The 115,343-nt window shown below is 65.0% G+C and carries 92 protein-coding genes, 1 tRNA gene and 2 pseudogenes (1 of these 95 running past the window's edge); 50 read left to right on the top strand and 45 right to left on the bottom strand.

All coding sequences use genetic code 11. The annotated features are described in order from the left end of the window. Positions 1–564: 564 nt before the first annotated feature. Positions 565–981, top strand: a complete 417-nt coding sequence (locus tag AC3A5N_RS08165) for a hypothetical protein (RefSeq protein WP_487736826.1) — start codon at positions 565–567, stop codon at positions 979–981. 96 nt (positions 982–1,077) lie between these two features. Here the strand turns inward: AC3A5N_RS08165 and AC3A5N_RS08170 are convergent, their stop codons facing one another. Next, on the bottom strand, positions 1,078–1,968 hold the full coding sequence (locus AC3A5N_RS08170; protein ID WP_487736827.1) for an IS1595 family transposase: 891 nt from the start codon (positions 1,966–1,968) through the stop codon (positions 1,078–1,080). A 29-nt stretch (positions 1,969–1,997) separates the two neighbouring features. Between AC3A5N_RS08170 and AC3A5N_RS08175 the strand changes: the two genes are divergently transcribed. Both AC3A5N_RS08175 and AC3A5N_RS08180 read left to right on the top strand, forming a co-directional pair. Next, complete coding sequence (locus AC3A5N_RS08175; protein WP_487736828.1) at positions 1,998–2,558, top strand: hypothetical protein; 561 nt, start codon at positions 1,998–2,000, stop codon at positions 2,556–2,558. A 1-nt stretch (position 2,559) separates the two neighbouring features. Continuing rightward, a complete protein-coding gene (locus tag AC3A5N_RS08180) occupies positions 2,560–3,027 on the top strand; it encodes a type II CBASS E2 protein (RefSeq protein ID WP_487736829.1) in 468 nt (155 codons plus the stop codon). A gap of 393 nt (positions 3,028–3,420) precedes the next feature. On the opposite strand, the pseudogene AC3A5N_RS08185 reads toward AC3A5N_RS08180, so the two are convergent. Together AC3A5N_RS08185 and AC3A5N_RS08190 are read right to left on the bottom strand one after the other, a co-directional pair. After that, positions 3,421–4,410: pseudogene (locus AC3A5N_RS08185) on the bottom strand (IS110 family RNA-guided transposase). A 457-nt stretch (positions 4,411–4,867) separates the two neighbouring features. Beyond that, complete coding sequence (locus tag AC3A5N_RS08190) at positions 4,868–7,432, bottom strand: TonB-dependent receptor domain-containing protein (protein WP_487736830.1); 2,565 nt, start codon at positions 7,430–7,432, stop codon at positions 4,868–4,870. Between the two features lie 374 nt (positions 7,433–7,806). Between AC3A5N_RS08190 and AC3A5N_RS08195 the strand changes: the two genes are divergently transcribed. The 6 genes from AC3A5N_RS08195 (at position 7,807) to ggt (AC3A5N_RS08220) (ending at position 16,954) form a co-directional block, all read left to right on the top strand. Beyond that, positions 7,807–8,706, top strand: a complete 900-nt coding sequence (locus tag AC3A5N_RS08195; protein WP_487736831.1) for a LysR family transcriptional regulator — start codon at positions 7,807–7,809, stop codon at positions 8,704–8,706. A 128-nt stretch (positions 8,707–8,834) separates the two neighbouring features. After that, on the top strand, positions 8,835–11,909 hold the full coding sequence (locus tag AC3A5N_RS08200; protein WP_487736832.1) for a TonB-dependent receptor domain-containing protein: 3,075 nt from the start codon (positions 8,835–8,837) through the stop codon (positions 11,907–11,909). Between the two features lie 10 nt (positions 11,910–11,919). Further along, positions 11,920–13,518 carry an N-acyl-D-amino-acid deacylase family protein gene (locus tag AC3A5N_RS08205; RefSeq protein ID WP_487736833.1) on the top strand — a complete coding sequence of 533 codons (1,599 nt, stop codon included), beginning with the start codon at positions 11,920–11,922 and terminating at the stop codon, positions 13,516–13,518. Beyond that, on the top strand, positions 13,515–14,771 hold the full coding sequence (locus AC3A5N_RS08210) for a dicarboxylate/amino acid:cation symporter (RefSeq protein WP_487736834.1): 1,257 nt from the start codon (positions 13,515–13,517) through the stop codon (positions 14,769–14,771). Before AC3A5N_RS08205 ends, AC3A5N_RS08210 begins: the two co-directional genes overlap by 4 nt. A gap of 13 nt (positions 14,772–14,784) precedes the next feature. After that, positions 14,785–15,195 carry a VOC family protein gene (locus tag AC3A5N_RS08215; RefSeq protein WP_487736835.1) on the top strand — a complete coding sequence of 137 codons (411 nt, stop codon included), beginning with the start codon at positions 14,785–14,787 and terminating at the stop codon, positions 15,193–15,195. A 13-nt stretch (positions 15,196–15,208) separates the two neighbouring features. After that, positions 15,209–16,954, top strand: coding sequence for a gamma-glutamyltransferase (gene ggt / locus AC3A5N_RS08220; protein ID WP_487736836.1), 1,746 nt, complete (start codon positions 15,209–15,211; stop codon positions 16,952–16,954). An 18-nt stretch (positions 16,955–16,972) separates the two neighbouring features. Here ggt (AC3A5N_RS08220) and AC3A5N_RS08225 read toward each other — a convergent pair whose 3' ends face one another. The 3 genes from AC3A5N_RS08225 to ggt (AC3A5N_RS08235) are packed head-to-tail and all read right to left on the bottom strand — an operon-like array spanning position 16,973 to position 20,333. Next, positions 16,973–17,341, bottom strand: a complete 369-nt coding sequence (locus AC3A5N_RS08225) for a RidA family protein (protein ID WP_487736837.1) — start codon at positions 17,339–17,341, stop codon at positions 16,973–16,975. Then, the gene (locus AC3A5N_RS08230; protein ID WP_487736838.1) at positions 17,338–18,585 is read right to left on the bottom strand and encodes an FAD-dependent oxidoreductase; all 1,248 of its coding nucleotides are present in this window, start codon (positions 18,583–18,585) and stop codon (positions 17,338–17,340) included. The genes AC3A5N_RS08225 and AC3A5N_RS08230 overlap by 4 nt, the downstream gene beginning before the upstream one ends. Continuing rightward, positions 18,582–20,333 (bottom strand): gamma-glutamyltransferase, encoded by a 1,752-nt coding sequence (ggt, locus tag AC3A5N_RS08235; RefSeq protein ID WP_487736839.1) that lies wholly within the window; start codon positions 20,331–20,333, stop codon positions 18,582–18,584. Before ggt (AC3A5N_RS08235) ends, AC3A5N_RS08230 begins: the two co-directional genes overlap by 4 nt. Positions 20,334–20,842: 509 nt before the next feature. On the opposite strand from ggt (AC3A5N_RS08235), the gene AC3A5N_RS08240 reads away from it, so the two are divergent. Next, positions 20,843–21,940, top strand: coding sequence for a serine hydrolase domain-containing protein (locus tag AC3A5N_RS08240; protein WP_487736840.1), 1,098 nt, complete (start codon positions 20,843–20,845; stop codon positions 21,938–21,940). A 466-nt stretch (positions 21,941–22,406) separates the two neighbouring features. Here the strand turns inward: AC3A5N_RS08240 and AC3A5N_RS08245 are convergent, their stop codons facing one another. Then, entirely contained in the window at positions 22,407–23,132 is a 726-nt protein-coding gene (locus AC3A5N_RS08245; protein ID WP_487736841.1) for an IS110 family RNA-guided transposase, read from the bottom strand. A gap of 10 nt (positions 23,133–23,142) precedes the next feature. Next, entirely contained in the window at positions 23,143–23,442 is a 300-nt protein-coding gene (locus AC3A5N_RS08250) for a hypothetical protein (protein WP_487736842.1), read from the bottom strand. Between the two features lie 375 nt (positions 23,443–23,817). Here AC3A5N_RS08250 and AC3A5N_RS08255 point away from each other — a divergent pair, with 375 nt between their 5' ends. The 4 genes from AC3A5N_RS08255 (at position 23,818) to AC3A5N_RS08270 (ending at position 29,481) form a co-directional block, all read left to right on the top strand. Further along, a complete protein-coding gene (locus AC3A5N_RS08255) occupies positions 23,818–24,378 on the top strand; it encodes an RNA polymerase sigma factor (protein ID WP_487736843.1) in 561 nt (186 codons plus the stop codon). Next, the gene (locus AC3A5N_RS08260; RefSeq protein WP_487736844.1) at positions 24,368–25,345 is read left to right on the top strand and encodes a FecR family protein; all 978 of its coding nucleotides are present in this window, start codon (positions 24,368–24,370) and stop codon (positions 25,343–25,345) included. The genes AC3A5N_RS08255 and AC3A5N_RS08260 overlap by 11 nt, the downstream gene beginning before the upstream one ends. 166 nt (positions 25,346–25,511) lie before the next feature. Further along, positions 25,512–28,544: a TonB-dependent receptor domain-containing protein gene (locus AC3A5N_RS08265; protein WP_487736845.1), complete on the top strand. Its 3,033-nt coding sequence runs from the start codon at positions 25,512–25,514 to the stop codon at positions 28,542–28,544. Between the two features lie 10 nt (positions 28,545–28,554). Then, positions 28,555–29,481: a glycerophosphodiester phosphodiesterase gene (locus tag AC3A5N_RS08270; RefSeq protein ID WP_487736846.1), complete on the top strand. Its 927-nt coding sequence runs from the start codon at positions 28,555–28,557 to the stop codon at positions 29,479–29,481. Positions 29,482–29,870: 389 nt separating this feature from the next. Here AC3A5N_RS08270 and AC3A5N_RS08275 read toward each other — a convergent pair whose 3' ends face one another. The 4 genes from AC3A5N_RS08275 to AC3A5N_RS08290 all read right to left on the bottom strand — a co-directional run bounded on the left by AC3A5N_RS08275 (position 29,871) and on the right by AC3A5N_RS08290 (position 34,525). Then, complete coding sequence (locus AC3A5N_RS08275) at positions 29,871–31,451, bottom strand: hypothetical protein (RefSeq protein ID WP_487736847.1); 1,581 nt, start codon at positions 31,449–31,451, stop codon at positions 29,871–29,873. A 128-nt stretch (positions 31,452–31,579) separates the two neighbouring features. Beyond that, positions 31,580–32,620 (bottom strand): hypothetical protein, encoded by a 1,041-nt coding sequence (locus tag AC3A5N_RS08280; protein WP_487736848.1) that lies wholly within the window; start codon positions 32,618–32,620, stop codon positions 31,580–31,582. Next, positions 32,620–33,516, bottom strand: a complete 897-nt coding sequence (locus AC3A5N_RS08285) for a hypothetical protein (RefSeq protein ID WP_487736849.1) — start codon at positions 33,514–33,516, stop codon at positions 32,620–32,622. The genes AC3A5N_RS08280 and AC3A5N_RS08285 overlap by 1 nt, the downstream gene beginning before the upstream one ends. Then, the gene (locus AC3A5N_RS08290) at positions 33,509–34,525 is read right to left on the bottom strand and encodes a glycosyltransferase family 2 protein (protein ID WP_487736850.1); all 1,017 of its coding nucleotides are present in this window, start codon (positions 34,523–34,525) and stop codon (positions 33,509–33,511) included. The genes AC3A5N_RS08285 and AC3A5N_RS08290 overlap by 8 nt, the downstream gene beginning before the upstream one ends. A gap of 466 nt (positions 34,526–34,991) precedes the next feature. On the opposite strand from AC3A5N_RS08290, the pseudogene AC3A5N_RS08295 reads away from it, so the two are divergent. Both AC3A5N_RS08295 and AC3A5N_RS08300 read left to right on the top strand, forming a co-directional pair. Further along, a pseudogene (locus AC3A5N_RS08295) lies at positions 34,992–35,372 on the top strand (zincin-like metallopeptidase domain-containing protein); the annotation flags it as partial. Positions 35,373–35,383: 11 nt separating this feature from the next. Next, positions 35,384–35,644, top strand: coding sequence for a sigma factor-like helix-turn-helix DNA-binding protein (locus tag AC3A5N_RS08300; RefSeq protein ID WP_487736851.1), 261 nt, complete (start codon positions 35,384–35,386; stop codon positions 35,642–35,644). Here the strand turns inward: AC3A5N_RS08300 and AC3A5N_RS08305 are convergent. Then, the gene (locus tag AC3A5N_RS08305; RefSeq protein ID WP_487736852.1) at positions 35,584–36,255 is read right to left on the bottom strand and encodes an alpha/beta hydrolase-fold protein; all 672 of its coding nucleotides are present in this window, start codon (positions 36,253–36,255) and stop codon (positions 35,584–35,586) included. The genes AC3A5N_RS08300 and AC3A5N_RS08305 overlap by 61 nt on opposite strands. After that, the gene (locus tag AC3A5N_RS08310) at positions 36,252–38,270 is read right to left on the bottom strand and encodes a glycoside hydrolase family 97 protein (RefSeq protein ID WP_487736853.1); all 2,019 of its coding nucleotides are present in this window, start codon (positions 38,268–38,270) and stop codon (positions 36,252–36,254) included. The genes AC3A5N_RS08305 and AC3A5N_RS08310 overlap by 4 nt, the downstream gene beginning before the upstream one ends. Positions 38,271–38,359: 89 nt before the next feature. Between AC3A5N_RS08310 and AC3A5N_RS08315 the strand changes: the two genes are divergently transcribed. Then, on the top strand, positions 38,360–39,373 hold the full coding sequence (locus AC3A5N_RS08315) for a LacI family DNA-binding transcriptional regulator (RefSeq protein WP_487736854.1): 1,014 nt from the start codon (positions 38,360–38,362) through the stop codon (positions 39,371–39,373). An 8-nt stretch (positions 39,374–39,381) separates the two neighbouring features. Here the strand turns inward: AC3A5N_RS08315 and AC3A5N_RS08320 are convergent, their stop codons facing one another. After that, positions 39,382–41,019, bottom strand: a complete 1,638-nt coding sequence (locus AC3A5N_RS08320) for an alpha-glucosidase family protein (protein WP_487736855.1) — start codon at positions 41,017–41,019, stop codon at positions 39,382–39,384. Continuing rightward, entirely contained in the window at positions 41,016–42,824 is a 1,809-nt protein-coding gene (locus tag AC3A5N_RS08325) for an alpha-amylase family glycosyl hydrolase (RefSeq protein WP_487736856.1), read from the bottom strand. The genes AC3A5N_RS08320 and AC3A5N_RS08325 overlap by 4 nt, the downstream gene beginning before the upstream one ends. A 417-nt stretch (positions 42,825–43,241) precedes the next feature. Between AC3A5N_RS08325 and AC3A5N_RS08330 the strand changes: the two genes are divergently transcribed. From AC3A5N_RS08330 to AC3A5N_RS08350, 5 genes are all read left to right on the top strand, one after another. After that, positions 43,242–45,998 (top strand): TonB-dependent receptor, encoded by a 2,757-nt coding sequence (locus tag AC3A5N_RS08330; protein WP_487736857.1) that lies wholly within the window; start codon positions 43,242–43,244, stop codon positions 45,996–45,998. A gap of 114 nt (positions 45,999–46,112) precedes the next feature. Then, positions 46,113–47,615, top strand: a complete 1,503-nt coding sequence (locus AC3A5N_RS08335; protein WP_487736858.1) for an MFS transporter — start codon at positions 46,113–46,115, stop codon at positions 47,613–47,615. A gap of 95 nt (positions 47,616–47,710) precedes the next feature. Further along, positions 47,711–48,838 carry an alcohol dehydrogenase catalytic domain-containing protein gene (locus tag AC3A5N_RS08340; RefSeq protein ID WP_487736859.1) on the top strand — a complete coding sequence of 376 codons (1,128 nt, stop codon included), beginning with the start codon at positions 47,711–47,713 and terminating at the stop codon, positions 48,836–48,838. Beyond that, entirely contained in the window at positions 48,831–49,655 is an 825-nt protein-coding gene (locus AC3A5N_RS08345; RefSeq protein WP_487736860.1) for an alpha/beta hydrolase, read from the top strand. The genes AC3A5N_RS08340 and AC3A5N_RS08345 overlap by 8 nt, the downstream gene beginning before the upstream one ends. Before the next feature lie 331 nt (positions 49,656–49,986). Then, positions 49,987–50,202: a DUF1289 domain-containing protein gene (locus AC3A5N_RS08350; RefSeq protein WP_487736861.1), complete on the top strand. Its 216-nt coding sequence runs from the start codon at positions 49,987–49,989 to the stop codon at positions 50,200–50,202. On the opposite strand, the gene AC3A5N_RS08355 is transcribed toward AC3A5N_RS08350, so the two are convergent. The 7 genes from AC3A5N_RS08355 to AC3A5N_RS08385 all read right to left on the bottom strand — a co-directional run bounded on the left by AC3A5N_RS08355 (position 50,147) and on the right by AC3A5N_RS08385 (position 58,300). Then, entirely contained in the window at positions 50,147–50,665 is a 519-nt protein-coding gene (locus tag AC3A5N_RS08355; RefSeq protein WP_487736862.1) for a GDYXXLXY domain-containing protein, read from the bottom strand. The two genes, AC3A5N_RS08350 and AC3A5N_RS08355, sit on opposite strands and share 56 nt — an antisense overlap. Beyond that, complete coding sequence (locus AC3A5N_RS08360) at positions 50,662–51,813, bottom strand: DUF2157 domain-containing protein (protein ID WP_487736863.1); 1,152 nt, start codon at positions 51,811–51,813, stop codon at positions 50,662–50,664. Before AC3A5N_RS08360 ends, AC3A5N_RS08355 begins: the two co-directional genes overlap by 4 nt. A gap of 23 nt (positions 51,814–51,836) precedes the next feature. Continuing rightward, the gene (gene ligD, locus AC3A5N_RS08365; RefSeq protein WP_487736864.1) at positions 51,837–54,359 is read right to left on the bottom strand and encodes a DNA ligase D; all 2,523 of its coding nucleotides are present in this window, start codon (positions 54,357–54,359) and stop codon (positions 51,837–51,839) included. Then, positions 54,359–54,835 carry an MgtC/SapB family protein gene (locus AC3A5N_RS08370; RefSeq protein ID WP_487736865.1) on the bottom strand — a complete coding sequence of 159 codons (477 nt, stop codon included), beginning with the start codon at positions 54,833–54,835 and terminating at the stop codon, positions 54,359–54,361. The genes ligD and AC3A5N_RS08370 overlap by 1 nt, the downstream gene beginning before the upstream one ends. Further along, on the bottom strand, positions 54,835–55,701 hold the full coding sequence (gene ku / locus AC3A5N_RS08375; RefSeq protein WP_487736866.1) for a non-homologous end joining protein Ku: 867 nt from the start codon (positions 55,699–55,701) through the stop codon (positions 54,835–54,837). Before ku ends, AC3A5N_RS08370 begins: the two co-directional genes overlap by 1 nt. 121 nt (positions 55,702–55,822) lie before the next feature. Beyond that, positions 55,823–56,866, bottom strand: coding sequence for a substrate-binding domain-containing protein (locus tag AC3A5N_RS08380; RefSeq protein ID WP_487736867.1), 1,044 nt, complete (start codon positions 56,864–56,866; stop codon positions 55,823–55,825). An 81-nt stretch (positions 56,867–56,947) separates the two neighbouring features. After that, positions 56,948–58,300 carry an OprO/OprP family phosphate-selective porin gene (locus tag AC3A5N_RS08385; RefSeq protein WP_487736868.1) on the bottom strand — a complete coding sequence of 451 codons (1,353 nt, stop codon included), beginning with the start codon at positions 58,298–58,300 and terminating at the stop codon, positions 56,948–56,950. A 181-nt stretch (positions 58,301–58,481) separates the two neighbouring features. On the opposite strand from AC3A5N_RS08385, the gene ald reads away from it, so the two are divergent. Then, positions 58,482–59,597, top strand: coding sequence for an alanine dehydrogenase (gene ald / locus AC3A5N_RS08390; RefSeq protein ID WP_487736869.1), 1,116 nt, complete (start codon positions 58,482–58,484; stop codon positions 59,595–59,597). 74 nt (positions 59,598–59,671) lie between these two features. After that, positions 59,672–61,390 carry a sensor domain-containing diguanylate cyclase gene (locus AC3A5N_RS08395; RefSeq protein WP_487736870.1) on the top strand — a complete coding sequence of 573 codons (1,719 nt, stop codon included), beginning with the start codon at positions 59,672–59,674 and terminating at the stop codon, positions 61,388–61,390. A gap of 2 nt (positions 61,391–61,392) precedes the next feature. Here AC3A5N_RS08395 and AC3A5N_RS08400 read toward each other — a convergent pair whose 3' ends face one another. Further along, positions 61,393–63,738 (bottom strand): DNA translocase FtsK, encoded by a 2,346-nt coding sequence (locus AC3A5N_RS08400; RefSeq protein WP_487736871.1) that lies wholly within the window; start codon positions 63,736–63,738, stop codon positions 61,393–61,395. A gap of 208 nt (positions 63,739–63,946) precedes the next feature. Continuing rightward, on the bottom strand, positions 63,947–64,489 hold the full coding sequence (locus tag AC3A5N_RS08405) for a thiamine phosphate synthase (protein WP_487736872.1): 543 nt from the start codon (positions 64,487–64,489) through the stop codon (positions 63,947–63,949). A gap of 22 nt (positions 64,490–64,511) precedes the next feature. Between AC3A5N_RS08405 and AC3A5N_RS08410 the strand changes: the two genes are divergently transcribed. Beyond that, on the top strand, positions 64,512–65,180 hold the full coding sequence (locus AC3A5N_RS08410) for a YggS family pyridoxal phosphate-dependent enzyme (RefSeq protein WP_487736873.1): 669 nt from the start codon (positions 64,512–64,514) through the stop codon (positions 65,178–65,180). Positions 65,181–65,231: 51 nt separating this feature from the next. On the opposite strand, the gene AC3A5N_RS08415 is transcribed toward AC3A5N_RS08410, so the two are convergent. The 3 genes from AC3A5N_RS08415 to AC3A5N_RS08425 form a co-directional block, all read right to left on the bottom strand. Continuing rightward, positions 65,232–67,961, bottom strand: a complete 2,730-nt coding sequence (locus tag AC3A5N_RS08415) for a TonB-dependent receptor (RefSeq protein WP_487736874.1) — start codon at positions 67,959–67,961, stop codon at positions 65,232–65,234. A gap of 103 nt (positions 67,962–68,064) precedes the next feature. Continuing rightward, entirely contained in the window at positions 68,065–70,824 is a 2,760-nt protein-coding gene (locus AC3A5N_RS08420; protein WP_487736875.1) for a [protein-PII] uridylyltransferase, read from the bottom strand. Then, positions 70,821–72,518 (bottom strand): class I adenylate-forming enzyme family protein, encoded by a 1,698-nt coding sequence (locus tag AC3A5N_RS08425; RefSeq protein ID WP_487736876.1) that lies wholly within the window; start codon positions 72,516–72,518, stop codon positions 70,821–70,823. Before AC3A5N_RS08425 ends, AC3A5N_RS08420 begins: the two co-directional genes overlap by 4 nt. A 150-nt stretch (positions 72,519–72,668) precedes the next feature. Between AC3A5N_RS08425 and lgt the strand changes: the two genes are divergently transcribed. The 4 genes from lgt to AC3A5N_RS08445 all read left to right on the top strand — a co-directional run bounded on the left by lgt (position 72,669) and on the right by AC3A5N_RS08445 (position 78,242). Next, positions 72,669–73,532, top strand: coding sequence for a prolipoprotein diacylglyceryl transferase (gene lgt / locus AC3A5N_RS08430; protein ID WP_487736877.1), 864 nt, complete (start codon positions 72,669–72,671; stop codon positions 73,530–73,532). Further along, positions 73,529–74,593: a class I SAM-dependent methyltransferase gene (locus tag AC3A5N_RS08435; RefSeq protein ID WP_487736878.1), complete on the top strand. Its 1,065-nt coding sequence runs from the start codon at positions 73,529–73,531 to the stop codon at positions 74,591–74,593. The genes lgt and AC3A5N_RS08435 overlap by 4 nt, the downstream gene beginning before the upstream one ends. 365 nt (positions 74,594–74,958) lie before the next feature. Continuing rightward, the gene (locus tag AC3A5N_RS08440) at positions 74,959–75,531 is read left to right on the top strand and encodes a hypothetical protein (RefSeq protein WP_487736879.1); all 573 of its coding nucleotides are present in this window, start codon (positions 74,959–74,961) and stop codon (positions 75,529–75,531) included. A 290-nt stretch (positions 75,532–75,821) separates the two neighbouring features. Further along, positions 75,822–78,242 (top strand): porin family protein, encoded by a 2,421-nt coding sequence (locus tag AC3A5N_RS08445; protein ID WP_487736880.1) that lies wholly within the window; start codon positions 75,822–75,824, stop codon positions 78,240–78,242. Between the two features lie 13 nt (positions 78,243–78,255). On the opposite strand, the gene AC3A5N_RS08450 is transcribed toward AC3A5N_RS08445, so the two are convergent. Continuing rightward, on the bottom strand, positions 78,256–78,882 hold the full coding sequence (locus tag AC3A5N_RS08450) for a TetR/AcrR family transcriptional regulator (protein ID WP_487736881.1): 627 nt from the start codon (positions 78,880–78,882) through the stop codon (positions 78,256–78,258). Between the two features lie 165 nt (positions 78,883–79,047). Here AC3A5N_RS08450 and AC3A5N_RS08455 point away from each other — a divergent pair, with 165 nt between their 5' ends. Continuing rightward, entirely contained in the window at positions 79,048–79,902 is an 855-nt protein-coding gene (locus AC3A5N_RS08455) for a metal-dependent hydrolase (RefSeq protein ID WP_487736882.1), read from the top strand. After that, positions 79,899–80,327: a DUF2147 domain-containing protein gene (locus AC3A5N_RS08460; RefSeq protein ID WP_487736883.1), complete on the top strand. Its 429-nt coding sequence runs from the start codon at positions 79,899–79,901 to the stop codon at positions 80,325–80,327. The genes AC3A5N_RS08455 and AC3A5N_RS08460 overlap by 4 nt, the downstream gene beginning before the upstream one ends. A 199-nt stretch (positions 80,328–80,526) precedes the next feature. On the opposite strand, the gene AC3A5N_RS08465 is transcribed toward AC3A5N_RS08460, so the two are convergent. Then, positions 80,527–80,661: a hypothetical protein gene (locus AC3A5N_RS08465; protein ID WP_487736884.1), complete on the bottom strand. Its 135-nt coding sequence runs from the start codon at positions 80,659–80,661 to the stop codon at positions 80,527–80,529. A 340-nt stretch (positions 80,662–81,001) separates the two neighbouring features. Here AC3A5N_RS08465 and AC3A5N_RS08470 point away from each other — a divergent pair, with 340 nt between their 5' ends. From AC3A5N_RS08470 to AC3A5N_RS08485, 4 genes are all read left to right on the top strand, one after another. After that, the gene (locus AC3A5N_RS08470; protein WP_487736885.1) at positions 81,002–81,706 is read left to right on the top strand and encodes a Crp/Fnr family transcriptional regulator; all 705 of its coding nucleotides are present in this window, start codon (positions 81,002–81,004) and stop codon (positions 81,704–81,706) included. A 1,017-nt stretch (positions 81,707–82,723) separates the two neighbouring features. After that, positions 82,724–85,525 carry a cyanophycin synthetase gene (cphA, locus tag AC3A5N_RS08475; protein ID WP_487736886.1) on the top strand — a complete coding sequence of 934 codons (2,802 nt, stop codon included), beginning with the start codon at positions 82,724–82,726 and terminating at the stop codon, positions 85,523–85,525. Continuing rightward, a complete protein-coding gene (locus tag AC3A5N_RS08480; RefSeq protein ID WP_487736887.1) occupies positions 85,518–86,414 on the top strand; it encodes an isoaspartyl peptidase/L-asparaginase family protein in 897 nt (298 codons plus the stop codon). Before cphA ends, AC3A5N_RS08480 begins: the two co-directional genes overlap by 8 nt. After that, positions 86,407–87,204, top strand: coding sequence for a cyanophycinase (locus tag AC3A5N_RS08485; protein ID WP_487736888.1), 798 nt, complete (start codon positions 86,407–86,409; stop codon positions 87,202–87,204). Before AC3A5N_RS08480 ends, AC3A5N_RS08485 begins: the two co-directional genes overlap by 8 nt. Before the next feature lie 80 nt (positions 87,205–87,284). Here the strand turns inward: AC3A5N_RS08485 and AC3A5N_RS08490 are convergent, their stop codons facing one another. Then, entirely contained in the window at positions 87,285–87,791 is a 507-nt protein-coding gene (locus AC3A5N_RS08490; RefSeq protein ID WP_487736889.1) for a DUF892 family protein, read from the bottom strand. A 137-nt stretch (positions 87,792–87,928) separates the two neighbouring features. Between AC3A5N_RS08490 and AC3A5N_RS08495 the strand changes: the two genes are divergently transcribed. From AC3A5N_RS08495 to AC3A5N_RS08505, 3 genes are read left to right on the top strand one after another with little or no spacing between them, the layout of a single operon-like run. After that, the gene (locus tag AC3A5N_RS08495; RefSeq protein ID WP_487736890.1) at positions 87,929–89,242 is read left to right on the top strand and encodes an SDR family oxidoreductase; all 1,314 of its coding nucleotides are present in this window, start codon (positions 87,929–87,931) and stop codon (positions 89,240–89,242) included. Continuing rightward, complete coding sequence (locus tag AC3A5N_RS08500) at positions 89,239–89,715, top strand: DUF2269 family protein (protein WP_487736891.1); 477 nt, start codon at positions 89,239–89,241, stop codon at positions 89,713–89,715. The genes AC3A5N_RS08495 and AC3A5N_RS08500 overlap by 4 nt, the downstream gene beginning before the upstream one ends. Beyond that, a complete protein-coding gene (locus AC3A5N_RS08505) occupies positions 89,715–90,197 on the top strand; it encodes a hypothetical protein (protein WP_487736892.1) in 483 nt (160 codons plus the stop codon). Before AC3A5N_RS08500 ends, AC3A5N_RS08505 begins: the two co-directional genes overlap by 1 nt. A gap of 20 nt (positions 90,198–90,217) precedes the next feature. Here the strand turns inward: AC3A5N_RS08505 and AC3A5N_RS08510 are convergent, their stop codons facing one another. The 4 genes from AC3A5N_RS08510 to AC3A5N_RS08525 form a co-directional block, all read right to left on the bottom strand. Beyond that, a complete protein-coding gene (locus tag AC3A5N_RS08510; RefSeq protein WP_487736893.1) occupies positions 90,218–91,723 on the bottom strand; it encodes an FAD-dependent oxidoreductase in 1,506 nt (501 codons plus the stop codon). A gap of 96 nt (positions 91,724–91,819) precedes the next feature. Next, positions 91,820–93,190 (bottom strand): NAD(P)/FAD-dependent oxidoreductase, encoded by a 1,371-nt coding sequence (locus AC3A5N_RS08515; RefSeq protein ID WP_487736894.1) that lies wholly within the window; start codon positions 93,188–93,190, stop codon positions 91,820–91,822. A gap of 348 nt (positions 93,191–93,538) precedes the next feature. Further along, positions 93,539–93,625, bottom strand: a tRNA-Leu gene (locus AC3A5N_RS08520). A 109-nt stretch (positions 93,626–93,734) separates the two neighbouring features. Next, positions 93,735–94,559, bottom strand: a complete 825-nt coding sequence (locus AC3A5N_RS08525) for a zinc-ribbon domain-containing protein (RefSeq protein ID WP_487736895.1) — start codon at positions 94,557–94,559, stop codon at positions 93,735–93,737. A 154-nt stretch (positions 94,560–94,713) separates the two neighbouring features. On the opposite strand from AC3A5N_RS08525, the gene ftsE reads away from it, so the two are divergent. From ftsE to AC3A5N_RS08545, 4 genes are read left to right on the top strand one after another with little or no spacing between them, the layout of a single operon-like run. Further along, positions 94,714–95,448: a cell division ATP-binding protein FtsE gene (gene ftsE, locus AC3A5N_RS08530; RefSeq protein WP_487736896.1), complete on the top strand. Its 735-nt coding sequence runs from the start codon at positions 94,714–94,716 to the stop codon at positions 95,446–95,448. After that, a complete protein-coding gene (locus tag AC3A5N_RS08535) occupies positions 95,445–96,377 on the top strand; it encodes a cell division protein FtsX (protein ID WP_487736897.1) in 933 nt (310 codons plus the stop codon). The genes ftsE and AC3A5N_RS08535 overlap by 4 nt, the downstream gene beginning before the upstream one ends. After that, entirely contained in the window at positions 96,374–96,901 is a 528-nt protein-coding gene (locus AC3A5N_RS08540) for a YdcF family protein (protein ID WP_487736898.1), read from the top strand. Before AC3A5N_RS08535 ends, AC3A5N_RS08540 begins: the two co-directional genes overlap by 4 nt. Before the next feature lie 8 nt (positions 96,902–96,909). Then, complete coding sequence (locus AC3A5N_RS08545; protein ID WP_487736899.1) at positions 96,910–97,605, top strand: lysophospholipid acyltransferase family protein; 696 nt, start codon at positions 96,910–96,912, stop codon at positions 97,603–97,605. On the opposite strand, the gene AC3A5N_RS08550 is transcribed toward AC3A5N_RS08545, so the two are convergent. Beyond that, entirely contained in the window at positions 97,602–98,507 is a 906-nt protein-coding gene (locus AC3A5N_RS08550) for a prephenate/arogenate dehydrogenase family protein (protein ID WP_487736900.1), read from the bottom strand. The two genes, AC3A5N_RS08545 and AC3A5N_RS08550, sit on opposite strands and share 4 nt — an antisense overlap. Next, positions 98,504–99,604, bottom strand: coding sequence for a histidinol-phosphate transaminase (hisC, locus tag AC3A5N_RS08555; protein WP_487736901.1), 1,101 nt, complete (start codon positions 99,602–99,604; stop codon positions 98,504–98,506). The genes AC3A5N_RS08550 and hisC overlap by 4 nt, the downstream gene beginning before the upstream one ends. 191 nt (positions 99,605–99,795) lie before the next feature. Here hisC and metX point away from each other — a divergent pair, with 191 nt between their 5' ends. Together metX and metW are read left to right on the top strand one after the other, a co-directional pair. Further along, positions 99,796–100,902: a homoserine O-acetyltransferase MetX gene (metX, locus tag AC3A5N_RS08560; protein WP_487736902.1), complete on the top strand. Its 1,107-nt coding sequence runs from the start codon at positions 99,796–99,798 to the stop codon at positions 100,900–100,902. Next, positions 100,895–101,494 carry a methionine biosynthesis protein MetW gene (gene metW, locus AC3A5N_RS08565; RefSeq protein WP_487736903.1) on the top strand — a complete coding sequence of 200 codons (600 nt, stop codon included), beginning with the start codon at positions 100,895–100,897 and terminating at the stop codon, positions 101,492–101,494. The genes metX and metW overlap by 8 nt, the downstream gene beginning before the upstream one ends. Here metW and fghA read toward each other — a convergent pair. The 5 genes from fghA to AC3A5N_RS08590 form a co-directional block, all read right to left on the bottom strand. Further along, positions 101,491–102,333 (bottom strand): S-formylglutathione hydrolase, encoded by an 843-nt coding sequence (gene fghA / locus AC3A5N_RS08570; protein ID WP_487736904.1) that lies wholly within the window; start codon positions 102,331–102,333, stop codon positions 101,491–101,493. The two genes, metW and fghA, sit on opposite strands and share 4 nt — an antisense overlap. A 116-nt stretch (positions 102,334–102,449) precedes the next feature. Beyond that, positions 102,450–102,944, bottom strand: a complete 495-nt coding sequence (locus tag AC3A5N_RS08575) for a prolyl-tRNA synthetase associated domain-containing protein (RefSeq protein WP_487736905.1) — start codon at positions 102,942–102,944, stop codon at positions 102,450–102,452. A gap of 5 nt (positions 102,945–102,949) precedes the next feature. Further along, positions 102,950–103,351 carry a VOC family protein gene (locus tag AC3A5N_RS08580; RefSeq protein WP_487736906.1) on the bottom strand — a complete coding sequence of 134 codons (402 nt, stop codon included), beginning with the start codon at positions 103,349–103,351 and terminating at the stop codon, positions 102,950–102,952. 56 nt (positions 103,352–103,407) lie between these two features. Beyond that, the gene (locus AC3A5N_RS08585; protein ID WP_487736907.1) at positions 103,408–104,520 is read right to left on the bottom strand and encodes an S-(hydroxymethyl)glutathione dehydrogenase/class III alcohol dehydrogenase; all 1,113 of its coding nucleotides are present in this window, start codon (positions 104,518–104,520) and stop codon (positions 103,408–103,410) included. A gap of 110 nt (positions 104,521–104,630) precedes the next feature. Next, positions 104,631–106,064: an NAD-dependent succinate-semialdehyde dehydrogenase gene (locus tag AC3A5N_RS08590; protein ID WP_487736908.1), complete on the bottom strand. Its 1,434-nt coding sequence runs from the start codon at positions 106,062–106,064 to the stop codon at positions 104,631–104,633. Positions 106,065–106,174: 110 nt separating this feature from the next. Between AC3A5N_RS08590 and AC3A5N_RS08595 the strand changes: the two genes are divergently transcribed. The 5 genes from AC3A5N_RS08595 to AC3A5N_RS08615 all read left to right on the top strand — a co-directional run bounded on the left by AC3A5N_RS08595 (position 106,175) and on the right by AC3A5N_RS08615 (position 110,596). Continuing rightward, on the top strand, positions 106,175–106,543 hold the full coding sequence (locus AC3A5N_RS08595) for a hypothetical protein (protein ID WP_487736909.1): 369 nt from the start codon (positions 106,175–106,177) through the stop codon (positions 106,541–106,543). 68 nt (positions 106,544–106,611) lie between these two features. Then, positions 106,612–107,088 carry a hypothetical protein gene (locus tag AC3A5N_RS08600; RefSeq protein WP_487736910.1) on the top strand — a complete coding sequence of 159 codons (477 nt, stop codon included), beginning with the start codon at positions 106,612–106,614 and terminating at the stop codon, positions 107,086–107,088. A gap of 122 nt (positions 107,089–107,210) precedes the next feature. Beyond that, a complete protein-coding gene (locus tag AC3A5N_RS08605; protein WP_119514025.1) occupies positions 107,211–107,882 on the top strand; it encodes a glutathione S-transferase family protein in 672 nt (223 codons plus the stop codon). Positions 107,883–107,928: 46 nt separating this feature from the next. Continuing rightward, on the top strand, positions 107,929–108,327 hold the full coding sequence (msrB, locus tag AC3A5N_RS08610; protein ID WP_487736911.1) for a peptide-methionine (R)-S-oxide reductase MsrB: 399 nt from the start codon (positions 107,929–107,931) through the stop codon (positions 108,325–108,327). Between the two features lie 97 nt (positions 108,328–108,424). After that, positions 108,425–110,596 (top strand): PBP1A family penicillin-binding protein, encoded by a 2,172-nt coding sequence (locus tag AC3A5N_RS08615; protein WP_487736912.1) that lies wholly within the window; start codon positions 108,425–108,427, stop codon positions 110,594–110,596. Between the two features lie 142 nt (positions 110,597–110,738). On the opposite strand, the gene AC3A5N_RS08620 is transcribed toward AC3A5N_RS08615, so the two are convergent. From AC3A5N_RS08620 to hflK, 3 genes are all read right to left on the bottom strand, one after another. Further along, positions 110,739–112,256 (bottom strand): Do family serine endopeptidase, encoded by a 1,518-nt coding sequence (locus AC3A5N_RS08620; protein WP_487737200.1) that lies wholly within the window; start codon positions 112,254–112,256, stop codon positions 110,739–110,741. A gap of 121 nt (positions 112,257–112,377) precedes the next feature. Then, positions 112,378–113,223: a protease modulator HflC gene (gene hflC / locus AC3A5N_RS08625; RefSeq protein WP_487736913.1), complete on the bottom strand. Its 846-nt coding sequence runs from the start codon at positions 113,221–113,223 to the stop codon at positions 112,378–112,380. Position 113,224: 1 nt separating this feature from the next. Continuing rightward, positions 113,225–114,385: a protease modulator HflK gene (hflK, locus tag AC3A5N_RS08630; protein ID WP_487736914.1), complete on the bottom strand. Its 1,161-nt coding sequence runs from the start codon at positions 114,383–114,385 to the stop codon at positions 113,225–113,227. Between the two features lie 74 nt (positions 114,386–114,459). Between hflK and AC3A5N_RS08635 the strand changes: the two genes are divergently transcribed. Beyond that, positions 114,460–115,343: the 5' portion of an Mrp/NBP35 family ATP-binding protein gene (locus AC3A5N_RS08635; RefSeq protein ID WP_487736915.1), read on the top strand. The gene runs 82 nt beyond the window's last position; 884 of the gene's 966 nt are visible here — the first part of the coding sequence; the start codon lies at positions 114,460–114,462; the stop codon falls past the right edge of the window.

Consider the following 115,343-nt stretch of genomic DNA (forward strand, 5'->3'; position numbering starts at 1 on the left):
CGTTTAGCGAAAACAATTACCGATGGTGTATCCACGCAGGCATCCGTTGAGCCCTTTCCTATCCACAGCGGAAATAAAGGGGTTCTGCGACGGACGGTGCAACTCCTTACGGGTGTATCCCGTTGCCATACGTTCGAACTCGACTCCTCCGATGGAGTCATGTCATGATGCTCGGATGGACGGGCCAAAGCCAGAAAGCGCACTTTACCGCGGTTGGCGCGAGACCATGCGGTTCTTTGGCGGGGGCGCTAACCTCTTTACCAGCGTCATACTTGTCCCCGTCGTGGGTTTTGCATTGCACTATCTGGTGGCGGGGCCAGATGCGATGAACGCCGAGATACAGACCTGGTTGGTTTACGGCTTCGCAGCAGTCGGGGTGGTGTTCCTCACCGTGCTTTTTTGGCAAATGCTTGCATCTCCTTACCGCCAGCGAGACGAAGAGCGGTCGCTCGTTGAAGCGCTAAATCTAAGGGTCGCACAACTGGCTTCCCCGTATCGGCTGGAGTGCAGAATCAATTCCATGGCATATGGGGGGGCGGTAGTGCCCCCCCTCCTGGCGCGGCTGTGTTATTCTTCGTTGAAATATCCAACGTAGGTGAACGGCAGACGATTTGTAGAAATTGGTCTGTAACAGCGCAATACCCCGACGATCATGAGGAGTATGGCCGGATAATGGCTATGCATGGTGACGTAACCATGTGCCCTGAAGGGGGTAATGAGATCAAGGTAGCCGCGGATCGGTGGATCGTTAAGGAGACGGAATCTCCCATTCCGGCAGGTGACGCTGCATATGGCGTACTGTTGTGCGTGTTTGAAAACCAGCCCTGTGATGCGCTGCCAACTTGGACAAGAAGCGTTAAGTTCCAAATCCGACTAGAAGATATTGCGGGAAATCATTACACTGGTGAGATGATGGTGGCATCCAAGAACGACGGCGTTCTCTATCATCCATCCATTGATTATTCGCTCAAGGATTTCTGATGCTCAGCCTTCGCGAAGCCATCGAGCAAAACAAGCTCAACCAGTTCATCGCCGAGCACAAAGGCGAGGTTGGCGATCCCGCCGAGTTCGAGCAGATTATCCGTTCAATGGCCGGAAAGTCGAAAGAAGCTCCGGAAGCATCGTCTCCGGACGATTGCGACGATTGAAGCGATACTCGAATTCTTTGACGTAGCGGTTCAGGTGCTTGGGGCTAACGCTGGTGTGAGTTCCGTTGATCGAGCACTTCAGATGCCGCCAGAAATTCTCGATCGCGTTCACTGAAGCGCCGTCCTTGCCTACATACTCGCCCGCGTTGTGGTTCACGCGAGCATGGGCGTAACCTTCGTTCCTAAGCACGTAGTAGCTGTGCAGGTAATCGGTATGGACCGTGCTGCCCTCTCGCACATTCGCTTTGATTGGCGGCAGGAGGGTTGCCCGCTTCACGTCGGGCACTACCATCGTCATGACCTCGCCGCCACGCTCCAACATGCCGAGCACGACCGTCTTGTTTTCCAGATGGCGACCCTTGCCCTTGCCGAGGCGCTTGCCGCCCACGAGCGTCTCGTCGATCTCAACATGCTTGCCTTTGCCGCCGAGCTTACGCTCGCCGTCTACAGTTGGCATGTGCTCGCGAATGAGCGCGGCCATGCGCCATGCTGTCTTGTAGGTAACGCCAAGTTGGCGCTGCAATTCCTTGGCGCTGACACCGTGGCGCGTCGTGGTGAACAGGTGGATGGCATAGAACCACAGTTGCAGCGAGGTGCGCGTCTTTTCGAACGGAGTGCCCACGGTCGGGTGCAGGTGGTGGCCGCAAAACTGGCAGGAATAGGCGCGCTCAGCCTTGATCCGGAACCACTTGGTCTCGCGCTCGCACTTAGGGCACGCAAAGCCTTGGCCGAACCGCACTTCAAAGAGGTGTTGGAGGCAGCTTTCGTCGTCCGGAAACTGGCGGAAGAACTGGGCGGTGGTGAGGGGCTTCGTGCTCATACCCCATTGTATAGCTCATAGCATTACGTATGGCAAGGGGATACACCCCACTCCTTAAGAGACATCGAGATCTGCACTTTCTGCGCGTTACGGACGACATCGCCCCCATCTCGATCATCATCACGACGCTGGCCGCAAGGTCGTATGAGTTCTGTGTGGATCACTTCACCTTCGAATCAGAGCTAGATGTCCTCGTGGCGACGATCCGCTTGATGCCGCACTTCATCGACAAGCCAATAGTATCGGGCCAGCGCATCTACGTTGTTGAGAACGAGACGACCAAAGGCGAGAATTTTGCCGATCGGTGGAACTCCGAACCCCAGCGCGCCGCTGCTTTCTACGAATGGCATGCGAAGGCGCTGAGTGACTTCGAAGGACTGGCCGGGTTGGAAGGCATGGATCAGCTTACTAAGAGCCTGAATGATAGTCTGGGGCCGTCTCTGGTGCGGGAGGTTATCGACAAACGGACCGAAGCGATCTCCGCAGCACGCGCCGACAAAAAGCTGTTCGTCGCGCCTGTGGTTGGGCTGACTACCTCTGCTATGCCTAGCGCGACGCCGGTCAAGCCCAACACCTTCTTTGGTGACTAGATTGTTCGCTTCACGCCAGTCTCGCCTAACAGCAGCGGCGCAGTTTCTGTTCCTGCGCAAGAACCCCATTTGTAGTGGCAGCGGCAGACTTCACGCCGGTGCACTCACTTGGGAATACAAGGTCAGACCGAGCCTGATTGGTCGAGAGTATTCTGTCCGCATCGAATACCGGCAGGGTACCACTCCGCGTGTCTTTGTTATCGAGCCTGATCTTTCAGAACTGGCAGGCGACAGAGAACTCCCGCACGTTTATCGCGACCCATTGCGCCTTTGTCTCATGCTGCCGAAGGCCTTCGAATGGGATTCTTCGATGCGGATAGATCAAACGTTCGTGCCCTGGGCAGCTACATGGCTCTACTATTTCGAAGAGTGGCTGGCCTCAGGCGAGTGGAAAGGCGGGGGAACGCACCCTGATCCGTCCGACACCGAACAGATGAACCGACGCGACCGTCGGGCGCGCGGGCGCTAGCTGCCCGCCAAATCAAACTGCGAGTTTCGCACCTGCCATCCAAACCGCTGGATATTTGAGTGGCCCACCCAAAACCTGCCTCTCCCCCGCCGACCCAGATTTGATCACAAACCAAGTGATTGACGTACGGCATCTGTGGACGCCCCTTCGGATGCAAGCAGTAATTTTAGGTATTTTGGCACGTAGTCGGAATGCTGTCATCTGTCCGGCCTTGATGAGCAGCGCCATAGCTGCGGGCCAGTATGGGAGTTCGCGGACCGGATCCATTTCAGCTTTACGCGCTTGGCTAGCGCTCTGCCGTTCCCTGGTTCTTCCGGCCCCGTCTCGCCGACCGTTGTGCCATACCCTCCTTCGATCGCCTACGTCCCCGACGCCTCTGGCTGCCGCCCCGGCTTACGCCGCGACCGCCTCCGGAGCTCTGTAATCTTCTTTCTTGGTCAGCAGCGCCCAGACCATGCGCGCCATTTTGTTAGCGAGCGCGACTGAGACAAGCATGCGTGGCTTGCGTGCGAGCATTCGCTCCAACCACGATCCGGCCGGCGCGCCAAAGCGACATGCCTGACGCACCATTGAACTGCCCCCGATGATGAGCAGCCGCCTGATGGTCCGCTCGCCCATCTTCGATATGCTGCCAAGCCTCTGTTTTCCGCCGGTCGAGTGCTGACGTGGCGCAAGGCCGAGCCAGGCGGCGAAGTCGCGACTCTTGCGGAACGTCTCGACAGGCGGGGCGAGCGCGATGATGGCCGTGGCGGCAATGGGTCCGAGCCAGGGATGGTCATCAGCCGCCGGGCATCTTCATCCTCCTTCGCGCGCCGCGCGATCTCACGGTCAAGCACGGAGATCCGCTTGTCCAACTCGGCCAGAAGGTCGACCCATCTCCTCATCCTCGAGAAGGTCAGCCAGCATCGTCATGTGCGCAGTCCCGCGCGGCGCCACCCAGCCATATTCCGCCAAGTGGCCTCGGATCGCATTGACGAGTTGAGTGCGCTGACGCACCACCAGATCGCGCGTGCGGAACACGAGCCCTGCGGCTTGCTGCTCCTCGCTCTTCACTGCAACAAAGCGCATGCCGGGGCGCTGCGCCGCCTCGCAGATCGCCTCGGCATCGATTGCATCGTTCTTGTTCCGCTTCGCGAACGGCTTCACGTAGGCCGGCGGGATCAGTCGCACTTCGTGCCCCATCGATTGCAGCTCGCGTGCCCAGTGATGGGCACCGCCGCAAGCTTCGAGCGCCACGATGCACGCCGGCTGACCGGCGAAGAAGTCGAGCAACTTCCTTCTCGTCAGTTTGCGACTGAAGATCATCGCACCGCGCTCGTCAGCGCCGTGCGCATGAAAAACGTTCTTGGCGATATCCAGACCGATTGTGGTAACTTCCGACACGGACGCCTCCTTCAGTGGTGTTTCAACACCTCCACTTTGGCACATAGATGCCGTCGGGGGGCGTCCACCCCATCAGCTTTCAACATGTGCGTTTTAGATGAGGAACGCCCACTTTGTTGGCGATCCTGGCAAACTTTGTTGTTTGGCTTGTCCGGCCGTTTTGCGCCTCAAGGCGGTCATTTCCGGGACTGCGGACACTTCCTGAACGTCACACTTGGGCCGAGCTGGTAAGCCGCCCCGAATGGGCGACAAGGGCTTGTGTGGGCAGTACGATGTGCCCTCCTGATCCACAAAGGAAGAGCCGATGCCGATCCTTGGGAGAGGCCAGGTATCGGCATCGGCCCAGTGGCCCTCTCGGGGAGAGGGAGATGCGGCTGGGCTATTTCGCTCTTAAAAGAGGGCCGATGCTGCTGCTCGGAGGAGCGGGCGACAGTCGGCTGAAGTTCTGAGGAAGCGATTAGAACCCCTTGGTCACGCTGAAGCCGATGATGCGCGGATCGAGGGTGAAGACGTTGCTCGTCAGCCCCGTGTCGTCGCTGTTGGTGAAGAAGTCGGTGATCGGCGCGTCGTTGAACACGTTCTTCACGTAGAGCTGGAAGGCGAGCTGGGACTCAGGGCGCTCCAGCGTCACCGCGAGGTTCAGGTTGTCCCATGCCTTCAGCCGGTCGTATTCGGTGTTGTAGATCCGCGCGTAGCTCTTCGCCTGGCGGTAGTAATCGCCGCGGAAGGTCAGCTCCCAATCGTCGTCTTCCAGGAAGAAGGTGTACTGCGCGCCGAGGTTCATCGTCCAGCGCGGGGCGTTGGGCAGCTCATTGCCGGACAAGTCGGCATAGAAGCCGCGCCCGCCGTTGGGGGCGCCGCTGCCGCCATCGGCGATATCCAAACCGACCGTGCCCGGATTGTATGGCGCGAAGGGATCGTACGTGAAGCCGTATCTTTCGTAGAACCGGTTAAGGCGAACATCCACGGCCGGATTATACGTGCCTATTCGAGTAGCCCCAGGGCACAGTGCTGCCAAAGCGATAGTATTTTCCGGTCCCGCCAGAACTTGCTCAACGAATTCGCGCGGCGCGATACAGTTCGACGGGACCTGAAGCCACGGGCGAAGAAGAACCCAATCCGGATCGCCCTGTGTCCGGTTCATCACGTCGATCGACTGCGCGCCGTCTCCCAACCGCGTCCTAAGATAGCCCAGATTCGCGTGCAGACTAAATGCACGGGATGGACGCCACGCCGCCTCGAACTCGAGCCCCCAGATCGTCGCATCAAAATTCTCGTTATAGGCGATGCGATCTACGATCTGGGATATCTGGTAGTCTGTGTAGTCGTAGAAGAAGGCACTGGCGTTCAGCGTCAGTCGACCACCGTCAAAGGCGTTCTTCGTCCCGATCTCGAATGCATTGATAAATTCCGGCCGGAACGTCTGAGGCAGAAACTGATACTGCACAATCTCAGGATTGAAATCCACTCGAGGCGGATTGGTCCCGCCCCCTTTGTAGCCCCTGGACGCGGACACATAGACGAGGGTTTCGTCCGTAAAATCGAGTGCCGGATGCCAATCCAGTACCGCACGCCCTGTGAACTCACCCCATTTCTGCTCAATGTCTGCAAGCGCCGGATAGCCGCTGTTTACTCGTCCGCCCGTGATGTCGCCGACGAACTCCGGCCCGAACGGATTTTCCGTACCGCCCGCCAGCAGCAATTGACTTGGGATCTGATCCGATACCTTCCTATCGCGTGTATATCGCGCTCCAAGCGTCAGCTTCAAATCATCAGCAATGTCCCAATAGATTTCACCGAATATCCCAAGACTTTTAATTCGGATTCCGTTCTGGCTGAGAAAGTAATTATGCCCTTGATTATCTAGATTTTCGATTGAGTTACGATCAACGTAGGGGCACTCCCGCCCCTCAAATCCCAGATCGCATGGTGGCTGGGTAGGACGACGCGGAACTCCGCTGGCGCTGTAGAACCAGTCCGCGATCAGAGTGAACATGTTGTTGAAAACGTAATAATCGTCCTGTGACTTGAAATCTAAATAATTCGCTCCGAGATTGAAGTTAAGCGGTCCATCGAAGTCGGATTGGAGACGGAATTCCTGCGACCACTGGCGGTTGCGCGAACGGCTGAGATCAGCGGACACCATCCGATCAGAGCATCCGAGCTGCGGATCACAGAAAATGCCTCCCGGCGTAGGACCAGGAAACTCGGTGGTGTCTATGGGTCTGCCAAAAATGTTGACGAGGGCTTGTGTGGAATCGTTGAAAACAGGGTTCGTGACGAAGCGATTGTAATCTTGCGTCGAGTAGAAGCGATCTCGCGAGTAAGCTGTTTGCGAGATCAGTTGCAATCCATCGGCCGGTTCAAACTCGAGGTTGAGCTGAACCACATCATTCTTCGCCCGAAACACCGGGTCGTAACTGGTTGAGATTTCCCGCAGGTTGCGGGATTGGGTCACTCCGGCGAAGGGATCGCCACCCTTTACGGCGTACACAAGAGGGCCAACACCTCGGGGGGCGCTGGGGTCGGATTGGAAGCCGAGACTAATGGTAGAGGGGACCTCAAGATAAACCAGGCTGAGCCCGTTCGGCACTCCGTACGCCGAGTCATCGTAAAGGGAGCCGGGCAAGCAACCTTGACTGAGCTTGCCGCGCACCGCCTCAGGCACCGGAGTATCGCCAACCATTTCAGGTCCCGGATCGGTGCGACAAAGCTGTTTGCCCGTACGCGAGCGGTTGTCGTCCTCTTCGAAGTGCTGCCAGATTATGTTGGCGCGGAAGCGGTCGCTCGGCTCCCATTGCAAGGTGGCGCGAGTGGACCAAAGATCACGGCCGTTCACATCCTCCTGCGTAAACGTGTTGTAGTCGAACCCTTTGCGTTTGGTCAGTTGACCGGCGATGCGAACGCCGAGCGTGTCACCCAGCGGCACATTGAGCATGCCTCGCAGTCGCCGGGTGGCGTAGCTGCCAACTTCGCCCTGGATCGATCCTTCGAGCTCATCGGTTGGCAGCGCGGGGATCATGTTGACCACACCTGCGGTGGCATTGCGGCCATAAAGAGTACCCTGCGGTCCGCGAAGCACCTCCCCAGCGGTAGCTATCCGACTTTCGCTCCGTCATTGAACAGTTTGCCCGATGCTCTGCAACTGTCCTTCGCTTACAACAGGAAGAACGGGCGCCTGAGCATCGCGGACAACGCACATGAAGTTGCCGCCTAGTTGCGCGCTGCCCAACGAATCATTTTCCCATCCGACGTCTCCCTGGTGCTGGCGTCGCGCTGCTCTAAGTCGACCCGACCTATGGGACGATCGGATTACCGCGGCCACGGTTTCGCAATGCCGTCAGCCGACGGGGCCGGAACGGTTGCGTGCTGTCAGAGGGCCGGTAAAGAAAGCCGATGCGCCTCAGACACATCGAAATTTTCTATGCCGTTTATCGCACGGGTTCAGTCACCGGCGCCGCTCAGGAGCTGAATGTCTCCCAGCCATCCGTTAGCAAGGTGCTGCGCCATGCAGAGGATCAACTCGGCTATCAGCTCTTCCGGCGCAGCAAAGGTCGTCTCGAGCCCACCGACGCGGGGCACGAGCTGTTTGGCGAAGTGGACGAGGTCTATCGGATGATCCGTTCGCTGAGGCGGACGGCGCAGAACATTGGTTCGCGCCGAGGCGGACACATCAAACTGGGGCTGCTGCCTTCGCTGGGATTTGGCGTGATCCCGGAGGCGATCGCGCGTCTCCTGGCCGACCATCCCGACGTCAGCTTCGAACTCGACACGCTTCACACACGCGACATCGCCTCGTCGCTATACGAGCGTGAATGCGACGTCGCGATCGGATACGGAACGGCCGCCAAGTCGCGGCTAGCCGTTCGGCAAATCGGCGAGATCGAACTCTTGGTTGCGGCACGAAAGGACCAGTTCGTTCCCGCCGATGGAGTCGTCGATATCGAGGACCTGTCAGGACGGGACTTTATCGGGCTTCGGGACAGCGGGCCCTCCGGCGCGGTGCTTGTCGACGAGATAGACCGGCTCGGTATCGTACCGCGCGAGATCGTCACTGCGCGGACGTATTACGTCGCCCTCGCGCTGGCGGAGCGCGGTGTAGGATTGACGGTGGTCGACGAGTTCACCGCACGCGACCTGTGTAGCGAGGATATCGGCCTTTATCCGTTTCGGACGCCAATCTTTTCATCGGTTTCCGCATACTTTCTTCAGGAGAACGCCGAAGCGCCGCTGCTGTCGGACTTTCTCGACACGGTAGAAGACATCCTGGGCACGAGACCCGGGCAGAGCGTATAACCCCAGGCTATATCGATGCGAAGGGTTTGTCGCGCTGGCTTCCTTGCCTTCTCGATCGCCGCAGTGCCACAAAAGTGAAACAGGTCACACGGCCGCTAGACATCCATTCTTCCAGGGGAGGGAAGCTGATGACACGCTCGAAGCGCATTCTCATGCGCGCATTCTTCATGGCGACCACAGCCGGTTTCGCGGCACCAGCGTTTGCCCAGCCCGATCCCGTCGCGGTTCCGGAGCCGCAGGAAGCGGAGGGGAACGCCGAGATCGTGGTCGTCGGAACCCAGATCAAGGGATCGAAGATCACGGACACGCTTCCGGTCACGGTGCTCGACGCCGACGGTATCGATGCCATAGCCGCATCCTCCGGCGACGAGCTGTTTCGTGCCATCCCGCAGGCTGGCGACGTTGGTTTCAACGAACAGCGCACCACCGGTGGAATCAATGACGCACGCGGGGATGTCGCCTCGATCAACCTGCGTTCGCTGGGCACCGGTAACACTCTGGTGTTGCTGAATGGCCGCCGCATGGTGCTCCACCCCGGCTATCAGACGGAGAACCTCGTTCCCGTCACCTCGGTCAATGCCAATGCTATCCCGGTTGCCGGGGTTCGCCGGCTCGAAGTGCTGCGTGACGGCGCGGCTGCGATCTACGGCACCGATGCCGTGGGCGGCGTGGTCAATACCGTGCTGCGCGACAATTTCGACGGCGTGACCGCAGAAATCCAGTACGGCGGGTCCGAAGGCACGTCGCTCCGGGAATTCAGCGGCAATGCTGCCCTGGGACATACCTTCAACCAAGGCCGCACGAATGTCTCCCTATTCGTCGATTATCTCGATCGACAGGGCATGCCAGCGAGCGACCGGCGGTATGCCCGCAATTACGATACTCGATGGCTGGTCGAAGGAACGCCGTTTGAGGGCGACACCGACTTCGACAATCGCTCGACCAATTCGCCTTTCGGCGAGTTCCAGCTCTACGGCTATAGCGCAACCGTCCATCAGAACGGCACGGCCATCACCTCGCCCAGCGACTATTGGCATATCCAACCCGATACGATTGCGGGTTGTGTCGCAGATCTCGGTAATGGATTGTGCGCAGACAACAGCACGCAGAATTCGGTCGACGACGAGGATCGGATGTACCGCTACAATCTGGCGCATGACCGCTGGATCGTCGGCGATACGGAGCGGTTCAACTCGTTTCTGTTCGCCAATCACGAGTTCGACAGCGGGCTGGAAGTCTTTGCCGAAGCCGGCCTCTATCTGTCGGATTACACGACCCACCGCGAGGCCGATGCGCCGCTGACGGCCGTCGACATCATTGTGCCGGCCAACAACTACTGGAACCCGTTTGGCCCCACTCACTTCTCCGACGGCAGCGCGAACCCCAATCGCCTGCCCGGACTCGACATCCCCGATGAGGGCGTGGCGATGATCCTCAACGACTACCGGTTCGTCGATGCAGGGCCCGAGATAATCGAAGTCAAGAACACCAGCTATCGCCTGCTCGCCGGGCTTCGCGGTGAAGTCGAGGGGTGGAACTGGGAATCGGCCGTCCTCTGGTCCGAAGCAAAGACAGAGGACAAGTCGAACCGGATCAGCAACACGCTGTTGCAGCAGTCGCTCGCGCTCGAAACGCCGATGGCCTACAATGTCTTCAACGGCGGCAATCTGGAGGACTTCTCCAACGGCGACGCCACGCGCAATGAGCAGGCGATCATCGACGCGATTACGGTCGACGCTTATCGCACGAACAAGACACAGCTCGGTATGTGGGACCTGCGCATTTCGCGCCCGGATCTGTTCTCGCTGCCCGCAGGAGGTGTCGGCGTCGCCTTCGGCGGTGAGTTTCGCTACGAATCCTTCAAGGATGACCGCGACGATCGTCTCGACGGCACCATCACATTTACCAATCCGATCTCCGGCGATGTTTCCACGAGCGACCTGCTGGGTTCCAGCGCTACGCCCGACTCCTCGGGCGATCGCGATGTGGCTTCTGCATACTTGGAATTCGCCATTCCGGTCGTCAGCCCGTCGATGGATATCCCGCTTGTTCAGGCGTTCGAGGTGCAGGCCGCAGCGCGGTTCGAAAGCTATTCGGACGTCGGCGAGATTTTGAAACCCAAGGTCGCAGCCGCGTGGACGGTATTCCCGTGGCTCAAGTTTCGCGGATCGTATTCCGAAGGCTTTCGTGCGCCAAATCTGGTTCAGATCAACGAAAGCGGCTTAGAGCGCAGTAACGGGCGGCTCGACTATGTGCGCTGTGAGGCGGATCTCCGCGCCGATCGGATCAGCAGCCTGGACGACTGCGGCCGTTCGCAGGCGGTGGTGAGCGAACGGCAGGGCAGCGACACGCTGGGGCCTGAGACCAACAACTCGTACAGCCTCGGCGTTGTGCTCCAGCCAAGGATCGCGAACGACCGCTTCGGTCGGATCACTGCTACCGTCGACTACTGGCGCATCAATCAGGATGATGTCGTCGGCATCTTCGGCGATGACAACCAGATTGCCTACGACTATCTGCTGCGCACCCGCGGCTCGTACAATCCTGCGGTGATCCGCGAAGCGCCCACGCAGGAAGACATCGACAACTTCGCGGGCACCGGGCTGGAGCCGGTGGGCGAGATCGTCCGCGTGCTCGACAACTACCTCAATCTGCTGCCGCGCCGCATTGAGGGCGTCGATTTCACGATGCTCTACGAGATCGACGATACAGCGGCCGGTGACTTTTCCCTTAGCCTCAACGCTGCGCATCTCCTTCGCTTTGACCAGGAGCCATCGCCCGAAGCGCAGGAGATCATCGACGCGCAGGCCGCGGGTGAAATCTTCCAGGGTTTCGTGGTGGATGGAGCGGAAGGCCTGCTGCGTCAGAACGGTAACCCGCGCTGGCGGCTGTCCGGATCACTCACCTGGCGTCTGGGCAATTTCGGGGCCGGCGTGTTCAGCCGCTACGTCAGTTCGGTCAAGGACACCGGGGCGACGCTAGACGATGGCACACAGTGGGTGGTTGGTGACTGGGCCTATGCCAACGTCTACCTGCAGTACACCTTTGATAAGGGTGCGCTCGACAACACACGCTTCCGCCTGGGCGTGCGCAACATCACGAACGAGGAGCCGCCGATCGCCGACAGCAGCTTCGGCTACTTGGGATCACTACACTCCAGCCGTGGCCGCTACTGGTATGCGTCCGTTCGGAAGCGGTTCTGAGCGGCCAAGCATGAAGACTCGGCGCAAGATTGCGAGCCGCCTTGCGGTAGCGTTGCTCGCGGCCCCTCTAGGCGAAGCGGTAGCGGAACCGCCGCTGGCCGATCTACTCATTGTCGATGGCGAAGTTCATGACGGGACTGGTGCGGCGGGCAGGACAGCCGACATCGCGATACGTGGCGACCGCATCGTCTACGTCGGGCCTGACGGCGAGACCGCGGTGCGTGCGGCCCACACGATCGATGCGTCGGGGTTGCTGGTCATGCCCGGCTTCATCGATCCGCACACGCACGCCGGTGGAGACCTCCTGTCCGACGATCCGAAACGACGGGGGAACCTTGCCTATCTGTACCAGGGTGTAACGACCGTGGTGATTGGCAACGATGGCGGCGGCCCCCCCGACATCGCGGAGACGGCCACAAGGCTCGAGGTAGCAGGGGTCGGTACCAATGTGGGGCTGATGGTCGGCTTCGGGCCTGTGAGGGAGGAAGTGCTCGGCGAAGCCGACCGCGCACCGACGGTGGACGAGCTCGCAACGATGCAGCGACGGGTGGGCGGCGCCATTTGTGAGGGTGCGTTGGGGTTCTCCACGGGATTGCATTATGCGCCGCAGTCTTTTGCCCAGACCGAAGAAATCGTTGCCTTGGCTCACGAGGCGGGCAAGCGCGGCGCGATTTACGACAGTCATCTCCGCGACGAGAGCAGCTATTCGGCCGGTCTCAAGGCGTCCGTTACGGAAGCGATCGCAATCGGCCGCGAGGCCGGCACACCGGTCCACATTGCGCACATCAAGGCGCTCGGCCCGGACGTGTGGGGATTGAGCGATGAGATCATCGACATGGTGGAACGGGCGCGAGAACGCGGGCAACCGGTGACAGCGGACCAGTACCCTTGGCGCGCCTCGGGCACGCGGATCAGCAATGCACTCGTTCCGCGCTGGGCGCTCGATGGCGGAATGCTGGGGTTGCGTGCGCGATTCGATGATCCGGAGATGGCCGCTCGCCTGAACGTCGAGATGGCGGAGAACCTGCGCCGCCGCGGGGGCGCCGAGACGCTTCTGGTCACGCGCGGGCTCGGCGACGCTGCCCGATGGGATGGAATGACGCTGGCCGAGATCGCCGCAGCGACGGGATCCGGGCCGATCGAGGCCGCCATCATGATCTTGCGGCACTCCGATGCGCGGGTCGCCTCGTTCAATATGAAGGCTTCGGATATCGATGCGTTCGCAGTCCAGCCCTGGGTCATGACCGGCTCCGACGGCAGCACCGGCCATCCACGCAAGTATGCGACATATCCCAAGGCCTACCGCGATCTCGTCGCATCAGGAAAGCTCGATTTGCCCGCGTTCGTCCGGCGAAGCAGCGGCCTGGTGGCCGACACGCTCGGCTTGACCAACCGCGGCTATCTCGAAGCGGGTGCGTTCGCCGACGTCGTCGTCATTGATGCGGGGCAGTTCGTGCCGCGGGCAGGGTATGCCGATCCAGAGGAGCTCTCGGAAGGCGTTCTTCACCTCATCATCAACGGCAGCTTGGCCATCGAGAACGGCCGGCCTACGGACGTGCGCTCCGGGCGCGCCCTGCTGCGCCAACCTCCACCAGGAACCTGCCCATGATCCGTTCGCTCGCTCGCCGCTGGTTTGCCATCGTCCTGTGGAAGCGGATTCTGGCGGCTCTGGTGCTCGGCGCCCTCGCCGGGCTTGTGCTCGGGCAAGCAGCGGAGCAGATCAAGTGGATCGGCGATCTTTTCATCCGGATGATCCGGATGCTGATCGTTCCCCTTGTTTTCGTCACGCTCGTTGCCGGCGTCACGGCCATGAAGGACCCGAAGCGCCTCGGCTCGATCGGTGGAAAGGCGATCGCGCTCTATCTTGGTACAACCTTCTTCGCCATCGTGATCGGCATCATTCTCGCCCTCATTTTTCAGCCAGGCGAGGGAATCGACCTCAGCGGGGCTGAGGCGATGACAGTAGGCGAACCCGGCTCGCTCGCGGATCGCCTGCTCGGCATCGTTCCTGAAAATCCATTCGCCGCATTCGCCGAAGGCAACGTGCTGGCAGTGATCTTCTTCGCGATCATGGTCGGGGCGGGGCTGATTCTGGCGGCCGAGCGCGGCAAGCCGCTCGCCGATCTATTCGATGCAGGTTCGGAAACCATGCTCAAGGTCACCGGCATCGTGATGGAGGTCGCTCCCTTCGGAGTTTTCGCGCTCGTTGCCTGGGTAATGGGCACGGTGGGCCCAGGCACGTTTCTCAACGTCTTTCTGCTCGCTGTGGCAGTTTATCTCGGCTGCTTTCTGCAGATGCTGCTAGTCCACGGGGCGATCGTGAAGTTCTTCGCAAGGCTCCCCGTGCTGCCATTCTTCCGCGGCGTACGAGAGCCGCAGCTGGTCGCCTATTCGACCTCATCGAGCTCAGCGACGTTGCCGGCCAGCCTCTCGGCCGCCGAGCACAACCTCGGCATTCAGCCGCCGGTTGCTTCCTCGGTCTTGCCGCTTGGTGCAACGGTCAACATGGACGGAACGGCGCTCTACGTCGCTATGATCTCCCTCTTCGCTGCCCAGGCCTTCGGCGTCCCTCTCGATGTCTTCGATTACCTGTTGATCGGTCTGACGACCACACTCGTCTCCGTTGGTACGGCGTCGGTCCCTTCGGCGTCGCTGTTTCTGATGGCAGCCGTGCTCGACGTCATTGGCATGAGCGCGGCGCAGACGGCGATCGTAGTCGGCTTCATCCTGCCGTTCGACCGCATTCTGGACATGATGCGCACGGTGGCGAACGTTACCGGCGATCTCGCGGTCGCGACGGTGGTAGCCACTTGGGAAGGCGAGATCGACCGGGAAACCTACATGGCCCTACCCACGGAATAAGGAGGCACTGAGCATGCAGCCGTTCCATCTCGCATTTCCGACCACCGATCTCGCCGCCACACGCGCCTTCATGGTCGAGGCGATCGACGCCAGCGTCGGGCGCGAAGCCAGCCGCTGGGTCGATTTCGACCTGTTCGGCCACCAGGTTACCGCACACCTCGTCGATGCTGGCGAGGGCACACCGACCAACCCGGTCGACGGCCATGCCGTGCCGGCGTTCCATTTCGGTGTGGTGCTCGAATGGGACGAATGGGAGAACCTCGCCCGGCGCTTGCGTGATCGCGGGGTCGAGTTCCTGATCGAGCCCTACGTGCGCTTTGCCGGCAAGCCCGGCGAGCAAGGCACCTTCTTTGTCCGTGAGCCGGCCGGCACCGCGCTGGAGTTCAAGACCTTCCGGGACATGGCCCAACTCTTCGCAACCTGAGGGGAGACATCCGATGAAACGCCTTGCCACCGCCGTCGCGTCGATCGCTCTGTGCCTGTCCCCCATGGCGCACGCCCCGCTCGCGGGACAGCAACAACTCCTCGACTACGATACGATCCACCACCCGGTCGTCGACGACGAGGCGATGGTGGTAAGCCAAAACCAGCTGGCAAGCCGGATCGGTGCGCAGATCATTGCCGAGGGTGGAAATGCTGTTGACGCGGCGGTGGCGACCGGATTCGCGCTCGCGGTGACCCTGCCGCGCGCCGGCAATCTCGGCGGCGGCGGGTTCATGCTCGTCTACCTTGCGAACGAGAACCGCACCGTCGCGATCGACTATCGCTCGGCGGCGCCGGCGACGGCCGAGGCCAAGCTGTTCCTCGATCGCAAGGGCCGTCGCAAGGACAACGCCGACTATGGCCACATGGCGGCCGCCGTTCCGGGGACCGTCGCCGGCTTGAAGCTCGCACACGAGCGGTGGGGGTCGCTGCCGTGGGAAAGGGTCGTGCGCCCGGCGGTCGAGATCGCCCGCGACGGGATCGTGGTGACTCGCGACCTGTCCGAGGCGCTGCGCTGGGGCCGGAAGCGACTGGAGATCTCTGATGCGGCGATGGCGACGTTCTTCAAGCCCGACGGCTCACCTTACGTGTTCGGCGAGAAACTCCGGCAGCCGGAGCTTGCCTGGACGCTCGAACGCATTGCCACCGCGGGCGCCGACGATTTCTACCGCGGCGAGGTCGCGAAGCGGATCGTTGCGGACATGGAAGCACAAGGCGGCCTGATCGCGGCAAGTGACCTTGCCGCCTACGAAGCCAAGTTACGCGAGCCCATCGCGACCGACTATCGCGGCCTGCAGGTGGTGACGATGCCGCCGGCCAGTTCGGGCGGCGTCGCATTGCTCGAGATGCTCAACATGCTTGAGCGATTCAACTTGCGCGAGATGGGACACAACAGCGCCTCGACCGTGCACATCCTATCGGAGACAATGAAGCTCGCCTACGCCGATCGCCGAAAGTCGATGGGCGACCCCGATTTCGTGCAGAACCCCGTCTCAACACTCATTTCGAAAGCCTATGCTCAGGAGCGAGCTAGGCTGATCTCGCGCGAACGCAGTACTCCGCCCGAGATGATCTCGCCTTTCGACCCGTTCGCCGGGGAAAGCCCCGACACCACGCACTTCTCCGTCGTGGACAAGCAGGGCAACGTCGTCTCCAACACCTACACCCTCGGCTCGTCGTTCGGGTCCGGTGCGCTGGTGGAAGGCGCGGGCTTCTTGCTCGACAACCAGATCAAGAATTTCTCACTGCGGGTGAACGTACCCGGCGCGACCTTCTCGAACAGCGAGATGAACAAGATCGAGCCGGGCAAGCGGATGCTTTCGAGCATGACCCCCACGATCGTGTTCCGCGAGGGCAAACCATACATGGTGGTTGGATCACCTGGCGGCAGCACGATCATCAACACGGTGCTGCAGATCATCCTCAACGTCGTGGATCACGACATGAACATTGCCGAGGCGACCTTCGCTCCGCGCCTGCACCAGAACTGGAAGCCCTCGGAGCTCGAGCTGGAGCCTGGCTTCAACATCGATTCCCTGCGTGTCCTGGAATCCCTCGGGCATGAAATCGAGGTGCGCGATACGATCGGCAGCGCCCAAACCATCATGCTCGAAGACGGCAAGATTCTCGGCGCCGCTGATCCGCGCAGGCCCGGCGCCGCCGCGGTTGGCGTGAGCAACCTGCGCGCGTTTGCCGAGTAAATCGGGAGTTGGGTTGCCTTAGACCGCCTGAGGATCGAAGGCCACGGCCTCGATTTCGATGTCAGCCTCGGCGACAAGGCCGGACACGACAGTCGATCTGGTCGGATACGGGGGCGCGAAGAGCTCCGCGTAAACAGCATTCATTCCCGCCATATGTTCGGCCGAAGTCAGCCAAACGGTTGTTTTTACCACGTCACCAAGGTCGAGGCTTTCGGCATGTAGCAAGGACTGCATGTTCGCAATTGCCTGTCTCGTCTGCTCCTCGATCGTGCCGTTGCACATTCCGCCGTGAGGCGTGCGCGGAAGCTGCCCGGACAGAAACAGGAACGCGCCAGCCCGACGCGTCTTGCTCAGCGGAACCGCGGGTTTTGAAGCATCTGTGCTCATAGTTCTTCCTTCGTGGATCGGGACTGGTTCTCCGGAACAAGGAGGCGAGCCAAGCGCTCGGCCGAGCCCATCGCGAGAGTCCAGCCGAGGACGCCATGGCCAAGATTGTAGGCGAGGCGCGGGTGCGGCCTCGCAATTCGCGGCTGTGCATCGGGCGTCATTGGCCGGAGCCCGGCCCAGAATCCATCCGCCTGCTCGAATGCAGCGCCCTGCGGCATTGATTGCCGCGCGCTTGCGAGCAATGTCTCCAGCCTTTTGGGGTCCACCGTCCGGCTTGCGTTGCCGAGTTCCGCAAGACCGGCAACGCGAACTCGCTCACGCAGCCGCGTGAAGACAATGCGTGCGTCGACGTCGGTAATGCTGATCAAAGGGGAAGCGGTTGTTGTCGGAGCCGTGAAAGAGTAACCCTTCATGGGCATAATCGGAAGGGCGACCCCGAACTGGCGCAGCAATTTTCCCCCATCGGCGCCCGAACAGTCGATCGCGATGTCGGCCGCCATTTCCGCGCCGTCAGTGCCCACGGCAACCGCCCGATCTGCATCGATGTGCAGACGTTCGACCGTCTGTCGGAACGCGCACCTCACCCTATAGTGACTGACAAGGAGATCGCGCATCGCACGAGCGAACTGATGCGGATCGCCGACCGCCTCGTCCGGCGAATAGAGCACACCTTTTATGCCTGGTGCCGACCACTCAAGCGCCGGCTCTCTCACCACGGCTTCCGCTGGCGACAGCGCCGCCTGCGTCACGCCGGGCCCCGCCTTCATCGCGGCGACGGCCTGGGCAGCCTCCCAGCTTCTCTGGGACCGGTAGACATGCATTTTTCCGGCCGCGCGGTAGCCGAAGTCGAGCGGATGGAGCTCGATTAGTTCATCCATCGCCGTGCGCGATTCCAGCGCCAGTAGAAGAACGCCGAGCGTATTGCTGCGGAAACGTTTGGGTGTGCAATTCGCCAGAAAGTGGGCAATCCACCTGAGATAGCCGGGATCGAGACGCGCACGCATGCGGAAGGCCGGGACCAATCCGAGCGCCAGCCGGGGCAACTGCGTCAGCAAGCCAGGGCTGGCGAGCGCGTCTGTATAGAGATAGCTGAGCTGTGCCCCGTTTGCGCGCGAAGTCTCCATCGCAGGTTCGTCATGCCGCTCGACCAGCGTCACTTCGATCCCGCGCCGGGCGAGAGCATAGGCAGTCGATACTCCGACGACGCCTGCTCCGACAACGATTGCAGTGGCTGGAGCTCTCATTGCTCGGGCTCCGCCCTGGAAGCTCCAACCGTTCCGTCGCGACGCGGGTCCGCGCCTCCGATGAACCCGCTTTCGCTCGCGAAGATGGCGTGGAGCCCTGATTCTTCACCGCTTCCAGGGCGGACTTCGATACCCCGCGCTGCGAGACTCCGACGAATACAAGGTGAAAGTTTGGCCGCTTCGCCGCGGACGGAATCGCCACGCGCAACGACGTTGGGCAGAGCGATTGCTTCTGGTGGCGAGAGCTTCCAGTCGATCATTCCGACGATCGTCTTGGCGACATAGGCGATGATGGAATTTCCGCCGGGTGAACCCAGTGCGGCTACCACCTCGCCTTCGCGATCAAGCACGATCGTCGGCGACATGGAGGACCGGGGACGCTTTCCGCCGGCCACTGCGTTCGCTGCAGGCCGCCCGTCGTCGTCCACGGGCGAGAAAGCAAAGTCCGTCAATTGGTTGTTGAGGAAGAACCCGGCAGCGGTGCGGCCCGAGCCGAAATAGGATTCGATGGTTGTCGTCATCGAGAGGACGTTTCCTTCGGTGTCGGCAATCACGAAATGGGAAGTGCCCCCCGGTTCACGCGTGGAATCCGTCCCGGGCGCGTCGAGCATGAGTTTGCCTGCCTGTGGCGGCGGCATGGCGATCTCGCCGATCATGGCGCGGCGGCTCGCGAGGTAGGTCGGGTCGAGCATCTCGTCGACCGGCACCTGGACGAAGTTCGGATCCCCAACGTATCGATCCCGATCCACGTAAGCGAGGCGGCTCGCTTCCGCGAACAGGAACCAGGCCTGCGGATCGTCTGGCCCCAGGGCCGCGATCTCCGTGCCTTCGAGAATGCCGAGGATCTGCAAGACCGCGACCCCGCTGGACGGCGGTGGAGGAACGCAGACTAGATAGACTCGGTACGGCCGACACAGCGGCTCGTTGCGCCGGGTGCGATAATCGAGCAGGTCCTCGCGGGTCATTCCCCCGGGTAGGGGCGCTGCGCGGGTGCGAGCGACTAGTGGAGCCGCTATCTCGTCGCTGTTGTAAAAGAACGAAGGGCCGTTCTCCGCAATCAACTGCAACGTCTCGGCATAGGCGGGATTCGCATAGCGATCGCCTTCGCCGAGCAATTCGCCGTCGCTGCCATGGAAAGCTCTGCGAACGTCCTCGGCGCTCGACTGCGGGTGGGGGCCATGGATGTATTTCGCAGTGCGCCCAGTGAGTGGGTAGCCCCGGCGCGCGAGCGTGATCGTGCCTTCGAACGCACTCGCCCAAGGCAATCTGCCATAGTCCGCATGCGCCTGCCCCAGCATCGCCAGCACGCCGGGCACACCGGTAGCGCGTCCACCGAGCATCGCCTCGCCGCGTGGCAGCGGAGTGCCGTCGCGGCCAAGTAGCATATCAGGCGTGGCGCTGGCGGGCGCCTTCTCCCGCCCGTTATAGGCCGACATCTTGCCACTTGCGGCATCATAGTAGAGCAGAAATGCTCCGCCCCCTATACCCGAACTTTGCGGCTCCACGAGGCCGAGCATGCTCTGAACGGCGATTGCGGCATCCATTGCATTGCCGCCCCGAGCAATGACTTCCAGCCCGGCGCGCGTGGCTTCCGGATGTGCGGCGGCGACAACGCCCTCCCTTGGGGCGCCTAGGTGCGGTTCGACACGAACAGATTGTGCGCAGGAGGCTGAGGCGGCCAGAGCGATAGCCAAAATCAGGGGCTGCGCGGGGCGCGCGGACCGGGAAGCAAAATCATGTTTGATCAACGGGGTGCTCGCTTGAGTTCACCCCATCAGTAGCGATCGAGCTTGCCGCAAACCTATGAGAGACCATTCTTCACCCTATAGACGCAGGTTATCGAGCACGGGCGCAGGGATTCGTGAAGCGATCGTGAGCGTCTGCCAGATCAGCCCAGATTGGCAGCACTGCGAGTCGATACGAATCCCATGAAGGATCTTCTCGGCTCGGGCCCGCCAGGAACGGACGCAGCAATCTTGCGGAGTTCCTCGGGCTTGATTCAGCCAGGGAGCGACCAGTTTGTCGGCGGCTCTGGACGGCTATTTCGGTTTCGGCCGAGTGTCAGCTTTCCATATTTATGCCTTAAAGCGGGCGGGCAAAAGACGATCCAAGAACCGACGGTCTGTCGCTGTGAACGAGATGCTTTATTCAAAGCCGGGTTAGGGTTGTCTGAGATAGGGTCATGCTGACAGGGGTTAGTCGGCGGTGGAGGTGCCTTAAGGAACTGGGGCGCACGCTAGGGATTGGGAACCCACTCATGCCAAAAGCTACGTCTTCCAAGAACTCGCCTCATCATTATCGGAGGCTGAAGGCGCTTATCCCCGCCTGTGTTCTTGCGATCGCAGGTTGCGGATCGGCGAACGAGCCGTCCTCCGCTTTGGTGCAGGAAGAGGCCGCCGAGCCGGCCCGCGGACTAAATGCCAAGCGGCTCGAAGCGGCGCTGCAACGCGCCGCCGAATTGCCCAATCTCCGCTCGCTGATTGTGATGCGTGGCGGTAAGGAGTTGGTGGCAGAGCGCTTCAATGGCGGCCCTGACCTCAATGCCACGGTCAATATAAAGTCGGCGTCTAAGTCAGTCATCTCTGCAATGGTTGGCATCGCGATCGAACGCGGTGTGCTCGAGGGTACCGACCAGCCCGTCCTGAGCGAGCTAGCCGGCTACGCACCGGAGAATTATGACCCGCGTCTCCAGCAAGTCACAGTCGGCAATCTCCTGTCGATGCAGGCCGGACTCGAGCGCACATCAGGCGATAATTACGGGCGTTGGGTCTCGAGCCCCAACTGGGTCCGATACGCATTGTCGCGGCCTTTTGTGGAAGAGCCCGGCGGCGCGATGCTGTATTCCACGGGCAGCACACACTTGCTGTCGGCCATGTTGACAGAAGCTTCGGGCCAAACGACTTGGGCGCTGGCACAGCAGTGGCTGGCCGAGCCGCTCGACATCCAGATCCCTCAATGGGAACGCGATCCGCAGGGCATTTATCTCGGCGGCAATCAGATGGCGATGAGCCCGCGAGGCATGGCGCGATTCGGCGAACTATACCGATTGGGCGGGACAATTGACGGCAATCGCGTGGTGTCTGAACGCTGGATCGAGGAAAGCTGGACGCCCGCAACGACCTCGCCCTGGAGCGGGCAAAGCTACGGCTATGGTTGGTTCATAGCCGAGGCTGGTGAACATCCTGTCTATTATTCCTGGGGTTATGGCGGGCAAATGATTTATATTGTGCCTTCACTCGCACTCACAGTGGTGATGACTTCAGGAACCGATATCTCACGGGGTAGTGGACACATAGATGCGCTTTGGAGTCTCCTTGAAGACGGCATTATTCCATCCGCCGAGATCGGAACCTGATTAGGCTCGAGGTCGCTTCAGGGTCGCTGGTTTCTTGATCGAAGGCTTGGTCGCAAATCTCGGACGTCGAACTGAAGGACAGCTTTCTGATAGCTGTGCAGAAAAGCAAACCGTCTGTTTGCGGCCCACTTGCCGACGCCGGCGAGTGCCTGAACGTAGGGCAGCTTTTGGCGAGCTAATCCGAAGCAGGGAATGACCTCTGTGGATGGCTCCCGCGTTGCAAGGGCAAAATGCGATGTGCTGACGCTTAGTCGGGTGCAGACTTCTGTCCGGCCTGTTGATGCAGTCGTGAAGAAGACTGCTGGCCCTGATGGTGTCCGCGAACTGGGTCCCGCACTGCTTTACAGGCTGTATCGCCTTGGTCATTCGCTGGGTTGTCCCGGTTCCCGGTCTGACCGGTTCGCCATCATCTCGCTTTGGTCTCACAACTCCTGAAGCTGGCTTTCGCCGCTATTACGTTCTTCCTCTACGCCGTGAGCGCCGGCACGTGGCGCTCACGATAGACTTCGCCGCGCGCCATGATGGCCCAGACGATCCTCGCTGTTTTGTCTGCCAAAGCCACAGTGACCACCCGCGCAGGCTTGCGTGCCAGCAAAGCGAGAACGTTGGGATCGACCGCCTCCGGTTTTCTTTTCGCGTTCCGCACCACTGCCGTCATGCCGACCACCAGGAGCTTACGAAGATACCTGTCGCCCATCTCTTCGAGATGCGCCCGAGCCGTTCCTTGCCGCCGCTGGACTTCTGAAAGCGGCGTTAGCCCCAGCCATGCCGCGAACTGTCGTCCAGAGCGGAACTGAGATGGATCGCTGACCGACGCTGCGAGCGCCGTCGCTCCGATCGGGCCAATGCCCGGGATCGTCATGAGGCGGGTGGCAACGTCGCTCTTGCGCTGCCACGCGATCAGATCACGTTCGATCTCGCGTACCTGGGCGTGAACATCGAGGGCTTGCTGCGACAGCCGCTCAACGATGCGAAGAGCATCGGACGGCACGTCTGGCGCTTCCCCGTCGACGATCGCACGTGCCTTCTCCAAAGCTCGCTTGATGCTCTGGGGGAGATCGATGCCGAACTCAGCCAAAAGCCCTCGCACCATGTTGATTAGCTGCGTGCGCTGCTTGACGAACAGATCCCGCGTGCGGTGCATCGACAGCGCCGCCTGCTGTTCCTCTGACTTCACCGGCACAAAGCGCATCGTGGGCGCGTCACTCCTCACAGATCGCTTCCGCGTCGGCCGCGTCGGTCTTGCCGCGCTTCACATATGGTGTGACGTAAGCCGGCGGCATCAGCCGAACTTCATGGCCCAGCTTGATCAGCTCCCAAGTCCAGTAATGCGACGTGCCGCAGGCCTCGATGCCGACCAGGCAAGGCGGAAGCTTCTCGAAGAAGGGAAGCATCTGCGAGCGCCGCAATGCCTTGCGAACAACGGCCGTGCCCTGTGCATCTACACCGTGAACCTGGAAAACGTTCTTGGCCAAATTGAGGCCGATCGTGCTAATCTCCATCTGGGTGGCTCCCATTTTGCTCGTGAATACCTGACGGTCTTCACACTTTGGCACCTAGATGCCGTGAGCGGGAGCCATCCACCTCATCTGATTTGTCGGCGAGACCCGCCTCGCATCAGATGTCGTTGCCGATGCGAATATCAGCAGAGTCCATAAGGCACTACTCCTCGCCGGGACAAGTCGATCTCGATCTTTCGATCACTTGGAGTATAGGCCCGCTGATTATAACTCGAGCGTTCCCTGTCCCTTTCTCCTCGGACCGTCCGTCCTCCGCACGAAGCGTCATCAATACGTCATCAAGCGCGGCTTTGGCGGCGGCGCCCGGATTTCTGCCGGATGCACGGTCACATCGAGGAGCGCGAGCGGCGGCGCCGAATGGACGACAAGCGGGACGATGTCGCGGCGTGGGTGGCGAGGGAGATTCTGCCTCACGAGCGCTCCATCCGCCTACGGCTGGCGCGGCGGTGGGGTGGGGCGATCGATGTGGAGGACGTCATTCAGGAGGCTTACTGCCGCGTCGCCGCGCTGCCTTCGGTCCAGCATATCGACAACGGTGCGGCCTATTTCCGCAAGGTCGCGCACCACGTGGCAAGCGACATCGTACGCCATGCCAGAGTGGCCAACCTTCAGACGGTGACGGAAATCGAATGGCAGAACGTCATGGATGATGAGCCTGCGGCGGACCGGACCGTCGCGGCCCGCCAGGAACTCTCCCGCGTGGATGCCATTCTCTCGAAACTTTCCTGGACGGGACGCCGCGTGATCGAGCTTCGGCGATGCGAGGGGCTTTCGCAGAAGGAAACCGCCCGGACGCTGGGCGTGACCGAGAACGTCGTGGAAAACCACATCGTGCGCGGGATCAGGACGGTGTTGAAGGTCATGGCCGAAGAGGATGAGCGTGCCGAGGGGATCGAGGGGGACCGGCTTGGCAAGTGACGAGGCCACAACAGGCCTGCACGAACAGGCGGCCCGCTGGGCGGCCCGCTCGGCCTATGGCGACCTGACCGAACAGGCCGAAGCCGAGCTCCGTGACTGGCTCGCCGCCGACCGCCGCAACCGTGGCGCCTATCTGCGCGCGCGGGCGGGACTGCATGTGCTGGAGGAAGCCGTTTCCAAGGGCCCGCCGACGCTGGCGTCGGACAACGACAACGGGCCGGAGCCGATCGCGCAGCCGCTCGCGCGCTGGGCGGGGCGTCTGGCTGCTGGCGGGCTCGCGGTCGCGGTCTCCGTTGCCGCTTTCGCCATGCTCGGCCTCTCGCTGATGCCGGGCAAAGACATTGCGGCGGCTGGTGAGATCGTGAACCTGAAGGACGGGTCCGTGGTGAGGCTTGGCGACGATGCACAGATCACCGTCGCCATGACCGGGGATGCCCGGACCATCGTTCTCCTGCACGGTGAGGCTACCTTCGATGTGGCTCCCGATCCCGCCCGTCCCTTCGTCGTGCGCTCGGGGGAGGTCTTCGCGCAGGCCACCGGAACCGTCTATACGGTCGGCCGCTCCGGCCTTGCGGGCGGAACTGTGTCAGTCACCGAAGGCAGCGTGCTCGTTTGGGGCCGCGAGGAGAGGGACCAGGCGGTCCTGCTCCATGCGGGCGGGAAGCTGACGCTCGACCCCGGCCCGCCGCCCCCGCTGATGTCGCCGCAAACGTCGCCGCGCGCGCCGCTGCCGGCGCCGGAGGTGGCCCAGATCTCGCTCGACAACGTCACCATCGCCGCCGCAGCGGCACGTTTCAACCGGATCAATCGCGCGCAGATCGTGATCGGCGATCCCGGTATCGGCGAGACCTCGATCATCGGTCTGTTCAATGCGAACGATCCGGCGAAGTTCGCTCGCGCCGCAGCAGAGGTAGCGGGTGCGGAGGCCATCGTTACGAATGAGAGAATTGTAATAAAGAAGAAATAAAATTGACTCGAAGAATTAATATTTAATCACGCGACGGAAATCAATTTTCACCTCGTCTTTTTGGTGTGAAGCATCAAAGTTCAGGGGTTCGTAAATGCTACTTTCAACGTTCCGACACATCACCTCCGTTGTTGCGGTATCGACTGCAATCTGCGTTCCGGCGGTCGTGCACGCCCAAGCCCGCGATTTCAACGTGCCGGCGCAGGCGGCGTCGAGCGGAATCCGGCTGTTCGCGCAGCAGGCGGGCGTGCAGGTGCTCGTCGCCGGCCGCCATGCTGAGGGGCGGACAACCAACGCGCTCCGGGGCGAGATGGACGTGCGCGCTGCGCTCGACCGCCTGCTCGCGGGGACCGGGCTCACCGTGTCATCCTATGACGGCGAAGTTGCAATCCTTGCCGCGTCGGAGGAGGGCCGGACTGCGGAGAGCGGCGAGACCGCGATCGTGGTCACCGGCTCGCGTATCGCGCGGCCCGAACTGGAATCGGCCATGCCCGTCGGCGTGGTCGACATGGATCTGTCGGAGCGGCAGGGTGAAACCACGACGTATGAGGCGGTGCTGCGCGACGTCGCGGTGGGGCCGGGCAACGGGCCTTACAACAGCGCGCCCGAGGGGCAGTACGACGGCGGTATGGCGACGGTCGAGCTGCGCAACATGGGCGTCAGTCGCTCGCTCACGCTGGTGGATGGCCGCCGGCGCGTCTCCGGTGCTGCCTCCTCGTCTGCGGTCGACATCAACATGATCCCGGCCGCGATGATTGACCGGGTGGAGATCATCACCGGCGGTGCCGCCGCGGTCTACGGCGCGGACGCGGTTACCGGCGCGGTCAACGTGATCACGAAGACCGGATTCGAGGGGCTCGAGCTGTCCGCCACGGCCGGCACTTCGCAGCACGGCGGCGGCAGCAAGTACCAGGCCTCGATCGTCGCCGGCACGACCTTCGCCGACGACCGCGGCTCGATCATGATCGGCGGCACGTACCTGAAGAACGAGCCGATCTACTTCCACCAGCGCTATTCGAAGGACACGAACCTCAACTACACGGCCAACCCGGAGAACACCGGGCCCAACGACGGCATCCCCGACCGGATCGTCTATTATCACCGGACGAACTTCTACCTTCAGCCCAATCCCAACATCTGGGTGGGCGGCGACACCTATCTGCTCAACCCCGACGGCTCCGCCAGCATCGGCGTCTACGACGTCTGCTTCTCAAGCTGCAACTCGTCGCGTTCCGGCGGCGACGGCGGCATGCCGCAGAGCCAGTACTGGAGCGACTTTCTGATCGCTCCGATCGAGAATGCGTCGTTCATCGGCCGGTTCGACTACGAGATCGCCGACTGGCTCGAATACGGTTTCCGCTTCGATTACGGCCGGTCTGAATACGACGCCTATCGCCGGCCGTATCGCGACGACGACCGCGACATCTGGCTCAACGGCGCGGGCGGGGCGGTCGCCCATCTCGACAACCCCTATCTGCCGGACAGCTTCCGGCAGGTCATGGTCGAAAACGACCTGACGTCCACGCCGCTGCGCCGCAGCTATGAGATCTTCGGTCAGATGACCGACCGCAGCGAGCGCCAGAGCTTCACGGTTGTGAACACGCTGCGCGGCGAACTGCCCGGCGGATGGCGCTGGGAAGCCTTCGGCCAGTACGGTCGCAGCACGAACGAGATCACCGCCACCAACGTCCCGGTCGCCTCGCGCTTCGTCGCGGCACGCGATGTCATTGCCGATCCGCTGACCGGAACCCCGGTCTGCCGTGACGAGGAAGCACGAGCGGCCGGATGCGTGCCGTTCAACATCTTCAGCTTCGATCCGCTCAGCGCCGAACAGCGTGCCTGGATGATCGGCACCCGCCACAAGAAGCGCAAGAACACCCAGACCGTCGCCGGCGCCAATATCGCGGGCAGTCCGTTCGCTCTGCCGGCCGGGGAGGTTCAGGCCGTGCTCGGCGTCGAATATCGTAAGGATACGGTCGACAATTTCGATGACAACATGGCGGCGCCGCCTGAAAACGAACTGTCGCACCTCGGCGCCTGGGCGCCCTACGAACCTGCGCTGAAAGCTTCGAACGACGTTTCCGAGGCCTATGCCGAACTCGTCGTGCCGGTGCTGCGCGATACGCCCTTCGCCAACCGACTGACGCTGGAAGGCGCCTATCGCTACTCCGACTACAGCGACTTCGACTCCACCCACACCTGGAAAGTCGGCGGGATCTGGAGTCCGTTCGACGGTTTGACCTTCCGCGCCGTGCGGTCGCGAAGCGTGCGCGTGCCGAACTTCGGCGAGCTCTACGCCTCGCGCGCGGTGCAGGCGATCGGCCTGTCCGAGCCGTGCATGGAGATCAACTATGACGCGAACCCGACGCGCAGGCAGAACTGCGAGGCCCTGCTCGGCAGCGCCAGCCCGCTGCCGACGCAGATCTATACCGGGTTCGTCATCAGTGGCGGCAACACCGATCTGAAGCCCGAGGCTTCGAACAGCACCACCATCGGCGCCGTCCTGCAGCCGGCCTTCCTGCCCGGCTTCGACATGACGATCGACTACTGGAACATTAATCTGGAGAACATCATCACCGCCCTCGGGCGCAACGACGTGATGAACCTGTGCGTCGATCTGCCCTCGATCGACAACCAGTTCTGCGACCGTGTTGAACGCGACGAGAATGGCTACGGGATGCGGGTCGACACCAGCTACATCAACGCCTCGCTGTCGGACGCCAAGGGTATCGATCTGGGCGCGAACTACCGCTTCGATCTCGGCCAGGGGCGGATGAACCTGGGTCTGCGCGCGAGCTATCTGCTGAAGTACGAGACGACGACGCTGCCGGGCATCGCGTCCAGCGTAATCGTCTACGACGGCGGTTATCAGAACCCGCGTTTCCGCGGCAACCTGTTCACCAGCTACACCATCGGCGACTGGGACATCGGCCTGGAAACCCGGTTCTGGAGCGCCGCGAAGATCATCGCCAACGCGAAGTCGGGCGAAGAATACGACAACAACCACGTCGGCGCGCGTGTCTACAACGATCTCACGATCGGATGGAACGTGAACGAGAACGCCACGCTGCGGGTGGGCATCAACAACCTGTTCGATATCGAGCCGCCCTACGCGCCGAGGACCTACTATCAGGGCGGAGGCGGCGTCTACGACGTCTACGGCCGCTACTTCTTCGCCAACGTCAACTTCAAGCTCTGAGGGGGTGGCCATGACAACCGCGCGTAAGCTACGGCCCATCCGCCGACTGACGATCACCCTGCTGGCCGCGGCCATGATCCTGCCGGACACCGCGAGCCTGGCAGCCGACGAGGGAGAGAGCGCCGCGACGGACGGACGAGGCGATCGGCCGATGGTTATCGCACACCGGGGCGGGGCGCTGCTCCGCCCGGAAAACACCCTGTCGGCGTTCCGCCATGCGCACGATCTCGGCGCCGAGATCCTCGAATTCGATACGCTCATGACGGCCGACGACCAAGTCGCCGTCTATCACGATCCTACGATCAACCCGGATTTCTGCAGGTCTGACGAAGGTGCGGTCGCTGCACCACGGCCGGTCCGCGCCATGACGCTGGCGGAAGTGCGGCAACTCGACTGCGGCTCGGGCGTGCGGCCGATCTACGAGGGGCCCAGATACATGACCGTGGCCGGCGCACGGGTGCCGACGCTCGACGAGGTATTCGGCGCTTTCCGCGATACCGGCGCCATGTTTTTCGCGGAGACCAAAGTGCCCAAAAGCATGGACGGCGTTGTGGATGTTGATCCCGTCCTCTTTGCCGCGCGGCTGAACGACGCCGTGGTGAAGTACGGCCTTGAGGACAAGGTCATCCTCCAGTCCTTCGACTATCGCACGATCGATGCGCTGCACGACATCAACCCGCGCATCCGCACCTGCCTGCTCGGCGCACATCGCCACACGGACGACTATCTCGCGCTTCTGCGCCAGCACAATGCCTCCTGCATCGTTCTGGGAACCGACCGGGTGAGGCCAGCCCAGCTTCGCGAACTGCAGCAGGCCGGCATTCTCGTGTATTCGGATGTGGTCGATAGCGCGGAGGAGTGGCAGCGCTACGCCGAGCTGGGGTTCGACGCAATCTTCACCAACGATCCGGCGGGGGCGATCGCCTATCTGGAATAGCGGAGTGGGGAAGGTATCCGTCCGCCTGGCCGTTCCGTCTAGAAATTCTAGCTGACCATCAGAAAGCGTGACGTCCGCAACCAGCCCGAACTGAGTTGGCCTGCACAGCGGCATTAAGGACGCTTCTTTGTGAACGTACGGCCGATTCCGACGGTCAAGCGAAGCACCGCGAATGTCGGCTTTGTCGGCGGCTCTGGCCACTCCACCTACGTCCGACCGGGATGATAGCATTCGGAAGGCCGGGACTGAAATTTGCCTGTCCGGACACGACGCGAGGCTGGTCGGCAGCTTCGCGCCCTGATTGTCGCCGTTCAGGGCACCGATTCTCGCTCCCCAAAGCGGCCATTCCCGCGTGAGGATCGGAGCCGCTCCCAACCAATGTCCTCGTGCTAAAAGCCCAAATACGCCGGACCTTCGGGGAAGGCTCTGCTTGGGCGCGGCCCTGCGTCGGCCCATCGCATTGTCACCACCTGGGGCAATTGCGAAGCGAGATCGGCATTGCCACGTTCAAGCCTAACCTCTTGTCCCGGTTGCATTTCTACCCCATCGATCGTTACCGGAAACCCGGCCTCGATACGGTATCGTCCGGGAACGGCAATCATGACCGCGCGCGCCCGCGGCTTTGCCTTAATGGTCTTGCCGGCTACCCAGACCTTGCCCAAGTGCGGAATGTAATTATCGCGCAGCAAGGCACGATCTTCGGGAAAGAGACGCGCATGAAGGCGCGCCGTCGGCGGCTCCCCCACAGCTTCCTCCAGCGTAGGGCTGTTAAGCACGAGCAGCGGCACGGGCTGTTTCGCCAGGATTTCACCGAATATCGGCGTTTCGGCGGCGCGATAGTTCCGCAGCCCCCAGGTTGACATGAAAATGCCCGCACGCGGGAAGCTCGCGATCATCCCATTGCGGTCGATCGCCGACACTGGCCGATTGAACGTGCCGTGCACAGCGTTGAGGATAGCCTGTTGCATCTCCTGATCGTGGCCACGCACACGGTTCCAGTTAAAGGCCGCCGACACAACGAGCGCGACGGCAAGCGCCAGCATCAGCTTTGCCGAAGCTCCGCGTTTTTGGATAGCATATCCGATGAGCAACATTGTCGGTGGCAGGATGAAGGCGAAAAAATATGGATAGGCGTTGCGGTAAACCATCAGACACGCCGCCGTTCCCGCCATGAGCAACAGGGTGGCTGCCCGCCATTTTTCGTCCCTGTTTTCATGGAATAACGCGCCCAGCGCCAGTCCGGCACCTGCGATCCACAGCGCCGTCTGCAGCGGATCCTGCAACATATGCCGCACAATTTCCTTCGCCCGCGGAAAAAGGGCGGTGTCGAGCAGCGTGACGCTGGCGGCGTTCGACAGCATTCCCGCCGATCGGGCGCTGGTGGCTATCGCCAAGGCGTCTTGATGAAGCAAATAGGCGACCACACATGTCGCCAGCGACGCGAAGGCAACCGCTGCCCAGCGAGTGACCACCGTGATCCGATCGGGCGCGCTCCTTAGCTGCGAGAAAAAGAACGACAGGAAGGCAGGTGCGTAGAACACGACCTTGACGGTGACGAGCAACGCCAGCGCCGGTGCGGCGATCGCGATGCAATTGGCAAGCGGTGACCGCCGGGCCTGTGCCATCGCCACCAGACCGGACATGATCAGGAATGCCGCTAGCGGATCGGCGCGAAAACTCGCGCCATGGATCACGACGTTGCCGGAGGCGGCGTAGGCAAGCACTACGAGCAGCGCCACCGGCACGCTGAAGAAGCTCCGTGAAAGGCCATAGAGTAACGCCGCGGTTCCGCATTGAAACGCCAGCATGACCACCCGCCCCACCTCGACTTGCAGGATTTCATCGCCGGACGATCGCAGCAGCGGCGCGAACAGGTGGACGTGGACGGTCTGGAGCGCGAGCCCGAGCTCGCCGCGTGCATATTCGTGGACAAGCGCGAGATAATTGAACTCGTCCCAGTTGATCTCCATCGTCCAGATGAGATGAAATTGAAAAGCCAGGCAAATGGCGATCGAAGCGAGCAGTATCCTGCAAAGCGCACGTTCACCCGGCGCGCGGAGCTCTGTTCGCGGAGCAGTTATCGGGGGCGCGATAGCGGTCATGGGGCGCGTTGCCGCGCATGTCGGTCAACCGCTGCGACGATGTAATTCGACAGGTTCGCACGCCCGTTGAGATAGTCAGCCAAATTTCGCCTGGCCGATGCTACGGTGTCGTCACTCAGCAACCTGTCGACTTCGGCAAGCAGTCCACTCTCGCCCGGCTGGCACAGGGCGGCAATGAGCCCGTGGCGTGCCAGTTGGCGCGTGGTTCCGGGATGATCGGCGCCATCGTAAATTGCCGGAACCCCCAGAAATGCGGCCTCATGGGCCATCGTCGCGCTTTCTCCCACATAGAGACGACAATGCGCCATCACATGGTGAACGGCATTCTTTGCGCCGGCGAAACGATAACCGTCGAATTCGCTCGGCAGTTCGCGCTCGCTAGATATGTGGACCTTTCCGCGCTCCGCTAATATGGCGACCAGCGCTTTGAGCGTGCCGTCGTCCCAACCGCTTTTTCCCATATCGTGATTGGCCCGCCAATTCACCGTACGGATGAAGAAATTGGGCCGACCCGGATCCCAGCCGTTCCTGCGGGCGATATCGGGATCGGGCCGAAAGTTATCGGGATGGAAATATGAGAGTTCCTTGACCGCGGCAAAGCGCGTCGTCCGCCCGTGCGGTACCGGCCCCGCATAGCTCTCAGGCACGTAAAGATGCGTGATGAAGGGCCAGGTGAGGCGCGTTTGCAGACTGGCAGTGTCGGCAGCATAAAAGCTGATTGCTGGAATGCCGCATAACTTGCCGATATGCGAAATCGCAACACCGCCGAAGCCGATCATCAGATCGGGCTTGTTGGCTCGCATATGGCGCAGTAGCGCCAGTTCCCGGCGTGCCAGTTCGAAGGCAAGCCCGGCGACCCCGGTCCCAGCCCGCGAAAGGATCGTGTGGGCCAACGCGAATTCATCGAGGAGCTCGCATGCCACGTCCTTTTCGCGTGAGACGATGTCCACCTCGTCCCCGCGCGCAATCATTTGGCGAATGGGAGCCCGAAAGAACAGCACATCGGCGGGATGGACGATTTCCACCAGGACGCGCATCAGGCGGCTTTCACGTTGGCGGCGGGCTGTCTTGCCCGGTGGATCAGGAGATGGATCCCCGAAACAAAAGCACTACCGGCAAGGCCCAATAGCCTGTTGATCCCGATTGCCAGAAATGCGGCGGCAGGTGGCGCACCGACAAGGCCGGCCATGGATGCGCCGATACCTTCCGCTATGCCCAGGCCGGACGGTACGATCGCGATGCCATTGCCTACCACACCGGCCAGCGTGAATATCGCACTGTCTCCCAAAGTGGCTAATTGTCCGATCGCGTGGAAGCAAAAGCACAGGCGTACAACAAGCAAGCCTAGTATCGCGCCGCGGACCAACAGAAACCCGATGGCAGTGGCAAGATTGGCGCGCCTTGCGATCCACCCGGCGATCGCGAGTGACGCCAGCGTGCCGACAATAAGCGTGATCGTGCCAATGCGCTCCGGCATGAGCGCCAGGCCGACGCATGCCGTGGCCATGGCTAGCCACAGCAGGCCAGCGGCAGCGAGTATCGTACCGCTTTCCATCCATGCCGCGCCCTGGCCGACCAGCGCCTTGGCCCGCAACGCCAACCCTGCGGGCACCGGCAGGATGTTGGCGATCGTCGCGGCGGCGGAAAATGCGAAGGCTTTCCCGATCGGCATCGCTCGCCCTGTGGCGCGCGCGCACAAAGCGAGTTCGGACGCATTGGCGAGCATCGCAAAAGGCACAATAGCCGCGGCTAGTGCCAGCCAGCCCAAGCGTATTTCGTGCGGTTGGAGATCGAGGTGTGTGGCCGAATAGACGAAAAAGCCTACGAAAGCGGCTAGCGCGGTGAGGATGATCGGAGTGCGATTGCTTTCGGCAAAGCGCCGGACCGAGGCGCGAAGTGCAAACAGCAGAGCCAGCAGCGCAGTGCTAGCCATCGGTCCCGTCGCGCCGGATCGGCATTTCGGTTTCGATTGAATCAAGGCTGGCATCAAGGCCCTGCTCTCGCAAGCGATCGTCGATTGCGTGCAAGCGCTCCAGGGTATGCTCGAGCAGTACGCGATTGCGGCCGACCAGGTCGGCAACGGCGCCGAGTATGATTGACAGGATGCCGAGCACGATGAGCGCGCCGCCGATGACGAGCGACTGAACATGCCCCTCGCCATCGCCAATCGCGTAGAAATAGAGGAAACGCAGGATCGGAAGGGCTCCCATGAAGGCGGCGATCCCGCCAATCAGCATGAAGCTCTTCAGGGGATTGTACATCGCATAGGCGCGCACCATCGTCGATCCCGTGCTGCTGATGAAATGCGGGATTGAGCGGAACAGCCGTGACGGCCGAACCGCGCCGTTGGTGCGCACCGGCACCGATACGATCGCCATTTGCTTGCGCCCTGCCTGGATCAGCATCTCGGTGGTGTAGGAAAAGGTCGCGGTGATGTTGATTCGCTGCGCCGCATCCCGGCTCATCGCGCGAAAGCCGCTCACCGCATCGGCGACGTCGGTTCTGGAAAGCCAGCGAACCGTGGCGCTTCCAATACTTTGCAAGCGGCGTTTCAGCAGCCCGAAATGCGCATTGTCTGCCACGCTGCGATCGCCGATCGCGATATCGGCACGGCCGGAAACTATCGCTGCGACCAGAGCCGGGATATCCCGTCCGTCGTATTGATGATCGGCGTCGGTATTCACGATGATGTCCGCGCCCACGCTCAAGGCGCGGTCGATGCCCGAACGGAAGGCAGCCGCGAGCCCGCGATTGGTGCGGTGGCGAACGATATGATCGACGCCGAAGCGCCGGGCCACCTCGCTGGTGTTGTCGCTGCTGCCATCGTCGATGACGAGAACTTCGATGCAATCGATCCCGTCGATACGCCTGGGAAGCGCAACCAGCGTGTCAGGCAGGTTCTCTGCTTCGTTGAAGCACGGGATCTGGATGATCAGTTTCAAGTGGCTCTCGCCTGTTCGCAGTGGACTTACGCCGCAGCACGCGGCGTCTCAGCGGGGAGCTTTTGGGGCCATCGTGGTTAACGTGCCGTATAAAGCTGCTCCTCGTAGCGTTGATAGGGTTGCGGTGAAGCTGAATTTGAACTCGGCACCAGCAAATGTGTCCGAAATCGAAATTGCTCCTGATTGGGATAACTTGTGCAGTGATCGGCAGCTATCGACCACCGCCTTGCAGAAACCAGCCAGTCCACAAGCGGCCCCCAAGGCGTCATAACTTGGCGCGTGAATGAACGGTAGGTTTCGACGTTCCAATTAAGCGCCGCGAACGTCGGCTTTGTTGGCGACAGCCGCAAGCCTTGTGGCGCTCAGCCGTCCGCCACGATCGAATGTTCAAGGCGCACGTCGTCGAGCAGCCGCTCAATCGCGGCTCGCTGCGCATCTGTGCCGCTTAGTCTGAAATCCCAATTGCATCGGTGGGGGTGAGGCCTACTATTCGCCGGTCGGCGATTATGTCGCGGTGCCGCCGCCGCAGGCGTTCCATGCACCGATCGATTGGCACCGCACGGCGCTGCACGAACTTGGGCGTTGGAGCGGGCACACGAGCAGACTGAACCGCGATCAGACCGGGCGGTTCGGCAGCAGCGCCTATGCACGCGAGGAGCTGGTCGCGGAGTTGGCCAGCGCCTTTGCCTGTGCTTCGCTGTCGATCGAGCCGACCGTACGCCATTCGGACTACATCGGCAGCTGGCTGGCCGTGCTGCGTGAGGACGAGAAGGCGATCTTTCGTGCAGCCAGCGCTGCGAGCAAGGCCGCCGACTACCTGCTCGCCTTTGCACCGGAGGCAGGATGATGCCCGAAGGGATGAGCCGAGAAGAAGGGATCGAGCGCGTGAACCGCGCGCTGCGGCGCATGACGAACCGGCAGCGCGAGGTATACCTCGCCGTGCGGATCGATGATGCCGACTACCGCGACATCGCTGCGCAGCTGGGTATCACCACCAGGCAGGTCGAACGCGAGTTTGCCGCTGCGATCCGCCAGGTCGGGCGGGCACTTCGTGAGCGTCATCCGGAGCCATGGTGGCGGCGCTGGTTGCGCTGCCTCGGCGAGAACCTCCGTTGGTGAACTTCCAGCCTCGCCGGCCACGGCCGGCGAGGCTGTGCTAAGCGGCATCCTGCCGCTAGGGTGAGGGAGCCATGAAGACCAGCCTCGACCATCTGCCCGAACAGCAGCAGCAGGAGCTCGGCCGCATCCGCGAGATCCTGCTCGAGGAGTTCGAGAAGGCGATCGCCAACGCCACGTCTCCGCACAAGCGGAATGGCAAGGTCTACAAGATTGTCCTGTTCGGCTCCTATGCGCGGCAGCGCGGCGAAGACCTCGGCGGGCATATATTCGAGAAGCCGCTTGGGCGTGTTCCAGACGCCGACGACGATCGCGGGCCGCGCTTGTCCGGCCTCGACGAGCCGCGAAAGCGCTTCGTCCACGCCCCATTCGCCTTTGTCCCCCGCGATGGCGGGGTCGAACAGGTTCTGCCCGTCGTGCATGTAGAGCACGGGATAGCGCGCGCTCGATCCATCGTAGCCCTCGGGAAGCCAGATCGTGACGCCGCGCGGATCGACATGGGCGGACGGCAAGGCGTCGTAGCGGATCAGGCGGCCCGGACCCGCGCCCTCAGCCGCCGCTACCGCCGGCGCGAAGGCCAGCAGCAGGGCGGTGACGATGGCGACGAGCTTCATTCCGCGACGAAGCGGATCGCCTGTCCGCCGCCGGAGGCGAGCCGCAGGGTCAGGGCGTCGCCCGCGCCGACCTCGCGCTCCTCGATGACGATATCGTGGCCGTTGGTCTTCCAGTCGGCATCGGGGCCGTCGCGGTAGATCTGCGCGGTATAGGTGTGACCCGGTTCGAGGAAGTCGAGCGTGACCGTCAGCTCGCGCGCCTCCTCGTTGGTGACGGCGCCGAGATACCAGTCCTCGCTGTTCCGGTCCTTGCGGGCGAAGGTCACGTAATCGCCGATCTCGCCATTGAGCACGCGGCTGTCGGCCCAGTCGACCGGCACGTCCTTGATGAACTGGAACGCCGGCATGTGCTTTTCGTAATTCTCGGGCAGGTCGGCCGCCATCTGGATCGGGCTATAAATGACCACGTAGAGCGCGAGCTGGCGGGCGATGGTCGACTGCAGCTTCTGGCCGCGTCCCTGGAGGCTGAGAACGCCGGGGGTGTAGTCCATCGGCCCCGACAGCATGCGGGTGAAGACCAGTTCGGGCACATGTGCGGGGTCGTTCGGCGGATCGCCCCAGGCGTTGTATTCCATGCCCCGGGCGCCCTCGCGCGAGACCCAGTTGGGATAAGTGCGGCGCAGGCCGGTATCCTTGATCGGCTCGTGCGGATTGATCGTGATGTGCCGCTCGGCCGCTTCCTTCACGACCTTCAGGTGATGGTTCGACATCAACTGGCCATCGTGCCACTCGAAGCGGATCTCGCCGTCCGGGCCGAGCGCCTGGATGCCGCCGGTATCGGCAACATAGCCGGTCTTGATCGCGTCGACGCCGAGCCGCGCATATAGGTCGAGCGCGTCCTGGAGCTGGCTTTCGTAGTTGGCGACGTGGCCGGAGGTTTCGTGGTGGCCGATCAGCCGCACACCCTTCTCGCGGGCATAGGCGGCCAGTTCCTCGATATCGAAATCGGGATAGGGCTCGGTGAAGCTGAACACCGCGCCGTTGTTGTACCAGTCGCCGTCCCAGCCTTGATTCCAGCCTTCGACGAGAACTCCGCGGAAGCCGTGCTCGGCCGCGAAATCGATGTAGCGCTTGACGTTCTCGGTGTTGGCGCCGTGCTTCGGGCCGGAACCCCAGGTCTCCGTCTCGAGATGCATGCCCCACCAGACGCCGACATACTTGAAGGGCTCGACCCATGAGACGTCGCCCAGCTTGTTCGGCTCGTTGAGGTTGAGGATCAGGTCGGATTCGGCGAGGCCGCCGGCCGTCTCCGAAATCTGGATCGTCCGCCAGGGCGTGTGGAACGGCGCGGTGCGGCTGACCTTCGGGCCGTGGGAGGAGGGGGCGAGCTCGGCGCGGAATCGGCGGCCCTCGACCCTGCGGAGCCACATTCCGGAATAATCCACCAGCGCCGCCTCGTGGAACGAGATGTGCAGCCCGTCCTCGGTGCGGATCTTGATCGGCGTATGCGCCTGCGTCACCTCGTTCAGCGGCGTTTCGTGGTAGAGATATTCGTAACGGTTCCACTCGCCCGCCGGGATCCACCACGCGGTGGCCGGATCGGCGATCACGAACTCCGTCAGCTCCTCGGCAATGTCGACCGTCTCGGGCGAGGCCTGCTCCGGGAATTCGTAGCGGAAGCCGACCCCGTCGTCATAGACGCGGAAAACCACGTCCAGACTCCGCTTGTCCTGCGCCCGTTCGGTCAGGCGGACGCGCAGCTCGTTGTAATGGTTGCCGACGAAACGGCGCTCGCCCCAGGGCTGTTCCCAGGTCTCGTCGAAGCTGCGCGTCCAGGTGCCGCCGAGCTCGAAATAGCGGTCGAGCTTCTTGGCGTCGGTGAAGAGGAACCCGAGGCGCGACGGCTCAATCACGGCTTCACCATTGCGCTCCACCGAGTAAGTGGCGTGGCCCGCGGGGTTGATGTCGATCTCCACGGTCAGCACCTCGCCGGGTGAACTGACCTCGGCCACGACCTCGGCATAGGCGGGCGCGGCGGAAAGGAAGGCGATGAGGGCAATCAGGCGTCCAAACATGGCTCGGCTCCCTGCAAAATCCGGGTTGCAAAATCCGCGCGACGCTGCGCAATTCGGCTTATGAAAATGTTTGTGGCAAAATTTGCATAATGGCCGGACGCAGCACGAGGCTGGAGGATATCGCCAAGCTGGCAGGAGTGTCGATCTCCACCGCCAGCCGGGCTCTCAACGACAGCCCTTCGGTCAATGCGCGCACCAAGCAGCTCATCTGGAAGCTGGCGCGCGAGCATGACTACCCGTTCCGCCGCTACATGCCGGCAGGTCCGATCGGCGCGAACGGCACCATCGCCATCATCATTCCGCGCCCGCAGGGGCGGGAAGGGCAGATCGACGACCCGTTCTTTCTCGAGTTGTTCGCTGGCGTCAGCGATGCCGCCCGCGCTCGCGGCTGCGACGTGCTGGTCAGCCATTTCACGCCGACCAGCTTCGACGATCTTTCGAAGGCGATGAACACCAGCCGGGCCGACGGCGCGGTCTTCCTCGGTCAGAGCACGCTGCACCACTCGCTGAACCGGCTGATGGAGCGCGACGACCGCTTCGTCGTCTGGGGGGCCAAGCTTCCGGACCAACAATACTGCTCCGTCGGGAGCGACAATCTGGTGGGCGGCCGTCGCGCCACGATGCACCTGATCCGCCTGGGTCGCCGGCGCATCATCTTTCTCGGCGACAGCGAGGCGCCGGAGGTCACGCAGCGGCTGCGCGGCTATCTCGAGGCCCTGGATCAGGCCGGGCTGCCGCAGGATCGGGCGCTGATGGTGCCCGCCCATTTCACGGTCGAGTCCTCCGAAGCGACCGTCGATGCGCTGATCAGCCGCGGGCTCGACTTCGACGGCATCGTGGCCGCGAGCGACCTGATCGCGCTCGGCGCGATACGCGCGCTTCAGCGGGCGGGGCGCGACGTTCCGGGCGACGTGTCGGTCGTCGGCTACGACGACGTGCCGTTCGCCCGCTACAGCCGCCCCGCGCTCACCACCGTATCGCAGGACACTGCGCGCGCGGGCCGCCTGCTCGTGTCCAAGCTGCTCGATTCGAGCAGCGTCGGCGACATGCGGTCGGAGCGCATGCCGACCGATCTGATCGTGCGGGAATCCTGCGGCGGCTGACGCGCCGGTCATACCACCCGCTGCGCCACCAAGCCGGAGAGCGGCGGCATCGCTCCATCGGCCTCACCGCCCGTGCGTTCGATGACATGCCAGCCCTCAGGCAAGGTCCATTGCACTGGCTCGTCCGCGAGGTTGAAGACGCACAGCAGGCGCTCGCTGTCGTCGCTGCGCTCGAAGGCGAGCAAGGGACGCGGAACGGCGACCGGACGGAAATCTCCGACCTTCAGGGCTGAGTGGCGTTTGCGGAACGTCACCAGGCGACGCGTAAGGTTGAGGATGGAGTCCGCCCGCGCTTCCTGTCGGTCTACCGCCAGGGGCACGTGCTCCGGATCGACCGGAAGCCACGGCTCGACGGCCGAAAAGCCGGCGTGCAGCGCGTCACCCGTCCAGGGCATGGGGGTGCGGGCGCCGTCGCGGCCCTGCCCGTTCGGCCAGTTGGCAATCGCCTCGGGATCCTGGAGGCGTTCGAAGGGAACCTCGGCCTGGGGCAGGCCCAGTTCCTCGCCCTGATAGAGGAACACGTTCCCGCGCAGCGTCAGCAATAGCAGCAGAAGTAAGCGGGCAAGGGCGTCGCGGTCCCGTGCGGCGAGCCAGCGGGATACGCCGCGGGGAGCGTCGTGGTTGGAGAAGGCCCAGCTCGGCCATCCCTCGCCCTCGTCTCCTGGCCAGAGGCCGATCGTCCGCTCGATCAGTTCCGGCGTCAGGGTCTTCTCGTAGAGGAAGTTGAAGCCGTAAGCGCTGTTCAGCCGACCCGGCCCTTGCGTGAACAGCTTCATCTCCCGGTCCGCCTGCTCGCCGCCGACTTCGGCCACGGTGAACAAGTCGGCGCCGTAGCCGTCGATGACCTTGCGCAGCCGGGTCAGGAACTCGGGGATGTCCGGGTGCGACTGGTTATGGAAATGATGCTGCCGGTCGAAGGGGCGCGCCCGTTCCGGCGCGTTCTCGACCGGCGGATTGTCGGTCAGCGCAGGGTCGTGCATCAGGAAGTTGAGCGCATCGAGCCGGAAGCCGTCGACCCCGCGGTCGAGCCAGAAGCGGGCGGTCTGGAGCAGGGCTTCCTGCACCCCCGGATTGTGGACGTTGAGGTCCGGCTGCGACGGCAAGAAATTGTGCAGGTAATACTGGCCGCGGCGTTCGTCCCACGTCCAGCTCGATCCGTGGAAGACCGACTGCCAGTTGTTGGGCGGAGATCCGTCCGCTTTCGCTTCGGCCCAGACGTACCAGTCCGCCTTGGGATTGTCGCGGCTGGACCGGCTCTCCGCGAACCAGGCGTGGTGGTCCGAGGTATGGCAGTAGACCTGATCGACCAGAACCTTGAGGCCGAGTTCGTGCGCGCAGGCGAGCATCCGATCGAAATCCGCGAGAGTCCCGAAGATCGGATCGACGTCGCAATAATCGGCGATGTCGTAGCCGAAGTCCTTCATCGGCGAGGTGAAGAACGGCGACAGCCAGATCGCGTCGACCCCGAGCGAGGCGATGTGATCCAGCCGTTCGGTGATGCCGGGCAGGTCGCCGATCCCGTCGCCGTTCGAATCCGCGAAGCTGCGCGGGTAGATCTGGTAGACCACGGCGCCTTTCCACCAGGGCCTGACCTCCGCCGATGTCGGCGCCACAGCGTCGAGAATCTGCTGCTGTCCGCTGATCATTGTGCGGCCTCCGACTTGCAAACGAGGTATTCGAGCGGCGCGAGCTCCACGCGATAGCTTCCGGGCGCAGTCACGGTCGCGGCGCACTGGCCATGCAGCGACGTCCAGGCGAGGGAACCCGCGTCAACCTGCACCTGCGCGGTGATCGGCTTGGCGCTCGTGTTGAACACGGCCAGCGTCTCGCCCCGCGTGCCGGCGATATCGCGGGAGAAGGCGAAGATCCCCGGCTCGTCGCCATAGGCGCGGATAATCTGGTCGCCGGAACGCAGCGCCGGATCGGAGCCGCGCACTTTCGCCATGCCGGCAATGGCTTCGTAGAGCGGGTGACGCATGTCGAAGTTCGCCTCGGCCGTCGTGGCATCGGTGCCGACGAGGTCGTTGTCGTTATAAGTCGCGACCCGGCTCGGGAACATGTCGGCACGCGCGTCCTGATCGCCGCCGTCGCCGACGAAGCCCTGTTCGTCGCCATAATAGATCACCGGCACGCCGCGCGAGAAGAACATCAGCGCGTGGCCGAGGATCACGCGCTTCAGCACTTCCTCGTCGGTAGCTTCGGGGTGCGCCTCGCGCACGAAGCGGGCGAAACGGCCCATGTCGTGATTGCCGAGGAAAGTCGGCAGGCGCTTCGCCGCATCGGCCCCGCCTTCATAGAGCGCATCCGCAGTAAAGAGCCGAGCGAGGCCGGCCGTCGGCGCGCCTTTCGCCACAACCTCGGTCACGGTCGACTGGAACGCGAAGTCGAGCACGCTTGGAAAGCCGTCGACGCGGGTGAAGCGGGCCAGCGCTCCGGGATCGCCGTCGTAGACTTCGCCGAAGATATGGAAGTTGGGAATGCCGCGCGCCTCGGCTCGCTCCAGCATGGCGGGCACGAAGGCTTGCCAGAATTCCGGATTTACGTGCCGCGCGGTGTCGATGCGGAAGCCGTCGATGCCGAAATCGTCGATCCAGGTGCCGAAGATGTCGATGAAGCCCTGCACGACGTGCGGGTTTTCGGTGAAGAGATCGTCCAGCCCCGCAAAATCGCCGAAGGTCGAGCTCTCGCCGCTGAAGGTCGTGTCGCCGCGGTTGTGGTAATAGATCGGGTCGTTGAGCCAGGCCGGGACCTTCACGTCCTCTTCGCCCTCCGGCACGTAAGGCGTGTAGGCGTGATCGGTGCTGGTCAGCCTGGCGAAATTCTCTTCCGTCTGCTCCTCGACGCCCGAGAAACCCTGGTTGATCCGCTGGCCTCCGGCATCACCGCGCGTCGAATAGGGATAGTCCGCGTGGCTGCGATAGGCGCAGTCGTTCTGCGGACATTCCCGGTACTTGATGACGTCGGCGGTGTGATTGGTGATGATGTCGAGGTAGACCTTCATGTCCCGGGCATGGGCCGCATCGACAAACCGCTTCATATCCTCGCGCGTCCCGAAATGCGGGTCGACCTGCGTGAAATCGGTAATCCAGTAGCCGTGGTAGCCGGAGGATTCGTTGCCGGGCGAACCCTGGACCGGCTTGTTCTTGTAGATCGGACCGAGCCAGATGGCCGTCGCGCCGAGCGACTGGATATAGTCCAGCCGCTCCGTCAGCCCGGCGAGATCGCCGCCATGATAGAAGCCCTTGTGAGCCGGGTCGAAGCCGTGGTCGAGCCGCTCGCCGCCGATGCCGCCGCGGTCGTTCGTCTCGTCGCCGTTTGCGAAGCGATCGGGCAGGACGAAGTAGACGACCTCCTCTTCCGGGGGGCGGTCGCGAAAGGACTCGGCTGCTAGCGGTGCCGCGGCGAGCGCGGCCAGTCCGGCGCTGAACATCAGCCTCTGAATCGACCCCATTTTCGCCCTCTCCCTCGTCCGTGCATGTTGCTTAAAGGGAACAGCGCCCCTCTTTTGCAAATGTTTGCAGAGGTGAGGCGGCGCGTCAAGCGTCTCGTTAGATGCTGTGGTTGGTTTTATAATAAATTGATTTTCAAAGATAATATTAACAGTCGCGTTTCCGAGTTTCTGAGGTTGGTAGGGCCAAGCGAATTTTGAGCTTGCACTGATGTCATAAATTTGCACTAATTTGTGAAATCGGAAGGCGTGTGAAAAGAGCGCGCGCCCCGGACGCAAAAAAGCTCGACCTGAGGTCGGCAGTGGAGAGACGAGGCAGCCCATTTCTCACCCTTGTGCGCCGGTCCGGCGCCGAATGGCTGCTTGGAGGCAAAGATCGTGCGGGTGGGGTGCCCGGCCGGTATTGGAGGGGTAGATAAAATGACGAATTTCATCGACATGCGGAAGCTGTTGCTGCGCGGCACGGCCATGTTCGCCTTGGCGGCGGCCGGCGCCGCTCCGGCCTTCGCGCAGGATGACGCCGCCGCCGACCAGCAGGACGAGCAAACCGACGAGCAGGCCGCGGGCGATGTCATCGTCGTCTCCGGCTATCGGGCTGCGCTCGCCGAATCGATCGCGACCAAGCGCGAGATGGACGTCATCGTCGAGTCGATCTCTGCCGAGGATATCGGAAAGCTCCCCGACAACAGCATCGCCGAGGCGATCGCCCGCCTTCCGGGCCTCACCGCGCAGCGCATCGACGGCCGCGCGCAGGCGATCAGTATTCGCGGCCTTGCGCCGGACTTCTCGACCACCCTGCTCAACGGGCGGGAACAGGTCACGACCGGCGACAACCGCGGCATCGAATTCGATCAGTACCCGTCCGAACTGATCGGGCGCGTCGATGTCTACAAGACCCCCCATTCCGGCCTGATCGGACAGGGCCTGTCGGGCACGGTCGACCTGCGCACCATCCGCCCGCTCGAATACGGGCGCCGGGCGCTCAGCGTCAGCGCGCGGGGCGAGAAGGTTTCGCTGGGCGAGTTGAATTCGGGCTCCACCGACACCGGCTATCGTGTCAGCGGGACGTATATCGACCAGTTCGCCAACGACACGATCGGCGTCATGTTGGGCGCCGCCCACATGGTCTCGCCGAGCCAGATCGAGCGTTACAACAGCTGGGGCTATCCGACTGTCAGCGACGGCGGTCCCCTCGTCATCGGGGGCTCCAAGCCCTACGTGCAATCGAACGAGCTCACCCGCACTGGCGCGATCGGCTCGATCGAATTCCAGCCCAGCAGCAACTTCAACACGCGCATCGATGCGTACTACTCGAAGTTCAAGGACGACCAGATCCTGCGCGGGATCGAGCTTCCGCTCCTCTGGGGCGGCCTCGCGCTGCAGCCGGGCTATACGGTCGAGGACGGCCTGGTCACCGAAGGCACCTTCGCCGGCGTCAAGGGCCTCGTCCGCAACGATGCGAACACGCGCGACTCCGATCTATATTCGTTCGGCTGGAATGCGGAATACGAAACCGGACGCTGGACGCTGGTGGGCGATGTCAGCTACTCGCGCGTCGACCGCACGGATACGATCCTCGAAACGTATTCCGGTACATCGCGCGGCGCAGGTAGCGGTCCCTACGACACCATCGGCTTCACGTTCGACCCCGAGGGCTTCTACCGCTTCGATACCGATCTCGACTACAGCGATCCCGGCCTGATCCAGCTCACCAGCCCGCAAGGCTGGGGCGCCGACATCGTCCCCGGCGGCCAGGACGGCTACCTCAACATGCCGAGCATCAAGGACGAGATCACCGCCTTCCGCGGCAGCGCCAATTACGCGCTCGGCGGCGGCATCGACAGCATCGAGGTCGGCGCCAACTTCACGATGCGCTCCAAGAGCTACACGCCGGACGAGTTCTTCCTGAGCCTCGCGGCCAACGTTGCCGATCCGGATCACAACACCAGCGTTCCCATTCCGCAGGACGCGCTGCTCGATCCGACCGAGCTCGCCTATCTCGGCATTCCGGGAATGGTCGCCTACGATCCGATCAAGCTGATCGACAGCGGCATCTACGACCTCATCCGCAACACCAACAACGACGTCGGCGTCAAAGGCTGGTCCGTCAACGAGGACGTGCTGACGGGCTGGGTGAAGGCGAACATCGACCAGCCGGTCGGCGATAACGGCTCGCTTACCGGCAACATCGGGCTGCAGGTCGTCTACACCGATCAGAGCTCGGAGGGCTTCGCGAACGGCAACATCGCGGTGAACGAGGGCTCGAAGTACACCGAACTCCTGCCGAGCATGAACCTCTCGTTCCGATTCGACGATTCGAACGTGCTCCGCTTCGGCCTGGCGCGCACACTCGCACGGCCGCGGATGGAGCAGATGAAGGCCTCGTTCAACTTCGGCACGACGGACGCGTTCTACAACTCGACCGACCCGACCAATTCATTCTTCAGCGGCGACGGCGGCAACCCGAACGCACGGCCGTGGATCGCGGATTCGGTCGATATCTCGTACGAACACTATTTCAGCCCGGAGGCCTATGTCGCCGTGGCGGGGTTCTACAAGTACCTCGAGACCTACATCTACAATCAGAACATCCTCTACGACTTCACCGGCTTCGATTACACGCCGCCGCCGGGTGAAGGGCCGGAGCCGGGGACCTTCCTCGGCCGTGTGAATGCGCCGGCCAATGGCTCGGGCGGCACGATCTACGGGCTCGAGCTTTCCGGGACCCTGCCGTTCACCCTGTTCACCGGGGCACTCGAAGGCTTCGGGGTGGTGGGCAGCTATTCCTATACGGAAAGCAGCATCCAGCCGGACCCGAACAACCCGTCGCAGCCGCTGCCGGGCCTGTCGAAGCACGTGGCGAACGGAACGGTCTATTTCGAGAAGAGCGGCTTCTCCGCACGCGCGAGCGTTCGGCACCGTTCCAAGTTCCTGGCCGAAGTGGTCGGTTTCGGCGTGTCGCGCGTGAACCGCACGGCCAAGGGCGAAACGATCATCGATGCCCAGATCGGCTACGAGTTCCAGGACGGGCCGTTGGAAGGTCTCGGCATTCTGCTGCAGGGCCAGAACCTGACGGACGAGCCGTTCATCACGTACGAGAACGGCGATCTGCGCCGGGTCATCGACTATCAACGCTACGGCCGTCGCTACCTGCTCGGCCTGAGCTACAAGTTCTGATCGTGGCACCGGCTGCGATCTGAAGCGACTAACCGGAAAGAGCGGTGCGAGAGCGCCGCTCTTTTCCTATGGATTGTCCGATCCGGAATGCCGGACGGTTTTGAGGAGGCATGGATGGACAAGCCGAAGCTCGGCTTCTGGCAGCTCTGGAATATTTCGTTCGGCTTCTTCGGAATCCAGATCGGCTTTGCGCTGCAGGGCGCCAATGTCAGCCGGATATTCCAGACCCTTGGCGCCTCGATCGACGACTTGCCGATCCTGTGGATCGCAGGGCCGGTCACCGGTCTCCTCGTTCAGCCCGTCGTCGGCTATCTGAGCGACCGGACATGGACCCGGCTCGGCCGCCGCCGGCCCTACTTCCTGGCGGGCGCGATCCTTAGCACGGCGGCGCTTTTCTGGTTTCCGCATGCAGGCGCCCTGTGGGTCGCGGCGGGGCTTCTGTGGCTGCTCGACGCCTCGATCAATATCTCGATGGAGCCGTTCCGGGCCTTCGTCGGCGACATGCTCGGGCGTGCGCAGCGCACCGCCGGCTATGCCTTCCAGACCGTGTTCATCGGGGCCGGCGCCGTCGTCGCCTCGGTCGCGCCGATCGTCATCACGCAATATCTCGGCGTCGCCAACACGGCGCCCGAAGGAGTGATCCCGCCCTCGGTTCGCTACGCTTTCTACGCCGGCGGCGCGGCCCTCTTCCTCGCCGTCCTCTGGACGGTGGTTTCGACCAAGGAATATTCCCCCGACGAGCTGGAGCGTCAGGGCGGCTACCAGCGCATCAGCGGCCCTGTGGGGCATGACGATCTCACCGTGCCGAAGGGCGGGGTATGGTGGCTACTGGCCGGCGTTCTGGTCTTCGCACTGGTGTCCTTGTTCGATCTCGACAATCCGCTCTACATTCTCGGCGGCGGCTTCGCCGCGTTCGGCCTGGCACAGATCGTCAGCGCGGCCCGGGTCAAACGGCGCGCGAGGGTAGGGGCGCTGTCGGAGATCCTGAGCGATCTTCACTCGATGTCGCCGGTGATGAAGCGGTTGGCGGTGGTTCAGTTCTTCTCCTGGTTCGCGCTCTTCATCATGTGGATCTACGCGACGCCCGTGGTGACGCAGCACCAGTTCGGCGCCTCCGACCCGACCAGCCAGGCTTACAACGATGGTGCCGACTGGGTGGGCGTGCTTTTCGCGGTCTACAACGGCGTTGCTGCCCTCTACGCATTCGTGCTGCCCTGGATCGCCGCGCGCGTCGGGCGGCCCGCGACGCACATGGTGAATCTCGCGGCCGGAGCGGCGGGCTATCTCTCGTTCCTGTTCATCAGCGACCCGGACCTGCTGATCGTCTCTATGATCGGCGTTGGCATCGCCTGGGCATCGATCCTCACCATGCCCTACGCGATCCTGTGCGATGCGCTGCCGCAGAACAAGCTCGGCATCTACATGGGACTGTTCAACATCTTCATCGTGCTGCCGCAGCTCCTCGTCTCGACCGTGATGGGCAGTATTTCGAGCACGTTCTTCCCCGGCGCGCCCGTCTGGTCGATGCCGATCGCCGCCGCGTTCATGCTGGCCGCGGCCGTCGTTGCCGCCGGTCTGCCGCGGCACACGGAACCCCATGGCGGCGGATCGGCCTAGGACCGTTCCGCCAGTTCGGCCGATGACAGTTTTCCGCCGCCATCGCGACAGGGTGCGTGACTGACGTCGGGCGTCGCGGCCGCTAGTCTTCGCCGATGTCGACGTCGCCACCGCCTTCGCCGCGCACGGCCCTCGCCGCGATTGCGGACGGGGCGGGCGCGTTCGTCATAGAACCGGTCGAAGTTCGCGCACCGGCGGAGGACGAGGTGCGCGTGCGGCTGAAGGCGGCCGGCGTCTGCCATACCGATCATGCGTCGCTGCATTGGCCCGGCCCGCTGGTCATGGGCCATGAAGGCGCGGGCGTGATCGAGGCGGTTGGCGACGCCGTCACGGGCTTCGTGGTTGGCCAGCCGGTCCTGCTCAACTGGGCGATACCCTGCGGGCGCTGTGCGCAATGCGCCCGCGGCAATGCTCCGCTCTGCGAACGGACGCTGGCGCGGGACGTATCGCTGGGGACGAGTGCGGCCGGCCTTGGCCACACCCTCTGGAACCGGCGCGCGATCGAGCGCTCGTTCAATCTCGGCACGTTCGCCGAGTACGCGCTCGTCCGCCCCGAGGCACTGACCCCGCTTCCTTCCGAGCTGCCTCTGGCGCAGGCCTGCATTCTCGGCTGCGGCGTGATGACGGGCGTGGGATCGGCAATCAACATTGCCGAAGTGCAGCCGGGGGAGAGCGTCGCCGTGCTGGGATGCGGCGGCGTCGGTCTCAGTGTGATTCAGGGTGCGCGCCTGGCCGGCGCCGGGCGGATCATCGCGGTCGATCTCCATCCGGCGAAGCTCGACCGTGCGCGGGAGCTCGGCGCCACCGACTGCCTCCTCGCCTCGCGCGACGACGCCGGCCACCGGGCGCTGATTGAGGCCGTGATTGCCATGACCGGAGAGCGCGGCGCCGATCACGCTTTCGAGGCGACCGGGCAGGCCGCGCTTTCCTTCCTGCCGCTGCGCCTCGCGCGCGATGGCGGCAACGCGCTGCAACTCAGCGGCTCGCACGGAGAGGTTACGGTTCCTATGCCGTGGTTCCAGTGGAACAAGCGCTATCTCACGCCGCTCTACGGCGGCTGCGTTCCGGACCGGGATTTCCCCCGCCTCATCGACTGGGCATTGTCCGGAGCGCTCGAGCTCGCATCGATGGTCGATGCCACCTATCGCCTGCACGAGCTGGGAGCGGCGCTGGAGGATATGCTCGCCGGCCGAACCACGAAGGGAGTCGTGCTGTTTGACTGACCGGCCGTCTTTCCGAACGATCGAGTGTTCTGATCCCGCGCTGACGGAGCCGGGCTTCACCTTCGTGACCGTCTCCAGCCCGGCGCTCGGGCACCGCGCGGATGTTACGCTCTATGCGCCGCCCGGCGCGGAGGGCGCCGCGGACCTGCCGATCGTCGTCCTGCTCCACGGCGTCTACGGCTCTCATTGGGCATGGGCGTTCAAGGGGGCGGCGCATCGAACCCTGGTCGAGCTGGTCGCCTCAGAAGCCGTACCTCCGATGGTGCTCGCCATGCCCTCCGACGGATTGTGGCGCGACGGATCGGGCTATGTCCCGCACCGCGACCGGGACTTCGAGCGCTGGATAGTGGACGAGGTCCCGCTGGCCGCCCGATTGGCGGTGCCCGCCTCCAGCGAACACTCGCCGCTGCTGATCGCGGGGCTCAGCATGGGCGGCTTCGCGGCGCTTCGCCTTCTCGGTAAGTATCCCGAACGCTTCCGAGCCGCGTCAGCGCACTCGGCCATCACAGAGGCGAGCCAGCTCGACACGCTCATAGCGCCCGGATCGCGCCGGGATTGGAGCACGAATGCTGCCGACACGAGTGTCCTAGCCGCCCTTCGCAGCGCATCGGCACCGCTGCCGCCGTTCCGCTTCGACTGCGGGCGGGACGACGATCTCCTCCCGGCAAACCGAGCCCTGCACACGGCCCTTGCCGCAGCGGGCGTCACCCACGACTACGCTGAGCATGAAGGCGGCCACGACTGGCCCTACTGGCGCCGCCATCTGACGGACACGCTGCTGTTCTTCGGCGAGGTCCTTCGGGGATCGAACGCCTGACGCAGCTCGCGCCGGAGCTTCGAACACGAAGGGCAGCTCGCCCGCACGGAAGGCGCACAGGTCGCATGCGCGCGCCGCAGGATAGCAGTGGTCGAAAACGAAGACGTAGGCGCTCTGCCCCGCGGCTGCCTCCCTTGCGGACGATGCGTCCCGTCGCCCAGCCACGGGCGATCGCCAGCATCGACTGGTCTATCCGGTCGGATGGATAGAGCCTGAGGAGCGCCACCGCCAGACCGCCGTGCGAGGCCTTCGTTGCTTTGCGGCACGGGAGGCGCGTCCGGCGCACGAGAACGCCTTTGCAATTGCCCGGCTGCTCCGCGATCGCGCGGCGATGGCTGACGAGATCGCCTCCCCCTGCCGTAACGTCTGCCGCGTCTCCGCAGCAGGTGACCTGTGCGAAGGGTGTGGGCGAACGCTTGAGGAGATCGGCCGCTGGGCGGCGGCAAGCGACGCGGAAAAGAGGCGAATCGTCGCGGCCGCGCGCGAGCGACTTACGGGGTTGGGTCGACCGGGGCCCCGGGGACGGCCGGGCGAGGGCGGAACGTGATATCGAGCGGGGTCAGGTGCCCGTCCTTGCGTACGCGGATACGGACGATGCCCTGCAGCTTGGGATCCGCGAGCTGACGCTGAAGCGTAGCCGCGCGTTCCTGCGAGACATAGAGGCGGCCGCTTGCCAGTCCGCCTTCGGGGTCGTTCCATCCGCCGCTCGCCCGGACGGGGTGCTCGCAGGGCTTGCCGCCGGGCAGATGCGCGCGCGCCAGATTGGGGGCTTGCCCCTCGAGACACAGCATCGGCTCGCTCGTGAGGTCGGCCGACCCGCCTTCGAGACCCGGCCAATCGTAGGTGTAGATCACGTAGTGGCCGCGCAGCAGGTCGCGCGGGTCGTAGCCACCGATCGGTACGAGCCATTCAGTGCCCTGCTGTGCCGTTCGGTGCGTCGTTGCCCAGCTCGCGGCGAGGCCGGCGAGCGGGAGCGCCAGGGTCAGGACCAGAGCGAGGCGGCGGTTCATGGCGCGCTTTCCTCAGGTGGAGCGAGCCGGCGCGAGACGCGTACCGCGATCCACGCCACGGCGAGGATCAGCAGCCCGGCAACGATCAGCCCAGCACCGCTGGTCAGCAGATCGCTTGCAAGCTCGAAGCTGAGGATCACCAGCCGCACCGCGATCACGGCGACGGCGAGCTGGAAGATCCGCCGCCATCCCGCGTGGAGTGCCGCAAGCGCGACGCCGACCCACAGCGCCATGAACAGGATTGCGCCGCCCAGCATGCTCCCGTCGACAAGATGGGCGGCGAGCAGCACGAGCGCTGCCCCGCCGATGACGCAAGCCGCGGCGCGTCCCGAGGTGCTGCGCCTGGCGGCGAAAACCAGAGCCGCTGCACCGAGGCCGATGGCGGCCTGCACGATCTGCGTCGCGAACGCGAGGAAGCGCTCGGTGTCGCGGTCGAAGTCGTCGAGACCGCTGGCGGCTGCGATCAGCGAGGCGCAGCCCAGCGCATAGGCGAAGCCGAGCTGTTCGAGGCGGCGCCAGAAATCGATCCGCGTGCTGCGCCCGCGCATCCAGGCGCCCAGCGGTGCGAGCAGCACGGGCAGTGCGGTCGCAAGGCCCATGACGAGCGCGGGGCGTTCCCCCCGGTCGAAACCGAACAGCGGCCGCGTCGGGTCCGCAAAATCCCAGCAGGCGTAGGCGAGCACGACGGCGAGCAGCGCTGCGGTAAGCCAGCTCGCTCCGCGCAGCAGGATCACCGGCGCGAACAGCGCCAGCCACAGGGCAAGCGGCTGCCACAGCGGCGAGCTCGTCTGATAGACCTGGCCCAGATGCCCGAAGAAGGTGAGCCCGAGCACGGCAAACACGAACAGCAGCGCCTCATGTGCCCACGGCCGCTGCGACAGCAGCCCCTCGCCCCGCCACCAGAGCGCGGCGGCAAGCACCGCCAGCAGTGCGAAATGGACCGCGAGCCGCACCGTTCCCGGTATCGCCTCCCAGTTGGCGGCCACGACCGAGACGAGACCGAGCCCGATCGCCAGCGCGCCGATCCCAACCACGGCCCACAGCGCGAGGGGCCGCGAATGCTCCGCTTCGTAGGCGCGGATCGACGCTGTCGTTCCGGCGTCGATCAGCCCGGCCTCTTGCCAGGCGGTGAGTTTGCGTTCGATCATTCGGAAGCGACGCTACTTCCCGCTCAGATGTCCGGCAAGCGTTGTTCGGCGAAACCCCAGCCGGCCAGTGCCTTCGATTCCGCCCGATTGTGGAGCGCCTTCGCATCGGAGATCGAGAACGGCTGCGCATTCGCGAAGTCATCCAGCTCCTTCCAGGAGATCGGCGCGGCGACCGGCGCGCCTTCGCGCGCGCGGGCGGAGTAGGGGACCACCGCCGTGCTGCCGCGCTGGTTGCGCAGATAGTCGATGAAGATCTTCCCCTTGCGCTTGGCCTTGCTCATCGTGGCGACGAAGCGGTCGGGCTCGGCCATGCTCAGCGCTTCGGCAAAGCGCTTGGAGAAGTCCTTGTGCTCCTCCCACGAATGGCCGGGGGTGAGGGGGACCACGACGTGCACGCCCTTGCCACCCGAAAGCATCGCGAAGCTGGTGAGGCCGAGATCGGCGAGCTTCTTGCGAATGTCCTTCGCGGCCTGTTTGACGTTGCCGAAATCGAGCCCTTCATCGGGGTCGAGATCGAACACCATCCGGTCAGGGTCCTCCACCTCGGTGCTGCGGGCGCCCCAGCCGTGGAATTCGATCGTGCCCATCTGCACGCAGGCGAGCAGGCCCGCGGCGTCCTCGACGTATAGATAGTCTTCGGTACCGCCCTTCTTCTCGGTGATCGGGACGTGATGGACGTGCTCCCCGAACGATCCGGAATCGTGCTTCTGGAAAAAGCACTTTCGCGCCCGTCCCTGGGGACAGCGTACGAGGCTGACCGGGCGAAGTGCGGCGAAGGGAAGCATCAGCGGCGCGATGCTGGCGTAGTAGTCGGCGAGATCGCCCTTGGTCTGGCCGCTGTCGGGAAAGATCACGCGGCTGCGGTTGGAGATCTTCACCGCGTCCGCCACTTCATCCCGAGGCGCCTCATCCGGCTCTTCCGGCGTCACATCCTCGGCGGGCTTGTCGCTTCTCAGGCCGATGAAGCTCGCGTGGCGCACGTTCCCTTCGGCGGTGAACTCGGCGAAGGCGATCTCGGCGACCAGTTTGGGCGCGAGCCAGGTGACCCCGCGCGCGGATACCCTGTCGACCTCGGCGGGCGCTTTCTTGCGCTCCAGCCGTGCCATTTTCTGCGCCAGATCGGCCAGCGTGTCCTGGTTGAAGCCGGTGCCGACATTGCCTTTGTAAGCGAGTTTGCCGTTCTCGTGCTGCGCCAGCAGGAGCGACGAGAACGGCCGGGCCTTCGCGCTCGACTTCTTCCACCCGATGATCACGAATTCCTGCCGCAGCGTGCACTTGACCTTGACCCAGCTGCGCGTGCGCGTCCCGCGATAGGGCGAGTCCACCGCCTTGGAGATGATCCCCTCCTGCTTCGCCTGGCACATGGCGCGGTAGAGCTTCTCGCCTGCCCCGATGACGTGGTCGGCGACATGGATCGGCGGCTCGGCGTTCCTGAGCAGCGCCTCTAGCCGTTCCTTGCGCTCGATGTTCGGGAGCTTGGCCAGGTCCTCTCCATCGACTTCGAGGAGGTCGAAGGCGTGGAAGGTGAGGGCGTCGTCTTTCCCTTGCGAGCCGTGCCCGCGTTTGAGGACCTTCTGAAGCGACGAGAAATCGGGATTGCCGTCTTTCCCGTAAGCGACGATCTCACCGTCGATCAGGCATGACGGCAGGTCGAGCGCCGCGAAGTTCGCGACCAGCGGGGCGAACTTCTCGCTCCAGTCCTTGCCGCTGCGGGTATAGACGCGCACGTCCTCCCCCGCCGCGGCGACGAGCGCGCGGTACCCGTCGAACTTGATCTCGTGCATCCAGCCGTTGCCCGTCGGCACGGCATCGACCAACGTGGCGAGCTGGGGCGGGCGGAACTTCGGCGGCTTGCCGGCCGCGGCCTTGCGCTTTGGCTTGGCCTTGCGGGCGTTGTGCTTGGCCGCCTTCGCCATCTCGCTGGCGAAAGCCTTGCCCTTCTTCCCCTTCAGCGAGTGCTCGCCTTTCACGTCGGCGGCGATCTCCGCCATCGAGCGGCCGGTGAGAACGCTGGTCAGCTCCCGTTCGACCAGCGGGTCGCCTTCTTCGGCATATTCGTCGGCCACTTTGCGCAGCAGCCAGTTTTCACGCTTCTCGCCGGGCTGTTTCTTCATGCGCACGAGCAGCCATTCGCCGTTCATGCGTTCGCCGTGCAGCGTGAAGTGGAGGTGGCCCTTGTCGATGTCCTTCCAGCTCTTGCCTTCGACCGGCGCCCAGGTGCCCCGGTCCCACAGCATCACCGGGCCGCCGCCGTATTCGCCCTCGGGGATCGTGCCTTCGAATTCGGCATAGGACATCGGGTGGTCCTCGGTCCGGACCGCGAGCCGCTTGATGTCGGGGTCCGGTGAGGGCCCCTTGGTCACGGCCCAGGACTTGAGCACGCCGTCCGCCTCCAGGCGGAAGTCCCAGTGGAGGCGCGTAGCGTCGTGCTTCTGGACGATGAAGCGGTTACCGCCCTCGCTGCTGGCGCGCTTGCCGGCGGGTTCCGCCGTCTTGGCGAAGTCGCGCTTGCGGTTGTATTCGGCGAGCGGATTTTTCGCCGCCATCAGCTTTCCCCCTCGATCTCGGTGTCGGGGAAATAGCGCTTCTCGACGAACCACAGCACCGTCAGCAGGATCAGCGAAACACCGATGCCGACCGCCACCAGCGGCCACTGGCCCGCACCGCAGGCGATCCCAACGACTGCGACCAGCCACAGGTGCGCCGCCGTCGTGAGGTTCTTCACCTGGCCTTTTGAGAAGACGATGAGGCCGGCACCGATGATGCCGATGAAGGCGCCGGTCGCCTCGAACACGCGCAGAGGGTCCATACGCACGCCGCCGAGCTGATTGTAGAGAGCGATGATCGAAACGGTCATCGCCGCGGCCGAAAAGCAGATCAACCCGTGGGTACGCAGGCCGGCTGCATGGCCACGCACTTCGCGGTCGAGGCCGAGAACGAGGCCGAGGATGGCAGCGACGCCGAGGCGCGTGAGCAGGTCCCAGTCGATCCAGTGGACCAGGACGGGATCGTTGAGGTCCATCAGGCGCGCTTCCTCGCCTTTGAACCGGTCGACTTCTTCGCCGGGGCTTTCTTCGCCGGGCTCTTCTTCGCAGGCTTGTCGTCCTTCACCGACTTCTTGAGCGCAGCCATCAGGTCGATCACGTTCGACTTGCCGGACGGCGCCGGTTCCTCGACGTCCTCCAGCACCTTCTTGCCCTTCGCCTTGGCCTTCTTGTCGATCAGCTTCCGGATCGCGTCGACGTAGCGGTCGCGGAACTCGCCGGCGTCGAAGGGGGCGCTCTTCTGGTCGATCAATGCGCCGGCGAGGTCGAGCATCTCCTTATCCGGCTTGGTGTCGGGAATGTCCTTGAAGTAGGTCTGCGCACGGCGAACCTCGTCCTCGTAGCGCAGGGTCTCGAGCACGATGCCCTTGCCGCACGGCTTGAGGCTGACGAGCGTCTCGCGCCCGCGCACCGACAGCTGTCCGATCGCCACTTTCCCCTTCTGCCGCAAGGCTTCGCGCAGGACCACGAAGGCTTCCTCCGCCAGTTCGTCCTGCGGGACGACGAAGTAGGGCTTTTCGAAGTAGAACACGTCGATCTCGTGCGCATCGACGAATTGGACGAGTTCCAGCGTCTTGCGACTCTCGATCCGAACCGCCTCGATCTCCTCCTCCTCCAGCAGGACATAGTTCCCCTTCGAGATCTCGTAGCCCTTGACGATGTCGTCGCGGTCGACCGGGCCGAGGCCCTGCACGACCTTCTCGTACTTGATCGGCTTGCCACTCGGTTCGTGGATCTGGCGGAAGGATATCGAAGCGCCGCTCTTGGTCGCGGCGTAGACTTCGACGGGTATCGAGACCAGCGCCAGCCTGATCTGACCCTGCCAATAGGCGCGTGCCGCCATCGTTCTTGTCCCCTTTCGCGCCGATTCAGCGCTTGGCGCGGGGATTCGTTTCCGGACACGCGAAAAGGGCGCCGCCTCTGGAGAGACGGCGCCCTTGTTCTGGAGCCGATGGAGCGACTGGTTATTCGAGCTCGTCGCCGGTCATCGCGGTGTGCTGCGTCGCCGCTTCGAGGTTCTCGGCCATGGCGTCCTCGGGCGAGGGGACCAGGCCGATCTTCGCGAGCGGGCCGCCCTTGCCCCAGCTCCGCGTCCACTCGGCGATGAACTCCTTCAGGCCGGGGATGGCGTCGAGATGCGCCTTCTTGACGTAGATGTAGAGCGGGCGCGCACCCGGATACCTGAAGCTCGAGATGTTCTCGTAGGTCGGCTCGACCCCGTTCATCGGCAGGCCCTGGACCTTGCCGGCGTTCTCTTCGAGATAGGAATAGCCGAACACGCCGACCGCCTTGGGATTGTTGCCGATCTTCTGGACGATCAGGTTGTCCTGCTCGCCCTGGTCCACATAGGCGCCGTCGGAACGAACCTCGGTGCAGATCTGCGCGTGGCGGTCCTCATCACCTTCTTTGATCTGCTCCATTGCCGGGTTGGCGTCGCAGCCGACCTCGAGGACGAGTTCCTTGAGCGCGTCGCGCGTGCCGGAGGTGGAGGGCGGGCCGTAGACCAGGATCGGTTCGGCCGGCAGCGAGGGATCGACATCGGCCCAGGTCTTCGCGGTCTGCTCTTCGCCGTAAGGCTGGGCGGCGATCGCCTTGTAGACGATCTCGGGCGTCAGGTTCATCATGATGCCGCCCTGTGCGGAGGCGAAGGCGATCCCGTCGAGGCCGACCTGCAGCTCGATCACGTCTTCCACGCCGTTCGCCTGGCAGGTTTCGAATTCGCTCTTCTTCATCCGGCGCGAGGCGTTGGCGATGTCGGGTGTCGTCGGGCCGACGCCTGCGCAGAACAGCGCGATGCCGCCGCCCGTGCCGGTCGATTCGATCAGCGGCGACTTGAAGTCGGCATGGGAGCGGGCGAAGTTTTCCGCGACCACCTTGGCGAAGGGATAGACGGTCGACGAGCCAACGGCGCGGATCGAATCGCGCGTGCCTCCTGCGCCCGGTGCGTCGCAGGCGGAAAGCGAAAGCGCCGCGGCCGCGGCGAGGCATAAAGAGATGGTGGTACGCATGGTCTTACCCCTCGGGTTTCAGGATCGCATCGCCGATATGGGCGATCTGTGACAAGTGCATGACAAGAAAGGTCACGCGGTTCAGAAATCGATCTGTGCGCGTACGCCAAAGGCGTCGACACCATAGGACGTGTCGCCGCCCGCGGCAGGAATGGCCGCATTGTCATACTGCATGCGGCCGTAGTTCACCATGAAACGCGTATAGTCCGTCGGCGTCCACACGAGCGAGACGGCATAGCCGTTCTGCGTTCCGCCGACGATTCCCGCATCGGTGAGGTCGAGATAGTCGTAGCGCAGGTTCACCTGCACCGCGCCGAAGCCGCCTTCACCGACCGGATTGGCGGGCTTCACGCGGTCGAACTTGCCGCCCTTGTAGCCGCGGGTGTCGCCTTCAGTGAGGAACATCCCGACTTCGGCATAGCCGCCGAAGAACGTCGGGTCGGCCAATGCGCCGGGCCGGTCCGCCTTCTGCCAGAAGCCCTCGGCCGCCGCGTGGAACGGGCCCGCGATCGCCGCAGTCTCCAGCCCCAGCCCCAACTCGCTCGCCGCACCGAACGCGTCGGTGTCGATGAAGCGGTCGTCGGTGAAGTGCAGGAAGGGCCGCTGGCGGTAGCGCAGCGTCGTTCCCGCTTCGTAGTCTGCGTAGTGGACCGAGCCGCCGAGATGAAGCTGCGTGTCGCCGAATTTCGGCATGAAGACCGCGCGTCCGTCCGCGCTCCAGTTCTCGTTCGACAGGTCGTCCACGTTGTCGGTGAACAGCCCGCCCTGGACCAGCCAGTCGCGGCCGGCATATTGCGCCGAGAGGCCGACGCGCCGCTCGAAGCCGAAGGCATCGGTGAACGCCGCGCGCTCCATGGTCGAGGTGAAGCGGCTGCTGGTCAGCTCCTCCAGACCCTGGAAATTGTTGTGCTGCCCGGCGGAGATCGTCAACCCGCCGGTGCCGTAAGTCAGGATCGCGTCCGAGATTTCGACCTCGTTGCCTGCGAAATCGGCTTCGAACTTGTATCCGAAGCCGCCGGGCATGTCGCCCTCCACGCCCAGGCGGGCGCGGCGGATCTCGTTGCCGAAGCCGTCGTCGGCCCCGGTCGAACCCGGCGCACCGATCACGCCCGCATCGATCTGCAGGCGGCCGCGCGGCTTGAAGCTCCAGCCGCTTTCCGTCTCGATCACCGGCGCACCCTTCCAGGTGACCGTGGTTTCGTCGCCGTTCTCCGTTGCAGGAGCCGCTACCGTTGGCGGGGACGATTCGGCGGGTTCGGCCTCTGCCGCGGCGAGGTCCGCCTCGAGCGTCGCGATGCGCGCGGCCATGCGCGCCATCTCGGCCCGCATCGTGGCGAGTTCACTCTGTATGGCGGCGTCGCCGTCTTGCGCCATTGCGGGTGCGGCGGTGCCGATTGCTATCGCCAGTGCGGAGGCGCGGAGCGCGTGTTTCATTTGGGTTACCTGTAACTGACAGTTGTTCGACCGATGAGTGACGCCGCTATGCCATTTGTGTGACAGACCAATGACAGCACATCGCAATGCGCCGCGCGACGCACCTCCGTTGATCGGGGGCAGACAGCAGGCTGCGCGGTAGTTACAAACGCAACGGCGTCGGCAATGAGGAGTTTCATCCATGCGCATCGGCTGCCCCACGGAAATCAAGAATCACGAATACCGCGTCGGCCTGACACCGGAAAGCGCGCGCGAACTGGTGGCGCATGGCCACGAGGTGTGGATCGAGAGCGGGGCGGGTAACGGGATCGGCGCCGGCGATGCCGAGTATCGCCAGGCCGGCGCGCTCATCAAAGACGGGCCGGAGGCGATCTTCGCCGAGTGCGAGATGATCGTGAAGGTCAAGGAGCCGCAGGCGCAGGAGCGCGCATGGCTGCGTGAAGGCCAGGTGCTCTACACCTACCTGCACCTCGCGCCGGATGCGCCGCAGACCGCCGACCTGGTGAAAAGCGGCGTGACCGCGATCGCCTACGAGACGGTGACGGGCCCCAACGGCTCGCTCCCGCTGCTGAAACCGATGAGCCAGGTCGCCGGGCGCATGAGCATCCAGGCGGGCGCCACCGCGCTGGAGAAGGCGCACGGCGGGCGCGGCGTGCTGCTCGGCGGGGTGCCGGGCGTTCTGCCGGCGAAGGTTCTCGTCATCGGCGGCGGCGTGGTCGGTTTCAATGCGGCGCAGATGGCGGTCGGCCTGGGCGCCGACACGACGATTCTCGACCGCGACCCGGCCGTGCTCGAGCGGGTGGGAATCCACTTCGAAAGCCGCGCCAAGACGCGCTTCTCCAACAAGGCGAATCTCGAGGAGGCGGTCTGCCAGGCCGACCTGGTGATCGGTGCCGTGCTGATCCCGGGCGCTGCCGCGCCGAAGCTGGTTACGCGCGAGTTGCTCAAGTGCATGCAGCCCGGTGCGGTGCTGGTCGATGTCGCGATCGATCAGGGCGGCTGCTTCGAGACCAGCCGTCCGACCACCCATGCGGAGCCTACTTACGTGATCGATGACGTGGTGCATTACTGCGTCGCCAACATGCCGGGTGGTGTTGCGCGGACAAGCACTTACGCGCTCAACAACGTCACGCTGCCACATGCGTTGCAGATTGCCGAGCTCGGCTGGAAGGAAGCGATGCGCCGCGATCCGCATCTCGCCGAAGGGCTGAACGTCCATGCCGGTCAGGTCACGTACAAGGCAGTGGCCGACGAACTGGGATACGGGCATCGCCCGATCGCCGAAGTGCTCGGCTGATCGGGAGGCCTTTCGGCGCACCAGTCGCGCGCGGTTTAAGGCGAAGATAATAATTGTTGCATACCGCGCGCGGCATGCTTCGACGTGCGCTCCAGGGTCTGTTGGCAATCGCCGCCGCCGCGCTGGCGCTGCTTGCCGCGTCTGCGGCGCATGCGCAGCCGATCGCACCCGCGTGCCAGGCAACCGCCACGCTGTCCTCCGATCCCGCAGGCGCCGGGGCGACGGCGCCGCAGTGGCGCTGCGACGGGAGCATCGCCGACTACCGTGCGCCGCGTGCGCTGCTTCGCTTCGACCTCTCACAGACGGGCGAGCGGCCGGCCTATTTCACGACGCGGGCGAGCACCTTCGGCAAGATCGTGATCTCCGTGGTGGACCGCGGAGGCGCGGTGCGCAGCGTCCGGTATGGCATGGACGATGCGGAGCTGATCGGCAGCGGGCTGAACTTCGTCCTGCCGCTGCCTGCGGTCACCCCAAGTTCGGATCGCGTCGTCGTTGCGATCGACGAGGCGTGGGTCGCGCCGCTCGTCTCGGACGGCCGCCTCGTCACCTCGCCCGACGAAGTGCGCTGGCCGCTCGAGACGATGTTCGCGCTGGCGGCGATCTGCGGGCTCCTGTGCATGCCGCTGCTGTTCGATCTCGCGTTCTACCGCATTCTCAAGGCGCCGTTCCTGCTCTGGCATCTGATGTCGGTCTTCGGAATGCTGGCGCTGACGCTCGTCTCCTCGGGGCTGGTGCTGCACTTCGCGGACCTGACGCTATGGCAGGTTTCCATGCTTCTGCCGCTGACCTCGTCCGTGGGGGTTGGAGCCGCGGCAGTCTTCGCTGCGGACTTGTTCGAGAAGGGATGTCTGCCCGAACGCACGCGCCGGCTCCTGCGCTATTTCGCGGCGACCACGGCGGCGACCTCGCTCATCCAGCTGGCCAAGATCCCCATGCTCCGCGAGCATGGTTCGGATATCTTCTATCTCGCCTTCGTGCCGCTGATCGCGCTGTTCTGCGTCGCACTGGGGCAGGCGGCCCTGCGCGGCAGCCGCGCGGCACGCTACCAGTTCGTCGCCTGCATGCCGATCTGGACCGTCGCGCTCCAGCGGATATTCACCAATGTCGGATTCGGCGACGCGCCGCAGGATCAGATCTTCGCCTTCAGCGCGGCGGTCGCGTTCCAGCTGGTCGTCACCTCGCTCGGCGCGGCGGATCGTTTCATGATCCTCAAGGACGAGCGTGACCGCGCCCGCGCGCAGTCGCTCGCGATGGAAGCCATGGCCGAGCGCGATCCGCTCACCGGGCTGCTCAACCGCCGCGCGATCGAAATGCGTTTCGCCGAGCTCCAGCGGCAGGGTTTCGACACCATGGCGCTGATCGATCTCGATCACTTCAAGCGCGTGAACGACACGCACGGCCACCAGGTCGGGGACGACGTGCTGCGCGTCTGCGCCGGCGTCCTCCGCGCGGACGGCGACCGCGATGCGATTGCGTTGCGGCTCGGCGGCGAGGAGTTCATGCTGCTGCTGCGCGGATTGGGAACGCGCCAGCGCGCCGAGCATCTGCGCCGCGCGATCACCCAGCGGGTCGCAACCGACATCGAAGGGCTCGAAGCGCCTGTCACCGCGAGTATGGGCGTGATCGAGGTGCCGGCCGGGGGACTGGAAGGCACGAGCTTCGCGGACCTCTACGCCCGGGCCGACAAGCTGCTTTACGAAGCGAAGGAAGCGGGTCGCAACCGCACGATGCACGAACGCCTGACGCTGTTCGGCGGCCGCGAGCGCGCGGCGCGCGGCGCAGCCGTCGCCTAGATCTAGAGCGGGTTGCCGTCTCGGTCGCGGTAGATCTCGCGGCGGCCGACGTGGTTGGCGGGCCCGACCAGCCCGTCCTCCTCCATGCGTTCGATCCACTTGGCGGCCGTGTTGTAGCCGACGCCCATCTGGCGCTGGAGCCACGATCCGCTGGCCTTCTGGTTCTCGAATACGATCTGGCACGCCTGACGGTATTTGCGCTCGTCCGGATTGTCGCTCGCGGTCAATTCGTCGTCGAAGCTGAAGCCGCCGTCCTCCGGCTCCTCGGTAACGGCGTCGACGTATTCGGGTTTGCCCTGCGCGCGCCAGTGATCGGCCACGGCCTCGACTTCCTCGTCCGACACGAACGGCCCGTGCACGCGCACCATCGCGCCGCTGGATGGCTTGTAGAGCATGTCGCCCTTGCCCAGCAGTTGCTCGGCACCCTGCTCGCCCAGGATCGTACGGCTGTCGATCCGGCTGGTGACGTGGAAGCTGATCCGCGTCGGCAGGTTGGCCTTGATCACGCCGGTGATGACGTCGACCGAGGGGCGCTGCGTCGCCATGATCAGGTGGATGCCGGCCGCGCGGCTCTTCTGGCTGAGGCGCTGGATCAGGACCTCGATCTCCTTGCCCACGGTGACCATGAGATCGGCGAGCTCGTCGACGATCAGTACGATCTGCGGCAGTGGCGCGTAATCGAGCTGCTCTTCCTCGAACAGCTCCTCGCCCGTTTCGGGATCGAACCCGGTCTGTACCCGGCGGCCGAGCGGCTTGCCCTTGGCGATCGCGGCCTTCACGCGCTCGTTGAAAGAGTTGATGTTGCGCGAATTGATCGAGCTCATCATGCGATAGCGCCGTTCCATCTCCTCGACCGCCCACTTGAGCGCGCGGACCGACTTGTGCGGCTCCGTCACCACGGGGGAGAGCAGGTGGGGGATGTCGTCGTAGCTCTTGAGCTCGAGCACCTTGGGGTCGACCAGGATCATCCGGCACTCTTCGGGCGTGAAGCGGTAGAGCAGGCTCAGCAGAATGCAGTTGAGCCCGACCGACTTGCCCGAACCGGTGGTGCCCGCGACCAGCAAGTGCGGCATCGCCGCGAGGTCGGCGACGATCGGCTCGCCGGCGATATCCTTGCCGAGGATGATCGGGAGGTTGCCCTTGGCGTTGGCGAAAGCCTCGCACGCGGCGAGCTCCTTGAACGCGACGGTCTGGCGGTGCGCGTTGGGCAGTTCGATGCCCATCACGGTCTTGCCGGGGATCGGGCTGACGCGGGCGCTGATCGCGCTCATGTTGCGGGCGATATCCTCGGCCAGGCCGACCACGCGGCTCGCCTTGATGCCGGGGGCGGGTTCGAGCTCGTACATCGTCACGACCGGGCCGGTGCGGACCGCGGTGATCTCGCCCTTGACGTTGAAGTCGTCGAGCACCGTTTCGAGCAGGCGGGCGTTGCGCTCGAGCGCGAGCTTGTCGAGCTTGGGACCCTTGTCGGTGGGCGGTTCTTCGAGGATGTCGAGGCTGGGCAGCTCGTAAGCGGCGAACATGTCGCGCTGGGCGGGCTTCGCCAGCGCCGCCTTCTTCGGCGGTGCGGTGCGCTCCGCGATCTCGGGGCTGCGGCGGGGAGGTGAGACGGTTTCCGCCGTGTCCTCGTCCTCCTCGGCGGCGACCGTGGCTTTCGCCGGCCGCCGCTGCTTCGAAAGGAAGGGAATGTCTCCCTGCGGCAGCGCGGGCGCGCGCTTGAGGAACATCGGCAGGGTCAGCAGCGCGCGCCAGTCGATCGCGAAGACGCGGGTCAGCAGCGCGACGCCGAGCGCGAGGCTCGCCAGCGTGATACCGAGGATCGCCCAGCCCTGGGCGCCTTCCGGCAGGCGTCCGGCTATCCCCTCGACCGCCGCCGCGCCGAGCAGCCCGGTGATTCCGCCCATCGATGCTGGCAGCGGCCAGCCCGGGCCGGCGAACGCGAGCGCGAGCACGGTGGACACCAGCACCATCGCCAGCAGCAACATGCCGACGGGGCGCAGCCAGTGCGTGTCGGTGTCGCGGTCCTCCTCCTCGACATCGCGCCACAGCTTGCGCGCGCCGACATAGAGCAGCGGGAGCAGGAGCACCGCGCTGAGGCCGAACAGGAATAGCGCCCGCTCTGCCGCCCAAGCCCCGCTCGCACCCATCCAGTTGGCGATGTCGGTGCCGGAGGCGGCCGTGGAGGGGCTCGGGTCCGTGTGCGTGTAGCTGACCAGCGACAGCGTGAGGAACACGGCGGCCGCGAACAGCACGGCCGCGCCCGCCATTTGCGCGGCACGGCGCAGCGAACGCCGCAACGCGGCGCGCCAGTCTGCTGTTGGCGATTTCCCGATCGCGCGGGTGGCCATCTCGTTCCCCTGCTTCCCGTGAGCTGCCATCATGCGCTTGGGGGGACTCCCGCGTCAAGAATCCTGCGGCAGAGCGCTTCTTTAACCGATATGGTTCATTTTGTCAAGAGGCGGACAGTGAGTGGTCGTCGTGGCCCCCTCCTCCGCCCACCGCGCTCTCCGCGCCCCAGTTTACCTGTCATCCTGGCTTTCGCTGAATGGCGGGTACTCAAGAAAGTCCGTCGATGGCCGCCCAGCGCGGCCAATCGAGTTCCTGCGCGCGCGCCGCCGTCATGCCGCCCAGCGCGATCACTGGCATTCGGGCAAGCACCGCCAGCGCGCGAAATCGCTTCGGGCCGAGCGCCGGCGTATCCGGGTGCGAGCGGGTGGCGAAGACCGGCGAGAGCATCGCGGCGTCGGCGCCGATCGCGTTGGCCGCCTCGATCTCGGCGCGGTCGTGCGCGGTGGCGATCCGAAGCTTTGGCCCGCCGGTCCCGATGCGGCCAGGCGGGCCGTAGAGGCCGTCCGCGCCCCAACGTTTCGCGTCGCCCGCGCTGCCGGAAAGGATCGCCGCGTGCCCGCACGTGCGCGCCACCTGCGCCAGTTCGTCGAACCGGCGGCGGCGCGCGTCGGGCGCAAGGTGGTAGTGCCGGAAGACGAAGCCCGAGCCCTGGGGCAGCGCGCGAAGCGTCTGTTCCAGCCGCGCATCGTTGCGCGCATCGGAGAGCAGCCACAGATTGGGCAGGGGCTCACAGGTCTGGCGTCGGGGCACGTGCACGCTATAGCGCGGCACGATGGAAAACCCAGAGACCCCGCTCGACCAAGTCCGTGCGAACATTGCGAAGGCGTGCGCGGTTGCCCGGCGCAAGCCCGACGAAGTCACGCTCATCGCGGTGAGCAAGACACACCCGGCCGAAGCCATCGAGCCGCTGCTGCGACAGGGTCAGCGCGCGTTCGGGGAGAACCGCGTGCAGGAGGCGCAGGGCAAGTGGCCCGCACTCCGGGAAGCGAACCCGGCGGTACAGCTCCACCTCATCGGGCAGCTTCAGTCGAACAAGGCGGACGAGGCCGTCGCGCTTTTCGACGTTATCCATTCGCTCGACCGGCCAAGCCTCGTGAAGGCGCTCGCACAGGCGATGGACAAGGCGGACAAGCGCGTGCCGTGCTTCGTCCAGGTCAACATCGGTGGTGAGGAGCAGAAGGGCGGCTGTGCGATCGGCGAACTGCCGCAACTGTTGAAGCTGGCTCGCGAGGCCGGGATCCCCGTCGCCGGCCTCATGTGCATTCCGCCCCTCGAGATCGAGCCCGCCCCGTTCTTCGCCTTGCTCGACAAGCTGGCGCGCGACCACGGGCTGGCAGGGCGCAGCATGGGCATGAGCGGCGATTACGAAACCGCCATCATGCTCGGCGCGACACACGTACGGGTAGGCACAGCACTGTTCGGCACGCGGACCCTGAAATGAAAAGGGGCGCCCGAGAGCGCCCCTTTCCATCGTTGGTGTTTTTGCTGTGCGTCAGAACTCGCCCCGCACTGTGATGCCGTAAGTCCGCGGCTCGGCGAGGAATGCCGAGTAGGTCTGCTGCGGAGCAACGAACGGCGTATTGAACGCGATCTGGGTGTAGTCCTTGTCGAACAGGTTCTGCACCCAGCCTTCGATCGAGAACCGCCCGGCGATGTTGGTCACGCCGACGCGGCCGTTGACGATGAAGTAGCTGTCCTGCTCCTTGCCGTAGAGCAAGTCGGAGCCGGTGTTGTAGTCGTCGGTCAGGCGTGCGTTGAAGAACACGAGCCCCCGCAGACCGCCCGGCGTCAATTCCGGCGTCCACGACACGGACGAGGTCGCGACCCACTCGGGCGCGTTCGACAGGTTGTCACCTGGCAGCAGACGCAGCGCGGGATCGAGCGGCGCGCCGCTGTCGTCCCCGATCAGGTTGTCCTCGTAGCTCGTGTCCGAATACGTCAGGCCCATCGTGAACGCGAGATCGGGAACGGGGTTGAGCGACGCCTCGAACTCGATGCCCTGTGCGATCACGCCCGGCTGCACGTCCTCGGGAGCGCAGGCGCCGGTCGTGGCGCTTGCATCCTGGTCCGCGCCGCCGAGATCGGCGGAACAGGCGTTGATGTTCTGGACCAGGTAGAACGACCCGTTGAAGGTGTTGAGCTGGAAGTTCGAGAACTCCTGGCGGAACGCCGCCACGCTCAAGCCGAACTGGCGTGTAGAGTACTTGGCGCCGATCTCGAACGCGTCGACCGTCTCCTCCGCGAACTGCAGCGATCCGACGTCGATCGTATCGGGATCGAACGCCACCGGGCTCGAAAGCGCCGAGCGGTCGAGGTTGAAACCACCTGCTTTGTAGCCGCGCGAGTACGAACCGTAGAGCAGCAGGTCGGGAGTCGGTTTCCAGCTCAGCACCGCCGTGCCGGTGAACTCGTCCTCGTCACGCGTATCGCTGAGGGTGAGCCCGTCGAGCTCGGAGCTCGAGTTGCCCTGGCACGAAAGCGAAATGATGCCGCCCGCAAGCGGGGCGAGCGCCGGCACGCCGAGGAGCCCGCCGAGCAGGGCGCGGTTGGTAGGGCAGATCGTGTTGTCGTTGTTGAACGCCGCGTCGAAGTCCTTGGTTTCGTTGGTGTAACGAAGGCCAAGGGTGAGATCGACCGTGTCGGTGATGTGGAAGATGTTGTGCGTGAACAGCGCGAAATTCTTGCTCGTCTGATTGTAGATGTCGCCCGTGCTGCCCAGGTCGCTGATGCTGCCGAGATTGTTGATCGCGGCAAGGATCGCCGGGGTGGCGGGGCCGAATGCAGGCGTGCCGGTGAGGGTGCCGTCGAGCGCCGCCACATTCGGGCCGAGGCAGTTCTCGGCAGCCGGGTTGGCCAGAGCGGGATTGATCGCGAGTGCGATGCGGCAGGCTGCGAACGTGCCGTATTGGTCGCCGAAGCGCAGATTGTCGCGCACTTCCAGCTTCTCGTTGGCGTAGTAGCCGCCCACGAGCCAGTCGAGCCGGTCGTCGAACGCGGAGCCCTGCAGGCGCAGTTCCTGACTGAAGGTCTTGAACTCGCGGGCACCGGCGAAATCGCCCGGGGCGCGGTAGATGATGTCGACTTGCGTGTAGTCGGTGTCGGACGCCTGGGTGTTCGAATACTCGCGGTAGGCGGTGATCGAGGTCAGGCTGACGCCGCCGAGATCCCAGTTGAGCTCGCCCGACACGCCGTAGTCTTCGGTAGCGCCTTCGTAGGTCCGTCCGGGCGTGACGTAGATGTCGCGGTTGAACGTGCCCTGGTTGAGCGCGCGCGGATCCTGGCCGAGCGCGATCATTATCGGGATGATCGGGTTTTCGGTGCTGGTCAGGGGCGGACCGCCTTCGGGCCGGGCGAACGAGTCGAGCCCCGGGCTCATCCGCGCAAGCGGTGCGAAATCGGTCTGCACGAACGTCGCGGCGCAGCACGCCTCGTCCTTCTTCGAGTAGTCGCCGACCAGGCGGAAGCTGAGCGTATCGCTCGGCTCGAACAGCATTTGCCCGCGCACTAGGTAGCGGTCGCGGTTGTTGACGCTCGTGTCGTTGTTGACGTCGTTGTAGAAGCCGTCGCGCTTGAAATAGACGCCGTCGACGCGCGCCGCGACCGTCTGGCCCAGCGGCACGTTGATCCCGCCTTCGACGCGGATCGCATCGTAATTGCCGTAGGTGAAAGCGCCGTAGCCGCTCGTCTCGAACTCGGGCGGGGCGGTGTAGATGCTGATCAGGCCGGCGGAGGCGTTGCGGCCGCCCAGCGTGCCCTGCGGGCCGCGCAGGATCTCGATCCGGTCGATCGGCCCGAGCTCGCTCAGCGCATTGCCCGAACGCGAACGGTAGACGCCGTCGACGAACACCGCGACCGAGCTTTCGAGGCCCGGGTTGTCGCCGACCGTGCCGATCCCGCGGATGCGTGCCGAGCCGTTGGCTTCGTTACCGGTGGAGGAGACGAGCAGCGAAGGCGCCACCTGGTTCAGTTCGCGAATGTCGTTGGTGCCTGACCTCTCCAGCATTTCGCCGGAGACCGCCGAGACGGCGACGGGAACGTCGGCCAGCGACTGTTCGCGGCCCTGTGCGGTCACGACGATGACCGGCCCGGTCGCCTCGGGCGCAGCCTCGGTTTGCGCGGCCGGTTCCTGAGTTCCGGTGTCCTGGGCAAGTACCGCCTGGGGAAGCAATGCAATGCTCACACCGGCGAGGGCCAGCGCGCGAATGGATACCTTATTTCTCATGTTGTTCTCCTCCACCAAAACTTGACGCTTTCGTTAACGTGAACGCGGTCTGGAGGAAACATCGTTTCCACGAACGGCCAAATTCCGCCGCTCTGTGTTGCATTCACGTCGCTTCGAGTTCGGCCTGCCGCCGGTCGCTCGCGGCGTCGAGCAGGGCAGTCTCGATCGCGGTGATGCGTTCGGCCGCCTCGACCTTCTCGCCCAGCAGGTCGGTCACGTAGAACGTGTCCGCCGCGCGCTCGCCGTAGGCGGTGACGTGAGCGGAGTGGACCATGAGCTGGCTGTCGAACAGGGCGCGTGCGAGCCGGTTGAGCAATGCGGGCCGGTCGCGCGCGTTGACCTCGACCACGGTGAAGCGGTTCGAGGCCTTGTTGTCGACGATCACCCGCGGGCGAACGTCGAACGCCTTCGCGCGACTGTGCGGCAGCGGGCGCCTGGCCAGGCGGGGGACCAACTCGATACGGTTCGCGAGCGCGTCGCCGATGGCGGTTTCGATGCGATCGAGCTGCGCCGTTTCGTGAAACGGCTGGCCGTGCGGATCCTGGACGAGGAAGTTGTCGACTGCCCAGCCGGCGCGGGTCGTGTGGATGCGCGCATCGATGATGTTGGCGCCCGCCAGATGGATGCCCCCGGCGATACGGTAGAAGAGGCCAGGATGGTCCGCCGCGATCACGCTCACCAGCGTCGCTCCGCGCGAGGGGTAGACTTCACAGTGCACGGACAGCTCGCGTTGATCGCGCCGCGCGCTGTCGAACTGGCGCAGGTTGAGCGCGATGATGTCCTCCGGCTCCGCGATCCAGTAGGGGTCGCCGAAATCGGCGGCATGGAGGCCGACGAGCTCCGCGTCTGCGCCCAGCAGCTCGCCGACGGCCTGCTTCTTCGCCGCCACCCGCTCCTTGCGGCCGTGACGCATATGGCCGAGCCGCAGCCGCTCGTGCGCCGCGTCATAGAGCTCGCCGAGCAACTGCCGCTTCCAGCTGTTCCAGGTGCCGGGGCCGACCGCGCGGATGTCGACCGCGGTCAGGATCAGCAGGTGCTGAAGCCGCTCGACGCTCTGCACCTGGGCGACGAAATCCTCGATCGTTTTGGGGTCGGTCAGGTCGCGCTTGAACGCGGTCGCGCTCATCAGCAGGTGCTGCCGCACGAGCCAGGCGACGAGATCGGTCTCATTCTCGCTCAGTCCGAACCGCGGGCAGAGCTCGCGCGCGACGCCCTCGCCGAGCACCGAATGGTCACCCCCGCGCCCTTTCGCAATGTCGTGCAGCAGCACCGCGACATAGGCGGCGCGGCGCGAAGCCAGCTTGTGGATCAGCCGCGTGGAGCGCGGATGATCCTCGGCCAGTTCGCCCTTCTCGATCCGGCTCAGCAGCCCGATCGCGCGGATCGTGTGCTCGTCCACCGTGTAGTGGTGGTACATGTCGAACTGCATCTGTGCGTTGACCTTGCCGAAGTCGGGCACGAAGCGGCCGAACACCCCAGCCTCGTTCATCCAGCGCAGGGCGGTTTCGGGATCGTTGCGGCCCGCGAGGAGCTCGAGGAACAGCGCATTGGCGCGCGGGTCGTCGCGCACCTCGGAAGTAATGAGCCGCGAATCTCGATCGGCCTGGCGCATGGTCGCCGGCTCGATCTCGAACCCCTCGGCTTCCGCGATCCGGAAGATTTCGATCAGCCGCACGGGATCCTTGCGAAACCAGTCGTCGTGCGGCGTCCCGATGCGGCCCCCGAACACGCGGTAGCCCTTCAGGCTGCGCGGGCGCGCCTTGAACCCGGCGAGCAGCCCCTTGCGCGCGTGCCTCTGGGCGAACTGCTCGTCGATATGGGCGAGGAACACGCCCGTCAGGCTGCCGACGCGCTTGGCCTGCAGGAAGTAGAATTGCATGAACCGCTCGACCTGGCTCTTGCCCGGGCGATCGACGAAGTTCATCCGCATCGCGACCTGGCGCTGGAGGTCGAAGGTCAGCCGGTCCTCGGCGCGTCCGGTGATCATGTGCAAATGGCAGCGCACCGCCAGCATGAAGCCTTCGGCGCGCCGGAAGCTGCGATATTCCTGCGCGGTTAGCAGGCCGACATCGACCAGTTCCGCGGCGCTTCGCACCTTGTGGATGTATTTTCCCAGCCAGTAGAGCGTCTGCAGGTCGCGCAGGCCGCCCTTGCCGTCCTTGACGTTGGGCTCGACGACATAGCGGCTGTCGCCCATCCGCTTGTGCCGCGCGTTGCGCTCCGCCAGCTTCTCGGCTACGAACTGGCGCTCGGTGCCGTTCACCACGTCGGCCCAGAAGCGCCGCCGAGCCTCGTCGTGGAGCGGCTGGTCTCCCCAGACGTAGCGCCCCTCGAGCAGCGCCGTGCGGATGGTGACGTCCTCTTTCGCCATGCGCACCATGTCATCGGGCGTGCGGCTGGAGTGGCCGACCTTCAGCCCCAGGTCCCACAGAAGGTAGAGCATGGCCTCGATCACCTGCTCGCACCACGGTGCGCTGCGGGTGGGAGTGAGGAAGGCGATGTCGACGTCCGACTGGGGCGCCATCTCGGCCCGGCCGTAGCCGCCCACCGCAAGGATCGCGAGCCGCTCCCCTTCCGAACGGTTACCGACCGGATAGACGTGCTCGACGACGTAGTCGTGGATCAGCCGCACTATCTGATCGATTAGGAAGGCGTGGCCGGCGACGCATTCGTGGCCCGCGTGAGGTTTGGCCTCGAGCCGCCGGCGGAGTTCCTCGCGGCCTCTGCCCAGGGCATCGCGAAGCGTGTCCACCACCGCATTGCGCGCATCCGCACCGCGGCCCTCCACCAGCCCGGCGATCGCTTCGGCCAGGGCGCGCCGGTCGAGGATCGCGCGCTGCTTGGGGACGCGGACCTGGTTCAAGCGTCGAGCAGCTCCTTCCCGAACGCTGCGCGCACCGCACGCTTGTCGATCTTCTGCGTGCCCAGCCGCGGCAGCGGCTCCTCCGCCCGCCAGATGCGCTCGGGAATCTTGAATGGCGCGAGCCGACCGGCGAGGAATTCGCGCAGCTCGTCGGGAGTCAAGGTGCAATCGTCCTTGCAGTAATAGACCGCCGCCGGGACTTCGCCGAAGCGCGCGTCGGGCAGTCCGAAGACCGAGCATTCCGCGACCGCGTCGTGCCCGTAGATCGCCTGCTCGACATCGAGGCAGGAGATGTTCTCACCGCCGCGGATGATGATGTCCTTCTTGCGGTCGACAATGAAGACATAGCCATCTTCATCGAGATAGCCGAGGTCCCCGCTGCGGAAGTAGCCGTCGTCGAAAAACGCCGCAGCAGTCGCCGCGTCGTCCTTCCAGTAACCGAGGAAGTTGGCAATCGAGCGAATGCAGATCTCGCCGACCGCGCCCTGTGGGAGCGGCTTGCCGTCCTCGTCGAGAATCGCGAGGTCGACCAGCGGCCGGCTGGCGCGGCCCGTCGAGCCGGGCTTGGCCATGTAGTTCTCGTTGAAGTTGCCGCAGCCCACGCCGTTGGTTTCGGTCAGGCCGTAACCGAGCAGCGGGAAGCCCTCGGGAAAGGCGTCCTTGATCTTGGTCACGTGGTCGACCGGGCGGGGAGCGCCCCCGGCGGCGAAGCTCTTGCAGGCGGTGAGGTCGAACTGGTCGCGCTCGGGATGGGTCGCGATCTCGTAGCTCATCAGCGGCACGCCGACGAAATAGCTGACCTGTTCCGCCTCCATCAGCCGCATCGCCTCGCGCGCGTCCCATTTGGGCATCAGCACCAGCTTGCGGGCGATAGCGTAGCTCTGGAGATAGAGCGGCACCTCACCTGTCACATGGAACAGTGGCACGGCGATCAGCGCGCAGGCCTGCCCTGAGGGCGGATCACCGCGCTGGGTGAGAAGCTGCGCGGCCATCGCGCTCTGCGAGACATAGCTCATCGTACCGTGGACGACGCCGCGATGATCGGACCAGGCGCCTTTCGACTGACCCGTCGAGCCCGAGGTGTAGAGGATCGTCGCGAGATCGTCCGGCCCCAACTCGCCGAGCATGCGCATCGCGACGTCGCCTTCGCCCCAGATCGAGGCGAGCCCTTCGGACGGAGGGAGATCGTGAGAGATCGTGACGACCTTGGCCGGGTGGTCGGTCCCCTCAAGCCGGCGCGTCCGCTCCTCATCCGCAAGCACGAGCGAACACTCGGCGATGCGGACGCCGTAGGCGAGCTCCTCGCCGGTCCAGAACCCGTTCAGCAGCGTGGCGCAGCCGCCGCCCATGATGACGCCCATGTAGGCGACGATCCAGTTGGCCGAATTGCGCGCGGCGATGCCGATGCGGTCGCCCTTCTTCATGCCGTGCTTCTCGACCAGCCCGGCCGCGACATGGCTCGCCGCCGCCCAGCATTCGCCGAAGGTCAGCCGGCCGCCCGCGTCGACGAGGAAGGGGAGGTCCTTATGCTCGTTGCAGTAATGCGCGAAATAGTGCGCGAGAGTCGGCGGCGCGTTCTTGAACGCCGGGATCGTCCGGCCGAACCGTTCGAACGGCTCGGTCTCGAACGGCATACCCGGCCCGGTCAGCACGTCCATGATGCGTTCCAGATCGTTGTCCAGCTCGCTCGGCATTCGTTTTCTCTCCTCTCGCCTCCGGCCCCGCGCCTCGGCTGCGATAAATCGCGCCGGCCGCCTGAACGCAGGGTTTAACCCCGTCTCGCTCTATGCCAAAAGCCGCGCGAATTCCCGCGCGGCGGGAGCTTTTGATAAGGGGTTCGCCTGTTGCTGTCACTACTTGCCGCCACGGCAGGAGCTGCCGATCCGATCCAGTGGGCGGAACTGGGCCTGACGCCGGGAATTGACCTCGGCTTCTTCACGCTGCGCTGGTATTCGCTCGCCTATCTCGCCGGCATCGTGCTGGGCTACTGGCACTTGTCGAAGATGATCAAGGCCCCGGGCGCGCCGATGGCGCAGCGCCATGCCGACGACCTGTTCTTCTACTGCACGCTCGGCATCATCATCGGAGGACGGATCGGCTATGCGACGTTCTACGATCCCTCGCTGTGGACCAGCCTGCGGTTCTTCCAGCTCTGGACCGGGGGGATGAGCTTCCACGGCGGACTGGCCGGCGTGCTGGTGGCGATCGCGTTCGTATCGTGGCGTGGAGAGCTCTCGTTCCTGCGCGTCGCCGATTACATCGCAGTCAACGTGCCCTTCGGCATGATGTTCGGCCGCCTCGCCAACTTCGTTAACGGCGAACTCTGGGGCCGCCCGTCGGACGTGCCGTGGGCGATGGTCTTTCCCGGTGCAGGGCCGCTTCCGCGTCACCCCTCGCAGCTCTACGAAGCGGCGCTCGAAGGCGCGCTGCTGGTGATCGTGCTGCTGTTCCTGTTCTGGCGGACCCGTGCGCGCTACCGCCCCGGTCTGCTGGTCGGCGTCTTCACGGCGGGCATTTCGCTTGGTCGCTTCACGGTCGAGTTCTTCCGCGAGCCTGACGCCCAGCTCGCCGAGTTCGCCGCGGACACCGGCCTCTCGATGGGGCAGTGGCTGACGATTCCGCTGATCGTGCTCGGCCTTGCTGTGACCGTGCGTGCGCTGATGCGGCCGCCGCTCGCCAGCGGCCAGGCTGCACCCGGAGCCGCATGAGCGCCGAACGTGACGACGACCTTGCGGCGATCTTCCGCCGGCTGATCCGCAATACGGGTCCGATCTCGCTCTTGCAGTTTATGGGCGAGAGCAACGCGCGTTACTACGCCAACCGCGATCCTCTCGGCAGCGAGGGCGACTTCGTCACCGCGCCCGAGATCAGCCAGATGTTCGGCGAACTGATCGGCTTGTGGCTCGCCGACATGTGGATCCGCGCGGGACGGGATGAGCCGGTGCTCTATGTCGAGCTCGGTCCCGGCCGCGGCACCCTGGCCAAGGACGCACTGCGAGCGGGCAAGCGATACGGCTTCGCGCCCGACGTCCACCTCGTCGAAGCTTCGACCGCGCTGCGTGAACTCCAGGACGAAGCAGTCCCCGGCGCGATCTGGCATGCCGATCTCTCGACCGTGCCCCAGGACGCGCCGATGCTGCTGGTCGGCAACGAGTTCCTCGATGCGCTGCCCGTGCGTCAGCTCGTCCGCACGGCCGAAGGCTGGCGCGAACGAATGGTCGGGCTGGACGGCGACAACTTCGTCTTCGTTGCGGGCGCCCAGCCGATGGATGCCGCCGTGCCGGACGAATGGTGCGAGGCGCCGCAGGGAACACTGCTGGAAACCAATCCGGGTGCGGCTGCGGTCGTCTACGAGATTGCCGGGCGGCTCGCCGAACAGGGCGGGGCTGCGCTGCTCATCGACTACGGCAGCGATGAGGCGCGCACCGGATCGACGCTGCAGGCCGTCCGCGCCCATGCCAAGATCGACCCCTTCGCGGCGCCGGGCGAGGCGGACCTCACCGCGCACGTCGACTTCGCGACCCTCGCGCGGATCGCGCAGTCGCGCGGGGTGCGGCACCTCGGCACCGCGACGCAGGGAGACTGGCTGCGCACCCTCGGCATCGACATGCGCGCCCAGACCCTCGCCTCCCGCGCGCCGCACTATGCCGAGGACATCGAGATCGCGAAGCAGCGGCTCGTCGCGGGCGACCAGATGGGCGAGCTGTTCAAGGTCATGGGCCTCGCCGGGCCCAGTTGGCCCGACGGCGCGGGGTTTGGGGCAGACTAAAAAAGGGCGCTGAGCGAGAACGCCTTGGGCCACACATCGGTAGTTAGGCGGCATTCCCTTCTTCGCAGCGGCACGTGACGCGCGAACACCACGAGTTCCGCACGGCGAGCGAGACCAGTCCGCCGTGCAGCGGCCTCCACCATCGAGCGCTGTACGCAGGCCCGGGCCCTTCTCGGAGGGCGCTCGTCGCGTTAGTTGGTAAGTCTAATCCAAGTATAACTACTTATACGTAGTAATGCCTAGACGGCGTGTAAGCACTTCTCTCCCTCCTAATTCAAATTGACATTGACGTAAATGTAAGCTACAAAGTGTTAGCTAGGTAAATCGGCCTAGCACAACTGCGATAAGAGAATGGGAGATGTGAAATGAAGAAGGCAGTAGCTTTGCTGATCGGTTCGGTTGCGCTGGTCGGGTCCCAGGCCGCGATGGCTAATCATCCCTACATTACGCCACAGGCGCCGTGGACGTTCACGGGAACGGTCGATGTCGAAAAGGGCATTGCGCTCACGTGCACTGCTACCGTGACGATCACCGGTCCCAACGACGCAGCGGATACCAGTCCGCCGTTCAATCATACGGATGTTCAGAATCTCAGCGCGAGCATCACGCTGACCGGTGGCACGCTGGGCCTCTGCAGTGCAGTCAACGTCGCACCGACCGCGGATATCACTTACGTCTCGACGGGAAACAGCAGCGGGGTCTTCACGCTCCACGACGTCTTCGTGACGACCATCACTCCCGGCAACTGCGAAGGCGATATCACTGCGGTGTGGACCGAAGGGGCGCCTGACACCTTGGCCGTCTCGGGCGTCCTTCCGGCGGTGAGCGGCTCGGACTGCCAGATGAACGGCACCGTCAACCTGACTTCGCCTTCCTCGGGCAACACGAGCGCTCCGGGCGATTCGGATCACAATCCGAACCACGGCAACAACGAGTAACGCCATCAGCCCATTCGCTTTTGGATGAATGATGACGTGTTCGGGCGGGCGCACGGATCGTGCGCCCGCTCATTCCGCAGTGGTGAGGGATGCCGGTTCAACAATCCACGTTGTGTCGTACGCCGCCAGTCACGGTTGTTCCGAATGGCGTCCCGGAAGCCGGGCGGAACAGGATGCCGACAGATGCAGATCGCTGACGCGTTGCAATGAGATTGTCAGGCCTCGCCTTACTGACCTCTCTCGCCCTTTGCTGGCCTCGTGGCGATGCGGCCGCACAACCGGTCGACAACGTGGGAGCTGTCGACGGGCCCGGCGAGATCGTGGTTACCGCACCTCGCCGCGGCGAAGCGGAGGTCCCGGTCGAGACCGAGTTCGGCGAGGAGGAGATCGCCAGTCACGGCGCGGACAGCATCGACGAACTGCTCGAGAGTCTGGCGCCGTTGATCGACGGATCGGGCGAGGAGCCTGTGATCCTGGTGAATGGCAAGGAGATCGGTTTTGACCGGTCGATCCTCGGCTTCCCGCCTGAGGCGCTAAACCGCATCGCGCTGCTGAAGGCGGAGGCTGCGGCGCACTATGGCCACCGATCCGGCCGACGCGTCGTCAACCTGGTTCTCAAGGAGAATTATGCCAGCCGCAACATCGAAGCGGCAGTGAACTGGGCCACCGACGGCGGCCAGTACGATGGGGCTCTGACGGCCGGTCAGGTGGCCATCTCAGGCGCCACGCGTTGGAATGCTCAGGCACGCCTGTCGATCGAAAGCGCTCTGCGGAACAGCGCAAGGGGAGCTCGTCCGAGTCAGGCAGGTCCCATCGACCTCGTCGGCTACGTCGCCCCGGTGTCGGGGGACGAGATCGATCCCGGCCTGAGCGGATTGGCGGGAGTGACCGTGGGCGTCGCCGCCATACCGGGCCGCGCCCTCGCCGGGGCGCCGGTGCTGGCGGACTTCGTCGCTGGCGCCGGCCGGACGAATCCGGCCGATCCTGCGCGGTTCGAGACGCTCCTGCCTTCGCGGCGCAAGCTCTCGTTGAACCTTGGCGCCAGTCGCCCCTTGGGGCCGTTCACCGCATCCCTGTCTCTGAATGCGAGTTCCAACCACAGCGAACGGCTGCGCGGGCTGCCAATGGCCTCGATCGTCATTCCACAGGGAAGCCCGTGGTCGCCGTTCTCCGGCGATGTGCTCCTTGTTCGTCCTCTAGCAGGTGCTCGCGCCTTGCGCAGCGAGAACAGCTCGAAATCGCTTGGGCTCTCTTTGACCCTGTCGGGTTCGCTCGGATCCTGGCGGACTACCCTCTCGACCAGCTACGCCCGTAGCTGGTCCACCAACCATCTGGAACACGGCGTAGACACCCGCGAGGCGCAAGCTTTGATCGATGCACACGTGCCGGGATTCAATCCTTATATGCCCTGGTCTGATCGCCTGCTACGGACCAGCGGCAGCAAGTCGGACAGCGAAAGCTTCGGCGGCAACCTCAGCGCCGCGAGGCCGGTCGTGGATCTTCCGGCCGGGCCCGTGACGGCGACTCTCTCGATGACCGCGAATCACAATAGCAGCGGCTACCGATCTCTCGGCGGTGAGAGCCAAGAGGCGTGGGACGCGACCGCCTACGACCACCTGGGCGGTGAGCTCTCCGTCAGCATCCCAGTCTCCGCACGCGGAGAGGGCGAGCTCAACCCGCTGGGCGATCTCTCGATCGATCTGTCAGCCGGGGGCCAGACGGCGACCGGCAGCGCGTTTCGAAAGCAGCACGGCGCGGGGTTCACTTGGACACCTGTCCCGCCCGTGCAGGTCCTCGGCTCGTTCGAGCACCGCGAAGTCGTCCCTTCCTCCGAGGACTTGGGCGCACCTCGTGTCGAGACCGTAACGCGGGTCTACGACTTTCTGCGCCAGGAAGTGGCCGAGCCGCTGTGGATCACCGGCGGCAATCCACTGCTCAGCCGAGGGAGCGCGCAGAGCCTCTCGCTCGAGGTCCGCCTCAGGCCCTTGGGCAGCCCGCTGCTTTCCGTGAACGTCGGATATCGCAGCCGCCGCGGCGAGGGCGGGGTTGCGCCCTTTCCGGAACTGACGCCTGCGATGGAGGCCGCTTTCCCGGAGCGAGTGGTGCGCGATGCTGAGGGACGATTGCAGATGGTCGATGCTCGGCCGATCAATATCGCCCGGAGCCGAAGCGCGGAGCTCGTCTCGAGCGTGGCGCTGCGCCTGCCCACCCCGGGCGCGCGGGCAGCGAACACACGCACGGCGGATCCGCTACGCCTGACCTTTACCCTCAACCACACCTGGCGCCTGGAGAGCGAACTGCTGACCCGGGCCGGCGTGCCCACGATCGACCAACTCGCCGAAACCGGGCAGTCACGGCACTACCTCTCGCTGCAGGCGACCGCGGGCAAGAAGGGGATCGGCGGCGATTTGCGCGCGACCTGGAGCAGTCCGGCACAAGTCCGCAGCAGGCATTCGGCGGGGCGGGACTACCGCTATCGGCCTCCGCTGATGATCAACGCCGGCGTGTTCATCCTTCCCGGGAAGTTGTGGACCGGGGCGGAGGGGATCGGATGGCTGGAGAACCTCAAGGTCTCGCTCGAGGTCGAGAACCTGCTCGATACCTACCGCCGCGTTACGCTGAGCGACGGGAGCGTTCCGCCGGGCTTCAGCCGGCACGAGGTCGATCCGCTCGGGCGCACGGTGGAGCTGTCGGTGCGGAAGAGGTTCTAAGGGCGCGGCTCTGTCAGCCGATGGCCGGGGGAATGCCCGAGGGGATCAGGAACAGCGGCAGGATTCGCGCGATCAGGTCGCGCATTGCGTCGTCGTCCTGACCGAGCATTTCGCGCACGTGCGGACCGATCAGCGCATCGCCGAAGGCGCTGACCGCCATCATCAGCACCGCGGCACGGACCCGTTCCGGCGCCGCATCGTCGGTGGACTGCCCGACGATCGCTTCCACCAGCGCACGCACTGCCTCTCGCACGGGTTCGAGCTGCTTCACGTCGCCGGACAGGATGATCCATGCGGCGAGCTGTCCGGCGCCGCCCTTGTCGAACGCGTCGAACACCTTGTCCGCCACCGTGCGAGGCGCGGCCGCATCGGTCTTGAGCAGTTCCACCACGTTGTCGAGCGCTGTGGTCAGATCGCGGATCATCGAGCCCATTAGTGCGGACTGCAGGCTCGCCGCCGATCCGAAGTGATGCAGCACGTTGGCATGCGACATGCCGATCTCGCGGCCCACATTTGCCAGCGTGACGGCAGCCGGGCCGCTGTCGAGGAGCAGCTTGCGTGCTGCGATCAGGGCCTCATCGCGGACCTCGTCGCCCATCCGCTTGCGCCGCCGGACCCGCTCCTCCTTCGGCTGTGCCATTCCGTCCTCCATATGCGGCACTGCCGCCTTCGCCAGGATACCACATACAGATGTGCGAACGCGCGTCACCCCAGATCGTCGGCTGCGGCACGTCCATTCCCGAATTACTATTTACATTAACATCAATGTAAATTAAAGGGGTGTGACAATCAGGAGGATTCGACAATGTCTTCAACCCGAACCCCCGACGATATCACGATTCACAAGCGCAACTGGAAATTCGGCCGGGAAGAGCCGGTCCGCCGCTGGTGGCACGGCGGCGACCCCGGGCGCACCGCGTTCTTCAACGCGCTGTCCTCGACCTTCCCGGTGGGCGAGAAGTTCTTCATGACCACGGTGCGCCATTACCGTGACGACGCGCCCGAGACGCTGCGCGCGCAGATCGACGATTTCGTTTATCAGGAATCGATGCACACGCGCGAGCACGTGTTTTTCAACAAGCAGGCGCGCGATGCGGGATACGACATTCGCCCGGCGGAAGACCGCGCTGCGCGCACGATTGCCTGGGCCAAGCGCCGCAAGCCGGTGATGCAGCTTGCAGCGACCTGCGCGCTCGAACACTTCACCGCGACCCTGGCAAACGCCGTTCTCTCGAACCCCGAGCATCTTGCCGGCGCCGAGCCGGAAGCGCAGCGCATGTGGCGCTGGCACGCGATCGAGGAGATCGAGCACAAGGCCGTCGCTTTCGACACCTGGCTCCATGCGACGCGCAAGTTCCCGCGCTGGCGGCGGTGGCTCGGACGCTCCTTCGCGATGGCGGCGGCGACCGTGCGGTTCCACTACGTGATCTTCCGCAACACTGCCGGCTTGCTCGAGCAGGACGGCAGGAACGACTTTGCCACCTGGCGCAAGCTGCTGCACTACCTCTATGTCCGCCCCGGCGCCATGCGCCTGCTGGTGGGCAGCGCGATCGGGTACATGCGCCCGGGCTTCCACCCGTGGCAGCATGACGACCGCGTGCTCGTCGCCAGGGCCCTCGACACGCTCACGCCTCCCGCCGATGCGGAGCCGGCGTCGTGAGGGCGGTGGCAGTCATGCTCGGGCTGCTGCTGGCCGCATCCGCGCCGGCAGCAGCGGCGGACGGTAGCCGGCTTCTCGGCGTCTGGGCGACCGGCAGCGAAGGCGGCCGGGTCGAGATCTACCGCTGCGGCGCGGCCGTGTGCGGCAAGATCATCGACGCGACGCGGCTGCGCGCCAATCCCGACCTGCGGGACGTGCGCAATCCCGACAAGTCGCTCAGGGACCGCAAGCTGAAGGGGCTGGTGGTGCTGCGCGGGTTCACCGGCGGCCCGGCCGAATGGCAGGGTGGCCCGGTCTACGATCCGGAATCGGGCGACGGAGCCGCCAAGGGCTACCTGACCCTGCGCCGCGACGGCAAGCTCGAGGTCAAGGGCTGCAAGGCCGCGATCTTCTGCCGCACCAAGGTTTGGACCCGCGTGCGCTGATCATGTGAAGGGCTCCTCACAAGGGACGAAGTCGCATCCGTCCCTTGCGCGCCCGCGACGCCCATGGGTGCCGCGGGCGTCTTTTTGTGCGCTTATGGTCCCGCTTGGAGCCCGGGAGTGCCAGATGAAGCGCGTCGGGATAGACGATCGACGGTTCACGTCCGGCCGATTTCGAAGCCATCAAGCCGCAGCCACGGCGCTACTTCTCGATTGTGATGGTGTCCTTGAGAACGAGGCGATGCACGATCTCGCCGGCCTCATCTTCGGCGTCGATCCGCTGCCCTAGCTTCAGCACTCCCGCGCCCGCATCCGCGCCAAGGATCGCGCGTTTCACACAATGCTGCGGCAATTACCGATTGCAGGTTCGGCAATTGGCGGCCGTCCGCGTCGAGAAGAAGATTGTCCCATCTCGGAGATGAAAAATACCTTCTCATCGCGACTACCTCATTTGGGTTGGAAGGAAATCTACCATTGAACTCTATTCAAGTCGCCACGTAACTTGCGTTCTCTCATTCTGTTTAACATAGGACTGGATTAGGTAAGGCAAACCATGTTATGGTTGCCCTATCGGCGATCCAATATCTGGGCATCGGCGACTGAGAGATTCCACGTGCTCCCGCCCGCATTTCCTTGCTCGGGAGTACGTCGTGACCGGCCATCCAATCCTTCAGCGCATGGTGCGCAAGTTCGAGCGGCGTGAGTTGCTCGACGATGCGGACCGAAGTGCCCTGCACTCACTGCCGTACCAGATAAAGACAGCCGAGGCGGGCGCGTACATCGTCCGCGAGGGAGCGCCCACGGAGAAGAGTGCGCTGATCCTCTCGGGCCTCGCCTTCCGGCACAAGCTGACGGCGGACGGCGGCCGCCAGATCGTCAGCATTCACATCCCCGGCGACTTCGTAGATCTCGAAGGATCGCTCCTCGCCATTGCCGATCACAACGTACAAACCCTCACGCGCTGTGAAATCGCGACGATCTCGCGCGCTGCGATCCAAAAGCTCGTCAAGACACACCCACGCGTCGGCCTGGCGATGTGGATCGACACGCTGGTCGACGGCTCGATCTTCCGAGAATGGGTCACCAATGTCGGTCGCCGCGACGCGAAGCAGCGGATCGGACACCTCTTCTGCGAGTTCGCGCTCCGTCTGGACGTTGCGGGCCTTGGTGACGTCAAAGGCTACGAGCTTCCGATGACTCAAGAGCAGCTCGCCGACGCGACCGGGCTGACGTCTGTGCACGTCAATCGGACGTTGAAGGCGCTCGAGGCGGATGGACTGATCAGACGGGAGCGCCGCTTCGTTCATATCCCCGATTGGGAGCGCCTCAGGGAGGTGTCGGGTTTCAACGCGCTGTACTTGCACCTGGATCAGGTCGCTTGATGGCAAGGCGCGCTGGGGCCCTCCCCAACCGAGTCCATCAGCGAATTTTTGTTTTCCGGAAGCCAACTTAGGTCAGCGCGCGCGCCTCGCGAACGGGCTATTTGGATGAAACAGGTTCGCCGCGAGTCGCCCCAGTTGCTGCTCGGATCAGTGGGATCAGTCGGCAGAGCTTTTCCCGAAGGGGGCCGACGGTATGCCATGGATCGTCCCGACGTTTGCGATTCTCCTGACAGCGTTCGCCACCGCCTTTGTGCTTTGCGAATGTCTCTTGAGACGGCGTGTCACCTCATTCGAACTCCAACGGCCAGCCAAATGTAAGGAGCGGACCTTTCTCGCGCTTCGGAAGATGGCTGATGAGGATGATCAGGTCGCGCGCATGGCTGATCACCGCGTGCGAGGCCGTGAACCTATCTGATTTTGCCGGGTTAACTCCGTGCTGATGCAAGGAGAGCGATGATGGCTAATGAGAGCAACGGTGGCAGAGCGGATCGGCCTGCCCGCAGCACGAATTCCGACCAGAACAGCACGCGGCCGCAGAAGGGCGGGGAGGCGGCAACGACGCGCTTCGGGATGGAAGACGGCGATAGTACCGACACACCCGCGACCGGCGTGGATCCCGGCAAGCAATCTCCCGCGGAACGCGGTCCTGGTAGAAGTGCCGGTAGTCTGGGCACCAGCGGCGGATAGACCGGTAGCGTGGCAACCGGCAACGCGAGCGGCGATGCGAGCGACTGATCGGCTGGAAGCGGCGTCAGGCCGGTCAGATCAGCCAGGACGGCCGGGCTGAATCTCGTGGTTTGTCTCCTAGGCGCGCTGTTCACATGCCAACTAGAGAGCCGGGCGAATGGAACGCCGCTCGTCTGATCGTGCGCCTGCCTCGCGTCTGGTGCGGGCAGTGGCCAAAGGTTAGATAAACATAGGTTTATCAGGCACTTGCTGGCATTTCGCGAGGAACAGACATGAAGATGAGGCGTTAAAGCAACTCCACCGGCATGGCCGGGTTCTTCGTGAGGATTTATGACCGCTATCGAGAATGCGGCGTCGAAGTCGGTTGCTCGACCCACCGCACCGCTGAACGTGCTTGAGCGCTCCATCTACAGGGGACCGAACCTTTACAGCTCTCGCGCGATGATCCGCATCCAGATCGACCTCGGTCATCTGGAACATTGGCCAACGAACCTGCTGCCGTGCTTCAGCGACCGTCTCATCGCGCTGCTCCCCGGCCTGAAGGCGCACGGGTGCAGCTATCAGCACGAAATGGGCTTTGTCCGGCGCCTTCAGGACGGAACCTGGCTCGGCCACGTCATCGAACATGTAGCGCTCGAACTGCAGTGTCTCGCCGGCAGTCCGGTTGCACGGGGCAAGACCCGCTCGGTCAAAGGCAGGACCGGGATCTACAACATCTTCTACGCCTACCGCGATGAAGGCACGGCCCTCGCTGCCGGCGTCCAAGCGATCAGACTGGTGGCTGCGCTGCTGCCGGAGAACCTGAGCGCCGTTACCGGCCTGGAACGCCTGGGCACCGTTCCGGCGATCGGCCCGACCGACGTGCCGGCGGTCGTTGCCGATCTGCGCGACCGGCTGCGCCGGAATGCGCTCGGCCCCACCACGGGCGCGCTCGTCGAGGCTGCCGAGAAGCGCGGCATTCCCGTCATGCGCCTTGACGACCGCAGCCTGATCCAGTTCGGCTACGGCAGCCGGCAGAAGCGCATCCGCGCCAGCATAACGGGGGACACGTCGCAAGTTGCGGTCGATATCGCCGGCGACAAGCACCTGACCAAGATGCTGCTGTCGCAAGCCGGCCTTCCGGTCCCGCGCGGCGCTGTCGTTCGCAGCGAGGACGAGGCTCTCGAAGAAGCTCGCAGCTTGCAAACACCGCTCGTCGTGAAGCCGCTCGACGGCAATCATGGGCGCGGCGTCACGACCGGTCTGACCGACCCTGCGGATATCGCTGCGGCCTATGCAGCCGCGCGCGAACACAGCCGCCGCGTCGTCATCGAGGAGCAGATCCCCGGAAGCGATCACCGTATCCTCGTGGTCCGCGGCAAGGTCGTGGCAGTCGCTGAACGTCTGCCGGCGCAGGTCGTCGGCAATGGGCACAGCACGATTGCCGAACTCGTCGATAAGGCGAATCGCGATCCGCGCCGGGGCGATGGGCATGAGAACCTGCTCACCAGGATCGTGCCGGACGCGTGTATGGCGGCGCTTCTGGCCAAAAGCGGGCGCACCTTGGCGACGGTCCCTGCCGCCGGCGAGACGGTGCGTCTGCGCGACGCCGCAAACCTCTCTTCCGGAGGCACGGCGCGCGACTGCACGGACGAGATCCATCCGTTCAACGCGGCCCTGGCGGTGCAGGCGGCCGCGGTCGTAGGGCTGGACGTCTGCGGGATCGATTTCCTCTCCCCGGATATCCGCCGCCCGGCGAGCGAGATCGGGGGCGGCATCGTCGAAGTGAACGCAGCGCCCGGCTTTCGCATGCATCTGGAGCCTTCGAGCGGCCAGCCGCGCGACGTGGCGGGACCGGTGATCGACGCATTGTTTCCCCGCGGGCGGCGGCCCCGGATTCCGATCTTTGCGATCACCGGCACCAACGGCAAGTCGACCACGGCCCGGATGGTCACGCGTATCCTCCGCCAGGCCGAATTCAACGTCGGGATGACGACGACGACCGGCATCTACTTCAACGAACACCTGATGGTGGGCGCCGACGCCAGCGGGCCGAAGAGTGCGCGCATGGTCCTGCGCAACCCGATGGTGGACGCAGCCGTGCTCGAAACCGCGCGCGGCGGCATCCTGCGCGAAGGGCTCGGGTTCGACAGCGCCGACATCGGCGCCGTGCTCAACGTGACGGCCGACCATCTGGGCCTGAAGGGGATCGACACCGTCGAAGACCTCGCCGACGTGAAAGGCGTTGTGGTCGAGAACGTCGCCCGGCGAGGCCATTCGATCCTCAATGCCGACGATCCGATGTGCGTGCGGATCGCGCGGCATGCCGGAGGCAAGGTGGTCTGGTTCACGCTCCAGGGCGGCGCTCAGCTTCCCGAGGCAGTGGCCGAGCACATCCGCGACGGCGGTATGGCGGCCGTGCGCGAACCGGGGCCTCAGGGCGGACGTCTGGTTCTGTACCGCGACGGCGGACGGCTGGATGTCCTGCCCGCGAGGGAAATCCCGGCAACGCTCGGCGGCATCGCCGACTTCAATATCGCGAATGCGCTAGCCGCGCTCGCCATGTGCGCCGCGCATGGAATTTCACCCGAGGTGATCCGCGACGGACTGCGGCAGTTCACCTGCTCGTTCGACGACTGTCCGGGCCGACTCAACATCCATGACATGGAAGGAATGCGGGTGCTCCTGGATTATGCCCACAACCCCGCAGGGCTGGAGGCACTAGGCAAGGTGCTCTCCCGGATGCGCGAGAGCTACCATCGAGTGATCGGAATGGTGAACATCCCGGGTGATCGCCGCGACGACGACATTGTCGAAATGGGCAGAATCGCGGCTGGCCTGTTCGACGAGATCGTCTTCCGCGAAGGCCCGGACGGGCGCGGCCGCCCATACGGAGAGGTCAATGCGCTGATGGCCAAGGGAGCGCTCATGGCGGGCATGACGCCCGAGAAGATCCGGCAGATCGTCGATGAGGCCGAAGCGACCGAGGCCACACTCCGTCTCGGCCGACCGGGCGACCTGCTGGTGTTATTGCCGACCACCGTCGACAAAGTGTGGCGTCAAGTTCAGTCATTTAAGCCGGACACGATCTGGTCGGCTGCTCATCGGATCGATGAGGTCCCGGCCGCCGCACGGTCGGCTGCGCATGCCTGAACACGGTCGCTGGACCGTGGTCGTCCATGGCGGCGCCAAGACGATCGCGCCTGAGCTGAGCGCGCGAAACCGTGCCGGATGCACGGCTGCGGCCGCTGCCGCCGCTGCGGTGCTCAGCCGCGGCGGGAGCGCGGCCGCCGCAACCGAAGCCGCGCTACGCCGTCTTGAGGACGATCCCGTGTTCAACGCCGGCTTCGGTTCGGTCCTCAACGGGGACGGCGAAGTCGAGATGGACGCGGCCATCATGGACGGCACCACCTTGGCGGTCGGGGCCGTGGCAGGCGTCCGCCGGGCGCCAAATCCCGCTCGTATCGCTCGTGCGCTGCTCCATGAACATACGGTGCTCCTGGCCGGGGAAGGGGCCGAACGCTTTGCGACCGAGTGCGGCATCCCTTTATGCGACGCGCGCGAGATGATCTCGAACGAAGCTCTGGCGTCGGAAAACGCGCAGGCGCACGATACGGTCGGCTGCGTGGCCCTCGACATGCACGGTGCCCTTGCCGCCGGGACGTCGACTGGCGGCCTGCCCGGAAAGCTACCAGGCCGAGTCGGTGACTCGCCGCTTCCCGGCTGCGGTCTGCTGGCCGACGACCGGGTCGGCGCGGTGGCGTTCTCCGGCGATGGAGAGAGCATCATTCGCACCACGCTGGCTGCACATGTCATGCATGCGCTCGAGCTTGGCCGCGGCGCCGCCGCTGCAGCCGAAACGGCGATCGAGCGGCTCGGCCGGGTGGGCGGGGAAGCCGGCGCCATCGTGATCGATCCCGAGGGCGGCGTCGGCATAGCCCATAACAGCACGCATTTTGCACTGGCCGTTCACACGGACTCGCTCAAGAAACCGGTGGCGGCGATCGGACGGCACGAATTGCAGGAGTTGCTCGATGGCTGACCAGTCAGGTCCGCTCATCATCATCGGCGGACACGAGGACAAGGAGGGTGACAAGGTCATCCTGAAGGAAGTGGTCAAGCGGATAGACGGCGGAAAGCTGATCCTCGCGACCGTCGCGAGCCACGAACGCGAAGGCTACTTCGAGACCTACGCGGAGGTGTTCGGCGAGCTTGGCCTCGACAACCTGGTGGAGCTCTACGTCAACGAACGCCAGGAGGCTCTTGCCGCAAAGGCTGCCGACATTCTCGACGATGCGGCAGGCATCTTCTTCACCGGCGGCGACCAGCTCCGCATCTCGAGTCAGATCGGCGACACCCCGATCGAGAAGTTCGTGCGCGAAATTCACGAGCGCGGCGGGCTCGTCGCGGGGACCTCGGCCGGGGCCTCAGTGATGAGCGAGACGATGCTGGTTCGCGGCTCCAGCCAGGAATCGCACCGGATCGGTGATCTCCACATGGCTCCAGGGCTGGGCCTGATGCGGCACGTCATCATCGACCAGCACTTTGCCGAACGTGGACGCATCGGGCGCCTTCTCGGGGCGGTCGCGCAGAATCCACGCGTGCTCGGCATCGGCATCGATGAGGACACCGCCATTGTCGTCGAGGGGGACGCCTTCCGGGTGATCGGCGCGGGCGCGGTCTACGTGGTCGATGGAGCTGGCGTCACCCATTCGAATATCGCAGAGGCGAGCCCGGAACTCACTCTGTCGATGTACAATGTTCGCCTGCACGTGCTGAGCTCGGGTGACCGCTTCAGTCTAGCAGAGCGGTCTCCGGAAGAACCTCGCTGACGCGGCCCGGCCGCCCATGGTGCGGGAAGCTCCGCGCCCGATCATTCGGTGTGCCCTACGGCGCGGAGCACTCCTCCGGCTCAGTGCTTGGCCGTCTGCCCGGCCTCTTCTCTCGAAAGGTACTCGCTGGTGAGATGCGGCAGATGTTCGTCCAGCCAATCGGCGAAGGATGTCTCGTCCTGCAGATGACCCTCGCAAAGCGAGGCTGTCTCCGGATCGCCAGCGGCCTGAGCGGTGGCGACCAGGATGCGATAGGATGCAGCCTGCATTTGCGCGAAAGTGATCGTGGCGAGCGCGGCCTTGATCACTTCGTCACCAACCACGTACCCACTGAGGGTCTGCCCGATGGCGGTGATCTTGCCGGTCATCTCCTTGATGGCCGACGGACTCTCACTCCGCTTATCGAGGCATTCCTGCAGCACGTCGGCATGGCGCGCTGCAATCTCCGCCTGCTGCGCCAGGCGCTCCTTGAAGGCCGGGTAATTCTCGATTCTGCCGGAGGTTCCTTCCAGCATTGTTTTCGCCTGCTCCTCGGTCGCGTGGGCGTCGCGGAGCCATTCGGTCAGTCGTTCTTCGGTCGTCGCCATGTGCATGGTCCTCTTTGCATTGTCCTTGCAAACGAACCGAAGCCTTGCGCCCCAGTTCCCGCGATCGAGGCAGTGCGGTGTTTCGATGGCGCAAGGCGCATTTTGAACCATTCAGGAAAACGTGCGTTCCTAGCGTGATGGAGTCGAGCGATTCTCAGTCAGGCTGTATCCTCATCGTTGGCGCCTCGGGGCTGATCGGGTCGGCCGTTGCCGCAAGGTTGCGTGCTGACGGCCACCGCGTGCGGGCGGTGCTCCGGTCGGAAGAAGGGCGCCGGCGCGTGCCCGCCGACGAACACCTCACGATCGATCTACGGGACGCTCTTTGCCCGGCCGACTGGCTCCCGCACCTCGCCGGTGTGACGGCGGTGGTGAACTGTGCTGGCGTACTCCAGGACAGCCCGCGCGATTCGACGTCGGCTGCAAACTTCCGCGGACCCGCCGCCTTGTTCGACGCCTGCGCCGAAGCGGGCGTCGGCCGCGTGATCCACTTCTCCGCCTTGGGCGTCGGGGAAGGCGGGATCACGCCGTTCTCGCGGAGCAAGGAGGCGCTCGAGCACCATCTCCAGTCGACCGCACTGAACTGGGTGATCCTTCGCCCCTCCGTCGTGGTCGGGCGCGCAGCCTACGGAGGAAGCGCGCTCTTCCGCGGCCTCGCGAGCTTACCGGTCCTGCCGCGCATACAGGGCGCGGGGCGGATCTCGATCGTCCAGCTCGAAGACCTGGCGGAGACGATCCGCCGACTGGTACGCTCCGAGACGCCTTCGCGTGTGACGATCGATCTCGCCGGCCCCGAGGCGCTCGAATTCGAGGAAGTCGTCGCACACTACCGCCGCTGGCTTGGCTGGCCTCCGGCACGGGTGATCCGCCCGATGCCGCTGCTCGTGGCGGCGGCATACCGCATCGGCGACATGGCGGGCGCGCTCGGGTGGCGTCCTCCCATACGGACCACGGCGCAAGTCGAGATTCGGCGCGGTGCGGCAGCGGGCTCGGACGAATGGACAGCCCTGACCGGGATCAAACCGGCTAGGCTGGACGACGCGCTCGCCCGCGAGCCGGCGTCGGTGCAGGAAAGGTGGTTTTCCCGGCTCTATTTCCTGAAGCCGCTGGCGATCGCCGTCTTTGCGTTCTTCTGGATTTTAACGGGCGTGGTCTCGCTCGGGCCCGGCTACGACATCGGTGTGGCGCTGATGCGGGAAGGCGGTGCAGGCGCGCTGAGCGGTCTCAGTGTGATCGCGGGCGGACTGGCCGACATAGCGATCGGGCTGGCGCTTCTCTGGCGCCGCACGGCACGCCTCGCGCTGTTTGCTGCTCTCGCCATCACGATCTTCTACGTCCTTGCCGGCACCGCGATACTGCCGCGCCTGTGGGAGGAGCCGCTTGGCCCAATGATGAAGGTCTGGCCGATCCTTGCGTTTAATCTGATTCTCTTCGCGATCCTGGATGAGCGATGATAACCGCCTACCTCGCGCTCAAGTTTCTCCATGTGATCGGCGCCACCGTCCTGCTCGGCACCGGCGCAGGCATCGCCTTCTTCATGTTGCTGGCTCATCGCACAGGCGATGCTCGAACCGTGGCCGGCGTTGCACGGATCGTGGTGATAGCGGACTTCCTGTTCACCGCGACCGCCGTCGTGGCGCAGCCGGTGACGGGCTGGCTGCTCGCGCGCGAAGTCGGCTATCCTCTTGCGGAGAGCTGGATCGTGCTCTCGCTGATCCTCTACGTCATCACCGGACTGTTCTGGCTGCCGGTCGTGTGGATGCAGATGCGGATGCGTGATCTGGCGCAGGCGGCCGCCGCGCAGAACGACCCCCTGCCGCCGGCGTACCACAAGCTGTTTCGGACCTGGTTTGCTTTCGGCTTTCCGGCGTTTGCCGCGGTGCTCGCAATCTTCTGGCTCATGATCGCCCGCCCGCAGGTGTGGTGATGGCGTCGCTGCGGAGCCTGCTGCTCGTAGGAGCCATCGGCGGCATCGTCGGAACGGCGGCGATGACGGCTGCCATGCGCCGGCTCGACCGCCTGCTGCCTGCGGGCGAACGATACCCGCTGCCGCCGCAGGAGATAACCGAGCAGGTCCTTCCCGACCCCTCTTCGGCCGCTACCGCGGATCGTACGATCGCCAGTCATTTCGGGTTCGGCGCGGTCGCGGGTGCACTGCTCGCCGGCACGAGCGGCGTCAGCCGCACGCGCGCAAGCGTTCTCGGGCCGGCCGTATGGGCGGCAAGCTATCTCGGATGGATTCCGGCTGCCGGAATTCTGCGCCCCGCTACCTCGCATCCCTGGCGGCGGAATGCTCTGATGCTCGGGGTGCACGTGGTCTGGGGGCTGGTGACGGCTGGCACCGCGAAGGAGCTGCTCGCCGCCCGCGGATCCATCTTCGGGCCCGGCGAAACGCGGGACGCGCCGTAACCGCGCACGAGGGCGCGACGTCACCCCGTGATCTTGGATCCGAGTGGTCGCGTCGCAGGACCGTGGAGGACCTCGCCGCTGAGCTCGAACCGGCTTCCGTGGCAGGGGCAGTCCCAGGTGCGGTCCGTCTCATTCCAGCCCACGAGGCAGCCCATGTGGCTGCAAACCGCGGAGACGGCGTGCACCGTGCCCTGTTCGTCCTTGAAAGCGGCGACGTTCTCGCCATCGATCTTCATGACCGCGGCCTCGCCGGGGGCGAGTTCGCCGAAGCTCTCCGGCTTGTGCGAAAGATAGCCGCCGATAAGATGCTTGGCGACGGCGGTATTCTCCTTGGCGAACTCGGTACCCCCGGCAAGCGGCTTCACCCGCTTGGCGTCGAAGATCTCGAGCCACGGATGGTCCCTGTCCTGCGCCAGATCGGCGAGGATCATGCCCGCCGCCGTACCGTTGCTGATCCCCCAGGCATCGAACCCGGTCGCGACGAGATAATCCTGCCCCTTGGCCCAGCCCACGAAAGGCGCCCCGTCCATGGGCGTGTAGTCCTCGTTCACCCAGCGATATCCGGCCGGGCCTGCTCCGAAATGTTCGGCCAGCCAGCTTTCCAGTCCCTCGAAGGATTTCCTTTCCTCGTCCACATGGCCGGGCTTGAAGGAGGGACCGGTCGCAATGCCATAGACCTCGCCGGTTTCCCGTCGATGGGTCCGGATGGAGCGTTTCGGCTGCTCGGCGCTGATGTAGTTTGCGGCGGGGATCCGCTCGATCCTCGCAGCGACGACGGGATGAGCATGGGGGTAGGCCTGCGCGTAGTAGCCGCCGATCTGACCGAGCGGCAGATGCGTGGCCATGACCACCACTCGGGCCGACACGGTACCATGGTCGGTCGCCACCCGCGCCGGATCCCAATCGACGACGCGGCTGTTCTCGAAGAGGTGAGAACCGTCACCCGGAATGCTCGCGGCCAATCCGGCGAGATATTTGACCGGATGGAACTGCCCCTGGTTTTCGAACCGGAGGGCGGCCAGCACCTCGAAGGGCAGGTCGGTATCGTGGACGAGGCTTGCTGGAAGACCGAGCTTGTGCGCGATCTCCGCCTCCTCTTCGATTTTGGAGACGTAGCTCTGATCGCGCGTATAGGTGATGTGCGGGCGAGCCTCGAGATCGCATTCGATCGACCACTGCGCAGCCAAATCGCGGATCTTCGCCACTCCTGCCTCTTGCGCTTGCGCATAGAGCCGGGCGCGGTCCTCGCCGAACTTCTGGACGAGCGTCTGGTAGACGATGCCGTGCTGCGATGTGACTTTCGCCGTCGACTTTCCTGTAGCCTGCCGGCCCACCCGCCGCGCCTCGACGACCGCGACGTTTAGCCCCGCATCCTTCAGCAGGCGCGCCGTCGTGACACCAACGATGCCGCCGCCCACGATGACGACATCCACTGTAATGTCTCCCGAGAGTTCGGGGAAAGTGTCTGCGTGTACGGTCTCGTTCCAGTACACTCGCCTTCCAGGCCTCGACGTTTCGTCATGCATGCTCGGCATCCTTCTGATTGGCCGTCCGCCAATGGGAAGCATTTGCACCGGTGCAGGGTTCCCCGGAACGCTGGCAGACCACCTCGACGCCGAGCATTATTGCGAAGCGCTGCCATTGCGGGCTGTGCCCGAAACCGGGCGCTCGGCCGCTTCCGTCTCACGGCTCTCTTCATCGCTGATGATCCTCACGCCGCTTTGGTATGTCAGCCATTGCCAGAACCACTGGAACGAGACGAGCAGCCGCTTCTCGAAGCCTACCAGCAGATAGACGTGGACGAGGGCCCAGAGCACCCAGGCGAACCAGCCTTTCAGGCGATGCCGTCCGAAGTCGAACAGGGCCGCGCTGCGGCCGACCACAGCGGCGTTGCCTCTGTTCCTGAAACGGAAGGGCGGCAATGCTGTCCCCCGTTCCAGCTCCGCCGCGAGCGCTCGCCCGAGATGCGTGCCTTGTTGCTTGGCGACCTGCGCCAGCCCGGGAAGCGGCCGCCCCTCTTCGTCCGCGGCCGCAGCGGTATCCCCGATCGCGAACACGCCAGGACAACCCTTTACGGCAAGCCCGGCGTCGACGGGCACTCGGCCGAGCCGATCCGGCTCGATGCCAAGCCATGCCGCCGCGGGCGACGCGCGAATGCCCGCCGCCCAGACGATGGTGCATGCCGGAATGACCTCGCCGTCGACAGTCACCGTGCCGGGACTGATATCCTCGACCGGCGACTGCGTCCGCACCGACACACCCATCTTTTCGAGGCGCCGATGAGCATATCGCGCCAGTTCCTCGGGAAACGGGGTGAGGATGCGTTCGCCGGCCTCGATCAGGATCGTCCTCGCGGTCGTCGGGTCGATGTTGCGGAAGTCGCGGTGCAGGCTGCAGCGTGTCAGTTCAGCAATCGCGCCGGCCATCTCGACCCCGGTTGCCCCTCCGCCGACGATGACCGATGTCATGTGCGCCCGCTGTTCGCCCGGATTTTTCGTGAGCTCCGCGCGCTCGAGCCCGCGCAGCACGCTTGCGCGGATGCGGCGCGCGTCTGCGACGGTTTTCAGCCCCGGGGCGACCGACGCCCACCGCTCATTGCCGAAATAGTTGTAGACGGCCCCGGTCGCCAGAACGAGCCGGTCGTAAGGGATGTATCCGTCGGGGCCCACCAGCACCCTGCGGCCCGCGATATCGATCCCCGACACCTCGCCCATCACGACGTCCACGTTTTCGTGGCGGCGGAGCACCTTGCGAATGGGTTCCGCGATGTCGGCCGGAGAGAGCGCGGCCGTCGCGACCTGATAAAGGAGGGGAACGAAGAGGTGATAGTTGTGCCGATCGACGATCGTCACCCTCGCGGCCCTGCCCCCGAGCGCCTGCGCGCACGCAAGGCCGCCGAAGCCGGCGCCGAGGATGACGACGTGGGGACGGTCGAGAACAGGGGCCGGGGTGAGATCTATTCGGCCGCGCGACGACGTTTGTCCGTGCACCACGATCGTTGGGCCTCAGCGGCGCGGAGAGACGATTGTCGGTAAAGGGACTCGGACAAAGGCGAATGCCCATAGGTGCATGTTGGTGCTCCGCAGGAAGGCCTCCTCGCCTGATTGAATGCTTCCCACACCAAGGCGTTCCGCACCTTAGAAATTGCCTATCCCGAAGATGCGCGGATGGGAGCTCAATTCGCATTCCAGCTGGTCAAAAGCGTTCGCGCCGCCGAGCCGCAAAAATCCTCGTCTGCCGGTAGCGTCGGGTGTGGAGATGCATCCAGTCGGAGCCGATTGCGCCTCTATTCTCAGGATTCGATTGTTGGGGGCACCGCGGCCCGAGTTCCCACTGTCTTTTGGTGCGGTCGAGAAGACTCGAACTTCCACGGGCTTTCGCCCACAACGACCTCAACGTTGCGCGTCTACCAGTTCCGCCACGACCGCACTCAGCCAGAAGGGCGACGGGCGCCCTCGGGGGGTAGGCGGGCGCCACTAGCAACAGGTGCGCCCCTCCGCAAGCGGTTTGAGCGAGCCTGTTGCGCCGGGTTGGGGATCAATCCGGTTTCCAGCCGATTTCGGCGAACTTGGCGGATTTGGGAACGTCGGTCACCGCCTCGTTGATCGTGACGCTCTCGCCGGGGGCGAGCTGCGCCTTCGGGGGGGCGACTTCCCAGCTATAGACGATCCGGTCGCGGGCATCGCGCATGACGATCAGGATCGAGGGCACGGCGCGCGTCTCACGCCCGACGTTGGTGATCGTGCCGCTCGCGCCGAAGAATTCGGTGCCGTTGGGCAGGGTGCGCCGATCCTGCTGCTCGGGTGGGAACTCGAGCACGAGATCGGGCTGCTTGACCGCGAACGTCGGGCGGCTGACGGGCACCCAGTCGGGCAGGCCCCAATAGCTGACCGCGCCGATCGTGCCGAGCGCCAGCACCGCGAACACCGCCGCGGCCGCAGTCCATATCTTCAGCGGATTGCGCCGCGGCCGGAACGGCGGCTCGGCCGCGAAGGGGGAATAGCCGTCGTCGGGTTCCACGGACGGAGGCGGCGTTGGAAACGCCTCTGCCACGGGAGGCGGCTGGTCGAAGGCGGGCGCCGGTGGCGCCGCATCCTCCGCCACGTCCGGCTCGTCCTGCGGTGCAGGCCGTTCCGCGACCGGAGGCGGAGGCGGAGGTGGAGGGGGTGGCGGTGCAGGAGAAGCGACCGGCGGCGGCGCGGGAGCCGCGGGCAGCGGAGCGTCTTCGCCGATCTCCGCGCCGGTGCCTTCCTGAAACCAGCTGTGCCTGCATTTCGCACATCGAACGGTGCGCCCGTCGACTCCGATAGCGCTGTCTGGCACGACGTAGCGGGTCGAGCAGGCGGGGCAGGCGATGATCATCGTAACGGGCATCCTTACGACGGGCCACAGATCGCACAAGGCTTGCCCGCAATGCGGAAGCGAGCGAGCGGCTTTTTTCCACATCGAAGCGCCGCTATAGCCGCGCGCACATGCCAAGCTGCGATTTCCCGACACCCCGGACGGACCTTCGTCCATGAGCGATTTCGACAGCGAGATCGTGGCCTTCGACAACGTCGGCCTGCGCTATGGCACCGACGGGGAAGTGCTGCGCGACATATCGTTCACGCTCTATCCGGGCAGTTTCTACTTTCTCACCGGCGCGAGCGGGGCTGGCAAGACCTCGCTGCTCAAGCTGCTGTACCTGGCACAGCGTCCCTCGCGCGGGGCGATCCGGATGTTCGGTTCCGACGTCATCACCCTGCCGCGCGCGCGCCTGCCGGCATTCCGCCGGCGGCTCGGCGTCGTGTTCCAGGATTTCCGCCTGGTGCCGCACCTCTCCGCCTTCGACAACGTGGCGCTTCCGCTGCGTGTCTCTGGGATGCCGGAATCCGAAGTAGCGAAGCCGGTTGCGGATATGCTGGATTGGGTCGGCCTCTCGCACCGATACGAGGCGCGGCCGGCGACGCTCTCGGGCGGGGAGCAGCAGCGCGTGGCGATCGCCCGTGCGGTGATCGGCCGTCCCGACATGCTGGTGGCCGACGAGCCCACGGGCAATGTCGATCCCGAGATGGCATTGAAGCTCCTGCGCCTGTTCGAGGCGCTCAATCGCCTCGGCACGACCGTCGTCGTCGCGACGCACGACGTGCATCTGCTCAAGAAGGTGCCCGACTCGCTGATCATGCGGCTGGACAAGGGGCGTCTCTCCGATCCCACGGGCGCGCTGCGCTACCCGCCGCGTGCCGCCAGCCGCGAGAGCGCGGCGCCATGACGCGGCCGGAGGCGCTCCATCGCGCGGTCGTTCGCGGGTTCTCGCCGTTCGGCGGCGACCGCGCGGCGCGGCTGGTGCCGCAAGCGCGGCTCGTTGGACCGATGCCGTGGGTGATCGCGATCATGGTCGCGCTGACGGTGATCGCGGCCGCGGGCGGGCTCGCGCTGCAGAACATGGCCGACACCGCGCGTGCTGAGCTTTCGGGCGGGGTGACGGTACAGGTGATCGAGGCGTTTCCCGCCGCGCGCGAGCGCCAGGCCGACGCGGTCATGGAAGCGCTCGCAAGCGATCCGGGGATCGCCACCTACCGCCGCGTGCCCGAAGCCGAGCTCGACGCGCTGCTCGAACCCTGGCTCGGCGTCGGCGCAACCGACGCGACCGTGCCTGTGCCGGCCCTGATTGACGTGCGCCTGCGCGGCGTTGCCGACCGTGCCGCGATCGACGATCTTCAGACGCGGCTGCTCGCGATCGCGCCCGATGCGCGCGTCGATGCGCAGTCGGGCTGGCTGCAGCCGGTGTTCGCGGCGATCGCATCGCTCCAGTGGTTGGCGATCGCACTGGTGGTGTTGCTGGCGCTGACGAGCGCCGCGGCGGTATGGCTCGCGGCGCGCTCGGCGCTCGGCAGCAACCGCAACACGATCGAGATCGTCCACCTGCTCGGCGGCACGGATGGGCAGATCGCGCGCATCTTCCAGCGCTCGATCGGCTACGACGCGCTGCTCGGCGGCGCGGTCGGGCTGGCGATCGGCGTCGCCGGGGTCATGGTGCTCGGCAGGCAGTTTGCGGCGCTCGGTTCGGGCATGATGGCGGGCGGCGGGTTGACCCTGTTCGACTGGCTGATGCTTGCGGGAATTCCGGTCGCGGGCGTCGTGATCGCGATCGTCACCGCGCGGCTGACGGTGCTCGCTTCCGTGAGGCGCATGCTGTGATCGGCCGCATCGTCTCCACCGTGGTCATGCTCTGGGCGCTCGGCTTCCTGTGGTTCGCGGTCGCGCTGCCGGGGCCTGCGGAGGACATTCATTCCGACGCGGTGATCGTGCCGACCGGCGGCGCCGGCAGGATCGAGCGCGGCCTCGAAATTCTTCGCGACGGGCAGGCCGAAGCGTTGCTCGTGACCGGGGTCGATCCAGAGGTCAGGCCGCGCGAATTCGCCACGCAGTTCGACGTGCCGGCGGATCTGATGGATTGCTGCGTTGCGCTCGGCTTCGCGGCGGTGGACACGCGCAGCAACGCGTCGGAAACCGCGCGCTGGGTCGATGCGCGCGAGGTCAGGTCGCTCCGCCTCGTTACGACCGACTGGCACATGCGGCGCGCGGCGGGTGAGCTGGCGCGCACGCTTCCCGGCGGCGTGACCGTGGTGTGGGATGCGGTCCCCTCGCATCCGTCGTTCGGCGACCTGTTCCTCGAGTATCACAAGCTACTTGCCAGCACGGCCAGTCGGCTGTGGCAATGAGGCAGGCGATGCTCCTTCTGCGTAATCTCGCGTTCTATCTCGTCTTCTACCTTGGGAGCGTGATCTACGTGCTCTCGGCGGTCGCCTCTATTCCCCTGGGAGCCCGCGTGCTCGGCCGGGTGGTGGACCGCTGGTGCTGCTTCCACCGCACCTGCGCGCAGGTGTTCCTCGGCATCTCGGTTCGACTGGAAGGTGCACCCACCGCCGGCGCAGCGCTCTACGCGGTCCGGCACGAGAGCTTCTTCGAGGCGATCGATGCGCCGTGCCTGTTCGACCGGCCGGCGCCGTTCGCCAAGCGCGAGCTGTTTCGTATCCCGGGCTGGGGCCGTGCGGCCGAGGCCTATGGCTGCGTCCCGGTCGCCCGCGAACAAGGCGCGCGGGCGCTGCGCGCGATGGTCGCCTCCGCCCGAACCTATTCCGCGCAGGGCCGGCCGCTGGTGATCTTTCCCGAAGGCACCCGCGTGCCGCATGGGGAGCAGCGCCAGCTCCAGGCGGGATTTGCGGGCCTTTACAAGCTCCTCGGGCTCCCGGTGGTGCCGGTAGCGGTCGACAGCGGCCCGCTCTATCACCGCCGGCTCAAGCGGCCCGGCACGATCACCTATCGGTTTGCGGAACCGATCGCGCCGGGTCTGCCGCGGGCCGAAGTCGAACGGCAGGTGATCGAGGCGATCAACGCGCTGAACGCGGGGCCGCGCGCGCCCTAGTGATCCTTGCGCCCGAAGTCGGGCCGCGCATCGTCCTGCCCCTGTTCGACGATCGAGCGCCGGATGTCGCGCGTGCGGGCGAAGAGTTCGAACAGCGCCTCCCCGTCCCCGCGCCGGATCGCTCGCTGGAGCGCGGTCAGGTCTTCGTTGAACCGGCCGAGCATCTCCAGCACCGCATCACGGTTGGAGAGGAACACGTCGCGCCACATCGTCGGGTCGCTGGCTGCGATGCGCGTGAAGTCGCGGAAGCCGCCGGCCGAATACTTGATGACCTCGCTGCGGGTGACCTCCTCGAGGTCGGAGGCCGTGCCCACGATGGTGTAGGCGATCAGGTGCGGAATATGGCTGGTCACGGCGAGCACCAGATCGTGATGCGCGGCGTCCATGATCTCCACCTTCGCGCCCAGCGCTTCCCAGAAACCGGTCAGCGCGGCGACGGCTTCATGCTCGACATCGGCGGGCGGTGTGAGAATGCACCAGCGGTGCCGGAACAGGCTCGCGAATCCCGCATCGGGACCGCTCTGCTCTGTGCCCGCCACCGGGTGTGCGGGAATGACGATGTGGCCCGGCAATGCCTCGCGAAGCGCGTCCATCACCGATTGCTTCGACGATCCTACGTCACTGACGATCGCGTCGCCGGACAACTGGTCGGCAATCGTGGCAGCCGCCTGCGCCATCGCACCTACGGGCACGCAGAAGAGAACGAGGTCGGCGCCGGCCACGGCCTCGCCGGCCGTTTCGCAGACGGTCCCGGCGAGTCCTCGCTCGGCAGCGCGGCGGCGCACGGCCGGGTCGGCGTCGTACCCGGTAGTTTTCACGTCCGGCAAATGCTCGGCAATGGCGAGGCCGAGCGAGCCGCCGAGCAGGCCCAGTCCGATGATCGCGACGCGCTCGATCGTCACCGCGCCGCCTCCGCCATGGCGCGCAGCGTCTGGGCGACGGCATCCATCTGCTCGTGCGTTCCAACGGTTATGCGCAGCGCCTGCGGGAGCCCCTGGCCCGGCAGGTGACGCACCGCGAAGCCCGCATCGGCCAGGCCATCGAGCGCAGTGGCGGCATCGAGCGCACCCTCGAACAACACGAGCACGAAGTTCCCCTTGCTCGGCAAGGCGCGCAGCCCGTGGTTGCCGAGCGCGCCGATCGCGTCCGAGAACCGCGCCAGTTCGGCGGTGTTGTGATCGCGCGAACGCTCGACGAACCCCTGGTCGCCGAGCGCAGCGAGCGCCGCCGCCTGGCCGTGGTTGGTGACGTTGAAGGGGCCGCGAATACGGTTGAGGGTATCGACGATCCCCGGCGCCCCGGTCGCCCAGCCGATCCGCTCGCCGGCGAGGCCGTAGATCTTGGAGAACGTGCGCGTGACGAGTACGTTGTCGTGCCGCGCAGCGAGCGCGAGGCCGCCGTCGTCGTCCTCGGGCGCGAGGTATTCGGCATAGGCCTGATCGAGCACGAACAGCACCTCGCGCGGCAGTCCCGCATGGAGCCGCGCGACCTCGCCGGCGGGAAGGAAGCTGCCCGTGGGATTGTTCGGATTGGCCAGGAAGACCACGCGCGTCCGCCCGGTCACCGCCGCGAGCAGCGCGTCGACGTCGGCCCCGTAGTCGGCATCGGGCGCCTCGACCGGCACCGCGCCGCAGCGGCGCGCGGCGATGTCGTAGACGGCGAAGCTGTAGCGGGTGAACAGCACCTCGTCGCCGGGCCCGGCATAGCCTTGCGTGGCGAGGTTCAGCAGTTCGTCCGAACCGGTGCCGCAGACCACGCGCGCGGGGTCGATCCCGTGGAGCGCGCCGATGCCTTCGCGCAGTGCCCCCGCGTCCGGGTCGGGGTAGCGCGCCGGGGGTGCGGCATCGGCCAGCGCAGCCAGCGCCGCCGGGCTCGTACCGAGCGGGTTCTCGTTAGCCGAGAGCTTGACCAGCTCGCGCCCGTCGGCAGCTCGGGCCTTGCCCGGTACATAGGCGTGAATGCCCTCGATCCAGGGCTTGGGGGCGGGGCCGTCGCTCATGTCGAGGAGCCTCCTAGGGGAACGGACAGGGCGGGCAAAAAAGAAAATGCACTCCCCCCGGGCAGGCGGGCTTTCAACCGCCGCTCGGGACATGCTTAGACAAGGGCGGGGCGAATGGGTAAGGGGCGCCTTCCCAATCTTCGTTCGTGCTGAGCTTGCCGAGGCACTGCACTTCTGGTTTCGAGAGCTGCATGGCCGCCCCGTCCCTCACCTACACGCTTCCCCAGCCGCTGCCGCTCGACGGCGGACAGGCGCTCGAGGGTGCGGCGATCGCTTACGAGACGTACGGCGAGCTGGCGGCGGACAAGTCCAACGCGATCCTCGTCTGCCACGCTCTCACCGGCGACCAGTACCTCGCGAACCCGCACCCGGTGACCGGCAAGCCCGGTTGGTGGGAGCGGATGGTCGGCCCCGGCAAGCCGATCGACACGAACCGCTATCACGTGATCTGCGCCAATGTGATCGGCAGTTGCATGGGCTCGACCGGCCCGGCCAGCGCCGCGCCCGACGGGCGGCCCTGGGCGATGCGGTTCCCGGTGATCACCATCCGCGACATGGTGCGCGGGCTCGTCGCCCTGCTCGACGGGCTCGGCATCGAGCGGCTGCACGCGGTCGTCGGCGGGTCGATGGGCGGGATGCAGACGCTGAGCCTCGCCGCCAACTTCCCCAACCGCGCCGCGCGCGTGCTCGCCATCGCGACGACGGCGCGGCATTCGGCGCAGAACATCGCGTTCCACGAGGTGGGGCGACAGGCGATCATGGCCGACCCCAACTGGCGCGACGGGGACTACTACGACCACGACAGCGCACCCGACGCGGGCCTCGCGGTCGCGCGCATGGCGGCGCACATCACCTATCTCTCCGAAGCCGGCCTTACCGAGAAGTTCGGCCGCCGCCTGCAGGACCGGGACGCGAAGAGCTTCGGCTTCGACGCCGACTTCCAGGTCGAGAGCTACTTGCGCTATCAGGGGAGCGGCTTCACGCGGCGGTTCGATGCCAATTCCTACCTCTATATCACCCGCGCGATGGACTACCTCGACATCGCGGAGGAACACGGCGGCAAGCTGGCCGACGCCTTCGCCGGGCACGCCATGGGCAAGGGCGCGCGCTTCTGCCTCGTCAGCTTCGACACCGACTGGCTCTATCCCACCGCCGAGAGCCGCCACGTGGTGCATGCGCTCAACGCGGCGGGCGCGCCGGTCAGCTTCGTCGAGCTCTCGGCGCCGTTCGGGCACGACAGCTTCCTGCTCGACGTGCCGGCGCTCGACCGAGTGGTGAAGGGCTTCCTCGATGGTTGACGCGTCAACCTTGCGTTCGGATCTCGCAGTGATTGCGCGCCACGTGCCCGCCGGCGTGCGCGTGCTCGACATCGGCTGCGGCGACGGCGCGCTGATGGCGGCCCTGCGCGACGGCAAGCAAGTCGACGCACGCGGGATCGAGATCGACGGCGCCCTGGTCGAACGCTGCGTCGCGCGCGGCCTCAGCGTGGTGCAGGGCGATGCCGACCGCGACCTCGCCTTCTATCCCGACGGCGCCTTCGACGTGGCGATCCTCAGCCAGACGCTGCAGACCGCCGCGCGGCCCGACCGGATGCTGGCCGAACTGCTGCGGGTGGGCCGCCGCGCGTTCGTCAGCTTCCCCAACTTCGCCTACTGGCGGATGCGCTGGGCGCTGCTGAGCCGCGGCCGCATGCCAGTCACGCGCCACCTGCCGGTGACCTGGTACGAGACCGAGAACATCCACCACATGACCGTGCGCGACTTCGAGGAACTGGCGCGCGATCTCGGCATCGCCATCGAAAACCGCTGGTTCTTTACCCGCGAACGCGAGATCGGCCCCTCCGGCGCCAACTGGCGCGCCGAGTACGCGCTGTTCGAGGTGCGGCGCTAAAGCCTGAGCCGCTCCGCATGCCACGCCACGTGCTCGGCCATGAAGGTCGAGATGAAGTAGTAGGAATGGTCGTAGGCGGCCTGCAGGCGGATGGTCGCGTCGAGGCCGGCGGCTTCGCAGGCTTCGGCCAAGCGGTGGGTGCGGAGCTGTTCGACCAGGAAGTCGTCGGCGGTGCCCTGGTCGACGAGGATGTGGTCGTGGCGTGCGCCGCCTTCGATCAGGGCGACCGCATCGTATTCGCGCCATGATGCGCGGTCGGTTCCGAGATAGCGGCCGAGCGCCTTTTCGCCCCACGGCACCTCGCTTGGAGCGACGATCGGGGAGAAGGCGCTGATCGAGCGGAAGCGCTCCGGGTTGCGCAGGCCGATGGTCAGCGCGCCGTGGCCGCCCATCGAATGGCCGGTGATCGACTGGCGCGCCATGTCCGCCGGGAAATTCGCGGCGATCACCTCGGGCAGTTCGCGCTCGATGTAGCTGCGCATGCGGTAGTGCGCCGCCCAGGGTTGCTCGGTCGCATCGACATAGAAGCCTGCGCCCTTGCCGAAGTCGTACTCGCCCTCGGCATCGGGCACGTCCTCGCCGCGCGGGGAGGTGTCGGGGGCGACGAAGATCACGCCGTGCTCGGCGCAGGCCGCGCGGTATTCGCCCTTATCGGTGACGTTGGCATGGGTGCAGGTCAGGCCCGAGAGATACCACAGCACGGGCAGCTTCGCGCCGTCCGCATGCTCGGGCACAAAGACCGAGAAAGTCATTTCGGTCCCGGTCTCCGCCGACTGGTGCGAATAGACGCCCTGCGTGCCGCCGTGGCTGCGATTGGTGCTGATGGTTTCGATGGTCATGGTGCCTCCATACACGAAACCGATCCCCCGCGAAGGCGGGGGTCTCGGGCCACTTGGTCGTCGGGGGGTGTGCGGTCGGTTTCTGCCTGAGGTCCCCGCCTTCGCGGGGACTCGCGCTACGACAGGGGCACCTCCGCCACCAGCGGCGCATGGCCCCAATGCTCGAGCAGCCGCAGGACGTCGGCGCCCGTCAGCCCCACGGTTGCGGTGTTGCGCAGGGGATGGACGTTGATCCGTTCCGCTTCGGCCAACCTCGTGTCGAGCACCGCGGTCACGCTGCCTGGCGCGGCGTTGATCATGGCGAGCGGGGTGACCGAGCCCGGCGATATGCCAAGCAGGCGCTGCATGTCCTCCGCCTTGGCGAAGCTCACCCGCTTGCAGCCGATCGCCTGCGGCAGGGCCTTGAGGTCGACACGCGCTTCGGCCGGCACGGTCGCCAGCCAGAACGCGCCGGCGGTGTCCTTCAGGAACAGGTTCTTGGTGTGCTCGCCCGGAATGTCGCGGTCGAGCGTGCGGCTTTCGGCGACGGTGAATACCGCCGGGTGCTCGTGCAGCGAATGCGGGATCGCGAGCGACGCCAGGTCGGCCAGCAATCCGGCTTCGCCGCGCATTGTGGTCAGGATTTTGCCCGATGAAGCGCGCAGAGCTTGTTGCCGGAAGGATCGCGCACGTAGCTCAGGTGCATGGTCCCGAGTGCGCCGCCGTCGCGCGGGCCCGGCGGATCTTCGATCGAGGTGCCGCCGTTGGCGACGCCGGCGTCGTGGAAGGCCTTCACCTGCTCGGGCGAATCGCACTTGAAGCCGATCGTTCCGCCGTTGGCGAACGTCGCGGGTTCGTCGTCGATGGGCTCCGACACGCAGAACGTGCCGCCGTTATGGACGTAGAACAGCCGCGTGTGGCCGCTGCCCGCGACGTTGCGTGCCGCTTCGCCCGTAAAGCCCAGCGTGCCGAGCACGGCGTCGTAGAACGTCTTCGCCTTCTCGATGTCGTTCGCGCCGACCATGATATGATTGAACATCGCCAAGCCTCCCGTTCAGTTTCTATTCGCCACCTATATCGGGTGCGAACCGCCGGTCAATAGACGACGACGCTCCTGATGCTCTCGCCGGCGTGCATCAGGTCGAAGCCCTTGTTGATCTCCTCCAGGCTGAGGACGTGGGTGATCATCGGATCGATCTGGATCTTGCCGTCCATGTACCAGTCGACGATCTTCGGCACGTCGGTTCGGCCGCGCGCGCCGCCGAATGCCGTGCCGCGCCAGTTGCGGCCGGTCACCAGCTGGAACGGGCGGGTGGAGATTTCCTTGCCCGCCTCGGCCACGCCGATGACGATGCTGGTGCCCCAGCCGCGGTGGCAGCATTCGAGCGCGGTGCGCATGACTTCGGTGTTGCCGGTGCAGTCGAAGCTGTAGTCCGCGCCGCCATCGGTCAGTTCGACCACCTTGGCGACGACCTCGTCGCGGCTCATGCCCTTGGTGTTGAGGAAGTGGGTCATGCCGAACTTGCGGCCCCATTCCTCGCGGTCGGAGTTGATGTCGATGCCGACGATCATGTTCGCCCCGGCGAGCTTCGCGCCCTGGATCACGTTGAGGCCGATCCCGCCGAGGCCAAACACCACGACGTTGTCGCCGACCTGGACCTTGGCGGTGTTGACCACCGCGCCGACGCCGGTCGTGACGCCGCAGCCGATGTAGCAGCTCGTCTGGAAGGGCGCGTCCTCGCGGATCTTCGCCACCGCGATCTCCGGCAGCACGGTGAAGTTCGAGAACGTCGAACAACCCATGTAATGATGGATCGTCTGGCCCTTGTAGGAGAAGCGGCTGGTGCCGTCCGGCATCAGGCCCTTGCCCTGCGTGGCGCGGATCGCGGTGCACAGGTTGGTCTTGCCGCTGAGGCACGATTTACACTGCCGGCACTCGGGGGTGTAGAGCGGAATCACGTGATCGCCCGGCGTCACGCTGGTGACGCCCGCACCGACCTCGCGCACGATCCCCGCGCCCTCGTGGCCGAGCACGCTGGGGAAAATGCCCTCGGAATCCAGCCCGTCGAGCGTGTAGGCGTCGGTGTGGCAGATGCCGCTCGCCATGATCTCGACCAGGACTTCGCCCTCCTTCGGGCCTTCGAGGTCGAGCTCGACGATCTCGAGCGGCTTCTTCGCCTCAAAGGCGACGGCGGCGCGGGTTTTCATCGGGGCACTCCTGCAAACATCATGGGTCGAATCGCACTGGCGTTGATCTTCTGCTTTCTAACCAAACAGCGGAGAAAAGTCAAGAAGAAAAACCAAATAGGTTATTCAGGTCAGCTTGCCTCGTGGATGGTCTTGGGCACCATGCAGGCCATGACGCCCTCGCGACCGTCCTCGCTGCCGTAGCCCGACCATTTGACGCCGCCGAACGGCGCGTCGACTCCCGAGACGTTGGCGCCGTTGATCGCCAGCATGCCGGTCTCGATCTCCGCGGCGAGGCGGCTGCGGCGCGCCGGGTCCTGGGTCCAGGCGTAGGCGGCAAGGCCGTAGGGCAGGCGGTTCGCCTCCTCGATCATGCTGTCTTCGCCCTTCATCGGGTTGAGCAGCGCGACCGGGCCGAACGGCTCGTTGTTCATGATATCGGCGTCGACCGGCACTTCGGAAAGCACGGTCGGCTCGTGGAAGAAGCCGCGGTTGCCGATCCGCTCGCCGCCGGTGAGCAGCGCGGCCCCCTTTTCCTGCGCGTTGCCGATCAGCTTCGCGACTGAATCGAGTCCGCGCGCATTGGCCATCGGCCCCATCTGCGTGTCCTCCTCGAAGCCGCTGCCGACCTTCACTGTCTTTGCCCGCTCGACGAAGCCGTCGCGGAAGCGCTCGAACACGTCCTCCTCGATCAGGAAGCGGGTCGGGCTGACGCAGACCTGGCCCGCGTTGCGGTACTTGGCCGCGACCATCGTATCGAGCACCTTGTCGACGTCGCTGTCGCCAAACACCAGCACCGGGCCGTGGCCGCCGAGCTCCATCGTCGCGACCTTGAGGTCATCCGCCGCGAGGCGGGCGAGGTGCTTGCCGACCGCGGTCGAGCCGGTGAAGGTCAGTTTGCGGATAATCGGCGAGCCGAGCAGGTGGCGGCTGACAGTGTCGGGCACGCCGAACACGCACTGCACCGCGTCGCCCGGCACGCCCGCGTCCAGCAGCGCCTGGACCAGCGAAATGCCCCCCGCCGGCGTCTCTTCCGAAGGCTTGACGATCACCGAGCAGCCGGCGGCGAGCGCGCCGCCGATCTTGCGCACGACGTTGATCATCGGGAAGTTCCACGCGGCGAAGCCCGCGACCGGGCCGATCGGGTGGTACTGCACTTCGACCCGCTGGCCCGCGGGGCGCACCAGCGTGCGGCCGTAGATGCGCTTGATCTCGCCGGCGTAGAACTCGAGCAGCATGGCCGAATAGATGACCTCGCCCATCGCTTCCTTGACCGGCTTGCCCTGTTCGCGCGTGATTGCGGGGGCGATCTGGCTCACGCGCTCCTTGAGCAGTGCGGCGGCCTTGACCAGGATCGCGGCGCGCTTGTCGGCCGGGGTGTTGCGCCATTCACGAAAGCCCCGCTTCGCGCCATCGAGCGCGCGGTCGAGATCCTCGGCGCTCGCGCGGGGCAGGGTGCCGATCGTCTCGCCGGTGGCCGGATCGATCACCTCTTCGGTCTCGCGCCCGCCGCCGGACACCTGTTCGCCGCCGATCAGGAGATGGAGAGAGGGATAGTCGGCCATTGGTGCAGCTCCTCTTGTCGCGTTTGCGCGGGAGATGGCCGCACGCATGAGTCGCGTCAACCTGCGCGGTCTAGGCAAGCGTTCAGCTTGGCTCGTATAGGGCGCCGGCCATGATCCGCATTCTCACGTCCGCCGCACTGGTGCTGGCCTCGCTCGCTTCCACCGCGCAGGCGCAGGAGCCGCCGAAGCCGAATCTCACCATCGAGCAGCGCACCGCACTGCGCTGCGCGGTCGCCTTCGCACTGGTTGCCGAGGGGCAGGCACGCGGCGATGCCGCGATGGCCGCCTACCCCGCCATCGGCGAGCGAGGGCGCGAGTTCTTCGTCCGCACCTCCGCACGGATCATGGACGAGACCGGCCTGAGCCGCGACGCGGTCGCCGGCCTCCTCGGCGCGGAGGTCGAATCGCTACGCGAGGAAGGGGCGCTCGACCGGGTCATGTCGCCGTGCATGCTGCTGCTCGACGCTTCAGGCCTTTGAGAGCCGTTCAGTACCCGGTCAGGCACTCTCGGGCACTTTGTGCCCCGCGAACGAATCGGAGAACGACCATGCGTATTCTCGCTCTTTGCGCAGCCGCTGCGCTCGCGTTTCCGGCGGCCGCCAGCGCCTCCGAACCCGCGCCGCTGCCCGATTACGAGCTTTACGACGCGCCGCTCTACGCGCCGGAGGTCGAGTACGAGGAGCCCCTGTCGCAGCGGCTCGCCGATCCCGTGGTGCAGAACGAGCTTGCCAGCACCGTCGCGGTGCTCGGTGAAATCCTGCTCGACATGCCGCTGGCGCCGATCGTCGAGCCGATGGCCGAGATTGCCGGGCGCAATCCCGGCAGCGTCGATCCAGACCTGACTCTGCGCAAGATGCGACCCGAGGCGAGCGACGTGCCTGCCCGCGTGGCCCGCGATCTGCCGCGCGCCATGGGCGCGATGGCATCGATGGCGGACAGCCTGGAAGCGATGCGCCCGGCGCTCCGCGAAATGGCCGAGCGACTGGAATTCGGCATCGACCAGGCGACCCGCGGCCAGCGCTGATACGCACCTGAATTCCTTCCCCTCCCTCAAGGAGGAGGGGGCTTTCGTTTGCGCATAACCTGCTCTCTCGAGCCCGCCCCTGTAGACGGCCCCGCCCACTTGCGGCATGAGCAAGGGCGCATATGTGGCGCCTCTATCAGTTCCCCCTCTGTCCGTTCAGTCGCAAGGTCCGCCTGCTCCTCAGCGAGAAAGGCGTCGGCTACGAGCTGTGGCGGGAGAACCCGTGGGACGCGAGCGACGAGTTCTGGGCGCTGAACCCCGCCGGGCGCACCCCGGTGCTCTACGATCCGGAACGGCGCCTGGCGCTGTCCGACAGCCGTGCGATCTGCGAGTATTTCGAAGAGACGGTCGACAAGGCCCCGATGATCAACGGCACCGCCTCCAACCGCGCGGAGATCCGCCGGCTGGTGGCGCTGTTCGACGAGAACTTCTTCGGCGACGTGACCATGCCGCTGCTGCACGAGCGGATGAAGAAGCGGCTCGTGCTGCGACAGCCGCCGGACTCGCGGATTCTGCGCGAGGCGATGAAGCTGGCTCACGGGCATCTCGACTATATCGACTGGCTGATCGACAACCGCACCTGGCTCGCCGGTGCGACGATGAGCCTCGCCGATCTGGCCGCCGCGGCGCAGATCTCGGTCGCCGACTACCTCGGCGGGATCGACTGGGCCGGGCACGAGCAGACGCGCGGGTGGTATTCGGTGTTCAAGAGCCGCCCCTCCTTCCGGCCGCTTCTGTCGGAGCGCATGGAAGTGATCCAGCCGCCGCGTCACTACGCCGAACTGGACGTTTGAAGGCGCGCCGCAAGTTTCCCATATCTCCTGTCGAGGAGAATGCACGATGCCTGACAAGATCCAGCTTTCCGATGCCGATTGGCGCGAACGCCTGACGCCCGAGCAGTACCACGTGCTGCGCGAGGGCGGGACCGAGCGCGCCTTCACCGGCAAGTACGAAAAGAACAAGCTGCCCGGCGAATACCGCTGTGCCGCCTGCGGCCAGTTGCTGTTCGAGAGCGCCGACAAGTACGACAGCGGCTCGGGCTGGCCGAGCTTCACCGCGCCTGCCGAAGGCGATGCTGTCGAGGAGCATCGCGACACCTCGCACGGCATGGTGCGGACGGAGGTCGTCTGCGCGAAGTGCGAAGGGCACCTGGGGCACGTCTTCCCCGACGGACCGGGAGCCGACGGCCTGCGCTACTGCGTCAACAGTGCGGCGCTGGATTTCAAGCCCGAGGAATAATCCCGCCGCCCCGTTCACGCCGGGTTACAACTGCCCTATGCATCGCGCGCACGACGGGTAATCGGGCTGCGGTCCGCAAGAAGGTAAGCGAATACTGATGGCGAAGCGGGGGAGCCGGCGGAAGGCACCGAAGTCGACCGGCAAGCGCACGGCGAGCGGCTGGCGCCTGTGGGCCCGGCGCCTGCTCATCTGGGCCGGCGCACTCGCGCTGCTCGGCGCCCTCTTTCTCGGCCTCGCGGTCGCCTTCGCGGCGCGCTCGCTGCCCAGCTACGGCGAGCTCAAGGCGACCGACAACGCCCAGACGATCATCGTACGCGCACGCGACGGGACCGAAATCGTCGAACTCGGGCCGAGCTACGGCGAGTGGCTCGACAGCTCCGAGATCCCGCAGGTGATGAAGGATGCGATGATCTCGGTCGAGGACCGGCGTTACTACACGCATTTCGGGATCGATCCCTACGGCCTCGCCCGCGCGCTCTGGGTGGCGATGACGGGCGACGGACGCATTTCCGCGACCTCGACCATCACCCAGCAGCTCGCACGCAACGTCTTCCTCAATTCCAACCGCTCGCTCGACCGCAAGCTGCGCGAGGCGGTCCTCGCGATCGCGCTGGAAAGCAAGTTCTCCAAGGAAGAGATCCTCGAGCTCTATCTCAACAAGGTCTACTTCGGCGGCGGCGCCTACGGCATCGACAGCGCAAGCCGGAAGTTCTTCAGCCATCCGGCGACCGAGCTCTCGACCGCCGAGGCGGCGATCATCGCTGGGCTGGTGAAGGCACCGAGCCGCTATTCGCCGACCGCCGATGTCGAGGCCGCGGTGGGCCGCGCGAACGTCGTGCTGCGGCTCATGCGCGAACAGGGACGCATCACCGCGAGCGAGGCGAGCGTCGATCCCTCGACCGTGAATCTCAAGGAAGAGCGCGCGCAGAATTCGGTGCGCTACTTCACCGACTGGGCGCTGCCGCAGCTCGACCTGCTGCTGCCCGAGACGTTTGAGCCGATCGAGGTCTGGACCACGATCGACGTCGGCATGCAGCGCGCAGCGACTGCGGCGGTCAAGTCGAACACGCCCGCCGGCGCGCAGGGGGCGCTCGTCAGCCTCGACCGCGACGGCGCGATCCTGGCGATGGTCGGCGGGACCGACTACGTCGCAACCAACTACAACCGCGCGACGAACGCGCTGCGCCAGCCCGGTTCGGCATGGAAGCTGTTCGTCTATCTCGCTGCGCTCGAGGCCGGCTACACGCCCGACGACCGCGTGGTCGATGCGCCGGTGACGATCGACGGCTGGAGCCCACGCAATTCGGGCGGCACTTACGCCGGCGAGATCGATATGCGCGCCGCTTTCGCCTACTCGAAGAACACGGTCGCGGCGCAGCTCGGCAACGAGGTCGGCTTCGGCACCGTAGCCTCGATGGCCAAGCGCTTCGGCATCACCACGCCGATCTCCACTTATCCCGCCATGGTGCTCGGCAGTTCGGAAGTGCGCGTGATCGATATGACGCGCGCCTTCGCCGCGATCTCGGCGAAAGGCACCTCGGTCGAACCCTACGGCATCGTCAAGGTCACGACAGCCGACGGCGAAGTGCTTTACCAGCATGAAGCACCGCGTTCGACCCAACTGGTGCCGGATTACGTGGCGGCGGGTATCACCGACCTGCTCCAGACGACCGTCAACACCGGGACCGGGCGTGCGGCTCAGATCGGCCGGCCGGTCGCAGGCAAGACCGGCACGACCAATTCGAACAAGGACGGTTGGTTCCTGGGCTTCTCCAGCGGTGTGACCACTGGCGTGTGGATGGGCCGCGACAATGCCGATCCGGTGCCGGGCCTGCAGGGCGGCCGCGCGCCGGCGCAGGCCTTCGCGGCCTACATGCGCTATGCAGTGAAAGACCGCCCGGTCGAGCAGTTCGATACCGAAGTGCAATTGCCCGAGTGGCAGCTCGAGCCGGATGATGAGTATTATTACGGCGAGCCGGACGACTACTACTACATCGACGAGCAGGGGAACCTGATCGAACCGGGTGTTCCTGAAGAGCCAGGCGAGTTCCCCTTCCCGATCGAAGGCGAACTGCCGCCCGGCGATCGCCCGCGCCAGCCGCCACCTCCAGCGAGCAGTGGCGATCCCGGCCAGGCCGCAAGCGACGACTTCCTCGATCGCGCGACGGGCCGCGCCGAGCCGCAGGGCAGGCCGTCCCCGCCGCCGATCCGGCTTCAGCCCCGCGCCCCGGCGCCCACACCCCAGCCGGGAACCGGCGGGACCGAATAGGGGCTGCCGCTCTCGCGCCCGCAGGATTCATCGAAGGCGATGAGACTCAACCCGTAATTCGTGATCAGCACGCCGCCGTGCTGCAACGAAAAAGGCCCTCCCGGCGGGGAGGGCCTTGGTTCGTTCAAACTGCGTCCGGTGCTTAGCGGAGCCTGATGGGTACGTAGATCGCCGGCTGGCCGCGCCGCTGGATCCGCAGGAGGACGGCTTCGCGGCCGCTTTCCTTGGCCTGGCGCACCACCTGTTCGAGCTCCGACACCGACCCAGTCTCGGTGTAGTTGGCGCTCAGCACGATATCGCCGCGCTGCAGGCCCTTGCGCGCCGCGTCCGAGTTCGGGTCGACCGCGGCGACGATCACGCCCGCGGTATCGGCCGACACGCCGAGCTGGCGCCGGATTTGCGGGGTAAGCTCGATCGCCTGAAGGCCAAGGCTCTCTCCGATCGCGCCGCCTTCGGTCCCTTGCGGAACTTCCGGTTCGGCATTGGGATCGAACATCTGCTGCTGGGCGAGCTCGGCCTCGCTCGGCCGCTTGCCGACGGTCACGTTCACGTTCCGCCGCCTGCCGTCGCGATAGAGCTCGACCGGAATGCGCGTGCCGGGCTTGATGTTGGCGACCAGGAAGGAAAGCGTCTGATCGGGCGTTACGGCCTCGCCGTTCACTTCCACGACCACGTCGCCTGCCTGGATGCCGGCCTCGTCGGCAGCGGCGCCGGGTTCGACCGACTGCACGAACTCTCCGACGTTGCGCTGGAGCCCGAGCGAATCGGCCATGTCCTCGGTCACCGGCTGGATGCGGACGCCCAGATAACCCCGCTCGATTTCCTCGCCGCGGCGGAGTTGCTCGACGATCGGGGCCGCGATCTCGGCCGGAATCGCGAAGCCGATCCCGACACTGCCGCCGGTGGGCGACAGGATGGCGTTGTTGATGCCGATGACGTTGCCGCGCATGTCGAACAGCGGCCCGCCCGAGTTGCCCCGGTTGATGCTGGCGTCGGTCTGAATGTAGCGGTCGTAGGCGCCGGCGCCCGCGGTTCGCAGGACCGAGGAAATGATGCCGGACGTAACGGTGCCGCCGAGTCCGAATGGGTTGCCGATCGCGACCACCCAGTCGCCCGCGCGCGCTTGCCGCGAATCGCCGAACTCGACGAACGGGAACGGCTCGTCGCGGGCGATCTTGAGCACCGCGAGGTCGGAGGCCGCGTCCGAACCGATCATCTCCGCCGGATACTCGGTGCCGTCGGGCATGGTGACGGTGATCTCCTCCACCGTGCCGTTGCCGCCCGGCGGGCTGACGACGTGATTGTTGGTGACGACGTAGCCGTCGGCCGAAATGATGAAGCCTGAGCCGAGCGACTGACCCTCACGGTACTGCGGTTCGGATCCGCCACGGCGGCCGAAGAAATTCTCGAACGGCGTGCCGGCGAAGGGATTGACGCTCTGCACCTCCACCCGCTGCCGGGTGGAGATGTTGACCACCGCAGGCTGGAGCTGCGCTGTCAGGTCCGCAAAGCTTTCGGGGGCTCCGGCGCGGGGGACGGCGCTCGCGATGCGGCTGTCGTCGTTCTGGGCGACTTGCGCGCCGGCGGGGTATCCGGTCGCGAGCGAGATCGTGGCGCCGCCGACAAGGAGTGCCGAAGTCAGGCCATAGGCGTATTTCACGGGCTTCACTTCCTTATGCTTCCTCTCGTAATCGTCAGTCACAAAGCCCTTCGAAAGGGCCGCTCAGTCCCGTGCCGGATAGATGGCGCGAGGCCATGAACCCGGCTTGAATATCGCGTGGTCAGCGCTCTCCCTGGAACTGGCGCAGGTATTCGTTGTCCGGCGACAGGATCATCGTGCTCTCGCCTTCGCCTTGCTCGAAGGTGCGGCGATAGCTCTCCATCGCGCGATAGAAGTCGTAGAACTCCGGGTCCTTGCCGTAGGCGGCGGCATAAGTCGAAGCCGCGTTGGCCTCGGCCTCGGCACGGATGATCTGGGCGTTCTTCTGGCCTTGGGCGCGAATCGTCGCCGCTTCTTCCTCGCGGTCGGTCCGCATGCGGGTGAAGGCGGCTGCGAGCGGAGCCCCGTCGGGCAGGTCGGCGCGCTTGATCCGCACGTCGATGATCTGCGCGCCGTAGCTGCGCGCCTCGCGGTCGAGCGCGTCGCGAATGTTCGCCATGGCCGTGCCGCGTTCCGCCGTCAGCAGCGAAGCGAACGACCGGCGGCCGAGCTCCTGCCGCAACACCGAGGTGAGGATCGGCGAGAGCTGCGTGCGGAGGATTTCCTCCGAACCCGCGTTCTCGACCGTCAGCACCGGGTCGATGATGCGGAAGCGCGCATAGGCATCGACCTGGAGCCGCTGCTGGTCGCTGGAGAGCACCTGCTGCCGCTCCATGTCGAGATCGAGGATTCGCTTGTCGATCATCTGCACCCGCTCGTAGCCGGGGATGCGGAGCACGATACCGGCGCCCGTCTCGCCGTAAGGCGCATCCGGCTGGAACTGGTTGGCGACGCGGTCGGGCCGGCCGCCCTGAATGATCACCGCCTGATGCGTCTCGGGCACGATGACGATGCTCGAAAGCAGCGCCAGGAGCGCTACGCCGAGCGCGATTACGCTGCCCTTGTGGTCTTGCCAGATGCGCGTCATGTCACTGGCCCTCCGGAGTGGCAACGACGGGCGGCGAGCCCTGCGAGCGGCGCTGCACTTCGGGCAGCGGGAGATACGGCACGACGCCGTCCGCCTCGATAATCGTCTTGTCGGTCTTGCTCAGCACGATTTCCATCGTTTCGTAGTAGAGCCGCTGGCGGGTGACTTGGGGCGCCAGACGGTATTCCTCGTAGATCTTGTCGAACGCGGCCGCGTCGCCCTGCGCCCGTGCGAGCACGCGCTGGGCGTAAGCACGGGCGCTGTTGACGGCGGTTTCGGCGTCCTGCTGCGCGGCGGAAACGTCCTTGAACGCCTCGACGACTTCGGCTGGCGGATCGGTCTTCTCGATCTCGATGCCCTGCACCGCGACGCCGGCGCGGTAGGCGTCGAGGATCGCCTGCATGCGGGTGCGCACACGCTCCTCGATGATGGCGCGGCCGGCGCCGGAGAGCACGCTGTCGAGATCCTGTTCGGCAACCGACGCGCGCATCGCGGCTTCGGCAACCTCGCGGATCGTTTCCTCCGGATCGGCGAGCTGGAATTTGAACTGCTGCAGATCCTTGATGTTCCAGCGGATGAGATAGGACAGGTCGACCAGGTTCTGGTCTCCGGTGAGGATCAGCTTCTCCTCGTCGGTCCCGGGGATGCTCTCGGAGCGGATCTGGCTGACGTTCTCGATCTCCACCACCTGGATCGGCCAAGGCAGCGTGAAATTGAGGCCCGAGGAAAGCGTGTGCGAATACTTGCCGCCCAGCCAGGTGACGATCCCCTGTTCGCGCGGAGCGACCTGGTGGATGCTGGTGACGAACAGCCAGAGCGCGGCGATCGCCGCGACGGCGAGCGGGAACCAGCTACGTCCTCCGGGTCCGTCGGGAAGCCGGAACCGCGGGCCGTCGCCACCACCACCACCTCGCCGGCGCGGACCTTCGGCGCCGCGGTGCTTGAAGATGTCCTCGATATTGGCGGAACGGCGCGGCTCCTCGCCGCCACCGCCCGGGAGCCACGGATTGCGGGGGCCGCGCGGCGGGTCCTCCCCCGCCGGCGTTTCTTCCGGCGGCTCGCCGTCGTCCTTGCCGCCGCTGCCCCCTGGCTTCCCGCCCCACGGGCTCTTGCCGGCCATCGCCAGCGCTATGCGTTTCTGAAAACCGCCCAAGATGTTCATGGCAGCCTTTATAGGTGGCGATGGCGGGAAAAACAGGGGTTGCGCAGCCGATTTTGGTGCTAGTGACCCGCGCCATGACTGACGAGGAGCTGAAAGCCCGCCTGCCCGACGCGATCGCCGCGCGGGTTCGATCGCTACGCATTGCGGATGGCAAGGTGACCGCTATCCTCGATGCCTCCGGTCTCGATGCGTCGGCGCGGCAGGATATCGAAGGGGCGGTGCAGGACCTGCTGGCTCAGGCCGAGGGCGTCGAGGAGGTTCGGGTTGCGATGATGGCGGACCGCCCGCAGCGCCGGATCGTCGCCATCGGATCGGGCAAGGGCGGGGTCGGCAAGTCGACGCTGACCGCGAATCTGGCGATCGCGCTCGCTCGCGCGGGCCGCAAGGTCGGCATCGTCGATGCGGACATCTACGGACCTTCGCAGCCAACGCTGCTCGCGAACCAGGGCGAGCGGCCGGTGGCCGAGAACGACAAGCTGGTGCCGGTCGAGAGCAAATGGGGCGTGCCGGTGCTCTCCATGGGGCACCTGGTCGAGCCCGGCCGGGCGATCGCCTGGCGCGGGCCGATGGTCGGCAGCGCGCTCGGCCAGCTCATCGATGCGAACTGGGGCGACACCGAGCTGCTGCTAATCGACCTGCCGCCGGGCACGGGCGACGTGCAGCTGACGATGCTCCAGCGCTTCAAGCCCGCCGGCGCGGTGATCGTTTCGACGCCGCAGGACCTTGCTCTGATCGATGCGACACGCGCGATGCAGCTGTTCGAAACGGGCTCCATTCCCGTGATCGGCCTGGTCGAGAACATGGCCGGCTACGCCTGCCCCCATTGCGGCGAGGTGAGCGATCCGTTCGGCACGGGCGGCGTGGAGACTGCCGCTGCGGCGAAGGGTGTGCCCTTCCTCGGGCGCATTCCACTGTCGCTCGAGATCCGCGAGGCGAGCGACGCCGGAACGCCGCCCGC

This window comes from Pelagerythrobacter sp. Soil_C_18 (assembly GCF_057657235.1).

What these genes read in the sequence shown, in the direction of transcription:
- AC3A5N_RS08170 (WP_487736827.1), bottom strand. Translation starts at nt 1,968, where the DNA reads ATGAGCACGAAGCCCCTCACCACCGCCCAGTTCTTCCGCCAGTTTCCG.
- AC3A5N_RS08175 (WP_487736828.1), top strand. Translation starts at nt 1,998, where the DNA reads ATGGCAAGGGGATACACCCCACTCCTTAAGAGACATCGAGATCTGCAC.
- AC3A5N_RS08190 (WP_487736830.1), bottom strand. Translation starts at nt 7,432, where the DNA reads ATGATCCCCGCGCTGCCAACCGATGAGCTCGAAGGATCGATCCAGGGC.
- AC3A5N_RS08195 (WP_487736831.1), top strand. Translation starts at nt 7,807, where the DNA reads ATGCGCCTCAGACACATCGAAATTTTCTATGCCGTTTATCGCACGGGT.
- AC3A5N_RS08200 (WP_487736832.1), top strand. Translation starts at nt 8,835, where the DNA reads ATGACACGCTCGAAGCGCATTCTCATGCGCGCATTCTTCATGGCGACC.
- AC3A5N_RS08205 (WP_487736833.1), top strand. Translation starts at nt 11,920, where the DNA reads ATGAAGACTCGGCGCAAGATTGCGAGCCGCCTTGCGGTAGCGTTGCTC.
- AC3A5N_RS08210 (WP_487736834.1), top strand. Translation starts at nt 13,515, where the DNA reads ATGATCCGTTCGCTCGCTCGCCGCTGGTTTGCCATCGTCCTGTGGAAG.
- AC3A5N_RS08215 (WP_487736835.1), top strand. Translation starts at nt 14,785, where the DNA reads ATGCAGCCGTTCCATCTCGCATTTCCGACCACCGATCTCGCCGCCACA.
- ggt (WP_487736836.1), top strand. Translation starts at nt 15,209, where the DNA reads ATGAAACGCCTTGCCACCGCCGTCGCGTCGATCGCTCTGTGCCTGTCC.
- AC3A5N_RS08225 (WP_487736837.1), bottom strand. Translation starts at nt 17,341, where the DNA reads ATGAGCACAGATGCTTCAAAACCCGCGGTTCCGCTGAGCAAGACGCGT.
- AC3A5N_RS08230 (WP_487736838.1), bottom strand. Translation starts at nt 18,585, where the DNA reads ATGAGAGCTCCAGCCACTGCAATCGTTGTCGGAGCAGGCGTCGTCGGA.
- AC3A5N_RS08240 (WP_487736840.1), top strand. Translation starts at nt 20,843, where the DNA reads ATGCCAAAAGCTACGTCTTCCAAGAACTCGCCTCATCATTATCGGAGG.
- AC3A5N_RS08245 (WP_487736841.1), bottom strand. Translation starts at nt 23,132, where the DNA reads ATGCGCTTTGTGCCGGTGAAGTCAGAGGAACAGCAGGCGGCGCTGTCG.
- AC3A5N_RS08250 (WP_487736842.1), bottom strand. Translation starts at nt 23,442, where the DNA reads ATGGAGATTAGCACGATCGGCCTCAATTTGGCCAAGAACGTTTTCCAG.
- AC3A5N_RS08255 (WP_487736843.1), top strand. Translation starts at nt 23,818, where the DNA reads ATGGACGACAAGCGGGACGATGTCGCGGCGTGGGTGGCGAGGGAGATT.
- AC3A5N_RS08270 (WP_487736846.1), top strand. Translation starts at nt 28,555, where the DNA reads ATGACAACCGCGCGTAAGCTACGGCCCATCCGCCGACTGACGATCACC.
- AC3A5N_RS08275 (WP_487736847.1), bottom strand. Translation starts at nt 31,451, where the DNA reads ATGGAGATCAACTGGGACGAGTTCAATTATCTCGCGCTTGTCCACGAA.
- AC3A5N_RS08280 (WP_487736848.1), bottom strand. Translation starts at nt 32,620, where the DNA reads ATGCGCGTCCTGGTGGAAATCGTCCATCCCGCCGATGTGCTGTTCTTT.
- AC3A5N_RS08285 (WP_487736849.1), bottom strand. Translation starts at nt 33,516, where the DNA reads ATGGCTAGCACTGCGCTGCTGGCTCTGCTGTTTGCACTTCGCGCCTCG.
- AC3A5N_RS08300 (WP_487736851.1), top strand. Translation starts at nt 35,384, where the DNA reads ATGAGCCGAGAAGAAGGGATCGAGCGCGTGAACCGCGCGCTGCGGCGC.
- AC3A5N_RS08305 (WP_487736852.1), bottom strand. Translation starts at nt 36,255, where the DNA reads ATGAAGCTCGTCGCCATCGTCACCGCCCTGCTGCTGGCCTTCGCGCCG.
- AC3A5N_RS08310 (WP_487736853.1), bottom strand. Translation starts at nt 38,270, where the DNA reads ATGTTTGGACGCCTGATTGCCCTCATCGCCTTCCTTTCCGCCGCGCCC.
- AC3A5N_RS08315 (WP_487736854.1), top strand. Translation starts at nt 38,360, where the DNA reads ATGGCCGGACGCAGCACGAGGCTGGAGGATATCGCCAAGCTGGCAGGA.
- AC3A5N_RS08320 (WP_487736855.1), bottom strand. Translation starts at nt 41,019, where the DNA reads ATGATCAGCGGACAGCAGCAGATTCTCGACGCTGTGGCGCCGACATCG.
- AC3A5N_RS08325 (WP_487736856.1), bottom strand. Translation starts at nt 42,824, where the DNA reads ATGGGGTCGATTCAGAGGCTGATGTTCAGCGCCGGACTGGCCGCGCTC.
- AC3A5N_RS08330 (WP_487736857.1), top strand. Translation starts at nt 43,242, where the DNA reads ATGACGAATTTCATCGACATGCGGAAGCTGTTGCTGCGCGGCACGGCC.
- AC3A5N_RS08335 (WP_487736858.1), top strand. Translation starts at nt 46,113, where the DNA reads ATGGACAAGCCGAAGCTCGGCTTCTGGCAGCTCTGGAATATTTCGTTC.
- AC3A5N_RS08340 (WP_487736859.1), top strand. Translation starts at nt 47,711, where the DNA reads ATGTCGACGTCGCCACCGCCTTCGCCGCGCACGGCCCTCGCCGCGATT.
- AC3A5N_RS08350 (WP_487736861.1), top strand. Translation starts at nt 49,987, where the DNA reads ATGGCTGACGAGATCGCCTCCCCCTGCCGTAACGTCTGCCGCGTCTCC.
- AC3A5N_RS08355 (WP_487736862.1), bottom strand. Translation starts at nt 50,665, where the DNA reads ATGAACCGCCGCCTCGCTCTGGTCCTGACCCTGGCGCTCCCGCTCGCC.
- AC3A5N_RS08360 (WP_487736863.1), bottom strand. Translation starts at nt 51,813, where the DNA reads ATGATCGAACGCAAACTCACCGCCTGGCAAGAGGCCGGGCTGATCGAC.
- ligD (WP_487736864.1), bottom strand. Translation starts at nt 54,359, where the DNA reads ATGGCGGCGAAAAATCCGCTCGCCGAATACAACCGCAAGCGCGACTTC.
- AC3A5N_RS08370 (WP_487736865.1), bottom strand. Translation starts at nt 54,835, where the DNA reads ATGGACCTCAACGATCCCGTCCTGGTCCACTGGATCGACTGGGACCTG.
- ku (WP_487736866.1), bottom strand. Translation starts at nt 55,701, where the DNA reads ATGGCGGCACGCGCCTATTGGCAGGGTCAGATCAGGCTGGCGCTGGTC.
- AC3A5N_RS08380 (WP_487736867.1), bottom strand. Translation starts at nt 56,866, where the DNA reads ATGCGTACCACCATCTCTTTATGCCTCGCCGCGGCCGCGGCGCTTTCG.
- AC3A5N_RS08385 (WP_487736868.1), bottom strand. Translation starts at nt 58,300, where the DNA reads ATGAAACACGCGCTCCGCGCCTCCGCACTGGCGATAGCAATCGGCACC.
- ald (WP_487736869.1), top strand. Translation starts at nt 58,482, where the DNA reads ATGCGCATCGGCTGCCCCACGGAAATCAAGAATCACGAATACCGCGTC.
- AC3A5N_RS08395 (WP_487736870.1), top strand. Translation starts at nt 59,672, where the DNA reads ATGCTTCGACGTGCGCTCCAGGGTCTGTTGGCAATCGCCGCCGCCGCG.
- AC3A5N_RS08400 (WP_487736871.1), bottom strand. Translation starts at nt 63,738, where the DNA reads ATGGCCACCCGCGCGATCGGGAAATCGCCAACAGCAGACTGGCGCGCC.
- AC3A5N_RS08410 (WP_487736873.1), top strand. Translation starts at nt 64,512, where the DNA reads ATGGAAAACCCAGAGACCCCGCTCGACCAAGTCCGTGCGAACATTGCG.
- AC3A5N_RS08415 (WP_487736874.1), bottom strand. Translation starts at nt 67,961, where the DNA reads ATGAGAAATAAGGTATCCATTCGCGCGCTGGCCCTCGCCGGTGTGAGC.
- AC3A5N_RS08425 (WP_487736876.1), bottom strand. Translation starts at nt 72,518, where the DNA reads ATGCCGAGCGAGCTGGACAACGATCTGGAACGCATCATGGACGTGCTG.
- AC3A5N_RS08435 (WP_487736878.1), top strand. Translation starts at nt 73,529, where the DNA reads ATGAGCGCCGAACGTGACGACGACCTTGCGGCGATCTTCCGCCGGCTG.
- AC3A5N_RS08440 (WP_487736879.1), top strand. Translation starts at nt 74,959, where the DNA reads ATGAAGAAGGCAGTAGCTTTGCTGATCGGTTCGGTTGCGCTGGTCGGG.
- AC3A5N_RS08450 (WP_487736881.1), bottom strand. Translation starts at nt 78,882, where the DNA reads ATGGCACAGCCGAAGGAGGAGCGGGTCCGGCGGCGCAAGCGGATGGGC.
- AC3A5N_RS08455 (WP_487736882.1), top strand. Translation starts at nt 79,048, where the DNA reads ATGTCTTCAACCCGAACCCCCGACGATATCACGATTCACAAGCGCAAC.
- AC3A5N_RS08470 (WP_487736885.1), top strand. Translation starts at nt 81,002, where the DNA reads ATGGTGCGCAAGTTCGAGCGGCGTGAGTTGCTCGACGATGCGGACCGA.
- cphA (WP_487736886.1), top strand. Translation starts at nt 82,724, where the DNA reads ATGACCGCTATCGAGAATGCGGCGTCGAAGTCGGTTGCTCGACCCACC.
- AC3A5N_RS08480 (WP_487736887.1), top strand. Translation starts at nt 85,518, where the DNA reads ATGCCTGAACACGGTCGCTGGACCGTGGTCGTCCATGGCGGCGCCAAG.
- AC3A5N_RS08485 (WP_487736888.1), top strand. Translation starts at nt 86,407, where the DNA reads ATGGCTGACCAGTCAGGTCCGCTCATCATCATCGGCGGACACGAGGAC.
- AC3A5N_RS08490 (WP_487736889.1), bottom strand. Translation starts at nt 87,791, where the DNA reads ATGGCGACGACCGAAGAACGACTGACCGAATGGCTCCGCGACGCCCAC.
- AC3A5N_RS08495 (WP_487736890.1), top strand. Translation starts at nt 87,929, where the DNA reads ATGGAGTCGAGCGATTCTCAGTCAGGCTGTATCCTCATCGTTGGCGCC.
- AC3A5N_RS08500 (WP_487736891.1), top strand. Translation starts at nt 89,239, where the DNA reads ATGATAACCGCCTACCTCGCGCTCAAGTTTCTCCATGTGATCGGCGCC.
- AC3A5N_RS08505 (WP_487736892.1), top strand. Translation starts at nt 89,715, where the DNA reads ATGGCGTCGCTGCGGAGCCTGCTGCTCGTAGGAGCCATCGGCGGCATC.
- AC3A5N_RS08510 (WP_487736893.1), bottom strand. Translation starts at nt 91,723, where the DNA reads ATGCATGACGAAACGTCGAGGCCTGGAAGGCGAGTGTACTGGAACGAG.
- AC3A5N_RS08525 (WP_487736895.1), bottom strand. Translation starts at nt 94,559, where the DNA reads ATGATCATCGCCTGCCCCGCCTGCTCGACCCGCTACGTCGTGCCAGAC.
- ftsE (WP_487736896.1), top strand. Translation starts at nt 94,714, where the DNA reads ATGAGCGATTTCGACAGCGAGATCGTGGCCTTCGACAACGTCGGCCTG.
- AC3A5N_RS08535 (WP_487736897.1), top strand. Translation starts at nt 95,445, where the DNA reads ATGACGCGGCCGGAGGCGCTCCATCGCGCGGTCGTTCGCGGGTTCTCG.
- AC3A5N_RS08545 (WP_487736899.1), top strand. Translation starts at nt 96,910, where the DNA reads ATGCTCCTTCTGCGTAATCTCGCGTTCTATCTCGTCTTCTACCTTGGG.
- hisC (WP_487736901.1), bottom strand. Translation starts at nt 99,604, where the DNA reads ATGAGCGACGGCCCCGCCCCCAAGCCCTGGATCGAGGGCATTCACGCC.
- metX (WP_487736902.1), top strand. Translation starts at nt 99,796, where the DNA reads ATGGCCGCCCCGTCCCTCACCTACACGCTTCCCCAGCCGCTGCCGCTC.
- metW (WP_487736903.1), top strand. Translation starts at nt 100,895, where the DNA reads ATGGTTGACGCGTCAACCTTGCGTTCGGATCTCGCAGTGATTGCGCGC.
- fghA (WP_487736904.1), bottom strand. Translation starts at nt 102,333, where the DNA reads ATGACCATCGAAACCATCAGCACCAATCGCAGCCACGGCGGCACGCAG.
- AC3A5N_RS08575 (WP_487736905.1), bottom strand. Translation starts at nt 102,944, where the DNA reads ATGCGCGGCGAAGCCGGATTGCTGGCCGACCTGGCGTCGCTCGCGATC.
- AC3A5N_RS08580 (WP_487736906.1), bottom strand. Translation starts at nt 103,351, where the DNA reads ATGTTCAATCATATCATGGTCGGCGCGAACGACATCGAGAAGGCGAAG.
- AC3A5N_RS08585 (WP_487736907.1), bottom strand. Translation starts at nt 104,520, where the DNA reads ATGAAAACCCGCGCCGCCGTCGCCTTTGAGGCGAAGAAGCCGCTCGAG.
- AC3A5N_RS08590 (WP_487736908.1), bottom strand. Translation starts at nt 106,064, where the DNA reads ATGGCCGACTATCCCTCTCTCCATCTCCTGATCGGCGGCGAACAGGTG.
- AC3A5N_RS08595 (WP_487736909.1), top strand. Translation starts at nt 106,175, where the DNA reads ATGATCCGCATTCTCACGTCCGCCGCACTGGTGCTGGCCTCGCTCGCT.
- AC3A5N_RS08600 (WP_487736910.1), top strand. Translation starts at nt 106,612, where the DNA reads ATGCGTATTCTCGCTCTTTGCGCAGCCGCTGCGCTCGCGTTTCCGGCG.
- AC3A5N_RS08605 (WP_119514025.1), top strand. Translation starts at nt 107,211, where the DNA reads ATGTGGCGCCTCTATCAGTTCCCCCTCTGTCCGTTCAGTCGCAAGGTC.
- msrB (WP_487736911.1), top strand. Translation starts at nt 107,929, where the DNA reads ATGCCTGACAAGATCCAGCTTTCCGATGCCGATTGGCGCGAACGCCTG.
- AC3A5N_RS08615 (WP_487736912.1), top strand. Translation starts at nt 108,425, where the DNA reads ATGGCGAAGCGGGGGAGCCGGCGGAAGGCACCGAAGTCGACCGGCAAG.
- hflC (WP_487736913.1), bottom strand. Translation starts at nt 113,223, where the DNA reads ATGACGCGCATCTGGCAAGACCACAAGGGCAGCGTAATCGCGCTCGGC.
- hflK (WP_487736914.1), bottom strand. Translation starts at nt 114,385, where the DNA reads ATGAACATCTTGGGCGGTTTTCAGAAACGCATAGCGCTGGCGATGGCC.